The organism is Amycolatopsis sp. WAC 01416, assembly GCF_003947485.1.
Taxonomy (GTDB): Bacteria; Actinomycetota; Actinomycetes; order Mycobacteriales; family Pseudonocardiaceae; genus Amycolatopsis.
This window is the reverse complement of the sequence record NZ_QHHX01000004.1, coordinates 115,344-226,695: the sequence shown is the minus strand read 5'-3', so window position 1 is coordinate 226,695 and position 111,352 is coordinate 115,344. Positions and strand designations below refer to the sequence as shown.

Genomic DNA, 111,352 nt, shown 5'->3' with positions numbered 1-111,352 from the left:
GAGAGGCCAAGGTCGTTCGTTCACACCCGGATTCTCCCCTTGGTCCGACCTGAGAGCACGGCGGGGCGAGGGAGGACACGGACATTCGACGCAATTGCCCTCGGCGAGCCCGTGACGGCGCCGAGCGGATTACTCTGACCTGCCATGACGAGCTCTCCACAGCCCGCCGGCTGGTACCCCGACCAGCAGAACCCCCGGATGTACCGGTGGTGGGACGGGCAGGCCTGGACCGCGAACACGCGGCCTTCGCACGACGCCGAGATGATCGAACTGGACATCGAAGGCGTGCACGACCCGGCGAAGGTCCGGGCGCAGGCGGCGAGGGGGACCCAAGGCAGGAGCGGCGGGGCCACCGGCGGCGGCACCCTGTTCTCCGAACCCGTGCTGGTGGTCAACCAGCGCGCGAAACTCATCGAGATGTCGAACGAGTTCGGGGTGTTCGACCAGCACGGCAACCGCCTCGGCGGCGTCGTCCAGGTCGGGCAGAGCACGTTGAAGAAGGCCATCCGGCTGCTCACGAACTACGACCAGTTCCTCACCCACCGCTTCGAAATCCGCGACGCGAACCACAGCACCGTGCTGAAGGTGACGCGGCCGGCGAAGGTGTTCAAATCCCGGTTCCTGGTGACGAAGGCCGACGACTCCCCGATCGGCGAGATCGTGCAGGAGAACGTCTTCGGCAAGATCCGGCTGGGATTCGTGGTCGACGGCAGGAAGATCGGCGGCATCTTCGCCGAGAACTGGCGGGCGTGGAACTTCGTCGTCAAGGACGACGCCGGCGTCGAGATCGCGCGGATCACCAAGACCTGGGGCGGATTCGTGAAGGCCGCCTTCACCACCGCCGACAACTACGTCGTCGAGATCCACCGGCCGCTACGGGATCCGCTGGCTTCGATGGTGGTCGCCTCGGCGCTGACCATCGACACCGCGCTGAAGCAGGACGACAAGGGCTGAGGGAGGCCTTCTCGCACCGTCGCGAGTGGCTCACCTTGGTCGTGAGTGGCGTTTCGGGTTAGAACCCGAAACGCCACTCACGACCAAGGTGACCGGGGTCTCACCCGCACAAGTGGACACTCGGCTTCCGGCGGCTCAAGGTGGAGGGACTGGGGCGGCACGCTGGAGTGCGTCCGGGACGGAGGTCACCATGGAGCCGTTGCCCGAAGACGGCGAGCGGGACTGGGCCGAGCCAGGCGTCTACACGGTTTCGCCAGGGATCCACCGGATCCCGCTGCCCCTGCCGCAGGACGCGCTGCGCGCGGTCAACGTCTACGTCGTCACCGACGGCACCCGTCTGGTCCTCGTCGACTCGGGCTGGGCGCTGGAGTCCGCCCGCGAGCGGCTTTCGCGCGGGTTGAAGGCGATCGGCGCCGACCTCGGCGACATCGACGAATTCCTGATCACCCACGTGCATCGTGATCACTACACCCTCGCCGTGGAACTGCGCCGCGAATTCGGCGGCAAGCTCGGGCTCGGGAAGCTGGAAGAGCCGTCGCTGACGCGCTCCGGCGATCCGGACCGGTTCCCGATGGAGGCGCAGGTCGGCCTGCTCGAACGCTGTGGCGCCGGACCCGTCGTCGAGGAGCTGGCCAGGGCCTTCGGCGGCGTCCGGCACACCGAGGCGCATCTGTGGGAGCAGCCGGACGAATGGCTCACCTCCGGCAAACGCGCGATCGTGCCCGGCCGCGAGTTCGACGTCGTGCACACGCCGGGCCACACGGCCGGGCACGTCGTCTTCGTCGACGACGAGGCGGGGCTGGTGTTCTCCGGCGACCACGTACTGCCGCACATCACGCCGTCCATCGGATTCCAGCCGGTGCCCGCCGAACTGCCGCTGCGCGACTACCTCGACTCCCTGCGCCTGGTGCGCGGGATGCCGGACCGGCGCATGCTCCCCGCGCACGGCCCCGTCACCGACAGCGTCCACGCCCGCGTCGACGCGCTGCTGGAGCACCACCGAGACCGGCTCGAGGTCATGGGCGCCGAGATCACCGCGGACGTCACGACTGCGTACGAGGTCGCGCTGCGCCTCGGCTGGACGCGAAGGCAGCGCAAGCTCGGCGAAATGGACCCGTTCAACCAGATGCTCGCCGTCCTCGAGACCGGTTCGCATCTGGATCTGCTGGTGGCCCAGGGGAAACTGACCGCGACCGAGACCGACGGAGTGCGACACTACGCCTCATGATCATCCGTCAAGCGCGCCGGGAAGACGTCGCGGCGATCGTCGGGATGCTCGCCGACGACCAGATCGGCAGCACCCGCGATTCCGCCGACGACCTCACGCCGTATCTGAAGGCCTTCGAGGAGATCGACGCCGATCCGGCGCAGCTGCTGATCGTCGCCGACGACGACGGGGAGGCCGTCGGCACGCTCCAGCTGTCGATCATTCCGGGCCTGGCGAGGAAAGGCGCGCTGCGCGGACAGATCGAGGCCGTGCGGGTGCGGGCGAGCCACCGCGGCTCCGGACTCGGCGGCGACCTGATGAGGTGGGCCGTCGACGAATCACGGCGGCGGGGCTGCACCCTCGTGCAGCTGACGTCGGACGTGAAACGCGAGGACGCGCACCGGTTCTACGAGCGCCTCGGTTTCGAAGCCACGCACACCGGCTTCAAGCTGAAGCTCTGACCTCCGCCGCAATCAGTCATCTGGTTGCGGTAGTTGCACGCGCAAGGACCGCAACCAGGTGCCGAGTTGCGGAAGGGGGTTAGCGGGTCCCGGAGATCTTCGCGCTGCCGAGCACGAGGTCGCCTTCGACCGCGTCGGTGCGGTACAGCACGACGACCTGCCCAGGCGCGACGCCGCGCAGCGGCTCACGAAGCTGAATGGTCACCGAGTCGCCCGAGTCGCCCGAAACCTCAGCGACGGCCTCGACGATCCCGCCGTGCGCGCGTACCTGCACGACACACTCGATCGGGCCGTCCAGCGGCCGCTCGCTCGGCCAGATCGGGCGGTCCGCCTCGATCACGTTCACGCCGAGGTCCCGCGCGGAACCGACCTTCACGGTGCCCGAAACCGGCTCCAGCGAAAGCACGTAGCGCGGCCGCCCGTCCGGCGCCGGCGCCTCGATGCCGAGTCCCTTGCGCTGGCCGACGGTGAACCCGTGCACGCCGGTGTGCTCACCGAGCACCGCGCCGGTCTCGGCGTCGACGAGCTGCCCGGGACGCTGACCGAGCCGCTTCTCCAGGAAGCTCTTGGTGTCGCCGTCCGGGATGAAGCAGATGTCGTGGCTGTCCGGCTTCTTCGCGACCGAAAGGCCACGGCTCGCGGCCTCGGCACGCACGTCGGTCTTCCACGAGTCGCCCAGCGGGAACAGCGAATGCCGCAGCTGCTCCGGCGTGAGCGAGGCCAGCACGTAGGACTGGTCCTTGCCCGAATCGACGCTGCGCCGCAGCTCCGGCACACCGTCCACAAGGGACAGACGGGCGTAGTGCCCGGTGGCGACCGCGTCGAAGCCGAGCGCCATCGCCTTGTCCAGCAACGCTTCGAACTTGATCTTCTCGTTGCAGGTGACGCACGGATTGGGCGTCCGGCCCGCGGCGTACTCGCCGACGAAGGTTTCGATGACCTCTTCGGTGAACCGCTCGGCGAAGTCCCAGATGTAGAACGGGATGCCGAGGATGTCCGCGGCGCGTCGTGCGTCGCCCGAGTCCTCGATCGTGCAGCAGCCCCGGGATCCGGTGCGCAGCGTGCCGGGCTTCGCCGACAGTGCCAGGTGCACGCCGACGACCTCGTGCCCGGCGTCCACGGCGCGCGCGGCGGCCACCGCCGAGTCCACTCCCCCGCTCATCGCGGCCAGTACGCGCATCTTCCTCACACCTCTTGCTTCTGCGTCTGCTTGCGCATTCCGGCGAGTCCCGCCTGCCTCGCCCTGTCGACGACGCCCGCGATCTCCTTCGAAACCGCTTCAACGTCTTCCGGTGCCGAGGTATGCCCGAACGAGAACCGCAGCGATCCGCGCGCGGACGCGGGTTCGGCGCCCATGGCCAGCAGCACGTGGCTCGGCTGCGCGACACCCGCCGTGCAGGCCGAACCGGTGGAACATTCGATGCCCTTGGCGTCCAAGAGCATCAACAGGCTGTCACCCGCGCAACCGGGGAAGGTGAAGTGGGCGTGCGTGGGCAGGCGCTCGCCCTCGCCGCCGTTGAGCACCACGTCCGGCACCTCGCGCCGGACGGCCTCGATCAGGTCGTCCCGCAGTTCGGCGACGCGTTTGGCGTACTCCTCGCGGCCTTCGACCGTGGCCTTCACCGCCGTCGCGAACGCGATCACCGCGGGGACGTCGAGGGTGCCCGAACGCACCGCTCGCTCCTGGCCGCCGCCGTGCAGGACCGGCACGCACGCGGTGTCGCGGCCGAGCAGCAGCGCGCCGACGCCGTACGGGCCGCCCAGTTTGTGCGCGGTGAGGGTCAGCGCGGCCGCGCCGCTCTCGGCGAAGTCGACCGGCACCGCGCCGACGGCCTGCACGGCGTCGGTGTGCAGCGGGATGTCGTGTTCGGCGCAGACGGCGGCGAGCGCGGCGATCGGGTTGACCGTGCCGACCTCGTTGTTCGCCCACATCAAGGTGGCCAGCGCGACCGTCTCGGGGCTGTCGCCGATGGCGGTGCGCAGCGCCTGGGGGGTCACCCGGCCGGCCTGGTCGACCTCGACCCAGACGATCTCGGCGTCCGCGTGCTGCTCCAGCCACTCGACGGACTCGAGGACGGCGTGGTGCTCGACGGTGCTGCACAGCACCCTGTTCCGCCGCGGATCTTCGCCGTTGCGGGCCCAGAAGATGCCCTTGACCGCGAGGTTGTCGCTCTCGGTGCCGCCGGCGGTGAAGATCACCTCGGACGGCCGGGCGCCCAGCGCCTCCGCGATCACTTCGCGAGCTTCTTCGACCCGGCGGCGGGCCCGGCGCCCCGAGGAATGCAGCGCGGAGGCGTTGCCCACTGTGGACAGCGCCTCTGACATCGCCGCTACGGCTTCGGGCAACATCGGGGTGGTCGCCGCGTGGTCGAGATAGGTCATCGCACCCTTCAGGGTAGCCCGCTCCGGGGCGTGACCAAGCCCACCCTGCTCAGCGGGTGGCGCCGCTCATACCGGACGGCCACCGGCCGGTCACCCGCACCCCGAGCAACGCGATGCCGGTCAGCACGACCGAAAGCACCACGATCGCCACCGAAGGCTCTTTCGCCGACGCCAGGGAAGCGAGCAGAACTCCACCCAAACCGATGGTCAGAGCCGATCCGACCCAGTCGCCGAGCTGCAGCGCCGAGGTGTTGAAGCCGCGTTCGGCCTCCGGCGAGTAGCGGAGCAGCAGCACCGAGATCGCGGGCATCGCGATACCCATCCCGGCGCCGCCCACCGCCGACGCCACGAACGCCATCCAGCTGGGGAACGAGGGCAGCGGGACGAAGACGAAGATCGCCAAACCGGCCGCGACCAGCGCGAACCCGGTCCGAAGGGACGCTTCGCGCGACCAGTCCAGCATGCGGCCCTGCAGCATCGAGCCCGCCGACCAGCCCAGCGCGGTCACCGTGAGCGGCAGCCCGGCCAGCGCGGGGCTGTAGCCGTGGACCTCGGTCATCGTGAGCGGCAGGTACGCCTCCATCCCGGCGTACGCGCCCGCGATCAGTGCTCGCGAGGCGATCACTGTCGGCAACCCCGGCCGCGACGTCAGTGTGCCGGCGGGCAGGAGTTTGCGGAGGGCGTACGCGAGGGCGAAGAGACCGGCGCCGCCGTAGGCCAGCGCCGCGAGGGAAGGGTGCTGCGCCGCCCAGGTGAGCGCGGCGACGCCGAGGGCGGCGACCACCGCGGGCACGATCCCGGCCCGGCCGGCGGATTCGCCGGGCACGTGGACGGGCAGCTTGCGCGTGACCAGGACCAGCAACGCGAGCCCGATCCCGGTGAGCGGGATCAGTCCCAGGAACACCCAGCGCCAGCCGAGGCTCACGGTCACCACTCCCGCGATCGAGGGACCGATCACCGCGGGCAGCACCCACGCGGCGGCGTTGGCGGCGTAGATCACCGGGCGTTCGCGGTCGCTGAAGGTGAGCGCGATCAGCAGCGACACCGAGACCAGCAGAAGACCGGAACCGAAACCCTGCAATCCCCTGCCGAGCAGGAGCAGCGGCATGTCGTGGGCGAGCCCCGCGACCAGCAGCCCGGCGGCGAACAGCGCGGTACCGGCGAGCAGCGCGGGCGCCGGGCCCTTGCGGTCACCGAGGCGTCCGGAAAGGACGGTCGCGACCACGCTGGCGACCAGGAAGGTGGTGAAGGGCCAGGCGTACAGCGCGAGGCCGTCGAGATCGGCCACCATCGTCGGCATCGCGGTGGCGACGCCCATGCTCTCGAACGCGATGAGGGTGACCATGAGCAGCAGCCCGATCGTGGTCACGCGGTGTTCAGGTGTCCAGAGCACACCCTTCGGCTTGGCCTTGTCCCCAGTGATCGTCATACGACGAGCCTGCAACCTCCAGTTCGGTGGAGGTCAAGCGCTGACGGACTCCAGGCGCAGCTCACGGGCCAGCACGGCGGCCTCGCCGCGCGAGGTGACTTCCAGCTTCCCGAGGATCTTCCGCACGTGGAACTTCACCGTGTGTTCGGTCAGCGCCAGCTCTTCGGCGATCTGCCGGTTCCGCTTCCCGCGCGAGATCCCGGCGAGGACTTCGAGTTCACGCGGGTTCAGCCGATCGAGCGGGCGCAGTTCCGGCGTTTCCTGGACGCCCAGCGGCAGGACGGCGGTGATCGTGGCACCCCAATCGGGTACCGCGTCGACCTCCCAGCGTCCGCCGAGCGGGGTGATCCGCTCGGTGAGACCGGTGGCGGGCACGGCGCGGGCGACGTCCGGGCCGTCGTCCCGCACGGTGACCCGGAGCGTCTCCCGGTCGATCCGCCAGGACGCCCGGACCCGGGCGCTGCCCCGCTCCAGCGCGGAGAGCACGAGGCCGCGCGAGACCGTGCGCGCGGTGTGCGCGATGTCCTGCGGGAGCGGCCGTCCGTCACCGGGCCCGGCGAGCTCGACGGTCACGTCGTTGTGGCGCACCAAGGGATCCAGCTGCGTGACAAGGGTGTCGAACGCCTCCGACGCCGGCTCCGCCGAGAGCTCCTGATCGCGGTCCGCGATCGAGCGCAGTTCGACCAGTGCGGTCGCGGCGAGGTCGGTCGCGGCCTGCCGGGCGGCGGCGTCGCCGAGCCGCCGTGATCGCAGCACCGAGAGCAACGACGTCAACGCGGTCGCGTGGGTCTGTCCCAGATCGGTGATCGCCCGCGCCCGGGCGGTCGCCGCCGCGATGTTGCTCTCCAGGACCGCGGGTTCGGGGTCGGAGGCGCGCTGGGCCGCGTTCACGCTGACGATGTCCCACAGCTTGGCGACGAACTCGAGCGCGCCGTCCGCGGGCGCGTCCTCGGTGGGGACGAGCGCGATCATCGCGCCCTTGCCGATCACCGGGGCCGAGGTCAGGACGACCAGTTTCCGGCGTTTCCCGCCGAGTGTCTCCTCGGTGACCACCGCCTGGCCCGGAACGCCGAGCGAGCCGAGCCGCTGGAGCTCCGCGCTCGTGACCGCGCCGGTGATCGCCGGATCGCCGTGGACCTTGATCGGAAGGCGGGAGCAGTCACCGGTCTCCATGGCCGCCGCGCGATGCGGCAGGACGGCCGCGGCCGTCGCGGAGAAACGCGGCAGGAGTTCGGGGCGCGGAGCGGCGAGCATGTACTCGACCTGGCTCAACACGTGCAGCGGGTCCATGAGTCCACAGTAGGCGCGGCTCGGCGCGGGGACGCTGCTCTCCCGGCTAGTGAACACTGCTCGTCCGACTGGTTCGGGCGAGGTCCGGGCGCCGCTTGACTGATCGCAGCGAAGAAATCCCGATAGGAGCGAACATGCGAGCGATCACCATCACCCAGTACGGCGAAGCGGACGTCCTGGGGCTTGCCGAGGTCCCGCTGCCGGAGCCCGGCCCTGGCCAGGTGCGGGTCGCGGTCAAGGCCGCCGGTGTCAACCCGATCGACTGGAAGATCCGGTCCGGCGCCATGGCGGAGATCCGCCCGGTCGAGTTCCCGCACATCCTCGGCCTGGAACTGGCGGGTGTGGTGGACGCGGTGGGCGAAGGCGCCGGTTTCGCCGTCGGTGACGAGGTCTTCGGCTGGTCCGACACCGGCACGTACGCGGAGTACGCGCTGGCGACCAAGGTCATCCGCAAACCCGCCGGGCTTTCGTGGCCCGAGGCCGCCTCGCTGCCCATCGTCGGTGAGACGGCCTTGCGGGTGCTGGGGGAACTCGAGGTCAAACCGGGCGAGACGGTGGTGATCCACGGCGCGAGCGGCCAGGTCGGCCGGATCGCCACCCAGGCCGCCGTCGCACTCGGCGCCACGGTCATCGGGCTCGCCGGCGCTTCGTCTCTGGACGAGGTGAAGGAACTCGGCGCGGTGCCGGTGAAGTACGGCGACGGCTGGGTGTCGCGGGTCCGGTCGGTGGCGCCGGACGGTGTCGACGCGGTGTTCGACGCGGCGGGCTTCGGTGTTCTGGGTGAGTCCGTCGAACTGCTCGGATCACCCGAGCGGCTGATCACCATCGCCGACCCGTCGGCGTACGCGCAGGGGCTGAAGTTCTCGGCGGGCGGCTCGGAAAGCGGGGCGGTGCTCGAGGATCTGGTCGCGCGGGACCTGAAGCTGAAGCTGGGCTCCAGCTACGCGCTCGCCGATGCCGCCGAGGCGCACCGGGAAAGCGCCACGGGTCACGCGGGCGGGAAGATCACGCTGACCTTCGACTGACAGCCGCGCGAGCCCGCCGGCGGCTGCAATGAAGGGGCCTTTCATTGCAAAATTTGCAATGAAAGGCCCCTTCATTGCACGCGCGCTAGGGAGAGACCGTCTCGGAAGCCGAAGGCGCCGAAGGCGCGACCGGAGCCGGGAACGGAGCCGCAACGCGACGCCGCCGCTGCACCGGGATCTGCACCCGCCCGAGCGCCGCCTGCACCGCGGATTCCGCCAGCAGGGCCAGTTCCCGCCGGTCCGAGGCGCGACCCGGCGCGATCTCCGGGCACACGTGCACCTCCAGCACCAGACCGCGCAGCGCCGCGACCCGGCGCAGCGAGGCGATGAGCGACTCCGGCCCGATGAACGCCGGCTGGGTCGTCTCCCGCCCGTCGGCGAGCCGGAAGCGCAGCGCGAGCGGCCGCACCGGGACCCCGCCGTCGATCGCGGCCTGGAAGGTCGCCGGGCGGAACCGGCCCGAACCCAGACCGCACCAGGTGGTGCCCTCCGGCGTCACGCTGACCAGTGATCCGCCGCGCATCGCATCGGCGAGTTCGTCCATCGTCGCGGGCAGGCTGCGCAGGTTCTCCCGGTCGAGGAAGATGCTGCCGCCGCGGCGCACCAGCAGGCCGAGCACCGGCCAGGTGCCGACCTCCTTCTTGGCGAGCGCCCGCATCGGCTGGACGGCGTTGACCGCGATGATGTCCAGCCACGAGATGTGGTTGTTCACCACCAGCGCGCCGCGGCCGGGCACGGCGCGGAACCGCTCGTCGCCGAGCACGCGCAGCTTCACCCCGAACGAGCGAAGGATCCCCACGAAAAGCAGGCGTACCAACCGTTCCCGGGGCATGCCACGCAACACGAGCACCAGCGGGGCCGACAGGAAAGCACCGAAGATGACGCCGATCGCCGCGGTGAACCGCAGGACGCGCCGGGGGAACGCCACCGTCGGCGCCCCTTCGCTCAGGCAGCCGTCGCCGCACGGCGACTTCGGCATCCAGGCGTGAGTCATCCCTGCACTCCCAGGAAGAACTTGAGGTATCGCTCGTCGACGTTGTGCAGATCCAGCAGGACGAAGAAGTCCGCGACACCGAAATCCGCGTCGAGCGCGGGCGGGCCGTAGATTTTCGCGCCAAGGCGCGTGTAGCCCTTGATGAGCGGCGGGAGGATCGCGCGGCTCGGCCGTTCGAGATCCTCGGTCCGCCAAGGGTTCAACGGCGTCACGCGGAGGGATTCGTCCGCATAGTGCTTGGCGCGCAGGACATCCCAGACACCTGCCGCGTACGCCCCGCCGTCGGTCAGCGGCACGGAGGCGCAGCCCGCGAGGTACCGGTGGCCCGCCAGCAGCATGTAGCGCCCGATCCCCGCCCAGACGAGGCTCACCACGGCTCCGCTGCGATGGTCGGGGTGCACGCACGAGCGGCCCGTCTCGACCAGCGAAGGACGCAGCGAATCGAGCGCGGTGAGATCGAATTCGCTGTCGGAGTAAAGCTTTCCCGCCCGCGCGGCCCGATCGGGCGGCAACATCCGGTACGTGCCCACGATCTCGCCGGTGTTGTCGTCCCGCACCACGAGGTGATCGCAGAACTCGTCGAAGTAGTCGACGTCGAGGCCGGGTTCGAGCGAATTGAGCGTCGCGCCCATTTCCTCGGCGAACACCTGATATCGAAGGCGTTGCGCGGCAACGACTTCTTCGTTCCCGTTCGCCACGAGGAGGGAGTAACGCGGCGCGTCGGCCGGGAGTTCGACACCTGCCTGGTCAGTACTGACGAGGAGCTGTGACGTCGTCATAACCAAGGTCTACCCCTCGGGGGGTACCAACGACAATGCGCCTGATGGCCGATTAGTGCACGTTCAGTTAATTGCGGGTTCTCAGGGTTCTCTCAGGCTGGAAGATCACTTTCGGATCACAGAAAAGGGGCCGCCCGGGAAAGAAATCCCGGACGGCCCCGCTTCGAACGTAGGACTCAGCCCTTGCGCTTCCGGACCTCTTCGGTCAGCTGCGGCGCGACGTTGAACAGGTCGCCCACCACACCGAAGTCGGCGATCTCGAAGATCGGCGCCTCGGCGTCCTTGTTGACCGCGATGATGGTCTTCGAGGTCTGCATACCGGCCCGGTGCTGGATCGCACCGGAGATGCCCAGCGCGATGTACAGCTGCGGCGAAACCGTCTTACCGGTCTGGCCGACCTGGAACTGCGCCGGGTAGTAGCCCGAGTCGACGGCGGCGCGGGAAGCACCGACGGCGGCACCGAGCGAGTCGGCGAGCGTCTCGACGACGTCGAACTTGTCGGCCGAGCCGACACCGCGGCCACCGGAGACGACGACCGAGGCCTCGGTCAGCTCCGGCCGGTCGCCGCCGACGATCGGCTCGACGCCGGTGATCTTGGCGGACTTCGCCGGGTCGCCCGCGGGGACCTCGACGGTCTCCTCGGCGGCCGCGCCTTCGGCCGGGGCGGCCTCGACCGCGCCGGGGCGGACCGAGATGACCGGGACACCCTTGGTGGACTTGGACTTCACGGAGAACGCGCCACCGAAGATGGACTGGTCCACGCTGCCGTCGCTGTTCACGCCGACGGCGTCGTACAGCAGACCGGAGCCGAGGCGGACCGCGACACGGGCGGACACCTCCTTGCCCTCGGCGCTGGCCGCGACGAGCACGGCCGCCGGGGAGGTCCGCTCCGCGAGCGCGGCGAGGACATCCACCTTCGGGGTGACCAGGAAGCCGGTGGCGTTGTCGCCCTCGGCGACGTACACCTTGGCGGCGCCGTGCGCGGCGAGGGCTTCCTTCGCCTTGGCGGCGGTGCCGGTCGGGCCGACGACGACCGCGGACGGCTCACCCAGTTCACGAGCGGCGGTCAGCAGCTCGAGCGTGACCTTCTTGACTTCACCGTCGACATGGTCGACGAGGACGAGTACTTCAGCCATTTCCCTATTCCTCCTCGAAACCTGTCTCAGATGAGCTTCTGCGCGACCAGGTAGGCGGCCACCTTGCTGCCGCCGTCACCCTCGTCCTCGACGCGCTCACCGGCGGTGCGCGGCGGCTTCGGGGAGGCTTCGAGCACGGACGACCAGGCGTTGCCGAGGCCGACCTCGCCGGCGTCGACGCCCAGGTCCGCGACGGTCAGCGTCTCGACCGGCTTCTTCTTCGCGGCCATGATGCCCTTGAAGGAGGGGTAGCGCGGCTCGTTGATCTTCTCGCCGACGCTCACCACCGCGGGCAGGTTCGCCTCGAGGTGCGTGACGCCGTCCTCGGTGTAGCGGTCGGCCTTGATCGAGGTGCCGTCGACGGTCAGCTCGTTCACGTGGGTCAGCTGCGGCAGGCCGAGCAGCTCGGCGATGATCGCCGGCACGGCGCCACCGCGGCCGTCGGAGGCCTCGTTACCGGTGATGACCAGGTCGAAGCCTTCGACCTTCGAGATCGCGGCGGCCAGCACCTTGGCGGTGGCGATCGCGTCGGAGCCGTGAAGGGCCTCGTCGGAGACGTGGATGGCCTTGTCGGCACCCATGGAAAGCGCCTTGCGGATCGCGTCGGTCGCGCGGTCGGGACCCACCGAGACGACGGTGACCTCGCCCTCGCCTGCTTCCTTGATCTTCAGGGCTTCTTCGACGGCCTTCTCGTTGATCTCGTCGAGCACGGCGTCGGCGGATTCGCGGTCAAGAGTGTTGTCGGCACCGGAGAGCTTGCGCTCCGAGTAGGTGTCCGGTACCTGCTTGACCAGGACAACGATGTTCGTCATGGGTCTACTTCGACCTCCCGTTAGTGGCCGGCGTCGGCCACGGGGCAACAGCTCTACTGGCCGGTAGATTAGGGCCATTTCAGCGCCGCGGCCCGCCGAGGTGACCTCATTCACCTGGATGCACGTTTTAGTGGGACTATCGTCCAGGTAATTCACCCGGAAGTGAGTGTAACCGGGCGACTAACCCGAACGGCCGTATTCCGGGGTACTCCCGGTGTGTGCGACGGGCTAACCTGCCCCACCATGCGTTCCATGCCCGGCCCCGTCGCCGTGATCACGGACTCGACCGCCTGCCTTCCCGTCCCGGTCGCCGAACGCTGGGGAATCGGCGTCGTTCAGGTCCAACTGCAGGTCGGAGAGCACTTCGACGAAGAGAACCGCTACGACCGCGAGGAAATCATCGGCCATCTGCGGGCGGGCACGCCGGTGAAGACGGCGCCGCCCGAGGTCGCCGCGTTCTTCTGGGCGTTCCAGGACGCCGCGAGCAAGGGCGCCTCGGCGATCGTCAGCATCCACATCTCGGGCCGGATGTCGGAGACGGTGAACGCCGCCCGCGAGGCCGCCCAGCAGGTCAGCGTCCCGGTCCACGTCCTCGACAGCGGGACCACCGGGATGAGCCTCGGCTTCGCGGCGACCTCGGCGGCCAAGGTCGCCGCCGCCGGCGGGCAGGCCACCCGGGTCATCGACGCGGCCGAACGCCGGTTCCGCGGCAGCCGGGAGATCCTCTACGTCGACACGCTGGAGTTCCTGCGGCGTGGCGGCCGGATCGGCGCCGCGCAGGCGTTCCTCGGTTCGGCGTTCTCGATCAAACCCCTGCTCACGCTGAAGAACGGCGAGGTCGCGCCGCTGACCCGGGTGCCGGGCCAGCGGCGCGCGCTCAACAAACTCGTCGACCTCGCGGTGGAATGCGCGGGCGACCGGGACGTCGAAGTGGCCATCACCAGGTTCGGCCCCGACGAACGCGACCTCGAGATCGGCGGGCGGCTGCGGGCGCGGCTGCCCAAAATGGTCGACAGCACCCTGGTCGACGCCAGCATGATCCTCGGCGCCCACCTAGGCCCCGGCGCCATCGGCATCACGGTGTCGCCGGTGTAGTCCGCTTCGAGGGGATCAGCACCAGCACCACCGGGAGCACCGCCCCCAGCGCCGTCGTCACGACGATGAGCACCTGGTCCACCGGCTCGAAATGCGAGACATGGCCGAGGTGGTAGAGGAAGTGCGGGAGCCCGAAACAGAAGGTGGCGAGCGCGGCGAGCCTGGCCACGGCGGTCGTCCCGATCACGGCGGCGCCGATCAGGATGGCCGCGAGCGCGAGGTTGAGGCCGCCGAAGTCCTGGATCAGGTGCTCGTTGAAGGGGCCGTCCATCGCCACCCAGCCGGTGCGGAACCCCGGGAAGTCCCGGTAGAAGCCCTCCGGGCTGATCAGCGGCCACAGCCCGACGGGCAGTTCGATGAGACCGAAGACGACGAGCAGTACGCGGGTGAATGTCCGTTGCATACCTTCTGGACTGCGCAGCGCCGCGAAACGTGACACCGCAATTAGTCACCTACTTGCGAGAGCCGCCCTCCGCAAGTAGGTGACTGGTTGCGGAGGGGATGGAAGTGACCGGCCGGTAGGGTCGCGGCGTGACCACCCCAGCCACCAGGGCCGAAGCGCTGCACCTCACCGGTGAACGCACCGTGCCGGGCATCGCCGAGGAAAACTATTGGTACCGCCGCCACGAGGCCGCGTATCAAAAGCTCCTGCCGCTGTGCGAGGGCAAGACCGTCCTGGAGGCAGGCTGCGGCGAGGGCTACGGCGCCGGGCTCATCGCCACCGTCGCCGAGCGGGTGCTCGCGCTCGACTACGACGCCCCCACCACCGAGCACGTCGCCCGCCGCTACCCCGGCATCGGCGTGACCAGGGCGAACCTGGTGTTCCTGCCGCTGCGGGACGCCGCGGTCGACGTCGTCGCCAACTTCCAGGTGATCGAGCACCTCTGGGACCAAGGCGCCTTCCTCGCCGAATGCCACCGCGTGCTCGCCCCCGGCGGACGGCTGATCGTCACCACACCCAACCGGCTGACCTTCACCCCGGACAGCGACACCCCGCTCAACCCGTTCCACACCAGGGAACTCGCACCGTCCGAATTGGACGAACTGCTGCGTGACGCCGGTTTCGAGGTCGAGACGCTGCACGGTCTCCACCACGGCGAGGGCGTCGCGAAGCTCGACGCCAAGTACGGCGGCTCGATCATCGACGCGCAGCTCGACGTCGTCATGGGGCAGCTGCCCGGGCAGGCGACCTGGCCCGCGGAACTGCTCGCCGACGTCGAAGCCATCCAGGCCGCGGATTTCGCCGTCCACGGTGAAGACCTCGACGCCAGCCTCGATCTCGTCGCCGTGGCGGTGCGCCGATGACCGAATACGAGGGCACGTTCTGCCTCGTCGTGCACAGCCATCTGCCGTGGCTGCCGCACCACGGTTCCTGGCCGGTCGGCGAAGAATGGCTCTACCAGGCGTGGGCGCATTCCTACCTGCCGATGGTCGATCTCCTGCGCCGCTTCGCCGACGAGGGCCGCGAAGACGTCCTCACGCTCGGCATGACGCCGATCCTCGCCGCCCAGCTCGACGACCCGTACTGCATCGACGCCTTCCACGACTGGCTCGGGCACTGGCAGCTGCGTGCCTGGCACGCGTCCACGCTCTGGCGCGGCGGCGACCCGCTGCTGCGCGACCTCGCCGCGAGCGAATACCGGACCGCCACCAAAGCGTCAGAAGAACTCGAAACCCAATGGCGACATGGCTTCTCCCCCATCCTCCGGTCCTTTGTGGACAACGGGACGATCGAACTGCTCGGCGGGCCGCTGGCGCATCCGTTCCAGCCGCTGCTCGACCCCGCCGTCCGTGACTTCATGCTGCGCGGCGGTCTCGCCGACACCGCACTGCGGATCGGACGGCGTCCCGAAGGCATTTGGGCACCTGAATGCGGTTACGAACCCGGCATGGAAGCCGGTTACGCCGCCGCGGGTGTCCAGCGGTTCATGGTCGACGGCCCGTCCCTGCACGGCGACACGTCGGCGGCGCGGACCGTCGGCGATTCCGACGTCGTCTGCTTCGGCCGCGATCTCGAAGTCACGTACCGCGTCTGGTCGCCGAAGGCCGGCTACCCCGGCCACGCCGCCTATCGCGACTTCCACACCTGGGCGCACGAAGTCGGCCTCAAGCCGTCGAGGGTGACCGGCAAGACCGTCGAGCCGCCGGACAAGGCGCCGTACGATCCGGCGATGGCGGCGGCCACCCTCGGTGGCCACGTCCAGGACTTCGTCGACACCGTCGTCGCCCGGTTGCGCTCGCTCAAGGCCGAGCACGGCCGCGAATCGCTCGTCGTCGCCGCGTACGACACGGAACTGTTCGGGCACTGGTGGCACGAGGGTCCCGCCTGGCTCGAAGGCGTCTTGCGCGCGCTGCCCGAGGCGGGCGTCCGCGTCACCACGCTCAAGGGCGCGCTCGAAGCGGGCCACCTCGGCGGGAAGGTCGATCTCCCGGCGTCGTCGTGGGGATCGGGCAAGGACTGGCGGGTCTGGGACGGCGAGCAGGTCGCCGACATGGTGCGGGACAACACCGCGCTGCAGCACCGGATGCTCGACCTGGTCACCGGGATGGACACGACGACGCGTGACGCCGTCCGCGATCAGGCCGTCGCCGAAGCGATGCTGGCGCTTTCGAGCGACTGGGCGTTCATGGTCACCAAGGATTCCGCCGCCGACTACGCGCGGCGGCGGGCGAAAGTGCACACCGAACGGTTCGACACGCTCGCCGGACTGCTCCGCGATGGAGCGCTCGACCGCGCGCGGGAGACCGCGGCCGCGTTTCGGCGCGACGATGGGCCCTTCGGCCATGTCGACGCGCGTGACCTGCTGAGGAAATGACGAAAGGGGCAACCATGGGGATCCACGACATCCCGCTGAAGACGCTCGCGGGCGAGGACACCACGCTCGGCGCGCTCGAAGGCAAGACGCTGCTGGTGGTGAACGTGGCGTCGAAATGCGGGCTGACGCCGCAGTACACCGGGCTGGAGAAGCTGCAGGAACGCTACGCGGACAAGGGTTTCTCCGTCGTCGGGTTCCCGTGCAACCAGTTCGCCGGGCAGGAGCCGGGCACCGCCGAGGAGATCCAGACCTTCTGCTCGACGACCTACGGCGTTTCGTTCCCGCTGTTCGAAAAGCTGGACGTGAACGGCGAAACCCGTCACCCGCTCTACGCCGAACTGACCAAGACGGCCGACTCGGAAGGCGCCGGCGGCGACGTGCAGTGGAACTTCGAGAAGTTCCTCGTCGCCCCGTCCGGTGAAGTGGTGGGACGTTTCCGCCCGCGCACCGAACCCGAAGACGACACGATCACCAAGGCGATCGAGGCGACCGTCGGCGCCTGAATCGCGCTTTTCCCGGCAGCGGGCGGTTCACCGGAATGATCCGGTGAACCGCCCGTTTCTTTTTCCGCGAAATAAGGGACCAAAGTCCCTGAATGCGTCACAGCTCTGCGCGATGGCCGGTCGATAGATCACAAACCCTTGGCCTACAAGGGAAATCTCGACAGTCGACAATGAACCGGTCTACCCGTTTGCACTATGGCGCCACCAGGGCGAACGGAGCAGACTCGCTCGTCGGGGTCCCCTGCAATCCATCCGAAATCGCGGGAAAGCGTGGCCGACGTGATCGAAAACAATATGATCCCGGATGAATTCCTCTCACTGGCGAGTGTACAGGCGGCCGAGGAGGACGCACTGCTCTCCAGACAGAACGTCGTCGGTGTGGCACTCGGTACGAAATGGTCTCGCGGGATGGACACCGGTGAGAAGGCGATCACCGTTCTGGTCGACACGAAGATGCCGCACGAAATGCTCCGTGACGACGACCTGGTTCCCGCGACGCTCGCCGGGGTGCCCACCGACGTCCAGGAAGTCGGGGTCCTGCAAGCGGGCCGGAGCATCGCGCCGTCGAGGGCGAACGGTGCCGCCACGATGCTCGACGAGCCGCCGGCTCCGACGCTCGCCCGCCCCGACGAACTGGCCAGGGAGCAGGTCGGTCCGTTCACACTGGCCAAGCGGTTCCGCCCGGCGTTCGGCGGGCTGAGCGTCGGCCACTTCAAGATCACCGCCGGCACCTACGGCACCGCCGTCTACGACGCCACCGCGTTGCCGGGGAAGCCGCCCAGGTACTACATCCTGAGCAACAACCACGTGCTGGCGAACTCGAACGCCGCCGCCATCGGCGACCCGATCCTGCAGCCCGGCCCGTTCGACGGCGGCGTCGTACCCACCGACGTCATCGCCAGGCTGAGCCGGTTCGTGCCGATCAAGTTCATCCAGCCGGGCCAGCCGGTGCCGTTGAACTTCGTCGACGCCGCGATCGCCGAAGGCCAGTTCCACGACCTCGACCGGCGGATCTTCTGGGTCGGCGACCTCAAGGGGACCAACGTGGCACCCGCGGTCGGCACGCTCGTGCAGAAGACCGGCCGGACCACGAACTGGACGACCGGACGGATCACGAACATCAACGCCACCGTCGACGTGAACTACGGCGGCGGCCGGGTGGCCCGGTTCGCGCAACAGCTGCTGACCACCGACATGTCGGCCGGTGGCGACTCGGGCAGCCTCGTGGCGGACCTGAGCGAGAACGCCGTCGGCCTGCTGTTCGCGGGTTCGCCGGTGGTCACCGTGATCAACCGGATCACACTGGTCGAAGCGTCGCTCGGGATCAGGGTGCATCCGTAGTGACCGACGAAATTCCGGATGTCGACGCCGCGCTCGTCTCGGCGTCACGCTGGCTCGACGACGTACCAGGAGTGGTCGGTGTCGGACAGGGCGAGGCCGAGGGGAAACCCACGATCGACGTGTGGATGACCCCCGGCCACGACCACGGGCAGCTGCCTTCCCAGCTGCTCGGGGTGCCCGTTCGGGTCCGGGACCCGGGCGGGCCGGTGGAGGCTCAGCCGGACTGACCCGCCGCGATGACCGCGCGGTTGCGGGCGGCCACGGTCGCGAGATCGGCCTTCAGCACCCGCCTGTCATAGGTGAGCAAGCCGTTGACCTCGTTTTCGACGTCGGTGGTCTGGGTGTAGATCGCGCCGGAGAGCCCGGCTTCGGGGATGATCCGTTCCAGGCGCTCGCTGACCTCGGCATAGCGTTCCGTGAGCTGTGCCGGGGTCAGCGTCATCTCGTAGGCCTGCGGTTCCCCCGGCCAGCGATGCTCGTCGAGGACCAGGCCGAGGCCGCCGTACTCGCCGTCGACGATCACCCGGTGGTCCTTCACCGCGGGTTTCCCCGGCCCCACATAGGTGTGGTCGTCGTAGACGTCGCCGGCACCGGCGTCCGGCCGCGAGAAACAGCAGTTCACGCCACTGTTCGCGACGACGAGCCTGGTCGGGTCGAGGCGTTTCACCAGTTCCGCGACGCGTGCGGTGTCGAACTCGCCCCAGCCCTCGTTGAACGGCACCCAGCCGACGATCGAGGTCACCCCGCGCAGCTGCTCCACCATCTCGGTCAGCTCCGCTTCGAACCGCGCCTTCGCCTCCGGCACCGGATCGGGCGCTGTCCCGGGCGGACCGTCGAAGGAGACGGTGAGCGACGGCATGTCCTGCCAGACCAGCAGGCCCAGCCTGTCCGCCCAGGAATACCAGCGCTCCGGCTCGACCTTGACGTGCTTCCGGACGAAGTTGAAGCCGAGCTCCTTGGTCTTCTCCAGGTCGAACCGCAACGCCTCGTCGGTGGGCGCGGTGTAGACGCCGTCCGGCCAGTAGCCCTGGTCGAGCGGGCCGTGCAGGAAGGTGATCCGGCCGTTGAGCGCGATCCGCGGCCTGCCCTCGGCGTCGGTGACCGTCCCGATCGTGCGGAGCCCGGTGTAGGACTCGACGGCGTCGAGCACGTTGCCGCTCTCGTCGAGCAAGCGGACCTCGATGTCGTAGAGATACGGATCGTCCGGCGTCCACAGCCGCGGCGAAGGCACCTCCACGCGCAACCGCCGTCCCGCATCCCCTAGGACGCGTGCCACCTCCGCGCCACCGGGCTCGCTGACGATCGCCTCCACCTGGGCGCCGCCTGTGACCTTGGGCACAACCGTCACTCCGTCGAGGCCCGGTGTCACCTGGAGATCCCGGACGTACGCGGACGGCACCGGCTCCAGCCAGACGGTCTGCCAGATGCCGGAAGCGGCGGTGTAGAAGATCCCTTTCGCGTCGTTTCGCTGCTTGCCGACGGTGTGCGTCGAGGCATCGGTCCGGTCCGTCGCGCGGACGGTCAGTTCCTGCGATCCCGACGGGCGCAGCACGTCGGTGATGTCCGCGCTGAAGGCCGTGTACCCGCCTTCGTGGACGGCGACCTCCTGGTTGTTGACCCAGACCGTCGCGGACTGGTCGACGGCGCCGAAATGAAGCAGCACCCGCTGACCGTCCCATTCGGACGGGACCCGGAAGACCTTGCGGTACCACAGGGTTTCGTCGCGCCGCCCGATACCGGAGAGCGCCGACTCCGGCGGGTACGGCACCAGGATCCGCTCGCCGTACCCGCTCCCGCCGGGCGAGCCGCTGCCCGCGTACTCCCACACCCCGTTGAGGTTCAGCCAGCGCCGCCGGACCAGCCGCGGGCGCGGGTACTCCGGCAGCGCGTCGCCGGGTCCGACCTGCGCGGACCACGGGGTCGACAGCACCGGTTCGACGGGTTTGAAGGCCGGTTCGGCCGCGTTCACCGAGGACGTCATCAACCCGATGGTGGCAAAGATCGCCGCCCCTGTCGTCCGCCATCGGCTTCACCTGTGGGGGTGATCGCCCCGTCCCGGTGACGACCGACTCACGAGTAACCTCCACCCATGCGCGTGCTGATGTTGTCGTGGGAGTACCCACCCGTGGTCGTCGGCGGACTCGCACGGCACGTCCACGCCCTGGCCAGACACCTCGCCGGGCAGGGGCACGACGTGGTCGTCCTGTGCCGTCACACGGCGGGCACCGACGCCGAGACCCATCCCAGGACCGATCGCGTGGTCGAAGGCGTCCGGATCATCCGGGTCGCCGAAGACCCGATGCACGTGACCTTCGAACGGGACCTCGTCGCGTGGACGCTGGCCATGGGGCACGCGATGGTCCGCGCCGCCACCGACCTGCTGCGCGGCTGGCAGCCGGACGTCGTCCACGCGCACGACTGGCTGGTCACCCATCCCGCGATCGCGATCGCGGAGGCCGCGCGGGTGCCGCTGGTCGGCACGATCCACGCCACCGAGGCCGGGCGGCACTCCGGCTGGCTCTCGCATCCGCTGAACCAGCAGGTTCACTCGGTCGAATGGTGGCTCGCGAACCGCTCGGACGCGCTGATCACCTGCTCGCAGGCCATGCGCCGCGAGGTGGCGCAGCTGTTCGAGGTCGACGGCGACGCGGTCACCGTCATCCACAACGGCATCGAGGAACGCACCTGGCAGGTGCCCGCGGATGAGGTCGCGCACGCTCGCGAGGTCTACAGCCCCTCCGGGGCGCCGCTGCTGCTCTACTTCGGACGGCTGGAATGGGAAAAGGGTGTGCAGGACCTGCTCGCCGCGCTCCCCCGGATCCGCCGCGCCAAACCGGGGACACGGCTGGTCATCGCCGGAAAAGGGCGGCATCTGGAGGAGCTGGTCGATCAGGCACGCAAGCTGCGCGTGCGCCGCGCGGTGGACTTCGTCGGGCATCTCTCCGACCGCGAACTGCGCGCCGTGCTCGCTGCGGCCGACGCGGTCGTGCTGCCCAGCCGGTACGAACCGTTCGGGATCGTCGCGCTGGAAGCGGCCGCCGCGAAGGCGCCGCTCGTGGCGTCCACCGCCGGCGGACTCGGCGAGGTCGTCGTCGACGGCGAGACCGGCCTGGCGTTCAGCCCCGGCGACGTCGATGCCCTCGGGGACGCCGTCGAAGCGGTGCTGGACGACGAGGTCGCCGCGGCGCGGCGGGCACTGACCGCGCAGTCGCGCCTGGCCGCGGACTTCGACTGGGGCCGCATCGCCGAAGCGACCGTCGCCGTCTACCGGCGGGCCCGCGTCGGGGAGCCCGTGGAACTGGGGCGCCCGAAGATCGCGACGGGCAACGCCTTCGAACCCTGATCCCGCGCGTTTCGTGTTGCGAAAGCCACTTTCGCAACGTTGAAGGTTGCGAAAGTGGCTTTCGCAACCTCGGCGGGGCGGAGGACGGACCCGGGATGTCGGGGAACCCGGGTCCGCCCTCCACGAGCGTCGCGGGTCGCGAGGGGCGCGACCCCCGGGCTGCTCTAGGTGACGAAGATCAGAAGTGGCAGGGCCGCACACAGTCCGGCTGCACCGAGACCCCGGCCGAAGCGGACACCGCGGGGGCGGCGAGAGCGACGGCGTGGACGGCGAAGGTCGCGGCCAAGAGGGTCCTCAACTGCTTCTTCATGGTGGCTCCTCGGGGAAACGGGCGGAATTCCCACCCGGCGCCGAGCATCCGCGCGACCCGCCGCCGAAACAACGGGGGAATCACTACGTACCCCTACCTAATCGCGGTCCGTGACCGGTTCATCCCTTTCTGCCGATCAGGATCCGTACCTGGACCGGCTCCACGAACGGCGCGTACGGGGAAATGGCGGCGCTCAGCCGCTCCTCGAATCCGGCGCGCTCGGCCGGTTTCGGCAGCCGGTCCTCCGGGGTCGCGGAGTAGACCGCGCCGATGACGAATTCGAGGTCGATTTCGTCCTCGTACTCCACCACGTCCGAACCGGTGGCGAATCCGGCGGCCTCCAGGCTCGCGCGGTACCGGTCCTGTTCCTCTTGCCCGGCCCCGCAGGTGCGCACGAGCGGCTGACCGAGCCAGCCGGAAAGGTATTCGCGCAATGCCTTCGACCACGAACTCTCGTGCAGCCACATCGGCGCCCCGTTGGTGAGCACGGCGACCCCGCCGCCGGGCCGCAGCAGCGAACGGAGCGCGGGGAACAAGGTCGCGTGGTCCATCCAATGCAGGGCCTGCCCGATCGTGACCACGCCGAGACTGTCCCGCCCCAGCAACGTTCGCAGCGCCGGAACGTCGCTGTCGGCACCGACGAGCCAGTTCACGTTGGTGAGCCCGGACGTCGCTTTCCTCGCCTGGGCGAGCATGTCCGGTTCGGGATCCATCCCGATGACCGAACGGGTCCTGGCGGCGAGCGACCGGGTCAGCTGGCCGGTGCCGCAGCCGAGGTCCAGTGCCGTGTCTTCGGTGGACAGCCCGAATTCCACCACCAGCTTGTCGAAGACTTCGGCGGGGTAGCCACGGCGGTAGCGCTGATAGAACTCGGCGACCTCGCCGCTGAACTTCCACATCGTCATCCCGCGATCGTGACCTGTCCGAGGGGCTCCTCGCAGCCGCTTTCGCACACGGCGGAAAGCCACGAAGGCCCCGTCCACGGGTGGTGTGGTGAGGACGGGGCCTCCGCGACGGGCGCACGCCCGACAGCGCTACCGGAGGGGCGCGCGCGTGAAGCGGGTCCGGTGGCGGGGAGCCTCCGCCACCGGACCCGTTGGGCCACACCGTCCCAAACCGGTGTGGAACCCGGCCGCCCCGCGTCAGGTAGGGGCGGCCGGAGCCTGCGTCACCGCGCGGTCAGGTACCGCGCGTACGCGCCGGTGGTGAGGAAGCTCGGCAGCTTCTCGCCCAGCGCGGTCTCGGTGAAGATCTCGTAGGCGTCGTCGAGACGGTTGCCTTCGCCGAGTTCGGCGCGCACCGACGCCAGCTCTTCGTCCAAATAGGACACGGTGAGTTCGTGGGTGAGCGCGGTGCCGTCTTCGAGCTTCGTGCCGTTGCGGATCCACTGCCACACCTGGCAGCGGGCGATCTCGGCGGTGGCGGCGTCCTCCATCAGGTTGTGGATCGCCGCCGCGCCGGTGCCGCGCAGCCACGCGTCGATGTAGCGCAGCGCGACGTTGATGTTGGCGCGGACACCCGCTTCGGTGACCTCGCCGCCGGCGCTGGCGACATCGAGCAGATCCTCGGCGGTGACGACGACGTCTTCACGGAGCTTGCCGAGCTGGTTGGGCCAGCCGCCGAGCACGCCGTCGAACACCTCGCGGCAGACCGGGACGAGGCCGGGGTGCGCGACCCACGAGCCGTCGAAGCCGTCGTTCGCCTCGCGTTCCTTGTCCTGGCGGACCTTTTCGAGCGCGGTCGCGTTGATCTCCGGGTCCTTGCTCGGGATGAACGCGGCCATGCCGCCGATGGCGTGCGCCCCGCGCTTGTGGCAGGTGCGCACCAGCAGTTCGGTGTAGGCCCGCATGAACGGGACGGTCATCGTCACCTGTGCGCGGTCCGGCAGCACGAAGTCCGCGCCGTGCGAGGAGAAGTTCTTGATGACGCTGAAGATGTAGTCCCATCGGCCGGCGTTCAGCCCGGAGACGTGCTCGCGCAGTTCGTAGAGGATCTCCTCCATCTCGAACGCGGCGGTGATCGTCTCGATCAGCACGGTGGCCCGGACGGAGCCGCGCGGGATGCCGAGTTCCCGTTGCGCCAGCAGGAAGACGTCGTTCCACAGCCGCGCTTCGAGGTGGTTCTCGAGCTTCGGCAGGTAGAAGTACGGGCCGCTGCCGCGGGCCAGCAACTGGCGCGCGTTGTGGAAGAAGTAGAGGCCGAAGTCGACCAGGCTCGCCGAAACCGGGCGGCCGTCGATGCGGATGTGCTTCTCCACCAGGTGCCAGCCGCGGGGGCGGGCGACGATCGTCGCGGGCTCGTCGCCGATCGTGTAGCGCTTGCCCGCCGACGTCGTGAAGTCGATGTTGCGGCGGATCGCGTCGAACAGGTTGATCTGGCCGTCGATGACGTTGTGCCAGGTCGGCGAGGTCGCGTCCTCGAAGTCGGCGAGCCAGACCTTCGCGCCGGAGTTCAGCGCGTTGACCGTCATCTTGCGGTCGGTCGGGCCGGTGATCTCGACGCGGCGGTCTTCGAGACCGGGCGCGGCCGGGGCGACCGACCAGCTGCTGTCGTCGCGGACGGAATGCGTCTCGGGCAGGAAGCCCAGCGGCTCCTCGCCGGACTGGAGCTTCTCGCGGCGCAGACGGCGGGCGTCGAGCAGCTCGCGGCGGCGCCCGGCGAACGCGTTGTCCAGTTTGGCCACGAAGTCCAGCGCGGCCGGGGTGAGGATCTCGTCGAACCGGTCACCGGCAGGTCCGCAGACGTCGATCCGGTAGTTCAGCTTCTCAACCATGGTGTGCCTCCGCTGGGCTTCGCGAGGGATAGAAGGGGGGCGGTGGCGGTCTCCCCTGGGAGTCGAGAGACCGCCACCTGGCACCTAATTGCGGGGGATCAGAACTGCTCGGCCTCGGTGGAGCCGGCGAGCGCGGTGGTCGAGCTCTCCGGGTTCAGCGCGGTCGCGACGTTGTCGAACCAGCCGGTGCCGACCTCGCGCTGGTGCTTCGTGGCGGTGTAACCGCGGTCCTCCGAAGCGAACTCGCGCTCCTGCAGGTCGACGTAGGCGGTCATGCCTTCACGGGCGTAACCGTGCGCCAGGTCGAACATCGAGTAGTTCAGGGCGTGGAAGCCTGCCAGGGTGATGAACTGGAACTTGTAGCCCATGTGGCCGAGTTCGCGCTGGAACTTCGCGATCGTCGCGTCGTCCAGGTGCTTCTTCCAGTTGAACGACGGCGAGCAGTTGTAGGCCAGCATCTGGTCCGGGTACTTCGCCTTGATCGCCTCGGCGAACTGGCGGGCGACCTCGAGGTCCGGCTTGGAGGTCTCCATCCACAGCAGGTCGGCGTACTCGGCGTAGGCGAGACCGCGGTCGATGCAGGGGTCGATGCCGTTGGTGACGTTGTAGAAGCCCTCGGCGGTGCGCTCGCCGGTGACGTACTTGCGGTCACGCTCGTCGACGTCGCTGGTGATCAGCGTGGCGGCCTGCGCGTCGGTGCGGGCGACGATCAGCGACGGCACGTTCAGCACGTCCGCGGCGAGGCGGGCGGCATTCAGCGTGCGCTCGTGCTGCTTGGTCGGGATGAGCACCTTGCCACCGAGGTGACCACACTTCTTCTCGGAAGCGAGCTGGTCCTCCCAGTGCACACCCGCGGCACCGGCGGCGATCATGCCCTTCATCAGCTCGAAGGCGTTGAGCGGGCCACCGAAGCCCGCCTCGGCGTCGGCGACGATCGGGGCGTACCAGTCGATGTCGGTGTTGCCCTCGGCCCAGTTGATCTGGTCGGCGCGGCCCAGCGCGTTGTTGATGCGGCGGACGACGGCCGGCACCGAGTTGGCCGGGTAGAGGCTCTGGTCCGGGTAGGTCTGGCCGGAGAGGTTGGCGTCGGCGGCGACCTGCCAGCCGGACAGGTAGATGGCCTTGAGGCCGGCGCGGACCTGCTGCACCGCCTGGTTACCGGTCAGTGCGCCCAGCGAGTGGACGTAGTCCTCGTTGTGCAGGAGGTCCCAAAGCTTCTCGGCGCCGCGGCGAGCGAGCGTGTGCTCCTCGACCACGCTGCCGCGCAGCTTGACCACGTCAGCCGCGGAGTACGACCGCTTCACGCCCGCCCAGCGGGGGTCGGTCTCCCACTGCTTGGCCAGTTCGGCGGCCGCCTGCTCCAGCTGCTGCGCGTGCTGAGTCATCGGATTCTCCCGGTGTTGCGAAGTTTGCGAGTGATCGCCTTTCCTGACCTGACCCTGACATGACAGGGGAAATCGGATCCAGGCCTCCAATTTGCCAATTTCTGCGAAGCTTCCGTAGCATCTTGCAAAGATTGCGAATCACAGGTTCGCAAGCACAGGCAAAATCCACGGGCTTGACCGTTCACTGAATCGTTCAGGCCCGGAAACCTTGCGGACAGAGAGGCCTCAGTGGACAAAACCTTCGCCGGAGCGAAGCTGCGGCATCTGCGCGAAAGCCGGTCGATGAGCCAGGCGGATCTCGCTCGTGTGCTGGAGATCTCACCCAGTTACCTCAACCAGATCGAGCACAACTCGCGTCCGCTGACCGTCCCGGTGCTCCTTCGCATCACGCAAGCGTTCGGAGTGGACACCGAGTTCTTCGCGAACAACGACACCGCACGGCTCGTCGCGGACGTGAAGGAAGCCCTGCTCGACGAGGTCGTCGGGGTGGACGTCACCACCAGTGAGCTCAACGACCTCGCCACGAACCTGCCGACGATCGCCCAGGCCCTGGTCAAACTGCACCGCAGCTACCGCAACTCGGTCGAGAACACCGCCGCGCTGACCACGGAAAACGGACTGGGCATGCACGGCAGCGCGGCAGGCTCGTTGCCGCACGAAGAGGTCCGCGACTTCTTCTACGAGCGGGAGAACTACGTCGCCGAGCTGGACGAACGCGCCGAACGGATGGCCCACGACATCCCCCTGCAGCGTGGCCAGGTGCTCGCGGCGCTGAAGGAGACCCTGACCCAGCGCTACGGCGTCGACGTCACGAACGAAGGCATCGACGAGTCCAACGGCGAACAGCACCGGTACGAACCCGGGCCGCGTGTGCTGCGGCTGGCGCCGAGCCTGCGCGTCGGGCAGCAGGCGTTCCGGATGGCTTCGCAGATCGCGCTGCTGGACTACGACGACCTGATCACCGAACTCGCCGACTCGTGGGCGTTCTCCGGCCCCGCCGCGCGTTCGCTGGCCAGGGTCGGGCTCGCGAACTACTTCGCGGGCGCGCTGATCCTCCCCTATGGACCGTTCCTGGCGAGCGCGGAACGGTTCCGCTACGACATCGAGCGGCTCTGCGACCACTTCGGCGTGGGGTTCGAGACAGTCTGCCACCGGCTCTCGACGTTACAGCGCCCCAAGAACCGCGGCGTGCCGTTCTCGTTCGTCCGGGTCGACCGGGCGGGGAACATGTCGAAACGCCAGTCCGCGGCCGGTTTCCACTTCTCCCGCGTCGGCGGCGCGTGTCCGCTGTGGAACATCTACGAGGCGTTCACCCAGCCAGGCAAGATCCTCACCCAGATCGCCACCCTGCCCGACGGCAAGAGCTATTTCTGGGTCGCGCGGACGGTGTCACGCAACATCGGCGGCTACGGCAGCCCCGGCAAGACGTTCACCGTCGGCCTCGGCTGCGAACTGCGGCACGCGAAACGGCTCATCTATTCGACCGGGCTCGATCTCGACGACCGCGCCGCGGCCACCCCGATCGGCATGGGTTGCAAAGTCTGCGAACGACCGGCCTGCTCGCAGCGCGCGTTCCCCACGATCGGCAAACAGCTGACCGTGGACGAGAACACCAGCACCTTCGTGCCGTACCCGGCGGTGCCGAAGGCGCCTTGAGCCCCACCGCAATTCGTCACCTACTTGCGAGGTCCGGACGTCGCAAGTAGGTGACGAATTGCGGGGTCGTCAGACCAGGAAGTGGAAGAGCGGGCTGCCCGGTTCCACCCGCTCCACCTGCAGCGGGCTCACGTCCATCCGGTGCAGCAGGCCTTCCAGGTCACCGGCGCGCGCGAGTTCGACGCCGATCAGCGCCGGGCCGGTCTCGCGGCTGTTGCGTTTCACGTACTCGAACCGCGTGATGTCGTCGTCCGGCCCGAGGACCTCGTCGAGGAACCGCCGCAGCGCGCCGGGCTCCTGCGGGAACCCCACCAGGAAGTAGTGCTTCAGTCCTTCGTGGACCAGCGACCGTTCGAGCACTTCGCCGTAGCGGCTGACGTCGTTGTTGCCGCCGGAGACGACGCACACCACGATCTGCCCGGGGTCGATCTTCACCGTCGTGCCCAGCGCCGCGGTCGCGAGCGCGCCCGCGGGTTCGGCGATCACGCCGTCGGACTGGTACATCGCGAGCATTTCCGTGCAGATCGCGCCCTCGGCGACTTCGGTGAGTTCGACGCCGCCGTCGCGGACCAGCGGATACGTCACCGATCCGGCCAGCGCGACCGCCGCACCGTCGACGAAGGTGTCGACGGTTTCGAGCCGCACCGGCTCACCGGCGGCCAGCGCGGCCGCCATGCAGGTCGCCCCCGCCGGTTCGACGCCGACGATCCGCATCTCCGGCGCCCGTTCCGCGGCCCACGCCGCGATCCCGGCGAGCAGGCCGCCCCCGCCGACCGGCACCACCATGACGTCCGGGATGAACCCGAGCTGCGCGACGACCTCCATCGCGACGGTGCCCTGTCCGGCGACCGTCTCCGGCGCGTCGAACGCGGGGACCAGCGTCGCGCCGGTGGTCTCCGCGTCGTGCTTCGCGGCACTGAAGGCGTCTTCGTAGGTCTCGCCGATGACGATGACCTCGATATGCGAGCCGCCCAGCGTCGCGATCCGCTCGCGCTTCTGGCGGGGAGTCGTGCCGGGAACGTAGACCCGGCCGTTCGCGCCGAGGCGGCGGCACGCGTACGCGACACCCTGCGCGTGGTTGCCCGCGCTCGCGCAGACGACGCCGCGCTCCCGGTGCTCCGCGTCGAGCTGGACGATGAAGTTGTAGGCACCGCGGATCTTGTACGAGCGCACGGTCTGGAGGTCTTCGCGTTTGAGCCAGACCCGGGCGTCGACCCGGGCCGAAAGCCGTTCGTTCGGTTCGAGCGGCGTCCGGGTCACCACCCCGGCCAATCGCTTGGCGGCCTCTTCGACCGTTCGGGCGCTCACCGTTTCGATCCGTTGCACGAATGCTGAATGTACTGACCGCCTCCGGTCACGACGGAGAGTGGTCCGATCCAGTTCACCGGTTGTCGGTGGTCTGTGGTCCACTGGTCGCCATGGTGAGCAAGGTCGACGGAGTCCGGAGTCTCGATGCGTTGCGCGAGCTGGTCCACAGCGGCGCGGAGCCCGAGTACCAGCTCTTCTACGGCCACACCCCGCTCAAGAGCGGCCGGATCAACGCGGCCTGCCTGAGCCAGTGGTGGCACGCGCCGTTCGTCGCGGGCGGCGAGCAGTACCCGACGGCCGAGCACTACATGATGGCGAGCAAGGCGGAACTGTTCGGCGACCACGAGGCCGCGGTGGCCATCCGTCAGGCCCCGGACCCGAAGACCGCCAAGATCCTCGGCCGGGAGGTCTCCGGTTTCGACGCCGAACTGTGGGAGCGGCACCGCTTCGACATCGTCATCGACGGCAACCTGGAGAAGTACCGCCAGCACGCCGAGGAGCGCGAGTTCCTGCTGGCCACGGGCGACAAGGTGATCGTCGAGGCGTCGAGGATGGACCTGGTCTGGGGCAGCGGCGTCGCCCGCGACGACAAGAACGCCACGCGCCCCGACTACTGGCGCGGGCAGAACCTGCTGGGCTTCGCGCTCATGGAGGTCCGGGAGCAGCTGCGCGGCTAGTTCCGGGCAGACCGAAGGCGTAACTCGCGTGATCAGAGGCGTAACTCGCGTGATTGAAGACCGCACTCACGTGTGCGGCGCCTGATCACGTGTGTTACGCCTCTGATCACGTGAGTCAGGAGTCGACGCCCAGGGTTTTCTGGAGTGCCTTGTTCGCCTTGCGCGCCATGTCCGCGACAGCCTCGCGGCGGGCGGCGTCGGCGGCGTAGTCGTCCTGCCGGTTCCGCACCACGCGGGCCGGCGAGCCGACGGCGATCGAGTAGTCCGGGATCTCGCCCCGCACCACGGCGTGCGCGCCGAGGACACAGCCGCGGCCGACCCGCGTGCCCTTGAGCACGGAGACCTTGGTGCCGATCCAGGTGTCCGGCCCGATCCGCACCGGCGACTTCACGATGCCCTGATCCTTGATCGGGACGGTGATGTCGGTGGTGACGTGGTCGAAGTCGCAGATGTACACCCAGTCCGCGACGAGGGTGGCCGAGCCGAGTTCGATGTCGAGGTAGCCGTTGAGGACGTTCTGCCGTCCGAACACCGCCTTGTCGCCGATGCGCAGCGAACCCTCGTGGCAGCGGATCGCGTTGCCGTCGCCGATGTGCACCCAGCGGCCGATCTCCAGCCGCCCGTAACCCGGGCGGCAGTGGATCTCGACGTCCTTGCCGAGGAACACCATTCCCCGCAGGATGATGTGCGGGTTCGCGACGCGGAACTTCAGCAGCCGCCAGTATCGGACCAGGTACCAAGGCGTGTACGCGCGGTTTCGCAGCACCCAGCGCAGCGAATCCTTGGTCAGGAACTTCGCCTGACGAGGATCACGACGGGCCTGGCCCCAAGCGCGGAGCCGCGACAGCGCGGGCGCACCCCACATGGACGTCATACCGGTGACCGTAACCTGTGATCAGGCTGTCGACCGCAAAGGGGAGCACGCGCATGGGCACCAAGCTGATCATCGACACCGACCCGGGGGTCGACGACGCCTTCGCGCTGGCGCTGGCCACACAATGCGAGGACGTCGAACTGCTCGGCGTGACCACGGTGTTCGGCAACGTGCCGCTGAGCCACACCACCGCCAACGCACGCCGTCTGCTGCAGCTCTTCGGCCGCGACGACGTCCCCGTCGCGGCCGGCGCCGCGCGGCCGCTGGTGTACGACAACGCCAAACCCGCCGGGTTCGTCCACGGCCAGGACGGTCTTTCCGGCCACGCCGGGACGCTGCCGGAGGCGAAGCGCCCGCTCGACGAACGCGGTGCCGTCCGCCTGCTGGTGGATCTGCTGGAGGCCGCCGACGAGCCGGTGACCATCGCCCCGATCGGCCCGCTCACGAATATCGCGCTGCTGCTGGCGGCCCATCCGGACATCCGCGAGAAGATCGGCCGGATCGTCGTCATGGGCGGCGGGGTGACCAAGGGGAACTCCACCACCGCGGCGGAGTTCAACATCTGGAGCGACCCCGAGGCCGCGCGCCGGGTGCTGGTCGACGAGGACATCCCGACGGTGCTGGTCCCGCTGGACATCACGCACCAGTGCTCGGTCGACACGACGTGGCTCGGCAAGCTCGCCGCGTCGGGCCCGCTCGGCGCGGCGCTCGAAGCGCTGACACCCACCTACGTCGAGCACTACACCCCGATCCTCGGTTTCCCCGGGATGGTCATGCACGACGCGGTCGCGGTGGCCGAGGCGATCCGGCCGGGCATCCTCGACGTCGAGTCCTACCCCGTGGACGTCGAGTGCGGCTTCGGCCCCGCGCGCGGCGCGACTCTCGTAGACCGGCGAAGGCTGCGAAGCACCGATCCGCAGGCCGTGCCGGGCCGCACCATCGACGTCGCGCTGACCACCGATGTCGACGCCTTCCGCGAGTTCGTCCTGAGCCGCATCATCGGAGGGCTCTGATGGAGCAGCAGACTTCCCGCCGCCGCAGACTTCCGGTGATCGTCGCCGCCGTCGTCGTCGCGGGCGCCGCCTTGGTCGCCGCCATCACCTTCGCGCCCAAGGACGAGCCGAAGCCGGAAGCCGCCGCCGTCCAGTCCTCGGCCCCTCCCGCGCCGCCCGCGTCGTCGTCCGCCCCCGCGGAGATGCCCAAGGAGCAGCCGAAGGTGCCGCAGCAGATGGGGCAGGAGTTCGACGCCTGGGTGTCGAAGACCAGCGGCTGGCTCGACATCCCGCTGCGGGCGATGACCGGCTACGCGAAGACAACCGTGGCGCTGAGCAAGGAAACGCCGGGCTGCCGCCTTTCCTGGGTGACGCTGGCCGCGCTCGGGAAGATCGCTTCCGACCACGGCCGCGCCACCGGTTCGAGCCTGAACGCCGACGGCGTGATGACCGCGCCGCTCGGCGCGGTCGAGGTCCGCGACTTCTACAACAAGGTCGTCTCGTCCGCGAACGCCAGCGGCCCGCTGCAGCTGACACCGTCGGTGTGGAACCAGTTCCAGGCCTCGGCCACCGGTGGGAAACCGAATCCGCAGAACATCGACGACGCCACGCTCACCGCCGGACGCGCCCTGTGCGCGGGCGGGCGTGACCTCGGCCAGGGCCAGACGTGGTGGAACGCGGTGAGCACGTTGCAGCCCGCGCCGCTGCTGATGCACCGCACGCTCGCGACCGTGAACGTCTACGGCACGGTCGGCCAGAGCCCGCAGCCGCCGAACGCGGCGGCGCTGAGCGCGGTCAACTTCGCCATCGACAAGATCGGGCTGCCCTACGTCTGGGGCGGCAACGGCACCGGCGGCGGCGACCCCGGCTTCGACTGCTCCGGCCTGACGACGGCCGCGTACGCCAGCGCCGGCGTCAAGCTGATGCGCACCGCCCACACGCAGTACCACAGCGTGGACAAGGTGACCGATCCCCAGCTGGGCGATCTGATCTTCTACGGCGAGCCGAACACGAAGATCCACCACGTCGGGCTGTACATCGGGAACCAGCAGATGATCGACGCCCCGCAGACCGGGCAGGCGGTGCAGGTGCACACCTACCGGAAGCAGGGCGACGACTACGCCGGGGCGGGCCGCCCGACGGCCTGACCGCGCGCGAGCCGCCGCTCGACCCCGTCGAGCAACAGCCGCAGGCCGTATTCGAACATCGTGTCCATGTCCTGCTCGAATTCCTGTGTCACCACGTATTCCATGGTCGGGTACCGGCCGGTGGCGACGACTTCCCGGAACTCCGCCACCTGGGTGTCCATCCATTCGTCGCTGGTCATGCCGGTGTCCTGCCGGGCCCGCGCCTCCGACTGGAGGGACAGGGCCAGGCCGCGGATGTGGCTGAAGAGGTTCAGGTGGATGTACATCATGTCGTCCATGCCCAGCCCCAGACCGCGCAACGCGGTCAGGACCCATTCGGCGTAGAACATCAGGTTCGGGGTGATGGCCCGGGGCCGGGTCATGGACAGCACCTCGGCCACCCAGGGATGACGGCGGCAGATCGTCCACAGTAGACGGGACGAGAACTCCAGGCGTTCGCGCCAATGCGCCGGAGGCCGGGCGTGCGCGGTCTTCTCGGCGGTCACCAGGTCCACCATGTACAGCATCAGATCGTCCTTGCCCGGCACGTGGCGGTAGAGCGACATGGTCGCCACGCCGAGGTCGGTGGCCACCCGGCGCATCGACACCGCGGCCATGCCCTCCGCGTCGGCGATCGCTATCGCCGTGCGGACGATCCGATCCCGGTCCAGCTCCTGACGGCGGGAAGAGGTCGGGGTGAACGCGCGATCCCGTGACCGCACGACCGTTCCGGAGCCCGGTTTGGTGTCCACCAGGCCTTCGTCGCGCAGGACGGCGATCACCTTGCTCGCGGTGGCCATCGCGACTCCCCAGTCCCGGGTGATCTGCCGGGTCGGCGGGATCCGGTCGCCCGGGCGCAGCCGTCCGCTCGTGATGTTGTCGCGGATCTCCGCGGCGATCTTCCGGTAGGGCGCCCCGCTGTCCACACTGTCCACCAAGCCTCCTAGCGTACTAGTGCGCTCAAGCCATGACGTTCGACATCAACAGTAGCGCACTAGAGCAAATATACACCGTACCAATGCGGCTGTACGTTGCCCGCATGAACACTGTTCTGATCTCCGGCGCGAGCATCGCCGGACTTTCCCTGGCGTACTGGCTACGCCGCCACGGCTTCGAACCCACCTTGGTCGAACGCTCCCCCGCCCTGCGATCAGGCGGGCAGGCGATCGACATCCGCGGCACGGCCCGCGACGCCGTCGAGCGGATGGGCATCATGGACGCCGTCAAGGCACACCACACCGGCACACACGGAATCGCCTGGCTCGACGAGCAAGGGAAACGCGTGGCGGCCATGGGCGGCGACGACTTCGGCGATTCTGGCGGGATCGTCGCCGAGATCGAAATCCTGCGCGGCGACCTCGTGCGGATTCTGCACGAGGCGGCGGGCACGGACCTGGAAATCCTGTACGACACCGTGATCACCGAGATCGCCGAGAGTGCCGAAGGCGTCAAGGTCACCTTCGACAACACGCCGCCGCGCTCCTTCGACCTCGTGGTCGGCGCGGACGGGCTGCGTTCCGGCGTGCGAGCGCTGACCTTCGGGCAGGACAAGGAGTTCGTACGTGACCTCGGCTACTACACCTCGTACTTCCCCGCCCGCACCGAACTCGACCTGGACGGCTGGGAGGTGATGTACAACCTGCCCGCGGGCAACGGCGTCGACGGCCGGGTCGCGGTGCTGTACCCGCTGGGGAACACCGGGGAGGTCCGGGCGCTGCTCGGGTTCGTCTCGCCGGAGTTGGCCTACGACCGGCGGGACTTACGGGCCCAGAAGGAGTTGCTGGCCGACGTGTTCGCCGGGGCGGGCTGGGAGATCCCCGCGCTGCTCGATCAGCTGCGGCGGACCGACGACCTGTACTTCGCGCGGGTCGGCGAAGTACAGGTCGACCACTGGTACCGCGGCCGCACCGTGCTGCTCGGCGACTCGGCCTTCGGCGGCTCACTCGGGATGGGCACGAGCATGGCGCTGGTCGGCGCGTACGTGCTCGCGGGTGAGCTCGCCGCGGCCAAGGGCGACCACCATGTCGCGTTTCCCCGGTATGACAGCGAAATGCGCGAGTACGTGACGATGAACATGAAGCGGCCGCCCGGTGGTGCCGGCGGTTTCGCCCCGCGCACCCGCCGCGGGATCCGGATGCGCAACCGGTTCATGCGGTTGCTTCCGCACCTGCCCGGCAGCGGCAAAATGCTGGGCGGGATGCAGAAAGCGGCCAACTCGATCACTCTGAAGCCGTACGCGCCGCGATCGCACGAGTGAGCGGGAGCCGGCCTGGCTCAGGCCTTCCGCTGCTCGATCCCGAACAGGTCGAGCAGCCGCTCGGGGATGTCCTCACCGAAGACGCTTTCGAGCAGGAAGTCCTCCTCCATGGGTGTTTCACTGCGCACGAACATGGCCTGTTCGTACTCGGCGAGTGCGGCCTCGACGTCGTCCGGACGCGCGGCGAGGGCCTTGCCGAGTTCGGCGCCGTCGAGCATCGCCAGGTTGGCGCCCTCGCCGTTCGCCAACGCGAGGTGCGCGGCGTCGCCGAGCAGGGTCACGCCCGGAACGCGGGCCCACCGCAGCCCGGACGGCAAGGCGTAGGCAGGACGATGGATCGGCGCGACGTCGCTTTCGGTGATCAGCGCGGTGAGTTCCGGCGACCAGTCGCGGAACTCCGCCGCGATCCGCGCCTTGGCCGCTTCGGCGTCGCCGAAGTCGATGTCGTCGAACCACTCGAGCGGCTTCGTGAGCTCCACGTAGCCGTGCAGGGTGTCGCCGCTTTCACGGTGGCCGTGGATGCTCATCCCCGGCGTGGCCCCGATCCCGAACATCGATCCGCCGCCGACCGTCTTCGCCGCGGCGGGGTGCCGGGTGAGCGCGTCGTACAGGTAGGTCTCGACGATCGACGTGCCGGTGTAGTCCGGGCCGACGCCGGTGAGCAGTGGCCGGACCCGTGACCAGGCGCCGTCCGCGCCGACCAGGAGACCGGTGACGACGGTGGCACCACCCTCGAACGTCACCTCGTGGCGGCCGTCGTCGAGGGTACGGGCGGCGACGACCTTCTGTCCCCAGTGGACGGTGCCGTCGGGGAGCGAGCCGAGCAGCATCCGGCGCAGGTCCCCGCGCTGCGCCTCGGGACGGCCGCCCGTGCCGTCGTCGGCCCGTTCGAGCAGGACCGACCCGTCCGAGTCGAGGACCCGCATCGCCTGGCGGCCCTCCAGGACGATGCCGCGGAACTCGTCCAGCAGCCCGGCCGCCTCGATGGCGAGCCGGCCGTTGTAGTCGTGGATGTCGAGCATCCCGCCCTGCGTCCGCGCCGACGGCGAGGCCTCGGCTTCGTACACAGCGGACGGGATGCCGTGGACGTGCAGCACCCTGGCCAGGGTGAGCCCGCCGAGTCCGGCGCCGATGATCGTGACAGGTGTGTCCATGGTGACCCCTCGGTTCGTTTCTGGAATGACATTCCAGAGAGTGCCGGGGGCACCTGGCAGGCGGCGCACACGACGCTGGCACCGGCCTGGCAGGCACTGTCAGCCGAAGAGGTCGTGTCATGATGCTGACATGAGTCGAGGCGAGACGGTCGGACCGCTGGACCTGGCGGTGGGGTACATGCTGAAACGAGCGGCAACGGCGCTCCGGATGGCGATGGACACCGCTTTGCGCCCGCTCGACCTCACCGTGCCGCAGTACTCCTGCCTCGAAGTCCTCTCACAGCGACCGGGGCTGTCGAACGCGGAACTCGCCAGGGCCGTGTTCGTCACCCGGCAGTCGATGAACCTGGTGCTGCGCGGCCTGCAGGACCGCGGCCTGGTCACCCGTCCGGCGACGGCGCCGCAGGGCCGCGCCCTGCCCAGCACCCTGACTACCGCCGGGGAGGCCCAGCTCCGCGCCGCCAGCGGTGTCGTGCGCGCTGTCCAGGATCGGATGCTCGAACCGTTTTCGACGGCCGAACAGGAGCGGCTGTTGCGCGATCTCGCCGCCTGCGCCGACGCGCTCTCCGAGTGACTCAGGACCTCGTGCTCACCAGGGTTTCCGGTTTGAACGCGAACACGTCGACGCCTTGGACGAGCACATGCCAGTCACCGCACACCTTGTCCGTCTTGCTTTCCTGTCCCCGCGGCCACCAGTTCGCGGCGAGGGTGGCCGCCTGCGTCGCCGCCGGCCCCGGTACGCAAACGGCGGGCAGTGTCCCGCCGGTGAACCGCAGGAGCCGCTCCGAACCGGTCGTCCGGATGACCTCGGTGACCGCCGCCGCCCCGTCCGGCACCCACTCCGGCAGCCGGGCGTCCGTGTCGCGCTTGCCTTCCGCGCCGGTCGCGTAGCCGACCGTTTTGACGTGCCCGTTCGCCTTTTCGGTCAAGCTTTCCTTGAGACCGCAACCAGTGAGGGCGACCGTGGCCGTCGCGGCGGCGAGAACCGCCGCGGTGATCTTCATGTTCATACGATCGAGTCAACCTCGCGGAACCGCGCACGGGATCGGACTTTCGGTCCGGCCGGGCCGCCATCCGGCCGATCTCGACGACGGATAACCGCCAGCGCCCGGACACGCGGCGCACCACAGTGGTCGTCGTGACATCGACAACGGACGCCCTGTCCGTACTCAAAGGCATGTACGCGGCGGAAGCCGGCTACTTCGCGGCGGGCGGCCCCGGCAAGGCGACCTTCGCGCCGCTCGCCCCGTTCTTCTCACCCGACGTGGTGCTGCACCAGGCGGACGGCCTGCCCTACGGCGGAATCTGGCGCGGTCACGAAGGCCTGGAACGGTTCTTCGCCGCCATGGGCGACACCTGGGCGGTCTTCGACATGGTGGAGCAGAGCTTCCTGAGCGAGAGCAGCCCACTGGTCGTCCTGACCCAGGTGCACGTCCGCGCGAGGACCACCGGACGTGAGCTGGATTTCCCGATCCTGCAGACGATCACCGTCGAGGACGGGCGCATCACCGAGGTGCGGCCGTTCTACTGGGACACCGCGGCGATCGCGGCGGCCTGCACGAACTACCATTCCGTTGATGACCGCCTACCACGATCTTGAGCTGTTCGAGGAAGCCGCTTCCCTGCCGGAGCGCCAGCAGAAGATCCTGCTGACCATCCGCGAATGGGTGGTGGAGCACGGGTACTCGCCGAGCACGCGCGAGATCGGTGACGCGGTCGGGCTGCGTTCGACGTCCTCGGTATCGAAGCATCTGGCGGCCTTGGAGGAAAAGGGTTTCCTTCGCCGCAGCAGCTCGATCTCCCGGCCTATAGACGTCCGCGCGTTCCTGCACGGCACCACATCGCGGGAATCCACAGAGGACTCGGTGCCGGTCCCCGTCGTCGGTGACATCGCCGCGGGAACGCCGATCTCGGCCGTCGAACACGTCGACGACGTGATGACCCTTCCGCGTGAACTCACCGGCCGGGGCAACGTCTTCGGCCTGCGGGTGCGCGGTGACTCGATGATCGACGCGGCGATCTGCGACGGCGACATCGTCGTGGTGAAGCAGCAGCAGGAAGCGCACTCCGGCCAGATCGTCGCCGCGATGATCGACGAGGAGGCCACGGTCAAGGTGTACCGCCGCCGCGACGGCCACGTGTACCTCGAACCGCGCAACCCCGCCTACGACGTCATCGACGGAGACCGCGCGACCGTGCTGGGCGTCGTGGTTTCCGTGCTGCGCAGCGTCTGAGCGATTCCTGTCGGTGGCCCGGAGTAGGTTCCGGTCCATGTACGAAATCGACTTCGTCGAGTTTCCGTCCGGCTCGGCCGCGGACTCGAGCCGGTTCTTCGAAAAGGCCTTCGGGTGGACGGCGACGTCGTACGGCCCGACGTATTCCGACGTCCAGAGCGGTGGTGTGGTCTCGTTCGGTTTCCAGCAGGACACCGCGCAGCAGACGGTCGCGCCACTGGTGACGATCCGCACCGAAGACCTCGAGCGGGCAAGGGGTTCCGTCGAGGCCGCGGGCGGAGTCGTCACGGTCGAGCCGTTCTCGTTCCCCGGCGGGCGCCGGTTCCACTTCCGCGAGCCCGGCGGCGCCGAACTCGCGGTGTGGACCCCGGATTCCTGACTTCAGGCGGCGAATCCCAGCACCAACGAGGCGGCGACGGGCGCCAGGTACATCAGCGGGAACACGACGTGCGACGGCCAGTGCGCGCGGAGCACGGTGATCACGGCACCGGTGAAGTAGAGCACCAGTCCGATCCCGGCCGCGACGCCGAGCGCGGGCACCCACAGGCCGGCGATCAGGCCGAGCGCGCCCGCGGCCTTGGCGACGCCGAGCGGCGTCCACCAGCCGCGGGGGACGCTGTAGTCGGCCAGCGGCTGAACGACCCACTTGGCGCGGAAGAAGATCGAGGCCGCCGAGAAGGCGGCCATGAACGCTCCGACGACGGTGACGATGACATAGGCGGTGGTCATTTCGGTTTCTCCTCGGCTTCTCGGTGATTCGACGGGTTGACCCGCGCCGCCGGGCCGATGTGACGACTTCGCCGTGAAGACATTCGTGAACCACGTCACAGCCCACCTCCGACATATTGGAGCAGCCGCTCTCTTATTGTTTTAGAGCACGTGCTCTGTTACCGTCGGCCCATGCCCCGCCCCCGCGTGCACGACTTGGAAAGGCTGCTCGACGCGGCCGAACGCCTCGTCGTCGAGACGGGCGCCCAAGGCGTCACCGTCCGGTCCCTCGCGGCCGCCGCGGGGGTGTCCAACGGGACGATCTACCACGCTTTCGGCTCGCTCGGCGCCTTGCTGGCCCACGTCTGGCTCCGCGCGGCGGGCGAGTTCCTCGACCTCCAGACCGCTCTCGCGGACGAGGCGGAAGACCCGGTCGCGGCGGTCGTGGCCGCGGCGGGCACACCGGCCGCGTTCGCCGACCGCCGGCCGGAGGCGGCCCGCCTGCTCATCACCGTCAAGAAGGAACAGGTCCTCGGCCCGCAGGTCCCCGAAAACCTCGCCGCCGACTTCCTGGCCCTCGACAAACGCCTGATCGCGTTCCTGGTCGGACTGGCCGTCCGGCTCTGGGACCGGCGCGACGCACAGGCCGTCGAAGTGCTGACAGCCTGCGTGGTCGATCTGCCGACGGCCCTGTTCCGCCGCGCGTTCGCCGCGGGCGAGCCGATCTCCGAAGACTCCCGGGCCCGGCTCGCCACCTCGGTCCGCGCCATACTCCTGCTCCCACCCCCACGGAAGGACTGACATGCCCACTCTGCGTCAAGACGCCCCGGTGTTCCTGCTGGACCTCGGCGACGACGAGAACCGTTTCTCGCCGTCCTGGCTGGAAACCGTCCATTCCCAGCTGGACACCGTCGTCGCCTATCCGGATCCGGCGGTGCTGGTCACCGTGGGGTCGGGCAAGTTCTACTCGAACGGCCTCGACCTCGAATGGCTCACCAGCAACCCCACGCAGGCGGCGCAGTACGTCGCAGACGTCCACGAACTGCTGGCCCGTGTGCTCACCCTCGGCGTGCACACGGTCGCCGCGATCAACGGGCACGCCTTCGGCGCCGGTGCCATGCTCGCGATGGCGCACGACTTCCGGGTGATGCGCGCCGACCGCGGGTACTTCTGCTTCCCCGAAGCGGATATCAACATCCCGTTCACACCGGGGATGGCGGCGTTGATCCAGGGCAAGCTCACCCCCGCCGCCGCGATCGCGTCGATGACCACGGGACGGCGGTTCGGCGGCACGGACGCGCGCGACCTGGGCCTCGTGGACGCCGTCGCCGAGAAGCCCGCGCTGCTGGAGTACGCGACGGACCTCGTCCGCCCGCTGGCCGGGAAGGACCGCGGCACGCTGTCCGCGATCAAGACGACGATGTTCACCCCTGCCGTGACAGCGCTTCGCGCCAAGTAAAGGGCACAATCGTCGACTGTGAGTGAAGATGTCCTGCGCACCGACGAGGCGGAGTTCAACCGCGTGGTGGAGCCACTGCGCCGCGAACTGCACGCCCACTGCTACCGCATGCTCGGCTCGACCCACGACGCCGACGACGCGTTGCAGGACGCGCTTCTCCGGGCTTGGCGGGGGTTGGCACGCTTCGAGGGGCGCAGCTCGATGCGGACCTGGCTCTACACCGTCGCCACCCGCACCTGCCTCGACGTCGCGGCCGCGCGCGGGAAGCGGGCCCTGCCGATGGACCTCGGCCCGTCGAGCGAGCGAGTGGTGCTCGAAGAGGCCCCGGTGACCGAAGTGGCGTGGCTCGGCCCGTACCCCGGCGGGAGCAGGCCGGACGTCCGGTACGAGCAGCGCGAGGCCGTCGAGCTGGCGTTCGTCGCCGCGCTGCAGCATCTGCCGGGCAACCAGCGGGCCGCCCTGCTGCTCTTCGACGTCCTCGGCTTCTCCGCCGCCGAAATCGCGTCCACAATGGACACTTCGGTGGCGGCGGTGACCAGTGCGCTGCAACGCGCCCGGGCGATCGTCGCCGAGAAGGTCCCGCCGTCCGACCGGCAGCAGACGCTGCGGAAGCTCGATGATCCCCGGGTCCGCGAGATCGCCGCGGGCTTCGCCTCCGCGCTGGACCGCGGCGACGCCGACGCGCTCGTGGCGTTGCTGACCGAAGACGTCACGTGGTCCATGCCGCCGTTCGCACACTGGTACCGCGGCATCGAGGCCGTGTCCCGCTTCGCCGTCGAGGTCCCGATCGGCCGGTGCCCGAGCTGGCGCACCGAGGTCGTCACCGCCAACGGGCAGCCCGCCGTCGCCTGCTACCTCGGCGAAGCGGCCGACGCCGTCCACCATGGCTGGTCGATCAACGTGCTGTCCCTCCGCGGCGATCGGATCCGCGAGATCACCTCGTTCATCGACGCGGACCTGTTCGCGAAATTCGACCTACCCCCGACGAAGCCCTGAGTACCGCACGAGGAAAGGCGTTGCTCGCGCTGGCGGTGGCCGTCACCCTCGTCGGTGTGGTCTTCGGTGGTGTGTTCGCCTTCCAGCGCAAGCTGATCTACCTCCCCGAGGCAGGTCCGCCGCCCGGCGCCGCCGTCGTCCTGCCCGGCGGCAGAGACGTCACGCTCACCACCTCGGACGGACTGAGCCTCGCGAGCTGGTACTTCCCGGTCGCCGGCGCGAAGGCGGCCGTGCTGGTCGCACCGGGCAACGCCGGGAACCGGGCGTACCGCGCGCCGATGGCCCGCGCGCTGACCGCACGCGGGCTCTCGGTGCTGCTACTGGAGTATCGCGGCTACGGGGGCAATCCCGGCGAGCCGTCCGAGGACGGGCTCAAGCTGGACGTCCGCGCCGCACAGGATTTCCTGGTCCGCGAGGCCGGCGCGCCGCTGGTCTACTTCGGCGAGAGCCTGGGCTCCGCGGTCGTCACCGAACTGGCCGTCGAACGTCCGCCGTCCGCGCTCGTGCTGCGCTCGCCGTTCGTCGACCTTGCGTCGGTCGGGCAGCTGCACTATCCGTTCCTGCCGGTCCGTTGGCTGCTGCGGGACGACTTCCCGACCAGGGACAACGTCGCGCGTGTGAAGGCGCCGGTGACCGTCGTCTTCGGCGCCGCGGACTCGATCGTCCCGGCACAGCAGAGCCGTGACGTGGCACGGGCCGCCGGAGCGAGGACGGTCGAAGTCCCCGGCGCCGATCACAACGACCCGGCGTTGTCCGACGGGCCGGAACTGATCGACGCCATCGCGAGCGCTATCCGCTGACGGGCTCAGGCCCGCTTCGCGGTCCGGCGCAGCGACAGGGAGTGGCCGGGGTTGAGTTTGCGGCCGAGCCGATCGGCCTTCGGCCAGCGGACGTCCGTCGCCCAGCCCGCCTTCTCGAACAGCCAGATCAGCCGCGCCGAGATGTCGAGCTGACCTCGGCGGACACCGTGCCGGGCGCCGGTGGGGTCGGCGTGGTGGGAGTTGTGCCATGACTCGCCCATGGACGCGATGGCGAGCGGCCAGAAGTTCGCGGATTTGTCGCGGGCGGCGAACGGGCGGTCGCCGATCATGTGACACAGCGAGTTCACCGACCAGGTGACGTGGTGCAGCAGCGCCACGCGGACCAGGCTCGCCCAGAAGAACGCGGTGACCGCGCCCCACCACGACATCGTGATCACGCCGCCGAGGACGGCGGGCGCGAGCAGCGTCACGACGGTGAGCAGCGGGAACAGGCGATCGATCCGGGCGATGTCACGGTCGGCGAGCAGGTCCGGGGCGAACCGCTGCGCGTTGGTCTTCTCGCGGTCGAACAGCCAGCCCATGTGGGCGTGCCAGAAGCCGCGGGCCAGCGCGGCCGGGGTGGTGCCGAACCGCCACGGGGAGTGCGGGTCGCCCTCGCGGTCGGCGAAGGCGTGGTGGCGCCTGTGGTCGGCGACCCAGCCGATGACCGGGCCCTGCATGGCCATGCTGCCGGCGACCGCGAGGGCGATCCGCAGGCCGCGGTTGGCCTTGAAGGCGCCGTGGGTGAAGTAGCGGTGGAAACCGATGGTCACGCCGAGGCCGGTGAGGAAGTAGAACCCGGCGGCCAGGCCGAGGTCCACCCAGCCGAGCCCCCAGCCCCACGCGAACGGGACGGAAGCGGCCAGTGCCAGCAGCGGCACCACCGCGAACAGCTTGACGAGAAAGTTTTCGGTGTTGGTCTGCTCCCCGGACAACAGGGGCTGTGGCGCCTGCCTCTCTACGCTGTCCGGGTGGTTTAGAACTGAAGTCATATCGTCACTTCTTGTCGATTGCCAGGACTGGACCGGCTGTTTCAGCCGGTGTCACGGCGCGACGCGAAGAAGGCGACGCCCGCGACGAATTCTGCGCGAACGTGCTTGGACAACACGACACCCAAAACGTTGGTCTACTCCGTCAACGAACGGCGTCGGCCGAAGGTTCCGGTGTGGGATAAGAAGGTTCGCGAAAAAGATCCATGTATCGCTCCCCTTGAGGGGTCGCGGGATCCTGTCGCTCGACCTCGGTGTCGAGCGGGTGGCTGAACAGCGCACTGTCGGTGCTGTGAGTTTTGACGGTGAAACCTTTCGGAGGGACCGCTGGTTCGCGGTCTTCGGCGAGGCCGGGGGCGAATTCCACCCGCCTCGTGCCGGATCGGCGTCGCGCTGTGAAGGCGCTGCCACTTACTACGATACACGCCCCGGGGCCGAAACCCCAGGGCGTCCGCACCGATCAGCCGGGCGCCGTCACGTTGAGTGCCGTCACGACCGTTCGCTCTTCGTGAGCGAAATGCGCTTCGAGCTTCCCCGCGAGCTCGTCGAAGTCGTCGCGCAGGCGAACGGGGTCACTCTCCCCGTGGACGTAGCCCTCCACGAGCTTGCGAATCCGCTTCTGCAACGTCGCGACGACGACGTGGTCTTCCCCGAGCTTCGTCAGCGTCGGCGCGAGCGCGGGAAACCGTTGGGCCAGCATGGGAAACGCCCCCATGTCCTCGCCGGTATGATGTTTGGTCAGCGCCTCGCAGAACGAAACACAGTGTGCCCGCAGGGATTCCCCCATGGTGAGCGAATCCGCGCGGCCCGCCACGAGGTCGTCCACCCCGGCACGCAGCGTCTTGAGTTCCTCCCGCAGCCAGTCGTGGACCTCCACCAGGAAGTCCCCCATCCCCCGCACCCGGTCGTCGATCCGATACAAGATCACGACCGGCAGCTCACGCGACGTTTTCGCCTGATACTCGGCAAAACCCGGCTCCTCGGCGACAACCCGCGCGAACAACGCGTCACGTTCCGCCGAGGGCGGAACGGCCGCGATCGCTTCGTAGGTCTCGACACCCGTCTCGATCGTGACCCGATGGTCGCGACGGATGTTGTGATACCACGCAGGATGGGCCGGAGCTCCCATGTCGGAAGCGACGACGACGGTCTTGCCGTCGATTTCGAGATACCCCAACGGATTCGTCCGCCGCTTACCACTCTTGGCGCCCGTGGTGGTGAGCAGGATCAGCTTCCACCCCTCGAACATGCCGCCGAGCTTTCCCTTGTTACGCCTGAATTCCTCGATCACCTGGTCGTTGAAGCCGGTCAATGCGTTCCTTTCCCGTCGATGTGTCGACAGGAGGCGCGGAACCAGCACCGGAAGAAGAGCACACGAGCCTTGACACGCCCGGGTTTCGAGCGCACCGCATGGAGGCGTCATCCCACGACGCGGGGATGACTGAATGCGAGAGACGGTGTGTGCCGATCTCTGGTGGCTGAGTAGCCGCTACCTCCATGCATAGGCCCATACGGGGCTCGGGGACGACGTTAGCACAGGGGCTGACTGTGAAGTGCTCCCAATGCGGCATTGGGGACACTCACCGTCCCCAATGCCACATTGGGGACATCCCACTCCAACCATCGCCGGGGCATCATCGAGGCATGCCGATCGTCACCGGCCCCGAGCCACTCACGCCGGGCACCACCATCCGCCCGGCCCGCCCGGGCGAGGAGGACGTCGTACTCGACCTTCTGGCCGAGGCCGCCGCCTGGCTGGCGGGGCGCGGAATCCGTCAATGGCCACCGCGCTTCCCTCGGGAATCGGTGCGTGACCAGATCGAGGCGGGCGAAGCGTTGCTGGTCATCGGGCTCGGCAAGCCGATCGCGACCTGCGTGGTGACCGAGGCGGAGCCTGAGCTCTGGGGCGAGACCACGGAACCGGCCTACTACGCGGGCCGCCTCGCGGTCGCGCGGGAGGCGGCCGGAGCCGGGCTCGGGATCCGGATCATCGACTGGGTCGGCGAAAAGGCCGCGGCACGGGGCAAAGCGTTCGTCCGCGTGGCGACCACAAAGGACAACCCGGCCTTGCGCGGGCTCTACGAGCGCGCGGGCTTCGAGCACGTGGCCGACCCACCTTCGGCGAAATGGCCGACCAGCCTCTACGAAAAGCGGGTGGCCACCTGATCACGGCAGACCGAGGATTTCCGGCCGCACCGCGTATTTCCGCCAGTGCAGTCCAGGATCCGGGACCAGCCGCCGCCGTTCGAGATCCAGCAGGCCGGAGAGGCTTTCCACCTCCGCCACCACGGCGCCGTCCGGCGACACGAATTCCTGGACGACCCGTGACACCTTGCCCGGCTCCCAGGTGAACCGGGTCAGGACGTCGATCCGCGCGCGGGCACGGAGCTCGCGGCGGAACCGGATCGTCGTTTCGAGGTTGACCGGGCCGAGGTTCCCGGCCTTGAGCGCCAACGGGTCCACGCCTGCCGCCCACACGCATTCCCAGCGCGCGTGATCGGCGTACGCGAGATAGGCGGGGCCGCGGACGTGCCCGTTGAGGTCGAGGTCGTCCGTGCGGATGTCGATGGTGACGCGGAAAGGTTCGAGCACGTCACGATCTTCGCCTCGGCGGGCCGTCTCGGTCTGGAACGTTTCGGCCAGTCCAGGATCGTACGAGCGCGCCGGGCGAAACGCCGGACAGCCGACGGCACTCCCGCCCTAGATGGGACTGATCCGCGTAACCCACTTCGGCGGCGACATCGGCAAGCGACGAGCCGTCCTGTACGACGGCCTCGAGCCGCGTGAGGAACCGATGGAACCGCAGCACCCGCTGCAGCTCCTTCGGGCCGACCCCGACGTCGTGCCGCACATGCCGCCGGAGGCCGCGCTCGCTCACTCCCAGCTCCGCGGCCACCTTGTCGGCGCGAGCGCCGGGCGCACGCAACGCGCGGGCGGCCGCGACGGACAACCCGTCCGGCTCGATGTCCCGCAGCCTGTCGGTGACCAGCGCTTCCAGCACCGACCGCGCCTCACCAGGTGTCCCGCACTCGGCCAGGCTGGATTCCGCGCGGCGCGCCCTCGCGGACCACAGGTCGCGCAACGGGGTGGCACCCGCCGCCAGCTCCGTCATCGGCAGGCCCAGCACCGCGCCACCGACACCGCACCGCAGGCGGAGCCCGACGGTCCAGTCCACCGAAGGCAGCTCGTGCCGCAGCACTCCGCGCACGGTGGTGACCGCGTCAAGCCTTCGCCCGTCCCAGACCAGGTCCACGCAGCCGTCCGGGAACACCCTCAGCGGACGGCTATCGCCCACCACGCCCGTCCAGACGCTCTCGACCACGCCGGCCACGGCATAGGCAGGCGTGCTTTCGCGGTACACCGAACGGCCAGAACGGCGACGCAGCGGAACACCCACGTCGGCAGTATGCCCCCGCCCACCGACAAGATGCGCCGCACATGATCTTGCTGGAGACTTGCCGCCGTGCTGCGACCGGTACTCGACCCGTCCCCCGCCGACTGGATGCTCTCCAGGCTCGGCGGAGCGTTCGGCGCGGCCGGCCGCGCGGTCCCCCGTGGTTACGCCGCCTACGCCCGCGTCTGCCACCCCGCCGAGCGTGACCGCGGCGGCTGGTCGAGCTGGAGCGAGGCCGCGGCGGAGACGGGACGGCGCGCCCACGGCGCCATGCAGTGGCACGCGCTGGTCGGATCCCCGGATCCGGTGAATCTCACCGGCTCGCGCTGGCGCGGCTCCCCACCGGGACGCGGCACGCTGCCTTCACACAGCCTCACCGCTCTGTTGGCCGTTCTCGGCGACCACACGTCCACTTCGGAAGCCTGGTTCTGCCTTTGGGACGGCTACGGCTGGGCCGACGAGGCGACGTTGTCCCGCGAGCACCTCGAAGCGCCGCGCGTGCGACACCCCGGCCGGGATTACCTGCTCTTCCACGGACAGCTGACCTCCGCGACGGAACTCGGCTGGCGACCCCGGCCGAACTGGTTCGAGGCGCAGTCGCCCAACCTGTTCTGGCCGGACGACCGCGCCTGGTGCGTGGCCACCGAGGTCGACTTCGATTCGACCCTCGTCGCGGGCGAGGAGGCCCTCGTCGACGCCCTGGTCAAGGCACCGGGGCTGGAGGTCTGGCGGATCGAATCCGACACCTCGCTCGCGGCCGACGGGGACCGGATCAACCAGCTGCCGTGAGGCGGCTCAGCGCTCTTCGATCGCGTCCACCTTCGACGGGTAGAACGCCACGTGGTCCTTGATCTCGGCGACCGCGTCGTGCGGCGCCTCGTAGGTCCAGACGGCGTTCTCGGCGACGCCGTCGCCGGTGCGGACGCTGTAGTACGCCGCGTCACCCTTGAACGGGCAGTACGTCGAGTGTTCCGTCCGCTCCAGCACGCCGAAGTCGACGTCGGCACGTGGGATGTACTGCGCGGGCGGATAGTTCGCCTCCCGCAGCGTGAGCGCGTTCGCGCTGTCCGCCACGACCTTCCCGCCGATCGTGACGACCACTCGCGCCTCGTTCGGCGCCACCGTGATCGGGTGGTCCGCGCTGGGCTTCAACACCTTTTTGTCAGACATACCGGGCACAGCGACGCCGAACGCGCGGATATTCCCGTCAGGGCAGGTAGTACATCGGATTCGGCAGCTTGACCGGGAACTCGGCGTACCCGCCTTCGAGGTCGCTGAACTGGTCGCCGAAGTTGGCCAGGATGGTCGCGCCGGTCGAGGCGATGTGCTTCCGCGTGCCCGCTTTGTACTGGACGGTGGTGCAGGTCAGCCCGCACGGCAGGTAGTCCGGCGCGGTGGTCTTCGGTTTGAAGAACGCCCCCGACGGCGCCGGGTAGCCCTCGTTCGCGAGGTTCTTGAGCGACTGCGGACCCTGGAACTCGTTGCGCCCGGTCAGGAAGTAGATCTTCACGCCGCGCTGCGCGGCCCAGTTCGCCAGCTCCAGCACCGGCTTGTTCGCGACGAACGTGCCTTTGTCGATCGCTTCCTGTTGTTTCTTCGGGTCGAAGCCGAAATCGTTGTCCGCTTCCCAGCCGTAGGTGACCTCGGCGGTGTCGTCGACGTCGAACACGACGGCGGGGTTCTTCACGCCGCGGTCCAGCCTTCGGGTGAGGTAGCGCTTGGCGTCCTCGACCTGACGTTCGGTGTCGGAGACGAACCGGCTGCCGTCGGAGTACCGGTGCTTGCCGTCGCTGCCGACGACATCGCCGTAGTAGGCCTTCACGTCGAGCTTGACCTGGCCGATGTTGGCGGGTTCGTGGCCGCGTCGCCAGGCGGCGTCGCCGGTGTTCGCGACGGCGGTGGCGCCGCCGGCGAGAACGGCCCCGGCGGCCGCGGCGGCGGCCAGTTTCAGCAGACCGGTGAACCGGCTCATGGAAATGCTCCTCACGTCAGCTGTGCGCGGCAAAGGAACGCTACTCCAGAACGACCGATTCTGGTCAGTACCAAAGTAGCTTCTTCGCCACCGCGCGGTTTCAGCTTGCGCCGCAAGGCATCCGGGTCTATGTCGAGACCGCGGACGAGGATTTCCAAACGACCGATATCGTGTTTTTTCAGCAATACACGAAGATTCTTCTCGCTGTACGGTCCGTGCTCGAATACCCGGAACGCCCGGATTCCCGGCGGCGGGACGTCGCCGGTCAGATACGCGATGCGTTCGTCGAGTTGCCACAGGCCGTGCCGCGCCGCGTAATGCCGCACGAGTCCGGCCCGGACGACGGCGCCGTCCGGGTCGACGATCCATTCACCCGGCTCACGCAGGGGAATTTCGTCGGGATCCGCGTCGGTGACCGTCCACTGTGTACCGTCCGAACGCAACACCGTCGCGCGGCGCGACACCGTCGAGCCCACACCGCGCCACAGGCACGCCTCACGGACTTGACCGTCCAAAGAGACCAGTTCGACCTCGTCCGCCCACGGCGCGATGGAGAAATCGAGACCCGGCGCGCATTTCACCGAAAGCTCGCGGCCGGCGTACGACTCGACCAGGCCGTCCAACGGCGGCAGGAAATCGGCGGGCTTCCACGCCCGGCGCCCGGCGGAGTCGCGGCGGGCGGGATCGGCGACGACGACCGAATCCCGGCTGACCGGCCGCAGCGCGTCCGCCCTGAGCAATCCCACCGAAACCCCGGCTTCGAGTGCGTTGTGCCGCGCCATCGCCAGCCGGACCTCGTCCAGATCCGAGCCCAGTGTCCGGGAGGCGACGCGGGCGATCTCGATCAGGTCCGCGCCGACGGAACAGGTCACGTCGTGGACGTCGCGACCGGCCAGCCGCGAAGCCCGGTGCCGGGCGACCAGTGTGGCGCTGGCCTGCTGGAGGGCGTCACCGGTGAAAAGCCACGAGTCCGCGGAGTCCAGTTTGGCCGACGACTTCCGCCGCAGCACCACCGTTTCCAGTACCGCGGCCGCGTGGTCCGGGGCGATCCGGCGCACGGCGGCGACGTCGGCGATGCGGGTCTTGTCGGTCAGCGGCAGGGACGAGCATTCGGCGAGCGCCGCGCTTCCCGCGCCGGAGCGCAGGAAGGCGACGTCGTCGAGGGTGAACTGGTACGGCAACCTACGATCGCTTGGTACCGGTGATCATCACGTTGTAGAACAGTTCGCGCGGCAGCAGCTTGGCGAGCAGCTTCTTGTCCAAAGCGGACAGTCGCAGCCAGAGCCGGTACGCGAACAGGCGCCAGCGCAGCGTCAGTTTCTCCTGCGGCACGGCGGCTTCGAAGGTCCGGATCGGCCAGCCCGCCAGCGCGGCGGCGAACTCCTCGGTGACCGCGCGGACGTCCTGCGCGCCCGCGCCGCGCGCCATCGACTCGAGATCGGACGGGTCGAAGGTGTGGATGTCGACCACGGCCTCCAGCGCGGCCGCACGGGAGGACTCGTCGAGTTCCTCCTGCGGGCGGCGCCAGCCGTTCAGCACCGGGAGCTTGGTCAGGTTGGTGGTGAGGTACCACGTGAACTGGCCGAGCTTGCGCGCGTAGAAGTCGCCGACCTTCGTCGGCTCGCCCGCGAAGACGAACCGCCCACCCGGCTTCAGCACCCGCAGCACTTCGGCGAACGCCGCGCGGACGTCCGGGATGTGGTGCAGCACGGCGTGTCCGACGACGAGGTCGAAACTGTTGTCCTCGTACGGGATCCGCTCCGCGTCGGCGACCCGGCCGTCGACGTCGAGGCCGAGGTTCTCGGCGTTGCGCAGCGCGACCTGGACCATGCCCGGCGAGAGGTCGGTGACCGAACCCTTCTTGATCACCCCGCCCTGCATCAGGTTCAGCAGGAAGAAACCGGTGCCGCTGCCCAATTCCATCGCGGTCGGGTACGGCTGGCCGTCCTCACCGGCGACGGCGTTGAACACGTCCGTCGCGTAGGAGATGCAGCGCTCGTCGTAGGAGATGGACCACTTCTCGTCGTAGGTCCCGGCTTCCCAGTCGTGGTAGAGGACGTTGGCGAGCTTGGGGTCGTCGAAGGCGGCCTTGACCTCTTCGGCGGTGGCGTGCGGGTTCGGCGCCGGATCGTTCACCTGCGTCATCGCGCTTACTTCCCCTCGAAGGTGGCCTTGCCAGGGCCGTTTTCGATGAACGACTTCATACCGTTGCGCTGGTCCTCGGTCGCCCAGAGCGCGGCGAAGAGGTGGGATTCGAGCTTGAGACCGCTCGCGAGGTCGGTGTCGAGACCGCCGTCGATCGCGGCCTTCGCGGCGCGGAGCGCCACGGCGGGACCGTTCGCGAACTGCGAGGCCCACTTGTGCGCGGCGGCGTAGACGTCGTCCGGCGCGACGACCTCGTCGAGAATGCCCAGCGCGAGGGCCTCCTCGGCCTTCACGAAACGGCCGGTGAACACGAGGTCCTTGGTCTTGCTCGGGCCGATGAGCCGCGCCAGGCGCTGCGTGCCACCGGCGCCGGGGATGACGCCGAGCTGGATCTCCGGCTGGCCGACCTTGACGTTGTCGCCGGCGATCCGGCGGTCGGCGGTCAGCGCGAGTTCGAGCCCGCCGCCCAGCGCGTAGCCGGTGATGGCCGCGACGACCGGCTTCGGGATGTTCGCGATGGTGGCCAGCGACGCCGTCAGCGCCGCGCCGAACTTCGCGATCTCCGGATAGGTGCGCTCGGCCATCTCCTTGATGTCCGCGCCGCCCGCGAAGGTCTTCTCACCGCCGTAAAGGATCACGGCGCGCACGTCGTCGCGCTCGGAGGCCTCACGGGCCGCTTCGGCCAGCTCGGCCTGCACCTGGTTGTTCAGCGCGTTGACCGGCGGGCGGTCCAGCCGGATCGTCCCGACCCCGCCTTCGACCTCGAGACTTACGAACTCTCCCACGCCGTCCTCCTTAACCGTCCAAGACAGATTGCAGGCTACCGGTCAGTACGACCCGTCAGCGGCGACGGGCGAAGAAGCGATCACCGGACCGTTCGAGCAGCAGGTCCTGATCGAACGTCTTGGACAGGTTGTCGCTGGTCACGACGTCGTCCACAAGACCGGAGGCGACCGCGCGGCCGTCGCGCAGCAGCAGCGCGTGGGTGAATCCCGGCGGGATTTCTTCCACGTGATGGGTGACGAGCACCATGGCCGGGGCCTCGGGGTCGAGGGCCAGCTCCGAAAGGCGCGCGACGAGATCCTCGCGGCCGCCGAGGTCGAGTCCGGCGGCGGGCTCGTCGAGCAGCAGCATCTCCGGGTCGGTCATCAGCGACCGGGCGATCAGCGTCCGCTTACGCTCGCCTTCCGACAGTGTCCCGAAGGTGCGGTCGGCCAGGTGCGCGATGCCGAGGGCGCCGAGTAGCTCCAGGGCGCGGTCGGTGTCGAGGCTGTCGTATTCCTCACGCCAGCGGCCGACGACGGCGTAACCGGCGCTCACCACGACGTCGACGACGCGTTCCTCGCCCGGCACGCGCTGCGCGATCGCGGCCGAGGTGAACCCGATCCGCGGGCGCAGCTCGAAGATGTTGACCTTGCCGATGCGGTCGCCGAGCAGGTCGACCGTTCCCGAGGTCGGGTGGAGTTCGGCCGCGGCCAGCCGGAGCAGGGTGGTCTTGCCCGCGCCGTTCGGGCCGAGCACCACCCAGCGTTCGTCCAGTTCCACGGTCCAGTCGAGGTCGGCGAGGAGGTCGTTGCCTGTTCGGCGGACCCCGACACCGGTCATCCTCACCACGAGGTCGTCAAGTTCGCTGGGCTGGATCGGCTCGCTCACGCGCCCATTGTGTCCGCACACGCGCGCGCGTGTGCACCGGGCCGCCGGTCGGGAGAAAGCGGCTGGTCCAGGAAGTGGGACGAAGCGCGTCTCGGCAGGCGGCTGTGGCACCATCGGCGGTGTGATCAGGTCCGTGTCCGCCGCCTTCCCCGTCATCGGGGGCTCTTTCTGGCGCCGCCGGGCCATCGACCTGCTCCTCGTCGCCTCGTGCGGATGTACCGCCGCGCGACACGGCTGAGTTCCCTCTTCCGACGGCACCCCGTGTCGCGCCGCGTCCGGCCCTGCTTCCGCGCCCGCGAACCTCACGAGGAGCCTCACCGTGACCACGTCCATCACCCCCGACCAGGACTTCGAGATCCACCCGCAGCTGATCGACCCGCTGCTGCCGGAACTGCTGCACCCCGAGCGTCTGCTCTGGACACCCCGCGAACTGGCCGAGCTGACCTCCACGGTCACCACCGAGCTCACCTCGGGCCTGCGTGGCCTGCTGCGGTTCGACGAGGACCAGCGCTGGTGGGCGCGGCTCGCGCTGACCGACGGCGTCGAACTGTGGCTGCTGTCGTGGCTGCCCGGTCAGCGGACCAAACCGCACGACCACGGCGGCGCGTCCGGCTCGTTCACCGTGCTGCAGGGCGAGATCGGCGAGGAGTACCGCTATCCCGGCGGCCCGATCCGGCGCCGCACCCACGTCGCGGGCGAGGGCATCGGCTTCGGCGCGGGGCGCGCGCACCAGGTGACCGGTATCGGCACCGAGCCCGCCGCCAGCGTCCACGCCTACTCGCCGCCGCTGGTGGCGACCCGTGAGTACGGCACGCTCGCCGAAGTCCCCGCCGAGATCCCCTCGCTGGCCCCGATACTGGGCCGATGACCGCTATCGACGCACTGCTGGCGGCCGCCCGGTCCGGACTGGACCGGGCGGAACCCGAGCAGGCACTACGGCTGCAACGCGACGGCGCCCTGATCGTGGACATCCGCCCGCACGTCAACCGGGCCGAAGAGGGCGAGATCCCGGACTCGGTGGTCGTCGAGCGCATCCACCTCGAATGGCGGCTCGCGCCGGACAGCGAGTGGCGGCTGCCGCAGGTGGAACCGGACTCGACGGTGATCGTCGTGTGCAACGAGGGGTACTCGTCGAGCCTGGCCGCCGCCGATCTGCAGCGGATCGGCCTGCCGGGCGCCACCGACCTCGAAGGCGGGTTCCGCGCCTGGCGTTCGGCAGGCCTCCCGATCCGGGAAGGCGGCACCCCCGCCGTTCCCTAACGGCGGATCGCCAGCCGGGCGATCGAGTCCGGGGAGAGCGGGAGCGCGGCATGGATCCCGGCGGATCGCGTCGGCCTGGGGTTGACCAGCACCCCGGTCGCCACAGCACGGCCGGCGGCCGCGAGCACGACATCGCGGCCGGTCCGGTGCCGGATCCGGGACCAGCCCGCGCCGGTGACCGCGCGGTACTCGGCCAGCAGACGCTCGTCGGTGAAGACGCAGAACCAGTCGCCGTGCGGGCCGAGGCGGGCCGGTACCGGGGCGCCCGCCTCGTCCGCCGGGCCGCACACCGTCCCGTCGAGGAACATCCGCAGGACCGAGGGAACGGGGTCGCGCAGACCGCCGTCGGCCTGCTCCCGTTCCGGCCGGACGTCGCCGGAAATCCACCGTGAAGCGAGCCGGAAGTCTTCGCCGGTGAGGTCTTCCTGGAAACCGTCCAGGCTGTTCTTGACGCTCCCCAGGAAGTCGTAGAACCGCCGGGTGCAGGTCCGCTCGGAGACCGCGACGCGGCCGCTGTCGACCATCGTCCTGATCCGGCCGACCATGCCCGCGCCGCCGTCCACCGGATCCACGCCGAGGTTGTAGGCGGTCCAGACGATTTCGGGCATGAGCGGATCGGCGAACCGTTCGAGAACGCGGTTCAGCCGCAGAAGGACGATCTCGCGCACCCTGCCGGGCTCGGCGTCCTCGGCGATGCCCCAGATCTCCCGCAGTTCCGGGCCCAGCGCGCGGCCGAGCCCGTCCTGCCGGATCCCGGCGCGGGCGTGGATATGGTGCAGCCGGTCCTTGGCCCTGCGCGACGTTCTCGTTTCCTTAGCCGAAGCCACCATTCCTCCGCCATTCGGGATCGGCCCGGCAAAGTGTATTTCACCGGGCCGTTCCGTATTGTTCGGCGGAAATCGAAGATCAGGGACTTCCTTTGTTCGCCACCGGCTTGACAAGCGGGGGCAGGGACCAGAATCGCCACATGGCGTCATTCAGTCCCTGCAGGCGCCGGTCGAATTCGGCCGGATCGGCCAGAAGAAGAGCCGGCGCCAGCTCAGTCTGCCCGTGGGCAGTGTCGGGAGGCGGTGAAATCGGCTTCTCGGCACGCGAAGGCCGTGATTCCCGGACCACTCGCCGGTCGACCTCACCGAGCACCGTCTTCAACGCGGCCAGCTCCCTGCCCACTTCGGTGAGCGTGGCGGCGGCCAGGGTCGCCGCCTCGGTCCGCTGGGCGGCCAGTCTCCGGATGAGCGACGGATCCGAAGTGTCCCGCGCGCTCCTGGTCAGCTGTTCCAGGACGGCGACGAAATCGTCCAGCGCCCGCGCGGCGCGGCCGTGCTCCTCCGCGACCATCCGGCACCGGGCGGCCAACTCCGTCCGGCGGCCCAAATACGCGTCGTGCCCAGGGCCGGACCAGCCGTGAGGATCGATCTGGCGCACCTCGACGGCTTGGTCCTCCAACGACCGGGAAACCGCTCGCAAGCGTTCCGCCTCGCTTCGGAGCACGCTGACCGTCCCAGCCGTCCAGGGCGCACTCGGCCCGTCCGGGTCTTCCGGCTTCATCGTCCGTCCTCTTCAGTTCAGCCGAGAACGGCCTGGATGGTGTTGGCGTTCCCGGAGTCGAAGACGATGGCCCGCGGTGCGGGGCTTTCGGCGGCTTCGATCGCTTTGACCTTCTCGATCGCCGCTTCTTCCCCGTTCCGGTAACCACGCGCGGCCTCGCCCAGCCGGCCGCCGAGCCGCCACACGTCCTCGGCGAGCACGGCGACGCTGTGCGCGGAAGCCTCCTGAAAGCTCTCCAGTGCCGCCACGAGCACGGGATCCCCCGCTTCGCTCGCCATGGCCTTGAACTTCAGCGCAGGTTGCCTGGTGATCATCTCCGTGATGTCGTGGAGCCGGTCTCCCGCCCGGCTCAACTCATCGGGAACGGCCTCGAAATCGATCATGTCCGCTGTCCTCGTGGTCGATCAGCACTCGCGGGCGAGCCGGGCGATCTCGTCCGGCGGGAGGGGCAGCGTGGCTTCGGCCCCGGCCCCGATCGACGGACTCGGATCGATCAGGATCCCGGTCGGGAAGATCCGGCCCGCCGCCGTCCGCACTACGTCACGACCGGTCCACCGGCCGGTCCGGGCCCAGCTCGCCCCCGTGGACTCGCGATAAGTCGCCAACAACTCTTCTCCGGTGAAGACGCACAGCCACTCGCCACGGGCCCCGAGCTTCGCCGCGAGCGGGACACCGTCACCGTCCGCGGGTCCGTGGACAGGGCCGTCGAGGAACATCTTCAGCACCGGGTCCATGGGCGTCCGCAACCCTCGAATCGCGGCGGACAGTCCATCCGCGACCGGTTCCGGCACATCGGGCCGGATGTTCGCGGCCAGCCAGCGCGAAGCCCGTCCGAGGTCCTCGTCGGTGATCGGGCTCTGCCCGGCGCTCAGGCTCTTCACGACGTCGGGCAGGAAAATGTCGTTGAACCGGCGGGTGCAGGTGCGGACACTGCATTCGACGCCGCCCTGGTCGACCAATCTTTCGAGCCGCCGGACGACTCCGCTTTCCTCTCCGGGCGAAGCCGCGCCGAGGTTGTACGCGGTCCAGACGATCACGGACATTTCAGGGCTCGCGAACTGGACCAGTACCCGGTTCAACCGCAGGAGCACGATCTCTCGCACGCGTGACGCCTCGGCGTCTTCCGCGATACCCCAGCGTTCGAGCAACTCCGGCCCCATCACCCTGGCGAGCCCGTCCTGCCAGATGCCGTTGCGCTTGTGGATGCCGAGCACACTGTCCTCGGGTTTTTTTCTTTTCCTCGTCGAAGTCACTATTCCTCCCCTGCGCGACCTCAAGAACGAAGAGCCTAGGCGATCACAATATGCTGCACGAATCACCCCCAGTCGCCCGATAAAACGACTTCAGCCTGCACTTTTGCCAAGTTTTGGACACCATCAGAGCCTGTTCTCGCCCTTTGTTCGCCACCGACTTGACAACGAGCGAAGGTGACCAATCGATGGCGAAATAAAACCGTACGTGCGTCTCATGACCACTTCCTGGCCAAGGCCCGGCAGGGGATGCGCGAAGACGATCACTCCGCCTAGCGTCGCAATGACAGCCGCTCGTCGAGCGGCCAGGAACCAGGAGTACGGAATGGAACTCGTCGTGATCGTCGGACTGGCGATGCTGCTCGGGGCCGCGGCGGGCTGGCTCGTTTCCGCACGGTGGCATCAGCGTCGCCGGGCGGAACTCGTTCAGTTCGCCCAAGCATGGGAATACGCGCGATACGCCGGATACCTCTCGGCGCACCGGTACCCGCACGGGACCGGCGCGCCTTTCCCGAGGTGAGTCAGGCGTGGACGACCCTGGCCAATTCCGCCGGCGTGGCGAGCAGGCGGTGTTTCGGCAGCACGCGAACCGTATAGCCGATCGAGCCCGGATGCGGCAGCTTGAGCCGCGCCGCGAACGCGCCGATCCCGTCGCCCGACATCGGAACCGTGACGGGATCGCTCAGTTCGTCCCCGTCGCCCACCTTCCCGACGACGGCTTGAACGTCCACTTCGGACGGTTCGAGGCCGGCGAGGTCGATCCTGGCCCGGATGGTCACCTCGGTGCCGGTGACCATCGGCGCGGCGTCCTCGACGAGCAGTTCGGTGTCGAAGATCCGCACCCGCGGCCACGAGACGTCGAGTTTGGTCCGGTAGTCGGCCAGCGACAACGCGCCGCGATAGCCGTCGTCCGTGGCCTCCGCGACCATCCGTGAAGCGGGCAGATAACCCGATTCGACATACTCCCGCACCATCCGCGAGGCCTGCACGCGTGGCCCGAGGGTCTCCAGCGTGTGCCAGACCATCGACAGCCAGCCGCCAGGGACGCCGCCCGCGTCGCGGTCGTAGAACAGCGGCGCGATCTGGTGGCCGAGCAGGTCGTAGAGCGCCGCGGCCTCCAGTTCGTCGCGGCGCAGCGGATCGGTGACGCCGTCCGCGGTCGGGATCGCCCAGCCGTTGCTGCCGTCGTAGCACTCGTCCCACCAGCCGTCGCGGATGGACAGGTTGAGACCGCCGTTGAGCGCGGACTTCATCCCCGAGGTCCCGCACGCCTCCAGCTGCCGCACCGGCGTGTTCAGCCAGACGTCGCAGCCGCGGTAGAGGTAGCGCGCCATGGACATGTCGTAGTCCGGCAGGAAGACGATCCGGCGGCGGACCTCGGGATCGTCGACGAACCGGACGATCTGCTGGATCAGCTGCTTGCCGCCCTCGTCGGCCGGATGCGATTTGCCCGCGACGACGAGCTGGATCGGGCGCCGCTCGTCCAGCAGCAGCGCGCGCAGGCGCTCCGGGTCGCGCAGCATCAGCGTCAGCCGTTTGTACGTCGGCACGCGGCGCGCGAAACCGACGGTCAGCACGTCCGGGTCGAAGACCGTGTCGGTCCACCCGAGTTCGAGCGCGGAAGCGCCGCGCTGCATCCACGCGGCCCGCACCCGGCGCCGCACCTCGGCGACCAGCTTCTCGCGCAGCTCACGACGCAACGCCCACAGCTGCTCGTCGCTGACGCCGTCCCGCAGCGGCTTGCCAGGAACGCCGTCGAGGCCCAGCTCCTCGTGGTCGCGCCCCAGCAGCGCGCTCAGTTCACGCGCCACCCAGGTCGGCCCGTGGACGCCGTTGGTGACCGAGGAGACCGGCACCTCGTCGAAGTCGAACCCGGGCCACAGCCGGGAGAACATCCGCCGCGACACCCTGCCGTGCAGCGCCGAGACACCGTTCGCGCGCTGCGCGAGCCGCAGACCCATATGCGCCATGTTGAACAGGCCGGGGTTGTCCTCCGCGCCGAGCGCGAGCACACGGCGCGGGTCGACGTCCGGCACCAGTCTGCCGTCGGTGAAGTACCGCTGGACGAGATCGACGGGGAACCGGTCGATCCCGGCGCTGACCGGGGTGTGCGTGGTGAACACGGTGCCGGCACGGACGGCGGGCAGCGCCTCGTCGAACGCCAGCCCGTCGGCCTGGACGATCTCGCGGGCCCGTTCGAGCCCGAGGAAACCGGCGTGGCCTTCGTTGGTGTGGAACACCTTCGGCTGCGGATGCCCGGTCAGCTCGCAGTAGCGCCGCACGGCGCGGAAGCCGCCGATCCCGGCCAGGATCTCCTGCCGGATGCGATGGTCGGCGTCGCCGCCGTACAGCCGGTCTGTGACCGCGCGCAGGTCCTCGTCGTTCGCCTCGGTGTCCGTGTCCAGCAACAGCAGCGGGATCCGGCCGACGCGGGCCTTCCAGATCTGCGCGTGCAGTGTTCGCCCGGCGGGCATCGCGACCTCGACCAGCACCGGCTTGCCGCCGTCGGTCAGCAGCTCCAGCGGGAAGGCGTTGGGGTCGATGACCGGGTAGTGCTCGACCTGCCAGCCGTCGAGCGACAGTGCCTGCCGGAAGTACCCGGCGCGGTAGAGCAGCCCCACGCCGATCATCGGCACGCCGAGGTCCGAAGCCGCCTTGAGGTGGTCGCCGGCGAGCACGCCGAGGCCGCCGGAGTAGTTCGGCAACGCCTCGGTGACGCCGAACTCCATCGAGAAGTACGCGACGGCCGGCGGGAGGTCGGCGTCGTCCTGCTTCTGGTACCAGCGCGGCTCGGCGAGGTACCGGTCCAGATCGGCGACCGCCTCGCGCGCGTGGGCGAGGAAGGCGTCGTCGACGGCGAGCTCGTCGAGCCGGGCCGGTGGCAGCGCGGTGAGCATCCGCAGCGGATCGCGGACGCGGTTGAACAGCTCCGCGTCCATCGACGCGAACAGGTCGCGCGTGGGGGGATGCCAGGTCCAGCGCAAATTCGTGGCGAGGTCACCGAGGCCGGAGAGCGACTCCGGCAGGCTCGCGCGGACGGTGAACCGGCGGACTGCTCTCATGAGGAGCGACCATATCGGCAGGGGCCCCGCCCCGCTCAAGACCCACTTCGGGGATTACCTGCACGCGGGCCATAAGCGCTGGGTAGGGTCCCTGCTTGCCGGAGTACGCGGCCCGGTCGGGGCCCTGACGACAAGCGAGTGAACATGATCCAAGGGGGAGCGCGGGGCATCCGTCGCCCGGCTCTGATCGCGGTCACGATGGTGCTGGCCCTCGGGCTGAGCGCGTGCAGCGACAAGGGAACCTCGACCGGTCAGCAAGGCAGCCAGCCGGGTGCCGGCGACATCGCGGGCCTCCCGGTCACGCATTTCGAGAGCGGCCTGAAGCCGGACGCGCCCAAACCGGATCTGCAGGTCCGCAACGAGGACGGCTCCGAGGACGACCGGCTCGCCATCGCCGCGATCGCCGACGCGCAGGCCTACTGGACCGAGGTCATGCCGCGCGACTTCGGCCAGCCGTACGAGCCGCTGAAGTCACTGCTGTCCTACAGCGCGAAGACCGACGACGAAGAGACCGAATGCGGCAGCGTCAAGAAGCTCGTCAACGCGTTCTACTGCCCGCCGGGTGACCTGGTGGCGTGGGACCGCGGCGTGCTGCTGCCCATGCTGCGCGAACGGTTCGGGAAGATGGCGGGCGCCGTCGTGCTCTCGCACGAACTCGGGCACGCCGTGCAGTACCGGCTCGCCGAGAAGGCCAACATCAAGAAGAACACCCCGTCGATCGTCAAGGAGCAGCAGGCCGACTGCTTCGCCGGCGGATACTTCCGCTGGGTCGCCGAGGACAAGAGCAAGTTCTACCGCGTCTCCACCTCCGAAGGCCTCAACCAGGTCATGGCGTCGCTGTTCCTGATCCGCGACCAGGCGGGCACCAGCGCGACCAAACAGGGTGCGCACGGCACGGCGTTCGATCGCACGTACGCGTTCCAGGTCGGGTTCGAGAAGGGCCCGAAGGAATGCGCGACGATGAACGAGGAGAACATCAAGGCGCGGATCACCGAGCGCCCGTTCGACAAGGGTGACAAGGGCAAGGGCGACGAGAAGCTCGACGCCGAGGTCATCGGGGTCCTGAAGAAGAGCCTGGACAAGGCCTTCGAGGGCGCCGGTGTCCCGGGTCCGGAGATCACCGAGGACGGCAACGGCAGCTGCCCCGGCGGCCCGAGCACCCCGCCCGCGTCGTACTGCCCGTCGAACAACACCGTCAGCATCGACATGGCCAAGCTGCGTGAACTCGCCCAGCCGGTCGACCAGCAGGCGGAATGGGAGAGCGGGCACAGCGAAGGCAAGGGCGACTTCGCCGCGTTCTCGGAAATCGCGTCCCGCTACGCGATGGGCATCCAGAAGGGTGTCGGCGCGTCGATCGACAACGCGAACGCGGGACTGCGCACCGCCTGCCTGGTCGGCGCGTGGGCGAAGGCCAGCACCGTGCCCGGCGCGACGCTGCGGCTTTCCGCCGGTGACCTCGACGAGGCCATCTCGGATCTGCTGAGCCCGGAGAGCCTGGTTTCCGCCGACGTCAACGGCAAGCGCGTGGACAACGGTTTCGAGCGGGTCGAGGCGCTGCGGAAGGGCTACCTGGAGAGCTCGTCGGTGTGCTCGACGCAGTACGGCTGATCGGTCCGGTCACGGGCCCCTGAAGTGAGATGAAAGGCCCCTTCATTGCAAATTTTGCAATGAAGGGGCCTTTCATCTCATCCGGGGGTTGCCAGGCCCGGCCCCGGGGCTCGCAGCTCGCGCTCAGAGCTCCCGAACCCCGCGACGCAAACTGGCCGTTTCGCGTGATCGATGGGACGACACGTGTGATCCGGTGGCCGACACGCGTGTCTGGATGGCCGACACGCGCGCGACTGGAGTCCGCCGCGAGTCGGCCGTCCAAGCACGCGAGTCGTCCACCCAGTCACGTGTGTCGGCCGTCTAATCACGCGAGTCGGCCGCCGCCCAAGTACGTGAAGGCCCCCTTGCTTGCGCCTGGCGCAAGCAAGGGGGCCTTCACGTACCCAAAGAAACCTCAGTACAGGGCGCTCGCCAGATCCCGTCGCGCCTTCATGACGCGCTCGTCCGCCGAGTCGAACAGGTCGAACAGCGCCACCAGGTGTTCCCGCACCTTGTTGCGCTCGTCGCCCGCGGTACGCCGCACGACGGCGATCAGCCGCGCGAAGCCCGCCTCGGGCTGCTGCCCGGCGACCTCGAGGTCGGCGGCGGCGAGCTGCGCGTCGAGGTCGGCCGGGTTCGCGTCGGCCTTCGCGATCGCGTCCGGGCCGGCGGCCTCGGCGCGGGCGGTGAACTTGACCTGCGCGAGCGCCGTCTTGGCCTCCTCGTTCGCCGGCTCGACGTCGAGGATGCGCTCGTACGCCGCCTGGGCCGCCGCGAAGTCACCGCGTTCGAAGGCCTCCTCGGCCTCGGTGAACCGCGGGTCCTCCGGCACCTCGACGCCGCCGCCGTTCTCCTCGGCGGCCTTGATGCCGGGGAGGCGGTCGCGCAGCGCGTCGAGCAGCGAACCGAGCCACTTGCGGATCTCGGGTTCGGGCAGCGCGCCCGAGAACGCGTCGACCGGCTGGCCGCCGCCGATGGCGATGACCGTCGGGATCGACTGCGCGCCGAAGAGCTGCGCGATACGCGGGTTCGCGTCGACGTCCACCTTCGCGAGCACCCAGGCGCCACCGGACTCGGCGGCGAGGCGCTCCAGCACCGGGCTGAGTTGCTTGCACGGGCCGCACCATTCGGCCCACAGGTCGACGACGACCAGCTGCTGCATGGATCGTTCGACGACCTCGGACTGGAAGGTCGCTTCGGTGACGTCGATCACGGCGCCACCCGCGGCGGGGGCGCCGGGTGCGGCACCGTCCGCCGGGCGCGGTGGGGCCGGGGGCTGTTTCTGCGGCGCTTCGGCACGCGCCTTGAGCGCGGAAAGGTCGACCGCGCCGGAAAGCGCGGCGGAAAGGGCCGCCGTCTTCGATGCTGATCCGCGTGGGTGTGTCACGGTTCCATCCTGGCACGCATCCCCGAGGGTTTCACCGCATGCCCCCGGCTGCCCGCTTGGCAGGACGGTTCCGTTCCGGCAGGCTCGCCACGAGGGGGTGATCGACATTCCGACCCGCAGGACGGCGACGGTGGCCGTCGCGATCGCCGTCGCCATCGTCTGGGTGAGCGTGATCACGGTGCTGATCGCCCATCAACCCGACCCCGGCGTCGGCAGCCCGGGACAACTCCGGGACAGCCTCGCCGCCGCACTCAACGAGCGCGACGTCGAGGCCCTCTCCGAACTCATCGACTATCCGCCCGCGTCAGCGGGCGACTTCGCGAAGTCCTATATCGACGCGCTGGCGGGCCGCGGCGCCCACGACGTCACGGTGAAGTTCGCGCCGGACGATCTCCCGCCGACTTCGGCGACCGTCAGCGGGAAACTGGCCGACGGCAGCGCGTTCGGTTACGCGGTGGCCATCGCGGTCAAGGGCGAGCTGTGGCTGGTGGCCTTCACCCCGCCACTCCCCTGACCTACTCGCTCAGGTGCTTCTCGACGCGTTCCACCTTCGCGGTCAGCTGGCCTTCGTAACCCGGCCGGATGTCGGCCTTGAGCACCAGCCCGACCCGTGACGAGCCCTCGCCCGCGGCCTCGACGGCGCGTTTGACGACGTCCATCACTTCGTCCCACGAGCCCTCGATGTTGGTGAACATGGCGTTGGTGGAATTGGGCAGGCCGGATTCGCGCACCACTTTCACCGCGCGGGCGACGGCCTCGCTGACCCCGCCGTCTTCCTCGGCCGCGGATGGGCTGACACTGAAGGCCACGATCATCTTCTGCTCCTCGTTCAGACACTTTTCCCACGCATAACACCCGGTCGTGCGGCGTGGCACGGGTACCCGCTGGTAACTTCGACCGCCATGAGCCGTCCGTTGCCGTTCGACCCGATCGCCCGCGCGGCGCAGCTGTGGGAAGCCCGTATCGGGCCGTCCGAAACCATGGCCGCGGTGACCGGGATCATGCGCGTGCAACAGATCATCCAGTCCGCGGTGGACGGCGCGCTCAAACCGCACGGGCTGACCTTCGCCCGGTACGAGGCGCTGGTCCTGCTGACCTTCGCCCGCGCCTCCCACCTGCCGATGCGGGTAATGGGCGAGCGGCTCCAGCTGCATCCGACGAGCGTCACCAACATCGTCGACAGGCTCGAGAAGGACGGCCTGGTCAAGCGCGTGCCGCATCCGACCGACCGCCGGACCACCTTGGTCGAGATCACCGACGAAGGCCGCGCACGGCGCGAAGGGGCCACGAAGGCGGTCACCGAAATCGACTTCGGACTGACCGGGCTCACCGGCAAGCAGACCGAGCAGCTGACCGACCTGCTCACCAAGGTCCGCAAGGCCACCGGCGACTTCACCGAATAACCCGCAAGTACGTGAAGGCCCCCTTCATTGCGCTAGACGCAATGAAGGGGGCCTTCACGTACTTGCCGAAGATCAGACGGCGACAGGTTCCGAAGACTTGCCCGCGAACAGGCCGACACCGCCGTGCGTGAGCCGCTGCGGGCCGTCCAGCTTGCCGTTGCGCAGCGCCCAGGACTCGAACAGCCAGGTGAACAGCGGCGGGATGCTGGAGAGCAGCGCGAGGATCAGTGTCTTCGGGCGCCAGCCGAGCGGCTTCGCCACGGACAGGGAGACCAGCACGTAGAGGACGAACACGACACCGTGCACCATGCCGAGGACGGGAACGCCGCCCTCGCCGAGCTTGACGGCGTACTTGAGGAACATCCCGACCAGCAGCCCGGCCCAGGAAAGGGCTTCGGCTACCGCGGCCACGCGGAATACTAGAGCGGCCTTGCTGGACACTTTCTCCTCCTGTGGGGTCTCACCACTATGTGTGTGCACATGACTACGTCCGACGAGCACTGTCCAAGGCGGACTCGCCAAGAACGTCAACAGCGCTGTCGGACGTGGTAATACCAGTGTGAGGCGTGACGGCCCTCACCGGAACACCGGGGGCCGTGATGCTCCTCACGACCCCCGGAACGAACCGGTCTAAACCACTCGGATCACCCGGCGCAGGGCGATTTCGGCGCCCCTTCGGGGCCGGTCGCCCACGTCGCCTTCGACGGATCGTCCGTGAGCTTGAAGTCCAAAGTGGTCCCCCGCGTCAACTGTTCCAAGCCGACATACGCCCGCTGCGAGCCGGATCCCATTCCTTGGACGTACTGGAGCTTCGACGCGTCGGCGCCGTCGGCTTTGATCGTGATGTCACGGCCGTTCTCCAGATGCACCACGGACTTCTCGAATCGCGGCGCGTTGAGCACGAACTGCCCGGTGCCCGGCACCGCCGGATACAGGCCCAGCGCGCTGAAGACGTACCACGCGGACATGGTCCCGAGGTCGTCGTTGCCGGTGACACCGTTCGGCGCGTTGGTGAACAGCGTATGCGCGGCGCGCACCACGGCCGAGGTCTTCCACGGCTGCCCGGTCAGCGTGTACATCCACGGCGAGTGGAGGTCGGGCTCGTTGTTCGGGTTGTAGCGGAACTGGTTGTAGTAGTTGTACGGGCCGACGACCCATTCCTCGCGCACGGTCTTCGCCGGGTCCTTGACCAGATCCCCGTAGGCGAAGAAGTCGTCGAGCCGTTTGCCGACGTTCTCCTTGCCGCCCATGCGTTCGACCAGCCCGGGAACGTCCTGCTGGGTCAGCCACTGGTACTGCCACGACGTGCCCTCGTGGAAGCCGTCCTGGCTCTGCGGGTCGAACGGCTTGCCCGCCGGGCTGAACCATTCGCCGCCTTCGAGCTTCGGCCGGTAGAAACCGGTGAAGCCGCGGTCGGTCACCGTGGAATCCCACAGGGTGCGATAGCTGCGTCCCTTGTCGGCCAAGGCCTTCGCGTCGTCCTTCTTGCCGAGACCGGCCGCCATGATGGACAACGAGCAGTCCGCGAGCGCGTATTCCAATGTGGCCGAAGCACCGTGGTTCGGGTCGGTGTCCTGCCCCTTCTTCGGGAAGTCCTTGTCGTACTGGACGAACCCGTCCTTCTGGTAGCTCGCGTTGCCCGAGCGGCCCTGGAACGGCGAGGACGCCGGCGGGATCTCGCGCGAGTTCTGCAGAAGTGCCTGGTATGCCTTGAACTCCTGTCCGGACAGCGCGCCGAACCGCCACAGGTCGACCAGGAACGGGGTGACCGGATCGCCGGTCATCGTGTTCGTCTCCTGGTTCGCGTACGCCCAGCGCGGCAGCCAGCCGCCCTGGTCGTGGATGGCGAGCACGGACTTCGCGACGTCCTTCGCCCGAGCAGGCCGCAAGAGGGCGAGCAGCTGGTTCTGTGTGCGATAGGTGTCCCACAACGAGAAGAACTCGTAGTAGGTCCAGCCCAGCGCCCGGTGGATCTTGTCGTCGAAACCGCGATAGCGGCCGTCGGCGTCGTTGCCGGTCAGCGGCTGCAGCAGCGCGTGGTAGAGCGAGGTGTAGAACACCGTTCGGTCGTCCTTCGACGCGCCCTTGATGTCCACTGAGGACAGTTCCTTGCGCCAGGCACGCTGTGCGCCGTCGCGGACCGCGTCGAACGAGCGGCCCTTCTCCGCCGCCAGGTTGAGCCGGGCGCCGGAAGCGTCCACATGGGAGATCGCCGTCGTCGCGGTGACCTGTCCGCCGCCGAAGGTCAGCCAAGCGCCACGAAGGCCCTCCCCGCCCGCGGATTCCTTCGAGCCCGGCGTGCCACCCGTCGGCGACCAAGTCCCGAAGGACTTGAACGGCTTGTCGAATGTCGTGGTGAACCAGGTCTTGTACGGTTTGCCACCGCAGAACGCCTGCGACTCCACCATGCCTTCGACCGTCCGGTCGCCGACGACGCGGATCTGGCTCGCCGTCACGGGTTCCTTGTCGTTGGCCTGCCCGACGTTGACGAAAACGTTCGCGTCGCCCGATTTCGCGAAGGTGTACCGCTCGACACCGGTCCGCGTGGTCGCGGTGGTCTCCGCGTCGACGCCGCCGTAGCCGGTGAGCCGCACCTTGTAGTAGCCGGGTTTCCCGACCTCGCCCTCGTGCGTGTACGGCGAGGCGTACTTCTTGTGGTCGAACGTCTCGGGCTTGGCGGTGTCGAACGCCGCGCCCGGGCCGACGGCGCCGGTGGTGGGCAGCGACGACACGAGGCCGCCCTGCTCCCAGCAGCCCGCGCCGGACAGGAAGAAGTGCCCGAAGCCGCGGATCGCGGTGTCGTCGTAGCGATAGCCGGCGTAATGCGATGAGATCGGGCTGACCTGCGTCATCCCGAAAGGGGCCGAGGCGCCGGGAAAGGTGTTGCCGTCGTCCTTGGTGCCGATGAAGGTGTTGACCGCGTCCACGGGGTCGCCACCGGGCGCCGCCGCCGCGACGGGCGTGAGCAGCCCGGCGGGGACGACAAGCGCGGTGAGCAACCCGGCGACGCGGGTCGAAGTGCGTGCAGGCATGGGAAAGGCCGCCTCCTGACAACGTTGTCGCTGTCCGCTCACCTTCGGCAAGAACAGACCACCTGGTCAAGAGGTCCGCCAAACCCTGTCCATTTCGCGACAAGTTCACCCGAGGGCTTCGGCCACCTCTCGCGCCGCGCGTTCGCCCGCCTCGATGGCACCGTCGAGGTAGCCGGGGTGCTCGCGGGCGGTTTCCGAACCCGCCCAGTGCAGATGCCCGGCCGGAGCCGACGGAAACGGCGGGAAACCGTCGGTGGTACCCGGCACGGGCAGTGCGATGTACCCGCCGCCGGCGTGCTTGTCGAGGTGCCAAGCCTTTTCGTGCCAGCCGGCGGGTTCGAGCACGGCGGAGCCGAGATGCGGGACCAGCGGTCCGAGCAGCGCGTCACGACGGGCCGCGGCGTCCAGCCCGTCGAGGCCCCGTGCCCGGGGCCCGCCGACCAGCACGCACAGATGTCCCGGCCCGCCGGGAGCGGTCGTGTCGAACACCGTGTGCCCGAGGCCGTCCAGGACGAGGAACTCGCCGTTCGCACGCTCCCGCCAGAACGGCCGGTCGTAGACCGCGATCGCCTTGTACACGATCCCCATGTAGGTGTGCTTCTCCAGATCGAGTCGCGGTCGCGGCAGGGCGGGCTCGTGCGAGATCCGCGCGGCGATCGGCGGCGGCACGGCGACGACCGCCTTCGCCGCCCGAAAGTGATCCGTCCCGGTCCGCACGGTGACCCCGTCGCCGTCACGGACGATCGAGGCGACCGCCGCCCCGGTCCGCACCCATGAGCCGAGCTCGGCGGCGAGACCGTCGACGAGTGCTCCCATGCTCTCGACGAGCAGAGCCTCCTGCGCTCCACCTGCCGTCGACAGCATGGTCCGCAATCCGCCCTGCGCGCGGATCATCCTGGTCATCGCTTCGACGGAGAACCGGTCGGGGTCGACGGTCCACGACACGGAGGCGACGGCCTCCAGCAATCCGCGAGCCCGGCGGCCCGGCACCGCGCGCAGCACGGATCCGAGTGTCGTGCGGTTCCACCGTTTCGGCGTTCCCGTCCTGCTCAGCATGCCCGCCGCGGCCAGCGCGAAACCGGCGGGCCACAGAGCGGGCGACCAGAGCGGCACCCGCTTGCCCGCCTCGATCAATCCGGGAAATGTCCCGGTGTGCATGGGAAACTCGGTGGCGCCGAATTCGGCCGCCAGCGCCCTGACCCGGTGATGATCGGCCCCGATCCACTGCCCGCCGAGGTCCAGCCGGGACCCCAGCGCGGTCGTCTCGCCCAGGACCCGCCCGCCGATCCGGTCCGCGGCCTCCAGTACGACGACTTCGACGCCTCGCCGGCACAGGGCACGCGCCGCCACCAGCCCGGACAAACCAGCACCGACGACCACGACAGTCGTGTCCATTCGCCGCCCTCCGAAATTCAGTCAGTCGTATGACTTGACCCTAGGGCAGGTCGAGAACCTCCGCAACAACGCTGGTCAGACGTCAGACGGGCCGGATGTCCGCCGAGGCAATGAGCATCGCGATCATGGTGTCGAGATCGGCGCGTGCGCGTTCCTCGTCGGGTTCGCAGACGTACTGCGCGATGAGCCCGTCGACGCCGGCGAGCATCACCCTGGCGAGCCGGTCGTAGGGCAGCGCGCATTTCTCGCCCGCGTCGACGGCGGCCCCCCTGCACCAGCCGGTCAGCACCGCGACGTAACGCCGGTACTGCCAGCTCGCCATGCTTTCCTGTCCCGGCTTCCGCAGCGCGTAGTGCAGCAGTTCGCCCTGCATCAGCTGCAGCTTGACGTGGTCGGCGACCAGCTCCGACCAGAAACTCGTGAGCCCCTGGCGGATCGCGTGCGCCAGCCCGCGGTCGAGTTCGACCGTCCCGGTCAGCACGGTCGAGATCTCCTCGACGACGTCCTCGATCACCGCGCGCAGCAACGCCTCCTTGCTGGAGAAGACATACTGCAGCGTGCCGAGCGGGACGTCGGCCTCCGCGGCGACCGCCCGCAGGGTCGTCGCAGTGACGCCGTCGCGCAGCATCACCTCGCGCGCGGCGGCGACGAACTGCCTGCTGCGCACCGACGCTTCGACATACGGCATTCCGCACTCCCCTCGATCGGACAAGACCCTGCCACAGCCCCGGCACGGGTAACGGTTCGACTTCGGATGACGCCTCCAGGACGAACCGGGCATTGACATCATCGCGTCGCTGGCGTTCAATTCCGGCCACTATGACAACGTTGTCTTCCAGCGGACCGGACAGCGGCCACCGCACCACCGGCCGACGGGCCACGATGAGTGACGTGGCCCGCCTCGCGGGCGTGAGCATCAAGACCGTCTCGCGGGTAGTGAACGACGAGCCCGCCGTCCATCCGGACACCGCGGAGCGCGTCATGGCGGCGATCGAGCAGCTCGGGTTCCGGCGCAATCTCGGCGCGCGGAACCTGCGGCGCGGCTCGACGACCGGGACGATCGGCCTGATCGTCGAAGACGTCGGAAACCCGTTCTACTCGGAGCTCAACCGGGCCGTCGAACGCATCGCGACCTCGTTCGGGCGTCAGGTGCTGACCGGTTCTTCGGAGGAGAACTCCGACCGCGAACGGGAACTGGTCCTGGAGTTCTGCTCCCGCCGGGTCGACGGCATCCTCGTGGTCCCGGCCGGAATGCAGCACGGCTACCTGGTCCCCGAGATGCGCGCCGGCACGCCGGTGGTGTTCCTCGACCGGCCCGCCGGCGACATCGTGGCCGACACGGTGCTCGTCGACAACATCGGCGGCACCGTCGAAGCGGTCGCCCACCTGGCGAAACACGGCCACCGCCGGATCGCGTTCCTCGCCGACAGCCCGGACATCTTCACCGCGGGCGAACGGCTGCGCGGGTTCCGGGAGGGCTGTGTCCGCAACGGGATCCCCTACGACGAGAGCCTCGTCGTGATGCGCACGCCGACCGCAGAGAGCGTCAGCGACGCCGTGCGACGGCTGCTCACCGGGCCGAATCCGGCCACCGCCGTGATCGCGGGCAACAACCGGGTCGCCGTGCACCTGCTGCGCGCGCTGGCGCACGCCGAACGGCGTCCCGCGATGATCAGCTTCGACGACTTCGAGCTGGCGGATCTGCTGGATCCGCCGGTCTCCGTGATCGCGCACGACGTGAGCGCGCTGGGCCGGGCGGCCGCGGAACTGCTGTTCGCCCGGGTACAGGGAGATCAATCCGCACCGAGAAAGGTAGTTCTGCCCGTGCATCTCGTAGCCCGCGGTTCCGGGGAGGTCGCCCCTTCATGAGCGGCCACCTCGAACCGATCCGCCTGCCGGCGAACCAGCCGCCGCAGTTCTACCGCGGCGGTGACGCCATCGCCGCGTTGCGAGAAGCCCCCTCGGAGAGCAAGTTCGGCCCCGAAGACTGGGTCGGCTCGGCCACCACGATGTTCGGCCAGGAGACCAACGGCCTGACCAAGCTGCCCAACGGGGTCTGGCTACGCGACGCCGTCCGCGAGAACCCGTCCGCCTGGCTCGGCGCGAAACACGTCGAGGCGCTCGGCGATTCGACCGGCCTGCTGGTGAAGCTGCTCGACGCGGGCCAGCGCCTGCCGGTGCACTTCCACCCGTCGGACTCGTTCGCGAAGCGGCACTTCGACTCGCACTTCGGCAAGACCGAAGCGTGGATCGTGGTCGGCACCTACGGCGAAGACCCGCGCGTCTACCCGGGCTTCAAGGAGACCGTCGACAAGGCGACGGTCAACGAATGGGCCCGCAGCCAGGACGCGCCCGCCATGCTCGGCGCGCTGAACAGTGTCGCGGTCACCCCCGGCGACACGGTCTACATCCCGGCGGGCCTGCCGCACGCGATCGGCGAGGGCGTGTTCGTCGTCGAACTCCAGCAGCCGACCGACTTTTCGCTGACCCTGGAATGGCGTGACTTCCTGGCGAACCCGGAGAAGGCGCACCTCGGCATCGGGTTCGAGACCGCCATCGAAACCCTGGACACCTCGGGCTGGGACGAAGAACGGCTCGGCTCGATCGTCAAGCGCACCGCGGGCGATAACGCGTCCACTGTGGACCTGCTCGCCGACGGCAGTGACGCGTTCTTCCGCGCCGACCGGCTCCGTCCCGTTGTTTCCGGCAGGTCGACAACGTTGTCACTCGACCCGTCGTTCGCGGTGCTGGTCGTCATGGACGGGTCGGGAACGCTCCGCACCGAACACGGCGGCGAGTACGCCCTGCGCAAGGGCGAGACCTACGTGGTCCCGCACGACGCCGGTCAGGCGGCCGTGGAGGGCGATGTCACGATCATCCGCTGCCGTCCGCCCGCCCCCGAGAAGAGGGAGCGATCGTGAGCGAACTCCTGCTCGACGCACAGAACCTGGTCAAACGCTACGGCTCGGTGGAGGCGCTGCGCGGCGCGTCGTTCCAGGCGCGGGCCGGTGAGGTCACCGCGCTGATCGGCGACAACGGCGCCGGGAAGTCCACTTTGGTCAAATGCCTGTCCGGCGCGGAACAGCCGACGTCGGGCAAGATCCTGCTCGACGGATCCGAGGTGGTGCTCGAATCCCCCACCACGGCACGGCGGATGGGGATCGAGACGGTGTACCAGGACCTCGCGGTCGCACCGGAACTCGACCCCGCCGCGAATCTGTTCCTCGGCAGGGAGATCCACCGCAAGGGGATCCTCGGCAAGCTCGGGATGCTGGACAAGGCCGAGATGAAGCGTCAAGCCGTGGAGGAGTTCCAGCGGCTCGGCGTGACCCTCCAGAGCACCGACGTCCCGATCGGCTCGCTTTCGGGCGGGCAGCGGCAAAGCGTCGCCGTCGCCCGGTCGGTCGTCTGGGCCTCGAAGGTCGTGTTCATGGACGAGCCGACGGCCGCGCTCGGCGTCGTGCAGCGCGAACGCGTGCTCGACGTGATCAAGAAGGTGCGGGACAAGGGCATCGCCGTCGTGCTGATCAGCCACAACATGCCTGAGGTGCTGTCGGTGGCCGACCGCGTCGAGGTGCTGCGGCTCGGCAAGCGCGTCGCCCGGTTCACCGGCTCCGACACGAAACTGGAAGACCTGGTCGCCGCGATGACGGGCGCCCTCGTACAAGAGGAGGCGGCGTGACCGTGTCCACTCCGGCGAAGAACGACCCCGAGATCCAGACCTCGGTGGACGGTGGCTTCGGCAAGCGTTCGCTGGGACAGCGGATGATCGGGGCGAACACGTTCTGGATCGCGCTGGTGCTGCTGGCGCTGATCATCGTGTTCACCGCCATCGCGCCCGCCGAGTTCGCGACGGTGTTCACCTTCCAGACCCTGCTCATCGAGACCTCGGTGCTGCTGGTGCTCTCGGTCGGCATGACGTTCGTGATCATCACCTCCGGTATCGACCTCTCGGTCGGCTCGGTGCTGATCTTCGCGGGCATGGTGGCCGGCAAGACGATGGAGGCGCTGAGCCCGGACGGTGACGCGACGAAGGCCGGTTGGGGCGTCATCACCGCCGGGCTCGTGGCGGCCGTCGTCGCGGGCACGATCTGGGGCCTCATCAACGGTTTCCTGATCGCGGTGGCGAACATCCCGCCGCTGATCGTCACGCTCGGCACGATGGGTGCCGCGCTCGGCGCCGCGTACCTGCTGAACAACGGGTCCGACGTGCGCAGCGTGCCGACCGAGCTCAACAAGACGCTCGGCTACGGGACGTCGTTCGGCGGGGTGCCGAATCTGGTGCTGGTGGCCGTGGTGATCACGCTGATCGGTGCCTGGCTGTTGCACACCACCAAATTCGGCCGCTACACCTACGCCGTCGGCTCCAACGCCGAGGGCGCGCGCCGGGCGGGCATCGGGGTGACCGCGCATCTGCTGAAGGTGTACACGCTCACCGGTTTCCTCGCCGGTGTCGCCGGTTTCCTGTCGCTCGCGTACTACGCGTCGACGACGATTTCGGCGCACACCACCGACAACCTCAACGCCATCGCCGCCACGGTGATGGGCGGCACGAGCCTCTTCGGCGGTGTCGGTTCGGTGCTGGGCACGGTGATCGGCGTGTTCATCCCGGCCGTGCTGAAGAAGGGCTTCAACATCACGCAGGTCCAGGACTTCTGGCAGATGATCGCGGTCGGCGCGGTGCTGATCGCCGCGGTCTGGTTCGACCAGCGGCGCCGTCGCCGCCGCAACTCTCGTTGATTCCTACGCACAAAGAGGTGCAATCCCCATGAAGAAGACCCTGCTCGTCGCCGGTGCCGCCGTCTCCGCCGCCCTCCTGCTGACCGCTTGCGGCGGTGGCACGGTCGGCGAGTCGCCCTCCGGTGACTCCGGTGCCAAGACCAACAACAAGAAGCTGTCGCTGATCCCGGGCGTGCAGGCCGAGCCGTTCTACATCTCGATGCAGTGCGGCGCCGAGGCCGAGGCCAAGAAGGCGGGCTACGAGCTCACCACGCAGGCCCCGCAGAAGTTCGACGCGGCCATGCAGACCCAGCTGGTCAACGCGCTGGGCTCCAACCCGCCCGCCGCGCTGCTCATCGCGCCGACCGACGCGCAGGCGATGCTCGCGCCGATCCAGCAGGTCAAGACCCGCGGCGCGAAGATCATCGAGGTCGACACCGCGCTGAAGGACACCAGCGTGGCCGAGTCGTCCATCTCCTCGGACAACGCCGAGGGCGGCAAGCTCGCCGCCAAGACGATGGCGGAACTGGCCGCGGGCAAGACCGGTTCGGTGCTGGTGCTCGACACCATCGCGGGCACCTCGACCACGAACACCCGCGCGAAGGGCTTCGAGGACGAGCTGAAGAACTACCCGAACCTGAAGTCCGCGGGCGTGCAGTTCACCCAGAACGAGCCCGACCAGGCCGCGTCCAAGGTGACCGCCGCGCTGGCGTCCACCCCGGACCTGATCGGCATCTTCGCGACCAACCTCAACACCGGTGAGGGCGCCGCGACCGGCCTGCGGAACGCGGGCAAGATCGGCGCGGTCAACCTGATCGGCTTCGACGCGTCGCCGTCGGAGATCGAGGGTCTGAAGAAGGGCGAGTACCAGGGCCTCATCGCGCAGGACCCGGCCGCCATCGGGCAGCAGGGCGTGCAGCAGGCCATCGCGGCGCTGGAGGGCAAGCCGGTGACGCGCAACCTGACCGCTTCGCTGCACTCCATCACCAAGGCGAACATGGACGCGAACGCCCAGTACTTCTACAAGCAGAGCTGCTGACGCGTTTCGGTACTGCTAGGAAAGGACCGTTCCTTGCGAAATTTGCAAGGAACGGTCCTTTCCTAGCATCCGGGAGCGGCTCGCTCCCGCAGCTCGACCACCCCAGCCGGAGCGAAGCGCGTGAGAGCCCCGTACAGCGCAACACCCCCACCCAGGTGACCCAGCGCGTACACGTACTCGCCGTCCTCCAGAAGGTCCTCCGGCCCGGACCCGGTCCACGACAGCCGGTAGTGCCACCAGTGCATCCACCGCCCCACCCGCCGCTTCTCCCGCCACACGCGCAGCCGCCGCACTTCGGTCCACCCGACGGCGAACTGACCCGCCACCTCGAAGCCCGAAGCGGACACCGTCAAGAAGGTGGCCGAGCGCCGCAGAGCGAGCAGGATAAGCCCCGCGAAACCCACGCTGAGCAGGCTGAACACCACCCCGGACACCGAGCCGGAGAACAACGACAGAACGACGGCCACCAGGCCGCCCCCGCCGAACACCACGAACCCCGCCCACGCGAGCCGGCGCATCACGACGTCCAGCCGGAGCACCACGGCATCCCCAGTGACCATGTCCGGAGCGTAACCGCCGAAACCCCGCACCGACGTTAGGATCCAGTCCTCGACGTCGCGGAGGGAGGTGGCCGATGAGCACGCGTCTGCCCTGGCGTCCCGCCGCGAGCGCGGATCCGGTGCCGGTACTCGCGGCCGCCCAGCGCGTCTCCGACGATCTCATGGACGGCCTCGCCGGGCCGCGCGCGCGTCATGCCACGCACGGCCTCCGCCGCTTGTTCGGCGTCCCCGGCCTCGGGCTGACCGACCTTTCCGGCTCGCTGATCTGGTCCGGCCGCCCGGCGGCGGACGACGTCGTGGTCTCGGCGCTCGACGAGGTCCTCCACTCCGAGACGCCGGTGTCCGAGCCCGGGCTGGTCGCGCTGCCGCTCCACGTCCACGACGAACTCGCCGGCGTCCTCCTGGTCATCGAAGGCAAGACCGCCATCGCCCGCCAGGCCGCCGAACTCGTCGTCCACGCGCTCGAACGTGGCAGGTTGGAGGCCTCCGCCGAGCAGGCGGCGGAGGCGGAACTGCGCGCGCTGCGGGCCGAGATCTCGCCGCATTTCGTCTACAACGCGCTCACCGTGATCTCCTCGCTGGTCCGCTCCGACCCCGATCGCGCCCGTGATCTGATGCTCGACTTCGCCGAGTACACCCGCTACAGCGTCGCCCGGCACGGCGAGTACACGATGCTCGCCGACGAGTTCGGCGCCATCGAGACCTACCTGGCGCTCCAGCGCGCGGTGCTCGGCGAGCGGCTTCGGGTGCAGGTGCGGGTGGCGCCGGAGGTGCTGGCCGTCGCGGTGCCGTACCTCGTATTGGAACCGTTGGTGGAGAACGCGATCCGGCACGGGATCGAGCCACGCGCCGAGGCGGGGTTCATCCAGGTTCAGGGAATGGCGGAAGGGAACGACTGCGTGATCAGCGTCGAGGACGACGGTGTCGGCATGGACCCCGCACGCGCGGCGGCGATCCTGGCCGGACGCGGCGAAGACGGCGGCGTCGGACTGGCCAATGTGGACAGAAGGCTGCGCAGCGTCTACGGGCCGTGGTACGGCCTGACGGTCGAGACCGAGACCGGCGCGGGCACCAGGGTCGTGGTGCGGGTGCCCCGATTCCAGCCGGGGGTGCTGCCGTGACGAACGGGCTGCGGGTGCTGGCGGTCGACGACGTCCCGCCCGCCCTCGACGAGCTGTGCAGCCTGCTGCGCGAGGCACCGGAAGTCGCCGAGGTGGTCGCGGCCGGTGACGCGCTGAACGCGCTCAAGCTGTTGCAGGGTGACCATTTCGACGCCGTCTTCCTCGACATCTCCATGCCGGGGCTCGACGGGCTGGAGCTCGCCTCGCTGCTGGCGCGGCTCAACCGGCCGCCGGTGATCGTGTTCGTCACCGCGCACGACGGTCACGCCGTGGCCGCGTACGGCATCGGCGCCGTCGACTACCTGCTCAAACCGGTCCGCGCGGAACGGCTGTCCGCCGCACTGTCCAAAGTGGTCCGGATGGCGGGCAACCAGGCCGACGAGCCGAAACCGGCGCCGGACGCGATGTCCGCGCTGCCGGTGGAATCCGGTGGGCGCACGCGATACGTCCGCCGTGACGAAGTCCAGTTCGTCGAGGCGCACGGCGACTACGTCCGGCTGCACACGAAATCCGGCGTCCACGTCACGCGCATGCCCATCTCCCGGCTCGAAGAGTACTGGGAGGGAACGGGTTTCACCCGCGTGCACCGGAGCTTCCTGCTCGCCGTGGACGCGGTGCTCGAACTGCGCAGCGACACCACCGGCGGCTTGCTGGCGCATACCGAAGCGGGTGACGTGCCGGTGAGCCGCCGCCACGCGCGCGACCTGCGCGACCGGTTGCTCGCCGCCGCGCAACGCGGCGAACTGGGCAGGGGAAGCCGCCGGTGAGCCGCGTCAAACGGGTCGCCGTCACCAGCCCGCAGACCCGGCTCGCGCATTCGCGGCGCCGTTCGCGCGGGCGCTGGCGGGTCCCCCGGCTGGCCGCGGGCGACGCCGAACGCGCGGACGCGCTCTACCGGGCCCAGCGCCGTCGCGGGCTTCCCGCGCTGGCCGGGATGTTCGGGCTGGTGTTCGGGCTCCCGCTGGTGTTCGGGGTGTTCCCCGGGCTGGATTCGGTGCGGCTGCTGGGTATCCCGCTGTCCTGGCTGATGATCGCGATCCTCCCGTATCCGGCGATGGCGCTGCTGTCGTGGTGGCAGCTGCGCCGGGCGGAAAAGATCGAGGACGAGTAGTGGTCGCGGCGCTCTCGGTGGCCCCCGTCGTGCTGATCACCCTGCTGATCGGGTTGCGCGGCGTCGCGGCCATGCGCACGACGTCGGACTTCCTCGTCGCCTCGCGCCGGATCTCGCCGCTGGTCAACTCGGCCGCGGTCTCCGGCGAATACCTGTCCGCCGCGTCGTTCCTCGGGGTGGCGGGGCTGGTGGTGAAGGACGGCATCGGCGCGCTCTGGTACCCGGTCGGGTTCACCGCCGGGTACATCGCGATGCTGGTGCTCGTCGCGGCGCCGATGCGGCGCTCCGGTGCGCTCACCGTCCCGGACTTCGCCGAAGCCCGGCTGGCCTCCCCCGCCCTGCGCCGCCTCGCCGCGGTCGTCGTCCTCGTGATCGGAACCCTTTACCTGGTACCGCAATTCCGTACCGCGGGGCTGGTGCTGACCGCTGTCGGCGGCACGCCGTACTGGGTCGGTGTCGTCATCGCGGGCGCCGCCGTCAGCGCGACACTTGCGCTCGGCGGGATGCGCGCGGCGACCTACGTCCAGGCCTTCCAGTTCGTGCTGAAACTGCTGCTGTTCCTCGTCCCCGCGATCTGGCTGGTCTCCCAGGTCTCCCCGGAGGAACGATCGGCTTCGGTGCACCCGGTGGAGTTCACCCACTTCGACCGCGACACCCGGCTGTCCTTCGAGATCGACGTGACACTGACCCTGCGCGAGCCGACCACCCTGCTCACCCCGGAAAAGCACGTCGTGCCGCCGGGAGAACTGGTGGCCAGGAGCGGGCAGACCCTGGAATTCGCCGAGGGCACACCGGTTCCCGCCGTCCGGGGCGGTGCGCCGCTGGGCGGCCCGGACTGGCAACGGCCGCTGCTCGACCTCGGCGACCAGGGCTATCCGCTGCTCGGCACGTGGGCGATCCTGATCGCCACCATGCTCGGCACCATGGGCCTGCCGCATGTCCTGATGCGCTTCCACACCAGCCCGGACGGCCGCGCCGCACGCCGGACCGCGGCGATCACCGTCGCCCTGCTCGGCGTCTTCTACCTGTTCCCCGGGGTTTACGGCGTCCTCGGCCGGGTGCTGGTGCCCGAACTGTACGTCTCCGGCGCGACGGACACCGTCGTCGTCGCGCTGCCGGCGCAGGTCGACGACGGCTGGGCGGGGTCGCTGTTCACCGGGCTGCTGACGGCGGGCGCGTTCGCCGCGTTCCTGGCGACGTCGCTCGGGCTGCTGCTGGTGATCTCCGGCGCGGTCGCGTACGACCTGGCGCCCGGCGGCCTGCGGAGACTGCGCTGGTCGGTGCTCGGGGCGGCCGCGGTGATGGTCCTGCTCGCGTTGCCGTCCGCGCGGCTGGACGCGGGCGTCCTCGTCACCTGGGGTTTCACCGTGGCCGCGTCGACGTTCTGCCCGTTGCTGGTACTCGGCATCTGGTGGAACCGGCTCACCGCCGCGGGCGCGATCAGCGGTGTCCTCTCCGGGCTCGTCGCGTCTTCGGGCTCGATCCTGGTGGCGCTGTTCGTCCCGAGCCTGAGCGGTCTGCCCGCGATCCTGGTGTCACAGCCCGCGCCGTGGTCGGTTCCGCTGGCATTCGGAGTAATGATCGTGGTTTCCTTGCGGGGCAGGCCACCCGCGTGGTCGACGGCCGCCATGTTGCGGCTGCATCTGGACGATCGCACAGCCGAAACCCCTTCGTCGTGGTCCGACCACCGTTCGTCGACCGTTCGTCGTCTCGGCAGACGTTTGAACCGCTGAAGGTTCCGGCCGTCCTTACCTCTCCTTAACGTGTCGCGGAACACATTCGCGGCGCAAGGAGAGCACGATGAGTACCGAAACGAACGCTCCCAGTCCGCCTGAAACGGACTGGGACAAGGCCCACGACAGCCCCGAGTTCAAGGAGTTGCGTGCGCGGCTGCGCCGGTTCGTGTTCCCGGTCTCGGTGCTGTTCCTCGTCTGGTACCTGCTCTACGTGCTCCTCGCCGACTACGCGCACGGCTTCATGAGCACGAAGCTGGTCGGCAACATCAACGTCGGCCTCGTCTTCGGTCTGCTGCAGTTCGTTTCGACCTTCGTGATCACCGGGCTCTACGTCCGCTACGCGAACAAGAAACTCGACCCCATCGCGGAGAAGATCCGCACGGACCTCGAGAGTGAGACCAAATGACCCTCGCCGCCGGAGTCGAGGGCAGCAGCCCCGTACTCAACATCACCATCTTCGGCCTCTTCGTGGTCGTCACGCTGTTCGTCGTGTTCCGGGCCAGCCGCAACTCGAAGACGGCGTCGGACTACTACGCCGCGGGCCGCGCGTTCACCGGTCCGCAGAACGGCGTCGCCATCGCGGGCGACTACCTGTCCGCCGCGTCGTTCCTCGGGATCGCGGGCGCCATCGCCGTCTACGGCTACGACGGTTTCCTTTACTCCATCGGATTCCTGGTGGCATGGCTGGTGGCGTTGCTGCTGGTCGCGGAACTGCTGCGCAACACCGGCAAGTTCACCATGGGCGACGTGCTGGCGTTCCGGATGAAGCAGCGCCCGGTGCGGGCCGCGGCAGCGACGTCCACCCTGGCCGTCTCGTTCTTCTACCTGCTGGCGCAGATGGCCGGTGCCGGTGGTCTGGTCGCGTTGCTGCTCGGGATCGAGAGCAAGGCCGGGCAGGCCGCGATCATCGTGATCGTCGGCATCATCATGATCGCCTACGTGCTCATCGGCGGGATGAAGGGCACCACCTGGGTCCAGATCATCAAGGCCGCGCTGCTCATCGTCGGCGCGCTCGTGATGACGCTGTGGGTGCTCGGCCTGTACGGCTTCAATCTTTCCTCGCTGCTGCAAGGCGCCGTGGACAGGGCGGGCAGCGCCGGTGAAGCACTGCTCGGGCCGGGCAACCAGTACGGCAAGACCGGCACCACCAAACTGGACTTCCTGTCGCTGGGTATCGCGCTGGTGCTCGGAACCGCGGGCCTGCCGCACGTCCTGATGCGCTTCTACACGGTGCCGACGGCCAAGGAAGCCCGTCGTTCCGTGGTGTGGGCGATCGGCCTGATCGGCCTCTTCTACCTGTTCACCCTGGTGCTCGGCTACGGTGCCGGCGCGCTGGTCGGCGCGGACAAGATCAAGGCCGCGCCCGGTGGCGTGAACTCGGCGGCCCCGCTGCTGGCGCTGGAACTCGGCGGACCGGTCCTGCTCGGCCTGATCGCGGCGATCGCCTTCGCGACGATCCTCGCCGTGGTCGCGGGTCTGACGATCACCGCGTCGGCGTCGTTCGCGCACGACGTCTACGCCAACGTGATCAAGAAGGGCAAGGCGAGCCCGGCCTCGGAGGTGAAGGTCGCCCGGATCACCGCGCTGGTGATCGGCGCGGTCGCGATCCTCGGCGGCATTCTCGCCAACGGGCAGAACATCGCGTTCCTCGTGGCACTCGCGTTCGCGGTGGCGGCGTCGGCGAACCTGCCGACGATCCTGTACTCGCTGTTCTGGAAGCGCTTCAACACCCAGGGCGCGCTGTGGAGCATCTACGGCGGTCTCGCGGTCTGCATCGTGCTGATCATCTTCTCGCCGGCGGTTTCGGGTAAGCCCGTCGATGCGAAAACCGGGAAGAGCGCTTCGATGATCCAGGGCGTCGACTTCCACTGGTTCCCGCTGGACAACCCGGGCATCGTCTCGATCCCCGTGGCGTTCTTCCTCGGCTGGCTCGGCACCGTGCTGTCCAAGGAGCACAACCAGAAGAAGTACGCCGAGATGGAGGTCCGGTCGCTCACCGGCGTGGGTGCCGAAAAGGCCGTCGCCCACTAGTCGCCGGGACGGTGCGGCCGGCATCCAACGCCCCCGGCCGCACCGTCCCGGTTCCCATTCAGTAAGGCAGCTTCCCCGCAGTCAGTTCCGCCAGCTTCGCGCGGAGATCGGCGCGGACCGACTTCCACAGCCCGGTGCCCAGCGAGATCCGCGCCACCCCCAGTGTGGTGAGCGCGGAGAGATCGGGGCCTCCTGGCATCGGAGCGACGTTGACCGCTCCCGGCGCGACCGCCTTCACGAACTCGCCGAGCACCTCCGGCGACTTCACCATGATCGGATAGACGCAGTCCGCCCCGGCCTCGAAGTAGGCCTTGGCCCGCAAGATCGCGTCGTCCAGTACCGCTCGTTCGTCGGACGCGCCGAGGAAGACGTCGACGCGGGCGTTGATCACCAGCTCGTCCCCTGCCGCCTGGCGCAACCCCGCGATCCGTTCCGCCTGCGCCGCAGGCGAGCGAACTCCACCCGAAGCGTGGTCGGTGTCCTCGTAGTTGCAGCCGACGGCACCCGCTTCGGTCAGCCTCGCCGCGAGCTCTCCCGCTTCGAGCCCGTACCCGCCTTCCGCGTCGACGGTCACCGGCACCGAGACCGCCCGCGCGATCCTCGCCGCCGCGGCGAACATCTCGTCGACCGGCGCGACTTCCCCGTCGTCATACCCGAGGACCTTCGCGACGGCGAAGGAACTCGTCGCCACGACCGGGAAACCGGCGGCTTCCACGAGACGCGCGCTGTCGGCGTCCCACGCGTTCGGCAGGAGCAGCGGGGTTCCCGCGACGTGCAGTTCCCGCAGCCGGGCCGCCGTCATTCGGCGCGCTCGGGCAGCGGCGCGTGGCTGGTCACGCACATCCGGTTCCAGCTGTTGATCGCGATCGCCTCCCAGACGACGGCGCGGTACTGCTCCTCGGTGAAGACGCGGGTGGCCTCTTCGTAGACGTCGTCCGGGACGTCGTGCAGGGTCGCCACGTTCGTGATCGCCTCGGTGAGCGCGAGCGCGGCGCTCTCCTGCTCGGTGAACAGCTCGGTCTCGCGCCAGCCCTGCAGCACGAACAGCCGCCGCGGCGACTCGCCCATCTGCAGTGCCTCGTGAGAGTGCATGTCGAGGCAGAACGCGCAGTGGTTGATCTGCGACGACCGCATCTTCACCAGTTCGAGGATCTTCTGGTCGACACCGGCGTTGGCGGCGGCCTTCTCGACTTCGGCCTGCAGTTTCGCCATCGCCTGGTAGATCTCGGGCACTCGTTTGCCCACATGGATTCGCTCGGTCATACCGTCGAATCTAGCGGCGACTGGCCCACGAGTATGGTCCAGTCACATGGCAGATTCGTGGTCCAGTTCGGGAATAGACGTCCACTTGGACTGGCGTCCCGAAAGCGGCCGGACCGGGCTTGCCGCAGCGATCCGCGCGGCCATCCGGGAGGGACGCTGGCAGGCGGGCGCCGCGGTGCCCTCGACCAGGGCACTGGCGCAGGACCTGGGAGTGGCACGGGGAACGGTCACCCGGGTCTACGCCGACCTCGCCGCCGAGGGCTACCTGCGGACGGCGCAGGGCGCGCCGACCCGCGTCGCGACGGCGGGTGCGCTGCCCGCGTCACCACCGCGGCCCGTCCCCCGCGACCCGGCGCCGCGCTGGGATCTGCGCCCCGGCAGGCCGAACCTGTCCTCGTTCCCCCGGTCCGCCTGGCTCGCGGCGACCCGCCGGGCACTGCACCGGGCGCCGATGTCGGCGTTCGACTACACGGCCGAATCCGGCGCGCCGGAACTGCGGGAGACGCTCGCCGCGTACCTGGCCCGCAGCCGCGGCGTGGTCGCCGATCCCGAGCGCATCCTGGTGTGCGCCGGGTTCTCGCACGCGATGGCGATCCTGGCTCGGGTCCTGCACGCGCGCGGCGCGGACGAGATCGCGTTCGAGAACCCGTCACTGCACATCTACCGGGACATCGCCGCCCGCAACGGTCCCCGCGTGGTCGGTGTCCCGGTCGACGACCACGGGATCACGGTGTCCGCTTTGGACAGTCCGGCGGTCGTCGTCACCCCGGCGCATCAATATCCATTGGGCGTCACCCTCGCGCCCGGGCGAAGGGCGGAACTCACCCGATGGGCGGAGGAAACCGGCGCCGTCGTCATCGAGGACGACTACGACGGCGAGTTCCGGTTCGACCATCAGCAGGTCGGCGCGTTGCAGGCGCTGGCGCCCGAACGGGTCGTGTACGTGGGCACGACGAGCAAGACGCTCGCGCCGTCGTTGCGACTGGGCTGGATGGTGCTGCCGCGGTTCCTGGTCGAACCGGTACGCGCGGAGATGGCCGCGAGCGGGGCCCGACCCGCGCTGCTGGACCAGCTGGCGATGGCCGAACTGATCGAATCGGGCGCCTACGACCAGCACATCCGCCGCTGTCGCGCCGAATACCGCTCCCGGCGGGACGGGCTGCTCGCCGCCCTGCCGGATTCCGTGCTGCCGCAGGGGATCTCCGCCGGGCTGCATCTGGTGCTCCAGTTCCCCGGTGACCTGCCCCGGGAGATGGAGGTGCTGGCCGCCTGCCGCCGTCGCGCGATCGGACTCGAAGGGCTCAGCGGCCACTGGATCGGCGAGCCGCGACGCGAAGGCCTCATCATCGGGTACGGCGCCGCCGCGAAACACGCTTTCGGCGGCGCCACCCAAGCCCTGCGCGAAGCCATCTTCGAAGTCACCTAACCCCCGCAATTCGTCACCTACTTGCGATGCTTGAGGGTACGAACCACCGCAAGTAGATGACGAATTGCGAAGGGGTCAGCAGAACCAGGGGCGCGCCCGGAGGATGTCGGTCTTCAGGACGGGAGCGCCGTCGACCGGGGCGGGGTTCTCCGGGGTCGGCTTGATGCCGCCGGCGGCGACGTCGTCGAGGGTCTCGAGACCTTCGTGGCCGACGGTGCCGAAGATCGTGTAGTTCGGGCGCAGCGCGGAGTCGCCGTACACGACGAAGAACTGGCTTCCGTTCGTCGCCGGGCCCGCGTTGGCCATCGCGAGGACACCGCGTGAGTACACCTTGCGCTCGCCGGTCGGGTCGGTCGGCGCCGGCGGCAGGCCGACGGGCAGTTCGTCCTTGTACTTGTAGCCGGGACCGCCCTCGCCGGTGCCGCTCGGGTCACCGCACTGCAGCACCTTCAGCGTCGGGTACGCGGTCAGCCGATGGCAGGTCGTGCGGTCGTAGAACCGGTGCTTCGCCAGGTGCAGGAAGCTCTGCACCGTGCACGGCGCCTTCGCCCGATCGAGGGTCAGGTCGATCTCGCCCTGGTTCGTCTTGAGCTGGACCGGCACCTTGCCCCGATCCGGCGTGCGACGGGGGTCCGGCGGCAACGGGACCGGCCGCGCGGCCGGCTCGTCCGGCGTCTGCGTGTACTGGCACGGCCCCTTGGTGACCTTCGGCGGCGCGCCCTCCGCCGACGCCGTCCCGGTGCCTGCCGCGAGCATCAGCCCTGCCCCCAGCACTGCCACAAAGACCTTCGCGATCCTCTGCACGGTTCCTGCCTCCCAGCCGTGGACGAAGAAGAGAGCATAGGGTGAATCCCCACCGCTCACACAGGTCCGGAAGTAGGTCCGCGGTTAGGGTCGGAACCGTGGAGATCGCCGAACGACACCAATGGCAGCTGAACGCCCTGACCTTCCTGTACGCGTACACGCAGTACGTCCTCGTGCACGAACGGGTCATGGCGGGGCTGCCGCCGGACAAGCCGGCCGAACTCGACAAACCGCGCATGCTCAGGCTCGCCAAGGTCGTCGACGACATGATCCTCGACTTCCGCAAGGAGGACGGGCTGACCGATCTCGAACGGCGCCGGGTCATCCGTCTCGCCAGGGAGATCAAGTCGCACGTCCGGGAGAAGTGGCCGCTTCGCGATGCGTCGCTCACCGAGTGGATCGCCTCGGCCGCGGCGCACTTCTACTGCGAGGAGCACATCAACAACGGCTACGTCCGGATGGGCCGCGTCTTCGACCCCGACATGGCCGACCGGTTCCTGGAGCGCGTCGAGTTCTGCCGGGGGCAGACCGTCACGATCACGAACTACGCCAACAAGGTGGCCGACGGCGAACAGCTCACCTACGGCGAGACGAACCAGCTCGAAGTCTGGAAAGAGGACGCGATCGCCCATTTGGACAATCTCGACAGCGATTTCGGCGACATCAAGATGTACGTCGAATTCTGATCCTCGTGAGCGGCAAGGACGGTTATTGAGGGGTAGGTCAACCGTGGCGCGATCGAACCTTGGCGCGCAGGCCGTCTTCACCGACTTCGCGATGAGCCTGCCACCCCGGACGGCAGGGTTGCGGACCGACGTGCGAGCCCACCCCGGCGCGGAGTGTCCACAAGAGACACATCGCGCCAATTGCGTGCCCGATTGGTGTCATAATGTCTGGTTCTCGCGGGGGTCGTGAGTGACAAAGAGGGTTAGAACGACCATTGCCACTCACGACCCCCATGCAAAGCGCTCAAATCGGGCACGCAGGGGAGTCCTGGTGTCCCCTGTGGACGGTTGAGGGTCGTGATCGGCCCGACTGACCGGTCCCCGGCACCCGACACGCCACATTTGCCTTGCCCCTCAATAGAACCGTCATTACCACTCACGAGCCGCGCAGATCCTTGATGAGTTCTTCCGCCGCGGCGAACGGGTCGAGCGTTCGCGCCACCACGCGTTCGGCCAGTTCGGTGAGCCGGTCGCCGGAGCGCAGGTCGACGAGTTCCGCGCGCAGCCGCTGCAAGGCGATCGCCTCGACCTCGTCGCGGGCCCGCGCCGCGCGACGGCCGGGCAGTTCGCCGCGCTGGACCAGCCAATCGTGGTGTTGGTCCAACGCCCGGACGACGTCCTCGACCCCTTCGCCCCGTGAGGCCACCGTTCGCACGATCGGCTGACGCCAGCTCGGACCGTGGATCTCCCGGCGTACCAAGGAGATCATCTGCCTGAGGTCGTGCACGGTCGCGTCCGCGCCGTCGCGGTCGGCCTTGTTGACCACGAACACGTCCGCGATCTCCAGCACACCCGCCTTGGCCGCCTGGATCCCGTCACCCATCCCGGGCGCGAGCAGGACCACCGTGGTGTCGGCCAGTTTCACGACGTCCACTTCGGACTGACCGACGCCGACCGTCTCGATCAGCACGACGTCGAAACCGGCCGCGTCGAGCACCCGGACGGCCTGCGGGGTCGCCCACGAAAGGCCACCGAGATGCCCGCGGGTGGCCATCGAACGGATGAACACGCCGGGATCGGTGGCGTGTTCGGTCATCCTGATCCGGTCGCCGAGCAGCGCGCCGCCGGAGAACGGCGACGACGGGTCGATGGCCAGGACGCCGACCCTCGATCCCTTCGCCCGCAACGCGGTGAGCAGCGCGGAGGTCGATGTCGACTTGCCGACACCGGGTGGGCCGGTCAGCCCGATGACCCGCGCGTTGCCGGTGTGCGGCGTCAGTTTCGCCGCGACCTCGGGCAGCCGCGGATGGGCGTCCTCGACCAGCGACAGCAACCGGGCGATCGCGCGGGGGACGCCGTCCCGCGCGCGATCGACCAGTTCGTCGATGTCCAGCTGTACCGGCAAGGGCTTTACGGGACGCGGAGCAGCAGAGCGTCGCCCTGGCCGCCGCCACCGCAGAGAGCGGCCGCGCCGAGGCCGCCACCACGACGACGGAGTTCGTGGATCAGGTGCACGGCGAGCCGCGCGCCGGACGCGCCGATCGGGTGACCGAGCGCGATGGCGCCGCCGTCGACGTTCACCTTGTCCGCGCTGACGCCGAGCTTGTCGCCGGAGACCAGGCCGACGGCGGCGAACGCCTCGTTGATCTCGATGAGGTCGAGCGCGTCCGCGGTCAGCTTCTCCTTGGCCAGCGCGGCCAGGATCGCGTTCGACGGCTGCTCGTGCAGGCTCGCGTCCGGGCCGGCGACCACGCCGTGCGCGCCGATCTCGGCGAGCGGCGTCAGCCCCAGTTCCTCGGCCTTGGCCTTGCTCGCGACGATGACCGCGGCCGCGCCGTCGGAGATCTGCGACGCCGAACCGGCGGTGATCGTGCCGTCGGAGGCGAACGCCGGGCGCAGCTTCGCGAGGCCTTCCGCGGTGGTGTCGGCGCGGACGCCTTCGTCCTTCGAGAAGACGACCGGGTCGCCCTTGCGCTGCGGGATCGACACCGGCGCGATCTCGGCGTCGAAGCGGCCCTCCGCGATGGCGGCGGCGGCACGCTGGTGCGAGCGCGCGGAGAACTCGTCCTGCTGCTCGCGGGTGATGCCGTAGCGGCTGTTGTACTTCTCCGTGGACGAGCCCATGGCGACCTGGTCGAAGGCGCAGAACAGACCGTCGTAGGCCATGTGGTCGACGAGCGTGGTGTCGCCGTACTTGAAGCCCGCGCGGGACTTCGGCAGCAGATGCGGCGACTGCGTCATCGACTCCTGGCCGCCCGCGACGATCAGGTCGAACTCACCCGCGCGGATGAGCTGGTCGGCGAGCGCGATGGCGTCGAGACCGGAAAGGCAGACCTTGTTGATGGTCAGCGCCGGGACGGTCATCGGGATACCGGCGGCCACCGCGGCCTGGCGGGCGGGGATCTGGCCCGCGCCGGCGGTGAGCACCTGGCCCATGATCGTGTACTGGACCGCGTCCGGCGAGACACCGGCCTGCTCCAGCGCCGCCTTGATGGCGAATCCACCGAGTTGTGCGCCCGAGAAGTCCTTCAGGGAACCGAGCAATCGCCCGATCGGTGTACGGGCGGCACCCAGGATCACGGAACCGGACACGGCGTCCTCCAAGCATCGGCGCAAGGGCAAAGGGGGTCTTCGCGACCATACCCGGGTCGCGGGTCTCTTGATGGAGCCAGTGTGAGGCGGCGCACGCCGGTCCGCCCGCCCGCGCACCTATCCTGCTCTGCATGAACCAGGCGCTGAAACCGTTCGTGACGGCCATCGACCACGTCGGCATCGCGGTACCCGACCTCGACGCCGCGATCGCCTTCCACGCCGAGCATTTCGGCCTGGAGGTCGCGCACGAGGAGGTCAACGAGGAGCAGGGCGTCCGCGAGGCGATGCTGCGCGCGCCGGGCGCCGCCGGGACCGAGACCGCGATCCAGCTCCTCGCGCCGCTGCGCGACGATTCCGCGATCGGCAAGTTCCTCGCGAAGAGCGGCCCCGGGCTGCAGCAGCTGGCGTATCGAGTGTCCGATGTGGACGCCGCCGCGGCGGCACTGCGCGCGCAGGGACTCCGGCTGCTCTACGACGAGGCGAAGCGCGGCACTTCCGACAGCCGGGTGAACTTCGTCCACCCCAAGGACGCCGGCGGTGTGCTCGTCGAGTTGGTGGAGCCCGCGAAGGACGGTCACTGACCCCGCGTCAACGCTGAGGCGATGAAGAGGACCTCGCGGTCGATCTCCGCGGGGTCCTCGTCCTTGGTGTGCCGCGCTGTCGCGTGCCGGTGGCTGACCGCCCGCGCGAGCAGTCCGGACGCCGAATCGATGTCGGCCGCGGCGAGCTTGCCGCCGGTCGCGGCGACGATCACCGCCTTCACCTGGCGGACGAGTTGCTGGAACCGGTCGGCCAGCGCGTCGCGGACCGCGCGGTGCGTGTCGGCCTCGCGCCACAGCAGATGTGACAGCGCCAAGGAGCGGTTGAACCGCCTGTCGAGTTCGACGACGAGACCGCGAAGGCTGCCCACGAGGTCGCCGGGGACCACCACGACGGCCGGTTCGATCCGGGCGTCCGGCAGTTCGGCGACCAGCGCGGCCAGCAGGTCCGACTTACGCCGGAAGTAGTAGTGCACCAGGCCTTTCGGCACGCCCGCCCGCTCCGCGATCCGCGAAGTGGGCGTGGCGTCGAAACCGGATTCGGCGAAGAGCGCCTCCGCTGCTCGCAGGATGCGCTGTTTCGCCGAATCCTCTTTCACGCCGTTTCCTCCCGGGTCAGTGCTGCCCTGCCATCTTGTGCGTCGCCTGGGCGATCGGCATCGCCGCCGCCCCGGCCACCACGGTCAGGACGCCGCCGATCCAAGCGGTCCAGGACGCGCCCATGAAGTCGGCGTATCCCATCACCCATGGCGAAATGAACAGCAGCGCGCCCAGGACGATCTGGACGCCTTCGCCGTAGACCATGCCAGGCATCGCAAGCGACGCGAGGCCGTCGAGGGCGATCAGTGCGCCGAGGATGACGAGCGACCACATGGCGGTGTTGTCCGTGGTCATCCAGAGGGGTGAAAGAGCCACCACGACACCGATGACCACCTCCGCCCAGTCATGGGGACGGGTCCAAGGGCGCGTCGTGGGTTCGTTCATGCGTGCTCACCTCCGAAAATCGGCTGAACCTGCAGGTCGGAGAGGTCTCCACGGTTCATCGTCCGCTTGGTTGGCCAGCCGGTCAAGACCGTCCGATAACACTTCGGGATGTGTACGTGCTCCACGTCTCGTACAGTTGTGGACCCGGTTACCGGTGAGTAATTTGTTGCGCCTACGCCGTCCCCCCAATCGCGGAGGTTTCGATGACGCAGATCGGCGAGATCCAGCAGGCCATTCTCAACGATGACCTCGGCGCCGTGGCGTCGCTCGACGTGCCGGAGTCCTATCGCGGGGTGACCGTGCGCAAGGACGAGGCAGCCATGTTCGAAGGCCTCGAAAGCCGGGACAAGGACCCCCGCAAGTCGCTGCACGTGGACGAGGTCCCGACGCCGGAGCTCGGCCCTGGCGAGGCGCTGGTCGCGGTCATGGCGAGCGCGATCAACTACAACACCGTCTGGACCTCGATCTTCGAACCGGTCTCGACCTTCAAGTTCCTGGAGCGCTACGGGCGGCTTTCGCCGCTGTCGAAGCGTCACGACCTGCCCTATCACGTGGTCGGCTCGGACCTGTCCGGCGTCGTGCTGCGCACCGGCCCGGGCGTGCACAACTGGAAGCCGGGCGACGAGGTCGTCGCGCACTGCCTCAACGTCGAACTCGAGGGCCCGGACGGGCACAACGACACGATGCTCGACACCGAGCAGCGGATCTGGGGTTTCGAGACGAACTTCGGCGGGCTCGCCGAGATCGCGCTCGTGAAGGCGAATCAGCTGATGCCGAAGCCGGGCCACCTCACCTGGGAGGAGGCCGCCTCCCCCGGTCTGGTGAACTCCACCGCCTACCGCCAGCTCGTCTCGCGCAACGGCGCCGACATGAAGCAGGGCGACGTCGTGCTGATCTGGGGCGCTTCGGGTGGCCTCGGTTCCTACGCGACGCAGTACGCGCTCAACGGCGGCGCGATCCCGGTGTGTGTGGTCTCCAGCCCCGAAAAGGCGGAGATCTGCCGGAAGCTCGGCGCGGAGCTGATCATCGACCGCAACGCCGAGGGCTACAAGTTCTGGAAGGACGAGCACAACCAGGACCCGAAGGAGTGGCAGCGGTTCGGCAAGAAGATCCGCGAGCTGACCGGCGGCGAGGACCCGGACATCGTCTTCGAGCACCCGGGCCGTGAGACCTTCGGCGCGTCGGTCTACGCCGCGCGCAAGGGCGGCACGATCGTCACGTGCGCGTCGACTTCCGGCTACATGCACCAGTTCGACAACCGCTACCTGTGGATGAACCTCAAGCGGATCATCGGCAGCCACTTCGCGAACTACCGCGAATCGTGGGAGGCGAACCGGCTGATCGCGAAAGGTCTGATCCACCCGACGCTGTCGAAGACCTACACGCTCGAAGACACCGGGCAGGCCGCGCTGGACGTCCACCGCAACGCGCATCAGGGCAAGGTCGGCGTGCTCGCCCTTGCGCCGGAAGAAGGTCTGGGCGTCCGGAACCACGAGCTGCGCGAAAAGCACATCGACGGGATCAACGCGTTCCGGAACGTTTAGCGCGCCAGAACGCGCTTTCGCCGCGCGTTGCGTGGGTGCTCACCCTTCCGTGACTCCAGCTCGACTACGGTAGAAGGATGAGCCTTGGCGAGGAACGGGAGCTAGTGCCGCTGGGAGCCGGCTTCGACGTGGCGAAGCGCGGTTACAGCCGTGCGCAGGTCGACGAACATCTCGAACGGCTGGACGCCGATCTGAAGATGCTCACCGCCGATCGCGATGCCGCCATCGGACAGGCGGGCGACCTGGCACGGCAGCTGGAGATCGCGCGCGGCGAGATCGCGGACCTGCGCGGGCAGGTCGACAGGCTCGCCCAGCCGCCGACGAGTGTCGAAGGCCTTTCCGAGCGCCTGCAGCGCATGTTGCGGCTCGCGCAGGACGAGGCCGCCGACACCAAGGCGCGCGCGGAGGCCGAAGCCGGGCACATCCGCGCGAAGGCGGAGACCGACGCGAGCGCCATGCGTGCCCGCTACGAGCAGCTGCTCAACGAGCTCGACCTCCGCCGCAAGGAGATGGAGGCCGAGCACCGCGGTGTGCTCGAGAAGGCCCGCGCCGAGGCGAAGGACATCATCGACAAGGCGAAGGCCGAGCGCGACAAGCTCGACGCCGAGTCGCAGCAGCGCCGCACGCAGGTCGAAGAGGACTTCGAGATCGCGATGGCGTCGCGCCGCACCGAGGCCATGCACGCGCTGGCCGAGCAGGAGGCCGCGAGCAAGGCCGAGGCCGCCCGCCGCGTCCGCGAGGCCACCGAGGACGCCGCCACCATCCGCGCGAAGGTGCTCGAAGAGGAGACGGCGGCCAAGGCCGACATCGAACGCCGTCAGCGGGAGTCCGTCGCCGACGCCAACAAGCGCAAGCAGGACTCGATCACCGAGGCCAACGCCCGGCTCGCCGAGGCTGCCGACGAGGCACGCCGCCGCGTCCGGCAGGCCACCGAGGAGTCCAACCGGCGGATCACCCAGGCCACCGAACGGGTGGAAGCGCTCCGCAAGGTGCGCTCCAGCCTGGCCGAGCAGGTCCGCACCGCGCGGACCGCGCTCGCCGAGGCGACGCACGTGCTCGGCGACGAACCGCATATCCCGGCGGAGCTCAAGGCGAAGCCGTCACCCGACGCGGAAGCCACCGTGCAGCTGCGGACGGCCGATGTGCCGAAGGCCACATCCGGCGCGAAGCCTTCACCACGACCTGCGGCAGCGCAGAAACCGACTGGCGAGTAACCTTTCCACCCGACCGCTCTCACGACGGCCTGCGAGCCACTCGCCGAGCGGTTATCGTCGCTGCTCGCACGCAGGTGCGAGCCGTCAGATCGGTGGAGGTTGCGGATGGCTGCATATCGGACCGTGGTCGTGGGCACGGACGGATCGGATTCCTCGTTCGCCGCGGTCGACCGGGCGGCGAGCGTCGCCGGGGACTCCGGAGCGACCCTGGTCGTCGTGTGCGCCTACTACCCCGCCAACAAGGGCGACGTGGAGAAGGCGCAGGACGTCCTCGGTGACGAGGCGTACCAGGTGGTGGGCTCGGCACCGGCCGAGGACACCCTCCTGTCCGCACGGGACCGGGCCGCGAAGGCCGGCGCGAAGAACATCGAGACCGCCGCTGTCGTCGGCGACCCGGTCGACGCGCTGCGCAAGGTCGTCGCCGAGCGCTCCGCCGACCTGCTGGTGGTCGGCAACCGCGGGCTGAACACCCTCGCGGGCCGCATCCTGGGCTCCGTGCCGTCCGAAGTCGCGCGAAAGTCCGGGGTGGACGTGCTCATCGTCCACACCACCTGATGCCCGAACCCGGCGAGATCCCGGCCGACGCGCTGCAACAGCGCCTCGAACGGATCCTGCTCGGCGGAAAGCGCAAGTACACCCGGCTCGAAGTCGCCGAGAAGGCAGGCGTTCCCGAGGAACGCTCTCGGCGACTTTGGCGTGCGCTGGGCTTCGCGACCGTCGATGACGACGAGGTCGTCTTCACCGACGCCGACATCGAAGCGATCCGCACCGCGGATCAGCTGATGAACTCGGGGCTGATCGACCCGAGCATCGAACTGGCCGTGACCCGCGCGCTCGGCCAGCACCTTTCGCGGCTCGCGGAATGGCAGGTCCACATGCTGTGGACGATGATCACCGAGAACAAGGAGATCGGCAGCAGCGAACGGCAGATCGGGCGGCTCGTCGAACGGCTGCTGCCCGAACTGGAGAAGATCCAGGAGTTCGTCTGGCGCCGCCACCTCGCGGCCTACGCCGGCCGGGCGATGGCCCTTCCCGACGAGGACCTCGAAACGAGGACCGAGGTGGTCGGGTTCGTCGACATGGTCGGCTACACCCGGCTGACCAGGCAGGTCGACGAAGAGCGGCTGACCGACATCCTCGACCGGTTCGAATCCGTCGCCACCGAGGTGGTCGCCGACCACCACGGGCGGATCGTGAAGATGATCGGCGACGAGGTCCTGTTCGTCGCCGATTCCGCCGTCGACGGCGCCGAGATCGCCCTCGCCCTGTCCGAACGCGCCGACGCCGACGAGACCCTGCCCGCCGTCCGCGCTGGACTCGCGTCGGGCCGGATCCTCAGCCGGTTCGGCGACGTCTACGGCTCGGTCGTGAATCTCGCCGCCCGCCTCACCTCGACCGCGCGGCCGGGCACCATACTGGTGGACAAGGAACTCGCCACGGAGCTGTCGGACTTCCCGGAATACGAGGTTCGCACGCGACGGCCGGTCTCGGTGCGGGGATACAACCGGCTGCGGCCTTCCTCCCTGCGCCGGGCGCGGGAACGGCCTTCGGGCATGTTCGCCTCTTCGCAGCAGCTTGCCGCGGAGATGCTGGGCCTGGCTGACGCCGCTCCTGCCGCCGCGCCCGCTCCGGAGGACGTCGACGACGCCACCGCGGAGTCGTTGCCGCCTCGTCCGCGGCCCAAGCGCCGGCGGCGCTGAGCTCCCGCCGGGGAGAGCAAGGGACCTTTGCTACCACTTCCGCTGTGTTAACGGGAACGTTGATCGACGCGAGTTAGGTGCGACGTATCGGCATCGCCCACCTGGAGGCTGAAATGGTGGTCACCCGTCGCGCGGTCTTTGTCGCGCTGGCTTCTCTCGTCGTGATCGCGGCCGTCGCGGTGACCCTCGTACTGGCCACCAGCTCGAACAAGCAACCCGGAGCCGACGACAAAGAACCCGCGACCTTCACGCTCAAGGGGACCCTTTACGTCGCCCAATGCACCAGTTCGGGCTATGGCGACCTCCTTCCCGGCGCACAGGTGGAGGTGAAGGACCAGAGCGGTGAGGTGCTGGGCGTCGGAACCGTGCAGATCTCCGACGCCGTCGCCAACCGCAGGTCGGGAGAAGTCCTCGACCCGAAGGCTGTTTGCACGAGGATGTTCTCGGTCGCGAACGTGCCGACGGGACGCAAGATGTACGGCGTTCACATCGGCAACAACAACCGTGGCGTGATCTGGAAGCCAGAGGCCGAAGCGAAGCAGGGATTCGAACTCAGCATCGGTTCTTGAGAGCGTCGCGCCCGACTGCCGCGAGTGAGCTACTCAGAGTGAGGGGTGTGTGGAAATAGGGACGCTCAATGTCCCTATTTCCACACACCCTCCGCGTCCGGTCAGGCGGGCAGCACGGCGTACTGCCGCACGTAGAGATCGGTGTAGGTGACCGGTCCGCGCGGGCCGGGGACCTTGTCCAGGTTGATGCCGGTCTCGGGGACGGCGAGGAGCTTGAAGCCGTCGAGCAGCCGGGTGGGAGCGTTCCAGAAGACGCCGGTGCCGGTGTACGCGTCGAAGAACGCGTCGGCGGCTTCGCTGCTTTCGGTGGCGATGCCGGCGGCCAGACCCGAAGTGCGCTCGTTGGCGATCTCCGCCGCTTCGGGCAGGCCCGAGACCTTCGCGACGGTGACAGTGGCTTCGCGGTCGGAGTCGAGCGCCCATTCGTAGCCGATGGCGTGCTCGTGCGGAGCGAGCGACGGGGTCACGCCGCGTTCGGCCAGCGCGCCGGAGATGCCGGGCCAGACGCGGTCGTGGGCGTCTTCGTGGATCAGCAGCAGGTTCAGCCGGTTGCAGACGCCGAGCCGGTCGAGGCTGTTGAAGACCAGGTCGCGCACCTTGTCGGTGTCGGCGGCCTCGTCGACGTACAGCACGCCGCCTCCGTCGGCGTGGGCCAGCGTGCGGACGCCGTGGACGGCCGCCTCGGTGGCCAGCGCCCTGGTGCTGTCACCGCTGCCGCGCAGGATGACCAGCGGCACGAGCGCCGGGAACCGGACCAGCGCGGAAGCCGCTTCGCGTTCGGCGCGCGGCACCAGCTGGATGACGTCCGGATCGATGCCTGCCTCGGCGAGCGCGGGGGCGATCACGGTCTCGCGCAGGCGCTGGGCCGAGCCGAGCGCGGCGGAACCCGTGCGGAGCACGCCGCCGTTGCGCGACTTCACCAGCTGCGAGGCGACGTCGACCGTGACGTTCGGCCGCGCCTCGTAGTTCGCGCCGATCACGCCGACCGGGCGGCGGCGTTCCACCAGCCGTAGCCCTCCGTCCAAAGTGGACACATCGACGGACCGCTCCTGATGCGGCGCGCCCGCCAGGAGCCGGAGCTGTTCGGCCATGCCGGTCAGCCGCTCGGGGGTGATGGTGAGCCTGTCGAGCAGGCCCGCGCTCATCCCGTCCTCGCGCGCCTTGGCGATGTCGGCCTGGTTCGCTTCGAGCACGACATCGGCATGCTCGACCAGCTTGTCGGCCATGGCGTTCAGCGCGGCGTCGATCGCCTCGGCGGAGGCGGCGGCCAGCGACGGTGCGGCCCGTTTCGCCGATCGAGCGCATTCCTCGACGGCCTTGGCGACCTCGTCCATCTGGTGACTCCTTCCGCGCGGAACGAGCCATCAGTCTGCCGTACCGCCCCGGTCAGGCGACGGTCGGCTCCAGCAGCCACAACCCGCCCGCGAAGAGACAGCTCACCGTCAGCACGACCATCACCAGCACCCACAGCACAGCGGGCATACCGGTGAGCCTGCCGAGCTGATCGGCGTCGGAATCCCTCGCCCCACCCCGGCGCCGCTTGATCTGCAGCTCGACCACCGGCCGGACGCCGCCGAACAGCAGGAACCAGGTCAGCAGGTAGACGAAGATCGCCTGGAACCACGAGGGCGCCACCAGTGCGACCAGCCCGAGCACCACCGAGCTGGCGACCACGGTGAACACGCCGTAGGTGTTGCGCACCATCACCAGCACGCCCAGCAGCATCAGCGCCATCACCACCAGCACGACGGTGATCAGGTCCGACGAGAGCAGCCCCGCGAACACCAGCCCGAGCACCGCGGCGGCCGGGTACCCGGCCAGCGCGGTGAACGCCATCCCCGGCCCCTCCGGTTTGCCACGGGAGACGGTGACACCGGAGGTGTCCGAGTGCAGCTTGATGCCCTGCAGCCGACGGCCGACCAGCACCGCCGCCACCGCGTGGCCCGCCTCGTGGACGAGCGTGATCAGGTTGCGGGCGATCCGCCAAGGCCTGCCCGAGAGCACCACGAGCAGGGCGAGACCACCGGTGACCAGGGTGATCGTGCCGGGCGGGGTGGACTGGGCGATGTCGGAAACCGTTTCGGCGGGAGACGCGCTCACCGCACCAGCTCACCACAAGCCGGATATGTCCTGTGTCAGGCGGTCATCGAACCCCCGATCCCCCGCGTGCGAAACTCCCGGTCGTTGCGCAGGGCGAAGGCCACCCAGCTGCGGAACGGCCGCCACACCGCGGACAGCTCCTCCAGCTCCTCGGGCGGCGCCATCGGCAGGTCGTACGCGGCCCGCATGGCCTCCTGCAACCGTGGCTCGCCCGTGGGGAAGACGTCCGGATGCCCGGCGCCCCGGATCAGGATCAGTTGCGCCGAGAACGGCCCGATCCCCGGCAATCGCTGCAACCAGCGCAGCGCGTCCGGGACCGGCATCGCACGCAGATACGCGGCGTCGAGGAGACCGTCCTTGGCGGCGTTGGCCACCGCGCGCAACCGCTCGGCCTTCACCTCCGGCAGACCACGTCCGGCCTCGGGCCCGGCCAGCACGTCCGGCGCCGGGAACGACCTGAGGATCTTCCCGCCGACGTCCACCGGCCTGCCGAACTCCTCGGCGAGCCGTCGTTTCACCGTGGCGGCCTGCGACATCCGCGCCCGGTGACTCAGGATCGCCCAGCAGGCCGCTTCGTAGGGCGAATGGAACAGCACGGGCCGCAGCCCGGGGAACGTCTGCTGCAGGCGGCGCACCACGGGATCCGCGGCGCCGATCTTGGCGAAGCCGACGCCGTCGACGTCCACCGAAAGGATCCGGCGTACCTGGGCGCCGACCTCGACGGCGAGCCCTTCCTCGGCGAAGACCTCCACCTCGATCGAGCCGGGCGATCTCTGTCTGACGGCCGCACCGGCGTGCTCCCAGCCCGCTTCGGCGGGAAAGGCGAAGCGCAGGGTGCCGGGTTCGGCGGCGGCGTCCGCACGGCACGCGGGCGGGAAGTCGGTCAGGAACCGGATGGACTTGTCGAGGTCGAACGGGCCGCGCACCGGGATGCGAAGCGTGGTCGTGGGGGTGTGCTGCAGGATCGAGCCGGTCATTTCGGGCTCCTTCGGCTGGGGAATGGCGACTCCCTCCGACGTTAGAGATGGCCACCGACAGTTTCGGGTCGCGGCGGCGGGAATGTCGCGAACGGGCCGGTCATGGCAGATTCTCCGGTGAAGACCGTGAAGGGAGCAGCCATGCCGGACCATCGCGAACGTCTCGAAAGCCTGCTGCGGCCGGGCACCACGCCCACCGCCACTCCGAAGGATTTCCTTGACCTGCTGGGAGAAATCCCGCAGGCGGGGCCGCCGACCGGACTCGCGCAGCGGCTGATGCGCACCTCCGCCGTGCCGATGATCTACGAGCGGTACTGGCGCCCGACGCTGGGCAGGGTCGCGAAAGGACTGAACGGCCCGACCATGGCGGACGAGGTCCGCATCGCGATCGAAGCGCTCGGCCTGCGTCCCGGCCAGGTCTCGCTGGACGTCGCGTGCGGCACCGGCCGGTTCACGCGTGCCTTCGGCGAAGCGGTGGGCCCGGACGGGCTGTCCATCGGACTCGACGGTTCGGTCACGATGCTGGAAAAGGCGCTCTCCACTCCGAATCCGCCGTCGGTGGCCTATCTTCGCGCCGACGCCGTCGACCTGCCGCTCGACGATTCCACTGTGGACGCCGTCTGCTGCTTCGCCGCGCTGCACATGTTCGCCGATCCGGACGCGGCTCTGGATTCGTTCGCCCGCGTGCTGAAACCCGGCGGTTCACTGGTGATGCTGACCAGTGCCCGGCACAGCGATCAGCCGATGCGGCTGGCGGACACCGTCCTCGGCAGACTGAGCGGGCAGCGGATGTTCGACCGCGGCGAGATCGCGGCGAAACTGTTCCGGCGCGGCTTCGACCACGTCGACGAGCGGTACTCCGGTGTCACGCAGATCGTCACGGCGGAGCGAGGAGTTAACATCCGGAAATGATCCGCTCTGAGCACGCTTCGCCGATTCCCCCCGACGACGGCTACCTCCGTTCGCTGGTCGAAGCGACCGCGGGCGCCGTCGCCGCGGCCGACCCCCTCGGCTCGCCCCACGACGGCGCGGACGCCGCCACGCGAGACGCCGTCAGCACCGAGATCCGCGCGCTGACGCCGGAACTGGTGGAGCTGAGTCAAGACCTGCACGCTCATCCCGAAGAGGGTTTCGCCGAGCACCGCTCGGTCCGGGCACTCGCGGACCTGCTCCAGCGGCACGGCCACGAGGTGACGATCGGCGCGGGCGGGCTGGACACCGCCTTGGTCGCGACCACCCCCGGCAGCGGTCCGCACATCGCCGTCCTCTCCGAGTACGACGCCCTTCCCGGGCTCGGCCACGGCTGCGGGCACAACGTCATCTGCACCGCTGGCGCGGGCGGCTTCCTCGGCGCGGCGGCGGTCGCCGAACGGCTGGGCGGCCGGGTCTCGCTGATCGGCACGCCGGCGGAGGAAGGCGGTGGCGGCAAGGAGACGATGGCCCGCGCGGGCGTTTTCGACGACGTCGACGCCGTGGTCATGCTGCATCCGTTCAGTCACGACATCGCCATGCACCCGTTCCTCGGCAGGCGACAGCTGGAAATGGTGTTCCACGGGGTCGGCGCGCACGCCTCGGCTCAGCCGTTCATGGGACGCAACGCGCTCGACGCCGCCGTCGCTGCCTATCAGGGCGTCGCGGCGCTTCGGCAGCACTTGCCCTCCAGCGACCGCGTCCACGGCGTCTTCACCGACGGTGGCGCGCGGCCGAACGTCGTCCCCGAACGAGCGGCGCTGCTGTTCTACCTCCGCTCCGCGCAGCCGGACACGCTGCGCGACCTCGCCGAGCGGGTTTCGGCGATCGCGCGCGGCGCGGCGGAGATGACCGGCTGTGGCGTCGAGCTGAAGTGGGACGACCAGCCCGCGTACCTGCCGATCCGGTTCAACACCACCCTCGCCGGACGCTGGTCGGTGCATCAGGTCGACGCCGGCCGCAAACCGCTGCCGCCGGGGATCGTGCCCGAATTCCTCACCGGCTCGACCGATCTCGGCAACCTCTCCTACCGGATGCCCGCGATCCACCCGATGATCGCCATCGCCGGACCGACGACCGCCTTGCACACCAAGGAGTTCGCGGCCGCGGCCGGTTCGCCGGACGGCGATCGCGCGGTCGTCGACGGCGCGCTGGGGCTGGCGCTGACCGCCGTCGACTACCTGGCCGACGCGAAACTCCGCGCCGCGGTGCACGAGGAGTTCGAGGCATCGGGCGGAGCGTTGGACGTCCCGGCGTTCTTCGACTGACCGCTGAGATCTCTCAGCTGATTCTTCTCAGGAAAGCCCTGGGGATTTCCACAGGCGGCTCACAAGTACGGGCGCGAATCTTGTTCCATGACCGAGAACGAGAGTCGGCCCGGCCCCGCCTCCACCGGTGGGCCCCAGCCGCCGCACCAGCAGCAGTACCCCGGCTACACCCCTTGGCAGGCCGCGCCGAATCCGCTCTTCACTCCGCAGCCTCCCCCGGCTCCGGCGCCTCGCAAGAAGGGCGGCCGGGTCGCCGTCCTCGTCACCGCGACGGCGCTCGCCGCCGCACTCTTCGGCGGGGTCGGTGGAGCGGCGATCGTGGGCCTCGGCTCCACGTCGTCGGCGTCGGGCACGGGTTCGTCCGCGGTCGCCAACGGGCAACTGGTCGGGAACAACACTTCGGGTGACGTCAGCGGCGTCGCCGCGAAGGTGACCCCGAGCGTCGTCCAGGTGAACGTGACCACCGCGCAGGGTGAGGCCGTCGGCTCCGGCGTCATCCTGACGGCGGACGGGCGCATCCTCACCAACGCCCACGTGGTCGCCGACGCCCAGGGCGACGTGACCGTGACGCTGTCGGACGGCAAGCAGTACAAGGCGAGCGTGGTCGGCGCCGACACGAAGGCCGATATCGCCGTGCTCCAGGCGAAGGACGCGAGCGGCCTGACGCCGGCTTCGCTCGGCGATTCGAGCAAGCTCTCCGTCGGCCAGCAGGTCGTCGCGATCGGCTCGCCCGGCGGGTTGCAGAACACCGTGACCACCGGGATCGTGAGCGCGCTGAACCGCAAGCTCGACGAGTTGAGCAGTGGCCAGGAGCGGCGCTCGCCCTACAGCAGGACCACGAACGAAGCCGGGCCGAGCTACACCGCTATCCAGACCGACGCCCCGATCAACCAGGGCAACTCGGGCGGGGCGCTGGTGGACGCGCAGGGGAACGTCATCGGCATCAACTCGGCGCTGTACAACCCGGCATCGACCGGCAGCATCGGCATCGGCTTCGCGATCCCCATCAACGACGCGAAGAAGATCGTCGATCAGATCGTCGGCTGACCCGGCCGTCTGGACCGCGTCAGGGGGCGGCCCAGACGGTGAGCGTGTGAAGGACTCCTTCGGGGAGGAGTCCTTCACACGCGTTCAGAGTTCGTAGGTGAGGGTGAACGTGTGGTTGCCCTCGTCGTCCTTGACGATCTCCGCCGTTCCGGTGAGGCCGGCCAGTTCACCGTGACCGGAGCCCGGCAGGACGATCAGGTGATGGCCGTTCTCCCCCGCCGAGTGATGCAGGACGAAGCCACCTTTACGCCCGTCGACGGTGACGGCCAGCCGCTCGAAGGCGACGTACGCCGACGACGTCACGTTCACCGCCGTCAGCATCTCCACGGCGCTGGTCCCCTCGACGTCACCGGTGAACGTCTTGGTCAGCGACACCCGGGAGAACTCGGTGCTTTCGGGCTTATCGGTGGCTTGCGGCTCCCAGCCGTCCACAGTGAACGACGCTGTCGCGGTGTTGGTCATGCCGCCCAGTCTGCCGGACATACCTGACAGATCACGTCAGGTATTCCTCATCGCCTCCGGTTCCCGAACAAGCCGCGGGTGATCTCCCGCCCGAGCGCGCTCGCCGCCGAGCGGAAGAACGACTTCACCGCCGGATTCTTCATCGCCTGCTCGACCATGCCCGGGCCCTCCTTCTCCTGTTTCGGCGCTGGGATCGCTTCCGCGGGAGCCTCACCGGCAGGCGGCGCGGCCACCTTCGCGGCGAGCTTCTCGTAAGCCGACTCGCGGTCGATCGTCTCGGCGTACTTCGCGTGCAGATCCGAAGACGTCGTCGCCGTGGCGATGGCCTCGGCCCCGATGGACCCCATCTTCGACCGCGGCGCGCGCAGCCGGGTCCACGCGACCGGCGTCGGCGCGCCCCGCTCGGAAAGCACGGTGACGATCGCTTCGCCGATACCGAGCGACGTCAACGCCGAGTCCAGTTCGTAGTGCTTCGTCTTCGGGTACGTCTTCACGGTCTTCGTCAGCGCCGCCTGGTCCTCGGGCGTGAACGCGCGCAACGCGTGCTGCACCCGCGCGCCCAGCTGGGACAGGACGTTGTTCGGGATGTCCGTCGGGAGCTGCGTGCAGAAGAACACGCCGACACCCTTCGAGCGGATCAGCTTCACGGTCTGCTCGATGCGTTCCAGGAACGCCTTCGACGCGTCGTTGAACAACAGGTGCGCCTCGTCGAAGAAGAACACCAGCTTCGGCTTGTCGAGGTCGCCCTCTTCGGGCAACTCCTCGAACAGCTCGGCAAGCAGCCACATGAGGAACGTCGAGAACAGTGCGGGCTTCGCCTGGAGGTTGTCCAGCTCCAGCAAGGTCACCATCGCCTTGCCGTCGACCTCGCGCATCAGATCATGGACGTCCAGCTCGGGCTCGCCGAAGAAGTCCTCGCCGCCCTGAGCCTCCAGATTGGACAGCGACCGGAGGATCACCCCGGCCGTCGCGGCCGAGACGCCGCCGATGCCCTTGAGGTCCTCCTTGCCCTCGTCACTCGTGAGGTGCGTGATGACCGAGCGGAGGTCCTTCGTGTCCAGGAGCGCCAACCCGCGCTGATCGGCCCAGTGGAAGATCAGGCCGAGCGTCGACTCCTGGGTTTCGTTGAGCCCCAGCACCTTCGACAGCAGGATCGGGCCGAAACTCGTGATCGTCGCCCGGATCGGCGACCCCTTGCCGCCGGTGCCCAGCGACAGGAACTGAACGGGGAACGCGGCGGGCTCCCAGGAATCACCCAGTTCCTCCGCGCGTTTGGCGACCTTGTCGTTGCTCTCGCCCTGCGCGGCGAGCCCCGACAGGTCGCCCTTCACGTCCGCCAGCACCACCGGCACGCCCGCGGCCGACAACTGTTCGGCGATCAGCTGCAAGGTCTTCGTCTTGCCGGTACCGGTCGCGCCGGCGACCAGCCCGTGCCGGTTCAGCGTCGCCAGCGGCAGCCGGACCGCGGCTCCGGCGTCGGCCTTGCCGTCGATCACGACGGCGCCGAGTTCGACCGCCGGACCCTCGCTGACGTACCCCTGCGCGATCTCCTGGGCTGGACCCTGTTCGGCCACTGTCGCTCCCCTGGTCTGTGACATGACTCACCTGAGGATGCACACGGTGCCAGCAACGCGCCGAACCCGCACGTCGCGCACCACGAATCCCCGGGTCGGGTTAGGGTTCCGGGGTGAACGACCGCCTAGTCTGGATCGACTGCGAGATGACGGGGCTCGACCTCGGCAAGGACGCGTTGATCGAAATAGCCGCGCTGGTGACCGATGCCGAGCTCAACGTCCTCGGCGAAGGCGTCGACATCGTCATCCACGCCGACGACGAAGCCCTCGACGGCATGCCGGAGGTCGTCCGCGAAATGCACGCCCGCTCCGGCCTCACCGAGGAGGTCCGGCGCTCCACGGTCACCATGGAAGAAGCCGAGCAGCGCGTCCTCGAGTACATCCGCGCACACGTGCCCGAGGCCAACGTCGCCCCGCTCGCCGGCAACTCCATCGCCACCGACCGCGGTTTCATCACCCGCGACATGCCCCTTCTCGACGCGCACCTGCACTACCGCATGGTCGACGTCTCCTCGGTGAAGGAACTCGTCCGGCGCTGGTACCCGCGGATCTACTACGCCAAGCCCGAGAAGGGCCTCGCGCACCGGGCGCTCGCCGACATCAAGGAATCCATCTGGGAGCTCGACTACTACCGTCGCGCCGCCTTCGTCCCGCAGCCCGGCCCGACCACCGAACAGGCCAAGGCCGCAGCCGCTGAAGTGCAGGAACGCCACCAACGGTAACCCGTTGCGAGCCCCGGAAACCGGCACGCTAATATAGTGCGGCCGAGGTGATGGGGAAGCTTCCCGAGCCCGGCGATGGTGGGCGTAGCTCAGCTGGTAGAGCACCTGGTTGTGGTCCAGGAGGTCGCGGGTTCGAAACCCGTCGCTCACCCCATCACCCCAGTTTGGCCGGTTCTTCCGCCAGGCTGGGGTTTCGCTTTTTCTCGGGTTCGGTAACACGGCGTGGCCCTCACGCGAGTTCAGGAAGGAACTCGCGCGGAGGATGCCATGAGACGATGGCCGGTCTTGATGGTCTCGGGACTTTTGGCGACGGCCGGAGCCTGCACGGCCACTCCACCGAACCAAGTACCCGCACCGTCGACGACGCCGGCCCTGGTCACGACCGTGACCGCGACACCGTCCACATCGGTGCCGCCGCCGGTGACCTTGACGGTGAGCCCGCCCAAGCCGACGAAGACGGCCACATCGGCCAAGAAGTCACCGTGGCGCTGCGAACCCGGCTACCCGAACTGCACGAAGGCCCAGTCTCAGAAGTACCTCGCCGACCTCGAGTACCAGAAGTGCCGACGCGATCCAGAGAAGATCTGGGACACCAGCACTCAGAAGTGCCGCTACAAGACCAGCGGAGAGACGCAATGGGAGCACTTCTACGGCACTCTGCCGCCCGGAACGCCATGAGGGGTCCTGTCAGGACTGATTCCGTCCTGACAGGACCCCTCATGACAACGGGTCAGTTCCGGTCGCCGCCGGTCTTCCAGTCGTCCCAGGACATCTGCCACACCGACCAGCCGTCGGTCGGCTCCAGCACCTGCGGGCCAGAGTTGGTGACGGTGATGATGTCACCCTTCTTCGAAGTTTCCATCAGCCACTGCGCGTTCTCGGTCGACAGGTTGATGCAGCCGTGGCTCACGTTCCGCTTGCCCTGTGAACCGACCGACCACGGCGCCGAGTGGTAGAAGATGCCGCTGTTCGACATCCGCACCGCGTATTTCACGAACGTCCGGTAGCCGGCCTTGCTGTCCGTCGGCACGCCGTAGGTGCTCGAGTCCATCGTGTACCCGGTGTGCTCGCTCATCACCGTGTAGGTCCCGGCCGGGGTGCTGCTCGACGGCTTGCCCATCGAGATCGGCATCTGCTTGACCTCTTGGTCGTTCACCACGACCTTCATCTGGTGGGTGCCGCCGTCCGCGGTCGCGACCAGCTTGTCGCCGACGACCACCTTGGCAGGCTTGTCCTCGCGGCCGAAGGTGTTGTTGCCGAGGTTCTTGCCGTAGATCGCCGCGTTGACCGAGATCTTCGTGCCCGCCTTGAAGTACTCCTTGGGCCGCCACATCACGGTCTTCTCGCCGAACCAGTGGAACGCGCCCTCGGCCTGCGGCTCGGTGACGATCTTCAGCGCCTTCTCGGCCGCCGCCTTGTCCGGCACGTTGGCGGTGAAGGTGAAGATCAACGGCAGCCCGACCCCGACGGTCTCGCCTTCGACCAGGTTGATCGAGACACCGATCTGACGGCCCGGCTTGGCCGTGGAGAACGTCGAGGTGGAGGTGACCGGCTTGCCGTCGGTCCCGGTCGCGGCCGCGGTGACGGTGTAGGTCTTGCCGTAGCCGAGCGGCTCCGCCGACTCCCAGCCCGAACCGTCTTCCTTCGGCTTGCCCGCGACGACCTTGCCGTCGGCGCCGGTCAGTTTGACCTCGCCCACCTTGCCGTCGGCGACGGTCACCATGACCGGCTCACCGGGCGCCACGTTCGCCGCGCCCTGCGCCGGCGTCAGCGTCACCACGGCGGGCTTCGGCTCCGGCGCGGGCGCTCCGCTCTGCTGCGAGCCGCCGGGAGCACCCCCCTGAGACGGCGATTCACCCGACGGTGTACTGCTGCAGGCAGCCAGTGTGAACCCGGCCACCAAAGCCACCACAGCCACCCGCGACCGCCCCGTCGCTCCCCAGACCCTCATGCACACCGCCCGTTTCGCGTGGTACCAACCCCAACGTCTGGCTATAGTCTGCCTGACCGGCCGCAACGCCCGCGGCCGGATGGCCGAATACGTCCCGGCCCGTCGCAAGGGGACCCCCCTGAAACGGGCCCCAGCAACCCTGTGTTAATGTTTTCCACGTCGCCGAGGGGAACACCAAAGCGGCGGACAAGCAGGCGCCATTAGCTCAATTGGCAGAGCAGCTGGCTCTTAACCAGCGGGTTCGGGGTTCGAGTCCCTGATGGCGCACAGTTCTGAATCGAAGCCCACCTGCAGGACTTCTCCACAAGAGAATCTTGCCGGTGGGCTTTGATCTTGGGTGGGACCGGCGTGGGGCCGAATGAGGCCGTACCAGCCAGCCCTTTATTTCTTGGCCTTCTTGCCTCGGCTCCGGCCTCCTTTTCGTCGCCGGGCGCCTTTCTTACCTGTTTGGCCTCGCAGTGAGGTCGCAGCTTTACGGGCTGCTTCCAGTACCAGCTCTGCCGTTGCTTCCGCGGCGCTGTGCGCCAGGCAGGGCAGGACGCTGGTGTAGGTGTCGGCGGTGAGCACGATGCTGGAGTGTCCGAGCATGGCCTGCACGACCTTGAGGTCGTTGCCCGCGGCCAGCGACAGGCTGGCCGCGCCGTGCCGCAGGTCGTGCAACCGGATCGGCGGCAATCCCGCCTCGGCGACCAGCCGGGTGAAGGTGTGGCTCACATAGCCGGGACTGAGCGGTCCGCCGTGCCGATTGGTGAACAGGAACCCGATCGGTTCGGTCACGTGGTCTCGCCGCTCTGCCTGAAGTGTCCGCAGCGCGGCGATCAGCACATGGTCCAACGCCAGGGTGCGCACGCTCGACTCGGTCTTCGGCGGACACACGACGGTGTGGCCGTTACGGTCCTGGACCTGATGGGAGATCTGCACGACCTCGCCGTCCAAGTCGAGATCGCACCAGCGCAACCCGGTCGCCTCACCGCGCCGCAATCCGAGCAGCGCGACCGCCAGGTACAACGCGTACATCGGATGACCACGGACGTGCGCCAGAAACTTGGCCGTCTGTCGGGCTGTCCACACCGCTACCGGCGGACGCTCGCCGGTAGCACGCCAGTGCGCAACCCGCGCATCAGTCCACACCACCGCCCGTGGCCGCCGCCCCGACGGTAGCTCCACCAGGTGCGCCGGATTCCGCTCGATCAATCCCACCCGGATCGCGCCGTTCAACGCCGCATGAAGCGTGCCCCTGATCTTCACGAACGTCGCCGGCGACAGCGGTCGTTGTCGTTTCGCGTTCGCCCGGGCGAACGCGAAACGACATCGCTTGGACTCGCGCCACCGTCAATGACCGCAAGGGCACGCACCCGAGGTACGGCTTCAGATAGTCGTTCACCTGCTGGGTGTAGAGCCGACGAGTGTTGAAACTCAGGGTCTGCCGCATCTATCGAAGACCCGACAACGACCAAAACCGAGAACTCGGCATCGCCGACTACCGGCCCCAAGCCTGGTTCGAACGGTTCCTCAACATGGAACCACGCGCCCCACGACCCTTCCGCCGCTGAACCTCGCGTTTATAATCCGCGTGCCCGTTCAGCGTAGCAGCCGACAAGTCGGGAGATACTTCCGCCGACACATACGAGTCCCACCGTTCATGGCTCGGGCATAAGGATCACCTTTCCGAGCAGGCCATTACTCGTAAACGCGAGACGCTTACGTCATCACAGAAAGCAGTCGCCCCCTCGCCACTCACAAAGAAGGGCGAGCGAACAGATTGACAATCGTGAAGGCGCAGGCCAATCACGTTTCAGACCCACCGCACCAGCCATCACCCTCTCCCTTTCCAGATCATTTGCTACACGACGGGGAGAGCTGTTAACGAAAACCTCTCACATCAAGCCCATCGAGTGTATATCTGACGAAGGGGTCGACAGATAGGTTGGCGCACTCTATTTTGACACAACAGAACAGTCCAGCAGACACGCCTACGTCGGATACCACGCCCCTCCATGAGATCGAATCCCGGATATTGCGAATCCGACACCCGATCGAGAACTGTTCCCGATCTGGGGCATTCCCAAATGAAGATCAGGCACGATCGACTCCACCTGCACACGCTCCACCTCTAGTCAGGAAGGCAGCGTGCCAACGTTGGTTCTGGCCGATAAATACCGTCATCGACATTGAAGACCTGGAGTGCGATGAGGCACTCGACGTCCGTTTCCGGCGTGGTGATCTCGAAACCCGCGGCCACGTCGAGATCCAGCCGCGATAGCCCCTGGGATCCGGCCTCCGCACGAATCGCGGCGAAAGCACGCAGCAAACGAGCGTCGCCGCCAAGGCCGGACGCACGGAACAGTTCGTTTCGTCCAGCCGGGGTTTCGAGATGCTTTTCGACCTGCCGCAATGCTTCGTATTCGTCTACTCCTGTCGAACCTGGCGACGAATAATCTCCCTTGGTCCGCCGCTGTACCGATTCCACGAGCATCGGCCAGCCGCCCGTGACTCGCAGCAGGTTGGCACGCGCTTCCTTGTCAGTGAACATGTTCGTGTCCATCGACCACACTTGCAAGGTCGCGGGAGTAAATCGGCGCAGTACGACCGTTCCTGCGGACTGGCCGTCGACAGAATCCTGCTCGAATACTCCGCGCCACAACGATATCTGCTCTGGCCCTGCGATAATGACTGCTGAGCGGGTCACACCCGCCGCGGTTGGCCGAAGCGTCTGCGCGAGCTCCAGAGCTTCCAAACAGGCACCCTCGTTCGGTGCCACGCTGAACAAGTCGTCGAGTACGACCCGCCACTCCCCCGGCTGCCCGTCTACAAGCTGCGCCTTGAACTCTCGAACGCCGCCGATGCGGGGGAGCGTGAACCTGGTTCCGACACTGGCAGCCGCCCTGATGGCTTCGCCCGCCATACCGATCCCGGTGGCAGGCGAGCCGAGCACGACCCGCACCTGGTTGTTGTGGTCGCCGAGTACGTCGTCGGTCTGGGCCGCGGTCAACGGCGATGTCCGGCCGCTCGGAAGCTCCTGCCGTGATTCGAGGGCAAGAAATTCGCCGGGAACGGACTGCTCCGCCGCCAACACCAGCTCGGCCTCGACATCGTCCTTCGTCCCGATCCTACTCAGCACGTTGGCACTGCGCAGGTGCCATCCTCTGCCGTCATTATCGGGTGCGAGCACACCCAGTCCGGTCATCTCATGGAGATAGGCACGGAAGCCCTCGCCGTCGAGGTTGCCGAACCCCTGCGGCCAGTAGTCCAGACACTCTTGACGCAGATGCTTGGCCGTGAGCCGGGCATCGAGACCGTTCTCGTACGCGTAATGCGCCAGCACGTGAGCGATAACGCCATAGCGGTGATCGAGATTCAGCGTGTCCCGGAAGGCCGTTCGGATGTCACTTCGAAGATCCGCCTGGTTCTGGACCGCCTCGACATCGTGGCGGGCGATCGCGTACGGAGGCTCGTCGACGCCGAGGACACCACCACGCCGCTTGGCGTGCATCACCTCGACAAGGCGGTTTGCGAACATTTGCAGCAGGAAAGGCTGGTAAGAGCAGTAACCCAGGATCCGGTTCACCAGGTCTGGATCCTGGAACTCGAAGCCCAGCGCGGCCAGTGGCTCCGACAGCAGGTTCGCCGCGTGCTGCGGCTTGAGCGGCCCGATCACCGTTGGTCGTTGTGCCATGTGGCTGAACGGCGCGTTACGCGCTTTCTTTGCGTACCGCTGGACCGAGTGCAGACCAGCGAAGACGACCTTGACTCGTCCGTTGCTTTCCTGACCGAGCGCTTTCAGCGCGGCCGTCTCGTGGAAGTGCGGCATGTCGGCCTCGAAGAACTGGTCGGCTTCGTCGATCAAGACGAGCAGCCGCCGTTGGGTGTTGACCTGAAGCCATTCCCGCACGCCATGCTCGATGTGCTTTCGCGACGACCTGCGGCCGACGTTCTTACGGGACGCCCGCAGGACGTCTCGAAGCTGCAGTTTATCCAGCAACGCGTCCCAAATCGCGTCCTGGCCATTTGGTGAATTGGCCCGAATTCCAATGACCTTGAGATCGAGGTAGATCGCGACACGATCAGCTCCTGCCCGGCTCTGGCTTTCGAAGTGCTCAGCCGCGCTGTGCAGCAGTGCTGACTTGCCAAGGCCTCGACCACCGAAAACCAGTTGGGTGCCGTCGGGGTCGAGGACACTGCGACGCTCCTGGTCACGGCCGTAGAACATCTCACGCGCGACGACACCACGCTTCTGGAGATACGGGTTCACACCCGAGAACGGCAACAGCACCTTCATCGTCGCGGTCATCTGGCCGCCGCTGTAAGCCGCCAGGTAGGCGAGGGCCGCATCGTCCAGCACGACGATGGGCGCGGTCCGGCTCGCGGCCAGCACGGCCAGATCTCGCCGGGTCTGCATGCTCATCGTGCCGAAGTGGGTGATGAGCAGACTCTCGTCGGAGGTATCGCCGTCAGCCCAGCTCATCAGCAGTTCGGCACTCGGCTGGCCCCACACGAGCAGCACCCGCAGCCTGCCCCTGAGCTTCGACCCGAACGCGGGGACGAGGACCCGCCCGACCTGGCCGGTAACGACGACCTCTACGAACCGGCGGTCGCGCCCGCGCGGCCAGTCGGACAACTTGTCGACCTGCCCTGTTTCCAACCCCATCATCCGCAGCACGGGAATAAGATGGGCCTTCTCGCCGACGTTGTAGCGCTGACCCGGCTCGGTCAACGACAGGTCGCGCCAGCTCTCCAATGTTTCCGCGGCGAGCTGAGCCTGGGTTGTGCTCAACTGGGTGAAGTCCAAGATGGGACAGGTGCCGACGGCTTCCCGGTTACGGACCTGCGCGATGAGCTCGGCCGTCACGCCACGGGGCAGCGCTTCGGGAACGGCGGGCACGAACTGCCGCAGATGCTCCGCCTCCTCGATCTCCGGGAGCTTCTCGTCGACTTCGAGGAAGTAGATGAGTTCTTCAGCAGTTGACAGCTGACCGCTGGTCATGAGTTCCGTGACTCGTGTGGAGGTGCTCTCGTCCACACGGCCATCAAGTTTGAGTTTGTCCAAACGGACTTCGAGCCTTGCCCGCGATTCGGCCCGGTAGCTGCTCAGCTGCACGTCCAGCTTCCTGAGCGCCAGCCTGACGTCCGCCAGGTTGTGTCCCCTCGCCTGCTCGCGCACGCCATCGAGCAGACCGGTGAGGTCGCCGTCCTGTTCCTCCGCGATCTCGTCGTTCGAGCGGGCTCGCCCCAGCATCACGGCGAACTGCTCAAGCTCGCCAAGGAGGGCCTCCCGCGACGACTGCTCAGCCGCCTCGACCACCTTCGCCTGGGCTTCCTGGTCACTCAGGTCGCCTGCCGGAAGACGCCCAGCCCTGGCCTTGTCCAGCAGGAACCACGCCACCCCGAATCGCTCACCATCGATGTGCGAGCTCAGTGCGTCGTCCCAGCTGCGGTCCGCGGCGTCGCGGAGATCGCCGACACTGACGTCTGATGGCAAGCTGACCCGCTCGTTATCGATCATGGCGCCGGGCATCTTCGCCAGCTCGGCCGTGAGCACGTACTCGGGTGCCTGCTCGACCGACGTGAGCGTCCGAGCACCCCGGAGAACGCCGAAAGTCTCCTCAAGCGAGCCGACCGCGGCCATTGCGGCGGCCGCGATCATCGGGTCGTCGTGCCCGGCGAGTTCCTTGAGCGCCACAGCCACGGCGTCACTGCGGACGAGCACCGCCGCCCTCATATCGGCGACTTCGCCCGTGCCCCAAGTGGATTGACCGACATCATGCCTGAGCGAGCGGGCGACCGTCACCCATTCGGCGAGCGGAGTCAGCGCGTCTCGTGCCAGGTCGAGCAGATCGCGTCGCCCGGCCCCCTCGATCGGCTTTCCGGAACTTCCTTGGTACTGACCGTCCAGCGCGTCCAGTTCGCTCTTGACGAAGGCGCTGCTGGCGAGGCGTTCGATAGCCGCGGCGACCTCGTCGACGGCGCGCGTGTCGTTGCGCTCGACGATCCCCAGCGGGCGTCCGAGAATTCCCTGCGCGCCGAGCCACACCTTGCTGATGTCGGTCGCCCGCTTGAACCGGAAAGTGCGATGCCGGACCCGGAACTGTTTCGCCGCGGAAGCCAGAGTGAGTAGCGTCCGCTCACCCTCGGCAACGTCGGCCAGTGCGACAAGGGCGCGCGAGTCGGCGAGAACCCCGCGCAGAGCACGGCGTCCGACTTCTTCGGCGATCACCTTCAGATTCGGTTCCAAGCGGGGGGCCAGCTCGGTGAGCAACGCTCCGGTCGTCGGCTCGCCAGTGACCAGCGCGGCACGGATCAGCGCAGGCACG

The 111,352-nt window shown here is 68.7% G+C and carries 114 protein-coding genes and 2 tRNA genes (2 of these 116 only partly in view); 57 read left to right on the top strand and 59 right to left on the bottom strand.

Features of this window, described 5'->3' with window-relative positions; translation table 11 throughout:
• Positions 1 to 24: the 5' portion of a methionine synthase gene (locus tag DL990_RS14815; protein ID WP_125799032.1), read on the bottom strand. It extends 1,014 nt beyond the left edge of the window; 24 of the gene's 1,038 nt are visible here — the first part of the coding sequence; its start codon is at positions 22 to 24; the stop codon falls past the left edge of the window.
• A gap of 120 nt (positions 25 to 144) precedes the next feature.
• On the opposite strand from DL990_RS14815, the gene DL990_RS14810 reads away from it, so the two are divergent.
• The 3 genes from DL990_RS14810 (at position 145) to DL990_RS14800 (ending at position 2,622) form a co-directional block, all read left to right on the top strand.
• Positions 145 to 954 carry a phospholipid scramblase-related protein gene (locus tag DL990_RS14810; RefSeq protein WP_125799031.1) on the top strand — a complete coding sequence of 270 codons (810 nt, stop codon included), beginning with the start codon at positions 145 to 147 and terminating at the stop codon, positions 952 to 954.
• 190 nt (positions 955 to 1,144) lie between these two features.
• Complete coding sequence (locus DL990_RS14805; protein ID WP_125799030.1) at positions 1,145 to 2,182, top strand: MBL fold metallo-hydrolase; 1,038 nt, start codon at positions 1,145 to 1,147, stop codon at positions 2,180 to 2,182.
• Positions 2,179 to 2,622 carry a GNAT family N-acetyltransferase gene (locus DL990_RS14800; RefSeq protein WP_125799029.1) on the top strand — a complete coding sequence of 148 codons (444 nt, stop codon included), beginning with the start codon at positions 2,179 to 2,181 and terminating at the stop codon, positions 2,620 to 2,622. The genes DL990_RS14805 and DL990_RS14800 overlap by 4 nt, the downstream gene beginning before the upstream one ends.
• A gap of 79 nt (positions 2,623 to 2,701) precedes the next feature.
• Here the strand turns inward: DL990_RS14800 and mnmA are convergent, their stop codons facing one another.
• The 4 genes from mnmA to DL990_RS14780 are packed head-to-tail and all read right to left on the bottom strand — an operon-like array spanning position 2,702 to position 7,723.
• Positions 2,702 to 3,802: a tRNA 2-thiouridine(34) synthase MnmA gene (gene mnmA, locus DL990_RS14795; RefSeq protein WP_125799028.1), complete on the bottom strand. Its 1,101-nt coding sequence runs from the start codon at positions 3,800 to 3,802 to the stop codon at positions 2,702 to 2,704.
• Positions 3,803 to 3,807: 5 nt separating this feature from the next.
• Positions 3,808 to 5,004, bottom strand: coding sequence for a cysteine desulfurase family protein (locus DL990_RS14790; RefSeq protein WP_125786798.1), 1,197 nt, complete (start codon positions 5,002 to 5,004; stop codon positions 3,808 to 3,810).
• A 49-nt stretch (positions 5,005 to 5,053) separates the two neighbouring features.
• Positions 5,054 to 6,433, bottom strand: a complete 1,380-nt coding sequence (locus DL990_RS14785; RefSeq protein ID WP_125786799.1) for an MFS transporter — start codon at positions 6,431 to 6,433, stop codon at positions 5,054 to 5,056.
• Positions 6,434 to 6,466: 33 nt separating this feature from the next.
• On the bottom strand, positions 6,467 to 7,723 hold the full coding sequence (locus DL990_RS14780) for a LuxR C-terminal-related transcriptional regulator (RefSeq protein WP_125799027.1): 1,257 nt from the start codon (positions 7,721 to 7,723) through the stop codon (positions 6,467 to 6,469).
• A gap of 134 nt (positions 7,724 to 7,857) precedes the next feature.
• On the opposite strand from DL990_RS14780, the gene DL990_RS14775 reads away from it, so the two are divergent.
• On the top strand, positions 7,858 to 8,748 hold the full coding sequence (locus DL990_RS14775; RefSeq protein WP_125799026.1) for an NADP-dependent oxidoreductase: 891 nt from the start codon (positions 7,858 to 7,860) through the stop codon (positions 8,746 to 8,748).
• A gap of 85 nt (positions 8,749 to 8,833) precedes the next feature.
• Here the strand turns inward: DL990_RS14775 and DL990_RS14770 are convergent, their stop codons facing one another.
• The 4 genes from DL990_RS14770 to DL990_RS14755 form a co-directional block, all read right to left on the bottom strand.
• Complete coding sequence (locus tag DL990_RS14770) at positions 8,834 to 9,742, bottom strand: 1-acyl-sn-glycerol-3-phosphate acyltransferase (RefSeq protein ID WP_125786802.1); 909 nt, start codon at positions 9,740 to 9,742, stop codon at positions 8,834 to 8,836.
• Positions 9,739 to 10,521 carry a GNAT family N-acetyltransferase gene (locus tag DL990_RS14765; protein ID WP_125786803.1) on the bottom strand — a complete coding sequence of 261 codons (783 nt, stop codon included), beginning with the start codon at positions 10,519 to 10,521 and terminating at the stop codon, positions 9,739 to 9,741. Before DL990_RS14765 ends, DL990_RS14770 begins: the two co-directional genes overlap by 4 nt.
• Before the next feature lie 176 nt (positions 10,522 to 10,697).
• Positions 10,698 to 11,657, bottom strand: a complete 960-nt coding sequence (locus tag DL990_RS14760; RefSeq protein WP_125786804.1) for an electron transfer flavoprotein subunit alpha/FixB family protein — start codon at positions 11,655 to 11,657, stop codon at positions 10,698 to 10,700.
• A gap of 26 nt (positions 11,658 to 11,683) precedes the next feature.
• Positions 11,684 to 12,469 (bottom strand): electron transfer flavoprotein subunit beta/FixA family protein, encoded by a 786-nt coding sequence (locus tag DL990_RS14755; protein ID WP_016336566.1) that lies wholly within the window; start codon positions 12,467 to 12,469, stop codon positions 11,684 to 11,686.
• Between the two features lie 243 nt (positions 12,470 to 12,712).
• Between DL990_RS14755 and DL990_RS14750 the strand changes: the two genes are divergently transcribed.
• A complete protein-coding gene (locus DL990_RS14750; RefSeq protein ID WP_125786806.1) occupies positions 12,713 to 13,564 on the top strand; it encodes a DegV family protein in 852 nt (283 codons plus the stop codon).
• Here the strand turns inward: DL990_RS14750 and DL990_RS14745 are convergent.
• Positions 13,545 to 13,967: a hypothetical protein gene (locus tag DL990_RS14745; protein ID WP_125799025.1), complete on the bottom strand. Its 423-nt coding sequence runs from the start codon at positions 13,965 to 13,967 to the stop codon at positions 13,545 to 13,547. The genes DL990_RS14750 and DL990_RS14745 overlap by 20 nt on opposite strands.
• Before the next feature lie 128 nt (positions 13,968 to 14,095).
• On the opposite strand from DL990_RS14745, the gene DL990_RS14740 reads away from it, so the two are divergent.
• The 5 genes from DL990_RS14740 (at position 14,096) to DL990_RS14720 (ending at position 18,451) form a co-directional block, all read left to right on the top strand.
• Entirely contained in the window at positions 14,096 to 14,869 is a 774-nt protein-coding gene (locus DL990_RS14740) for a class I SAM-dependent methyltransferase (RefSeq protein ID WP_125799024.1), read from the top strand.
• On the top strand, positions 14,866 to 16,380 hold the full coding sequence (locus DL990_RS14735; protein ID WP_125786809.1) for a glycoside hydrolase family 57 protein: 1,515 nt from the start codon (positions 14,866 to 14,868) through the stop codon (positions 16,378 to 16,380). Before DL990_RS14740 ends, DL990_RS14735 begins: the two co-directional genes overlap by 4 nt.
• 14 nt (positions 16,381 to 16,394) lie before the next feature.
• The gene (locus DL990_RS14730; protein ID WP_125799023.1) at positions 16,395 to 16,883 is read left to right on the top strand and encodes a glutathione peroxidase; all 489 of its coding nucleotides are present in this window, start codon (positions 16,395 to 16,397) and stop codon (positions 16,881 to 16,883) included.
• Positions 16,884 to 17,162: 279 nt separating this feature from the next.
• On the top strand, positions 17,163 to 18,224 hold the full coding sequence (locus DL990_RS14725) for a serine protease (RefSeq protein ID WP_125786811.1): 1,062 nt from the start codon (positions 17,163 to 17,165) through the stop codon (positions 18,222 to 18,224).
• Positions 18,224 to 18,451: a hypothetical protein gene (locus DL990_RS14720; protein WP_125786812.1), complete on the top strand. Its 228-nt coding sequence runs from the start codon at positions 18,224 to 18,226 to the stop codon at positions 18,449 to 18,451. Before DL990_RS14725 ends, DL990_RS14720 begins: the two co-directional genes overlap by 1 nt.
• On the opposite strand, the gene DL990_RS14715 is transcribed toward DL990_RS14720, so the two are convergent.
• Positions 18,439 to 20,205, bottom strand: a complete 1,767-nt coding sequence (locus DL990_RS14715; RefSeq protein WP_125799022.1) for a glycoside hydrolase family 2 protein — start codon at positions 20,203 to 20,205, stop codon at positions 18,439 to 18,441. The genes DL990_RS14720 and DL990_RS14715 overlap by 13 nt on opposite strands.
• A gap of 108 nt (positions 20,206 to 20,313) precedes the next feature.
• Between DL990_RS14715 and DL990_RS14710 the strand changes: the two genes are divergently transcribed.
• The gene (locus tag DL990_RS14710; RefSeq protein ID WP_125799021.1) at positions 20,314 to 21,567 is read left to right on the top strand and encodes a glycosyltransferase family 4 protein; all 1,254 of its coding nucleotides are present in this window, start codon (positions 20,314 to 20,316) and stop codon (positions 21,565 to 21,567) included.
• Between the two features lie 178 nt (positions 21,568 to 21,745).
• Here the strand turns inward: DL990_RS14710 and DL990_RS42160 are convergent, their stop codons facing one another.
• From DL990_RS42160 to aceA, 4 genes are all read right to left on the bottom strand, one after another.
• The gene (locus tag DL990_RS42160; RefSeq protein ID WP_255431359.1) at positions 21,746 to 21,877 is read right to left on the bottom strand and encodes a hypothetical protein; all 132 of its coding nucleotides are present in this window, start codon (positions 21,875 to 21,877) and stop codon (positions 21,746 to 21,748) included.
• Between the two features lie 119 nt (positions 21,878 to 21,996).
• Positions 21,997 to 22,782: a trans-aconitate 2-methyltransferase gene (locus DL990_RS14705; protein ID WP_125799020.1), complete on the bottom strand. Its 786-nt coding sequence runs from the start codon at positions 22,780 to 22,782 to the stop codon at positions 21,997 to 21,999.
• A gap of 263 nt (positions 22,783 to 23,045) precedes the next feature.
• Entirely contained in the window at positions 23,046 to 24,650 is a 1,605-nt protein-coding gene (gene aceB, locus DL990_RS14700; RefSeq protein ID WP_125799019.1) for a malate synthase A, read from the bottom strand.
• Positions 24,651 to 24,748: 98 nt separating this feature from the next.
• The gene (aceA, locus tag DL990_RS14695) at positions 24,749 to 26,035 is read right to left on the bottom strand and encodes an isocitrate lyase (RefSeq protein ID WP_072030536.1); all 1,287 of its coding nucleotides are present in this window, start codon (positions 26,033 to 26,035) and stop codon (positions 24,749 to 24,751) included.
• A 228-nt stretch (positions 26,036 to 26,263) separates the two neighbouring features.
• Here aceA and DL990_RS14690 point away from each other — a divergent pair, with 228 nt between their 5' ends.
• On the top strand, positions 26,264 to 27,691 hold the full coding sequence (locus DL990_RS14690; protein WP_125799018.1) for a short-chain fatty acyl-CoA regulator family protein: 1,428 nt from the start codon (positions 26,264 to 26,266) through the stop codon (positions 27,689 to 27,691).
• Positions 27,692 to 27,760: 69 nt separating this feature from the next.
• Here DL990_RS14690 and ilvA read toward each other — a convergent pair whose 3' ends face one another.
• Positions 27,761 to 29,017: a threonine ammonia-lyase IlvA gene (gene ilvA, locus DL990_RS14685; RefSeq protein ID WP_125786818.1), complete on the bottom strand. Its 1,257-nt coding sequence runs from the start codon at positions 29,015 to 29,017 to the stop codon at positions 27,761 to 27,763.
• Between the two features lie 92 nt (positions 29,018 to 29,109).
• On the opposite strand from ilvA, the gene DL990_RS14680 reads away from it, so the two are divergent.
• A complete protein-coding gene (locus tag DL990_RS14680) occupies positions 29,110 to 29,676 on the top strand; it encodes an NADAR family protein (protein WP_125786819.1) in 567 nt (188 codons plus the stop codon).
• Between the two features lie 115 nt (positions 29,677 to 29,791).
• Here the strand turns inward: DL990_RS14680 and DL990_RS14675 are convergent, their stop codons facing one another.
• A complete protein-coding gene (locus DL990_RS14675; protein WP_125786820.1) occupies positions 29,792 to 30,550 on the bottom strand; it encodes an acyltransferase in 759 nt (252 codons plus the stop codon).
• Positions 30,551 to 30,603: 53 nt separating this feature from the next.
• Between DL990_RS14675 and DL990_RS14670 the strand changes: the two genes are divergently transcribed.
• On the top strand, positions 30,604 to 31,563 hold the full coding sequence (locus tag DL990_RS14670) for a nucleoside hydrolase (protein WP_125786821.1): 960 nt from the start codon (positions 30,604 to 30,606) through the stop codon (positions 31,561 to 31,563).
• Positions 31,563 to 32,690 (top strand): NlpC/P60 family protein, encoded by a 1,128-nt coding sequence (locus tag DL990_RS14665; protein ID WP_125799017.1) that lies wholly within the window; start codon positions 31,563 to 31,565, stop codon positions 32,688 to 32,690. Before DL990_RS14670 ends, DL990_RS14665 begins: the two co-directional genes overlap by 1 nt.
• Here DL990_RS14665 and DL990_RS14660 read toward each other — a convergent pair.
• On the bottom strand, positions 32,660 to 33,604 hold the full coding sequence (locus DL990_RS14660; protein WP_199746392.1) for a TetR/AcrR family transcriptional regulator C-terminal domain-containing protein: 945 nt from the start codon (positions 33,602 to 33,604) through the stop codon (positions 32,660 to 32,662). The two genes, DL990_RS14665 and DL990_RS14660, sit on opposite strands and share 31 nt — an antisense overlap.
• 104 nt (positions 33,605 to 33,708) lie before the next feature.
• On the opposite strand from DL990_RS14660, the gene DL990_RS14655 reads away from it, so the two are divergent.
• Positions 33,709 to 34,926, top strand: coding sequence for an FAD-dependent monooxygenase (locus DL990_RS14655; protein WP_158632623.1), 1,218 nt, complete (start codon positions 33,709 to 33,711; stop codon positions 34,924 to 34,926).
• Between the two features lie 17 nt (positions 34,927 to 34,943).
• Here DL990_RS14655 and DL990_RS14650 read toward each other — a convergent pair whose 3' ends face one another.
• Positions 34,944 to 36,080 (bottom strand): NAD(P)/FAD-dependent oxidoreductase, encoded by a 1,137-nt coding sequence (locus DL990_RS14650; RefSeq protein ID WP_125799015.1) that lies wholly within the window; start codon positions 36,078 to 36,080, stop codon positions 34,944 to 34,946.
• Between the two features lie 130 nt (positions 36,081 to 36,210).
• Between DL990_RS14650 and DL990_RS14645 the strand changes: the two genes are divergently transcribed.
• Positions 36,211 to 36,654: a MarR family winged helix-turn-helix transcriptional regulator gene (locus DL990_RS14645; protein ID WP_125786825.1), complete on the top strand. Its 444-nt coding sequence runs from the start codon at positions 36,211 to 36,213 to the stop codon at positions 36,652 to 36,654.
• A gap of 1 nt (position 36,655) precedes the next feature.
• On the opposite strand, the gene DL990_RS14640 is transcribed toward DL990_RS14645, so the two are convergent.
• Entirely contained in the window at positions 36,656 to 37,084 is a 429-nt protein-coding gene (locus DL990_RS14640) for a hypothetical protein (protein ID WP_233620477.1), read from the bottom strand.
• A gap of 134 nt (positions 37,085 to 37,218) precedes the next feature.
• Between DL990_RS14640 and DL990_RS14635 the strand changes: the two genes are divergently transcribed.
• The 3 genes from DL990_RS14635 to DL990_RS14625 are packed head-to-tail and all read left to right on the top strand — an operon-like array spanning position 37,219 to position 38,693.
• On the top strand, positions 37,219 to 37,680 hold the full coding sequence (locus DL990_RS14635; protein ID WP_233620476.1) for a nuclear transport factor 2 family protein: 462 nt from the start codon (positions 37,219 to 37,221) through the stop codon (positions 37,678 to 37,680).
• Positions 37,658 to 38,314, top strand: a complete 657-nt coding sequence (gene lexA / locus DL990_RS14630) for a transcriptional repressor LexA (protein ID WP_125799013.1) — start codon at positions 37,658 to 37,660, stop codon at positions 38,312 to 38,314. Before DL990_RS14635 ends, lexA begins: the two co-directional genes overlap by 23 nt.
• Positions 38,315 to 38,351: 37 nt before the next feature.
• The gene (locus DL990_RS14625) at positions 38,352 to 38,693 is read left to right on the top strand and encodes a VOC family protein (protein WP_125786828.1); all 342 of its coding nucleotides are present in this window, start codon (positions 38,352 to 38,354) and stop codon (positions 38,691 to 38,693) included.
• A 2-nt stretch (positions 38,694 to 38,695) separates the two neighbouring features.
• Here DL990_RS14625 and DL990_RS14620 read toward each other — a convergent pair whose 3' ends face one another.
• Positions 38,696 to 39,043, bottom strand: coding sequence for a DoxX family protein (locus DL990_RS14620; RefSeq protein ID WP_125786829.1), 348 nt, complete (start codon positions 39,041 to 39,043; stop codon positions 38,696 to 38,698).
• A gap of 171 nt (positions 39,044 to 39,214) precedes the next feature.
• On the opposite strand from DL990_RS14620, the gene DL990_RS14615 reads away from it, so the two are divergent.
• From DL990_RS14615 to DL990_RS14600, 4 genes are read left to right on the top strand one after another with little or no spacing between them, the layout of a single operon-like run.
• Positions 39,215 to 39,823 carry a TetR/AcrR family transcriptional regulator gene (locus DL990_RS14615; protein ID WP_125799012.1) on the top strand — a complete coding sequence of 203 codons (609 nt, stop codon included), beginning with the start codon at positions 39,215 to 39,217 and terminating at the stop codon, positions 39,821 to 39,823.
• 1 nt (position 39,824) lies between these two features.
• Positions 39,825 to 40,481, top strand: coding sequence for an enoyl-CoA hydratase-related protein (locus DL990_RS14610; RefSeq protein WP_125786831.1), 657 nt, complete (start codon positions 39,825 to 39,827; stop codon positions 40,479 to 40,481).
• Between the two features lie 18 nt (positions 40,482 to 40,499).
• Complete coding sequence (locus DL990_RS14605; protein WP_370451320.1) at positions 40,500 to 41,477, top strand: sigma-70 family RNA polymerase sigma factor; 978 nt, start codon at positions 40,500 to 40,502, stop codon at positions 41,475 to 41,477.
• A 20-nt stretch (positions 41,478 to 41,497) separates the two neighbouring features.
• Entirely contained in the window at positions 41,498 to 42,277 is a 780-nt protein-coding gene (locus tag DL990_RS14600; RefSeq protein WP_233620475.1) for an alpha/beta hydrolase, read from the top strand.
• A 5-nt stretch (positions 42,278 to 42,282) separates the two neighbouring features.
• Here the strand turns inward: DL990_RS14600 and DL990_RS14595 are convergent, their stop codons facing one another.
• Positions 42,283 to 43,269 carry an acyl-CoA desaturase gene (locus tag DL990_RS14595; RefSeq protein ID WP_199746391.1) on the bottom strand — a complete coding sequence of 329 codons (987 nt, stop codon included), beginning with the start codon at positions 43,267 to 43,269 and terminating at the stop codon, positions 42,283 to 42,285.
• A gap of 457 nt (positions 43,270 to 43,726) precedes the next feature.
• On the bottom strand, positions 43,727 to 44,578 hold the full coding sequence (locus DL990_RS14590; RefSeq protein WP_125799011.1) for a nitroreductase/quinone reductase family protein: 852 nt from the start codon (positions 44,576 to 44,578) through the stop codon (positions 43,727 to 43,729).
• Positions 44,579 to 44,910: 332 nt separating this feature from the next.
• Between DL990_RS14590 and DL990_RS14585 the strand changes: the two genes are divergently transcribed.
• A complete protein-coding gene (locus DL990_RS14585) occupies positions 44,911 to 45,432 on the top strand; it encodes an N-acetyltransferase (RefSeq protein ID WP_125799010.1) in 522 nt (173 codons plus the stop codon).
• Here DL990_RS14585 and DL990_RS14580 read toward each other — a convergent pair whose 3' ends face one another.
• Positions 45,433 to 45,858 (bottom strand): thioesterase family protein, encoded by a 426-nt coding sequence (locus tag DL990_RS14580; RefSeq protein WP_125799009.1) that lies wholly within the window; start codon positions 45,856 to 45,858, stop codon positions 45,433 to 45,435.
• A 1-nt stretch (position 45,859) separates the two neighbouring features.
• A complete protein-coding gene (locus DL990_RS14575) occupies positions 45,860 to 46,663 on the bottom strand; it encodes an AraC family transcriptional regulator (protein ID WP_125799008.1) in 804 nt (267 codons plus the stop codon).
• A gap of 66 nt (positions 46,664 to 46,729) precedes the next feature.
• Between DL990_RS14575 and DL990_RS14570 the strand changes: the two genes are divergently transcribed.
• Complete coding sequence (locus DL990_RS14570; RefSeq protein ID WP_125799007.1) at positions 46,730 to 47,449, top strand: hypothetical protein; 720 nt, start codon at positions 46,730 to 46,732, stop codon at positions 47,447 to 47,449.
• 6 nt (positions 47,450 to 47,455) lie between these two features.
• On the opposite strand, the gene DL990_RS14565 is transcribed toward DL990_RS14570, so the two are convergent.
• The 6 genes from DL990_RS14565 to DL990_RS14540 are packed head-to-tail and all read right to left on the bottom strand — an operon-like array spanning position 47,456 to position 52,430.
• Positions 47,456 to 47,830, bottom strand: a complete 375-nt coding sequence (locus tag DL990_RS14565) for a DUF427 domain-containing protein (RefSeq protein WP_125786837.1) — start codon at positions 47,828 to 47,830, stop codon at positions 47,456 to 47,458.
• A gap of 37 nt (positions 47,831 to 47,867) precedes the next feature.
• Positions 47,868 to 48,632: an HAD family acid phosphatase gene (locus DL990_RS14560; RefSeq protein ID WP_125799006.1), complete on the bottom strand. Its 765-nt coding sequence runs from the start codon at positions 48,630 to 48,632 to the stop codon at positions 47,868 to 47,870.
• Positions 48,633 to 48,643: 11 nt separating this feature from the next.
• On the bottom strand, positions 48,644 to 49,813 hold the full coding sequence (locus DL990_RS14555) for a class I SAM-dependent methyltransferase (RefSeq protein ID WP_125799005.1): 1,170 nt from the start codon (positions 49,811 to 49,813) through the stop codon (positions 48,644 to 48,646).
• Between the two features lies 1 nt (position 49,814).
• Positions 49,815 to 50,777, bottom strand: a complete 963-nt coding sequence (locus DL990_RS14550; RefSeq protein ID WP_125786840.1) for a class I SAM-dependent methyltransferase — start codon at positions 50,775 to 50,777, stop codon at positions 49,815 to 49,817.
• A gap of 5 nt (positions 50,778 to 50,782) precedes the next feature.
• Positions 50,783 to 51,562, bottom strand: coding sequence for an enoyl-CoA hydratase/isomerase family protein (locus tag DL990_RS14545; RefSeq protein ID WP_005167845.1), 780 nt, complete (start codon positions 51,560 to 51,562; stop codon positions 50,783 to 50,785).
• A gap of 55 nt (positions 51,563 to 51,617) precedes the next feature.
• The gene (locus DL990_RS14540) at positions 51,618 to 52,430 is read right to left on the bottom strand and encodes an ABC transporter ATP-binding protein (RefSeq protein ID WP_125786841.1); all 813 of its coding nucleotides are present in this window, start codon (positions 52,428 to 52,430) and stop codon (positions 51,618 to 51,620) included.
• 319 nt (positions 52,431 to 52,749) lie between these two features.
• On the opposite strand from DL990_RS14540, the gene DL990_RS14535 reads away from it, so the two are divergent.
• Positions 52,750 to 53,298: a cysteine dioxygenase family protein gene (locus tag DL990_RS14535; RefSeq protein WP_125786842.1), complete on the top strand. Its 549-nt coding sequence runs from the start codon at positions 52,750 to 52,752 to the stop codon at positions 53,296 to 53,298.
• Positions 53,295 to 53,690: a rhodanese-like domain-containing protein gene (locus DL990_RS14530; protein WP_125799004.1), complete on the top strand. Its 396-nt coding sequence runs from the start codon at positions 53,295 to 53,297 to the stop codon at positions 53,688 to 53,690. Before DL990_RS14535 ends, DL990_RS14530 begins: the two co-directional genes overlap by 4 nt.
• Here the strand turns inward: DL990_RS14530 and DL990_RS14525 are convergent.
• The 4 genes from DL990_RS14525 to DL990_RS14510 form a co-directional block, all read right to left on the bottom strand.
• Positions 53,687 to 54,520 (bottom strand): hypothetical protein, encoded by an 834-nt coding sequence (locus DL990_RS14525; protein ID WP_125786844.1) that lies wholly within the window; start codon positions 54,518 to 54,520, stop codon positions 53,687 to 53,689. The genes DL990_RS14530 and DL990_RS14525 overlap by 4 nt on opposite strands.
• A 76-nt stretch (positions 54,521 to 54,596) precedes the next feature.
• Positions 54,597 to 55,238, bottom strand: coding sequence for a hypothetical protein (locus DL990_RS14520; RefSeq protein ID WP_125786845.1), 642 nt, complete (start codon positions 55,236 to 55,238; stop codon positions 54,597 to 54,599).
• Positions 55,239 to 55,255: 17 nt separating this feature from the next.
• Positions 55,256 to 55,621 carry a hypothetical protein gene (locus tag DL990_RS14515; RefSeq protein WP_125786846.1) on the bottom strand — a complete coding sequence of 122 codons (366 nt, stop codon included), beginning with the start codon at positions 55,619 to 55,621 and terminating at the stop codon, positions 55,256 to 55,258.
• A gap of 21 nt (positions 55,622 to 55,642) precedes the next feature.
• Positions 55,643 to 56,494 carry a hypothetical protein gene (locus DL990_RS14510; protein WP_125786969.1) on the bottom strand — a complete coding sequence of 284 codons (852 nt, stop codon included), beginning with the start codon at positions 56,492 to 56,494 and terminating at the stop codon, positions 55,643 to 55,645.
• A 319-nt stretch (positions 56,495 to 56,813) separates the two neighbouring features.
• Here DL990_RS14510 and DL990_RS14505 point away from each other — a divergent pair, with 319 nt between their 5' ends.
• On the top strand, positions 56,814 to 57,008 hold the full coding sequence (locus tag DL990_RS14505) for a LapA family protein (RefSeq protein ID WP_125786847.1): 195 nt from the start codon (positions 56,814 to 56,816) through the stop codon (positions 57,006 to 57,008).
• A gap of 1 nt (position 57,009) precedes the next feature.
• On the opposite strand, the gene glgP is transcribed toward DL990_RS14505, so the two are convergent.
• Positions 57,010 to 59,550: an alpha-glucan family phosphorylase gene (gene glgP / locus DL990_RS14500; protein WP_125786848.1), complete on the bottom strand. Its 2,541-nt coding sequence runs from the start codon at positions 59,548 to 59,550 to the stop codon at positions 57,010 to 57,012.
• Between the two features lie 144 nt (positions 59,551 to 59,694).
• Here glgP and DL990_RS14495 point away from each other — a divergent pair, with 144 nt between their 5' ends.
• Complete coding sequence (locus DL990_RS14495; protein ID WP_370451319.1) at positions 59,695 to 61,158, top strand: neutral zinc metallopeptidase; 1,464 nt, start codon at positions 59,695 to 59,697, stop codon at positions 61,156 to 61,158.
• A 394-nt stretch (positions 61,159 to 61,552) separates the two neighbouring features.
• Here the strand turns inward: DL990_RS14495 and DL990_RS14490 are convergent, their stop codons facing one another.
• Positions 61,553 to 62,524, bottom strand: a complete 972-nt coding sequence (locus tag DL990_RS14490; RefSeq protein WP_125799002.1) for a tetratricopeptide repeat protein — start codon at positions 62,522 to 62,524, stop codon at positions 61,553 to 61,555.
• A 97-nt stretch (positions 62,525 to 62,621) separates the two neighbouring features.
• Between DL990_RS14490 and DL990_RS14485 the strand changes: the two genes are divergently transcribed.
• Entirely contained in the window at positions 62,622 to 63,038 is a 417-nt protein-coding gene (locus DL990_RS14485; protein WP_125799001.1) for a hypothetical protein, read from the top strand.
• A 1-nt stretch (position 63,039) separates the two neighbouring features.
• Here the strand turns inward: DL990_RS14485 and DL990_RS14480 are convergent, their stop codons facing one another.
• Positions 63,040 to 63,339 (bottom strand): thiamine-binding protein, encoded by a 300-nt coding sequence (locus DL990_RS14480; protein ID WP_005167823.1) that lies wholly within the window; start codon positions 63,337 to 63,339, stop codon positions 63,040 to 63,042.
• 87 nt (positions 63,340 to 63,426) lie between these two features.
• Here DL990_RS14480 and DL990_RS14475 point away from each other — a divergent pair, with 87 nt between their 5' ends.
• Positions 63,427 to 63,927, top strand: coding sequence for a MarR family winged helix-turn-helix transcriptional regulator (locus DL990_RS14475; protein ID WP_125799000.1), 501 nt, complete (start codon positions 63,427 to 63,429; stop codon positions 63,925 to 63,927).
• A 72-nt stretch (positions 63,928 to 63,999) separates the two neighbouring features.
• Here the strand turns inward: DL990_RS14475 and DL990_RS14470 are convergent, their stop codons facing one another.
• The 4 genes from DL990_RS14470 to DL990_RS14455 all read right to left on the bottom strand — a co-directional run bounded on the left by DL990_RS14470 (position 64,000) and on the right by DL990_RS14455 (position 69,042).
• On the bottom strand, positions 64,000 to 64,368 hold the full coding sequence (locus DL990_RS14470) for a DUF3817 domain-containing protein (protein WP_125786852.1): 369 nt from the start codon (positions 64,366 to 64,368) through the stop codon (positions 64,000 to 64,002).
• Between the two features lie 203 nt (positions 64,369 to 64,571).
• Entirely contained in the window at positions 64,572 to 66,959 is a 2,388-nt protein-coding gene (locus tag DL990_RS14465; RefSeq protein ID WP_199746389.1) for a GH92 family glycosyl hydrolase, read from the bottom strand.
• 105 nt (positions 66,960 to 67,064) lie between these two features.
• Positions 67,065 to 68,354 (bottom strand): FAD-dependent oxidoreductase, encoded by a 1,290-nt coding sequence (locus DL990_RS14460; RefSeq protein WP_125786853.1) that lies wholly within the window; start codon positions 68,352 to 68,354, stop codon positions 67,065 to 67,067.
• Between the two features lie 82 nt (positions 68,355 to 68,436).
• Entirely contained in the window at positions 68,437 to 69,042 is a 606-nt protein-coding gene (locus DL990_RS14455; RefSeq protein ID WP_125786854.1) for a TetR/AcrR family transcriptional regulator, read from the bottom strand.
• A gap of 194 nt (positions 69,043 to 69,236) precedes the next feature.
• Between DL990_RS14455 and DL990_RS14450 the strand changes: the two genes are divergently transcribed.
• From DL990_RS14450 to DL990_RS14430, 5 genes are read left to right on the top strand one after another with little or no spacing between them, the layout of a single operon-like run.
• Positions 69,237 to 70,223 (top strand): LacI family DNA-binding transcriptional regulator, encoded by a 987-nt coding sequence (locus tag DL990_RS14450; RefSeq protein WP_125786855.1) that lies wholly within the window; start codon positions 69,237 to 69,239, stop codon positions 70,221 to 70,223.
• Positions 70,220 to 71,275 (top strand): class I mannose-6-phosphate isomerase, encoded by a 1,056-nt coding sequence (locus DL990_RS14445; protein ID WP_125798999.1) that lies wholly within the window; start codon positions 70,220 to 70,222, stop codon positions 71,273 to 71,275. The genes DL990_RS14450 and DL990_RS14445 overlap by 4 nt, the downstream gene beginning before the upstream one ends.
• Complete coding sequence (locus DL990_RS14440) at positions 71,272 to 72,036, top strand: ATP-binding cassette domain-containing protein (RefSeq protein ID WP_125786857.1); 765 nt, start codon at positions 71,272 to 71,274, stop codon at positions 72,034 to 72,036. Before DL990_RS14445 ends, DL990_RS14440 begins: the two co-directional genes overlap by 4 nt.
• On the top strand, positions 72,033 to 73,094 hold the full coding sequence (locus tag DL990_RS14435) for an ABC transporter permease (RefSeq protein ID WP_125786858.1): 1,062 nt from the start codon (positions 72,033 to 72,035) through the stop codon (positions 73,092 to 73,094). The genes DL990_RS14440 and DL990_RS14435 overlap by 4 nt, the downstream gene beginning before the upstream one ends.
• A 28-nt stretch (positions 73,095 to 73,122) precedes the next feature.
• Complete coding sequence (locus DL990_RS14430; protein WP_199746387.1) at positions 73,123 to 74,112, top strand: ABC transporter substrate-binding protein; 990 nt, start codon at positions 73,123 to 73,125, stop codon at positions 74,110 to 74,112.
• 62 nt (positions 74,113 to 74,174) lie between these two features.
• Here the strand turns inward: DL990_RS14430 and DL990_RS14425 are convergent, their stop codons facing one another.
• The gene (locus tag DL990_RS14425) at positions 74,175 to 74,672 is read right to left on the bottom strand and encodes a hypothetical protein (RefSeq protein WP_233620474.1); all 498 of its coding nucleotides are present in this window, start codon (positions 74,670 to 74,672) and stop codon (positions 74,175 to 74,177) included.
• A gap of 74 nt (positions 74,673 to 74,746) precedes the next feature.
• On the opposite strand from DL990_RS14425, the gene DL990_RS14420 reads away from it, so the two are divergent.
• From DL990_RS14420 to DL990_RS14395, 6 genes are all read left to right on the top strand, one after another.
• Positions 74,747 to 75,793 carry a sensor histidine kinase gene (locus DL990_RS14420; RefSeq protein ID WP_199746385.1) on the top strand — a complete coding sequence of 349 codons (1,047 nt, stop codon included), beginning with the start codon at positions 74,747 to 74,749 and terminating at the stop codon, positions 75,791 to 75,793.
• On the top strand, positions 75,790 to 76,560 hold the full coding sequence (locus tag DL990_RS14415; RefSeq protein WP_125798997.1) for a LytTR family DNA-binding domain-containing protein: 771 nt from the start codon (positions 75,790 to 75,792) through the stop codon (positions 76,558 to 76,560). Before DL990_RS14420 ends, DL990_RS14415 begins: the two co-directional genes overlap by 4 nt.
• Complete coding sequence (locus DL990_RS14410; protein WP_034315466.1) at positions 76,557 to 76,904, top strand: membrane protein; 348 nt, start codon at positions 76,557 to 76,559, stop codon at positions 76,902 to 76,904. The genes DL990_RS14415 and DL990_RS14410 overlap by 4 nt, the downstream gene beginning before the upstream one ends.
• The gene (locus tag DL990_RS14405; RefSeq protein ID WP_125798996.1) at positions 76,904 to 78,637 is read left to right on the top strand and encodes a cation acetate symporter; all 1,734 of its coding nucleotides are present in this window, start codon (positions 76,904 to 76,906) and stop codon (positions 78,635 to 78,637) included. The genes DL990_RS14410 and DL990_RS14405 overlap by 1 nt, the downstream gene beginning before the upstream one ends.
• Before the next feature lie 67 nt (positions 78,638 to 78,704).
• Positions 78,705 to 79,046, top strand: a complete 342-nt coding sequence (locus DL990_RS14400; protein WP_125786863.1) for a DUF485 domain-containing protein — start codon at positions 78,705 to 78,707, stop codon at positions 79,044 to 79,046.
• Positions 79,043 to 80,671 (top strand): cation acetate symporter, encoded by a 1,629-nt coding sequence (locus DL990_RS14395; RefSeq protein WP_125786864.1) that lies wholly within the window; start codon positions 79,043 to 79,045, stop codon positions 80,669 to 80,671. The genes DL990_RS14400 and DL990_RS14395 overlap by 4 nt, the downstream gene beginning before the upstream one ends.
• Before the next feature lie 58 nt (positions 80,672 to 80,729).
• On the opposite strand, the gene DL990_RS14390 is transcribed toward DL990_RS14395, so the two are convergent.
• Entirely contained in the window at positions 80,730 to 81,473 is a 744-nt protein-coding gene (locus tag DL990_RS14390; protein ID WP_125798995.1) for an isocitrate lyase/phosphoenolpyruvate mutase family protein, read from the bottom strand.
• Positions 81,470 to 81,934: a carboxymuconolactone decarboxylase family protein gene (locus tag DL990_RS14385; protein ID WP_125798994.1), complete on the bottom strand. Its 465-nt coding sequence runs from the start codon at positions 81,932 to 81,934 to the stop codon at positions 81,470 to 81,472. Before DL990_RS14385 ends, DL990_RS14390 begins: the two co-directional genes overlap by 4 nt.
• Positions 81,935 to 81,980: 46 nt before the next feature.
• On the opposite strand from DL990_RS14385, the gene DL990_RS14380 reads away from it, so the two are divergent.
• Positions 81,981 to 83,360: a PLP-dependent aminotransferase family protein gene (locus tag DL990_RS14380; protein WP_125798993.1), complete on the top strand. Its 1,380-nt coding sequence runs from the start codon at positions 81,981 to 81,983 to the stop codon at positions 83,358 to 83,360.
• 75 nt (positions 83,361 to 83,435) lie between these two features.
• Here DL990_RS14380 and DL990_RS14375 read toward each other — a convergent pair whose 3' ends face one another.
• Positions 83,436 to 84,116: a peptidylprolyl isomerase gene (locus DL990_RS14375; RefSeq protein WP_125799254.1), complete on the bottom strand. Its 681-nt coding sequence runs from the start codon at positions 84,114 to 84,116 to the stop codon at positions 83,436 to 83,438.
• A 146-nt stretch (positions 84,117 to 84,262) separates the two neighbouring features.
• Here DL990_RS14375 and DL990_RS14370 point away from each other — a divergent pair, with 146 nt between their 5' ends.
• Positions 84,263 to 84,850 carry a hypothetical protein gene (locus DL990_RS14370; protein ID WP_125798992.1) on the top strand — a complete coding sequence of 196 codons (588 nt, stop codon included), beginning with the start codon at positions 84,263 to 84,265 and terminating at the stop codon, positions 84,848 to 84,850.
• A 415-nt stretch (positions 84,851 to 85,265) separates the two neighbouring features.
• On the opposite strand, the gene meaB is transcribed toward DL990_RS14370, so the two are convergent.
• On the bottom strand, positions 85,266 to 86,234 hold the full coding sequence (gene meaB, locus DL990_RS14365; RefSeq protein WP_125798991.1) for a methylmalonyl Co-A mutase-associated GTPase MeaB: 969 nt from the start codon (positions 86,232 to 86,234) through the stop codon (positions 85,266 to 85,268).
• Positions 86,235 to 86,239: 5 nt separating this feature from the next.
• Positions 86,240 to 87,421 carry an acetyl-CoA C-acetyltransferase gene (locus DL990_RS14360; protein ID WP_125798990.1) on the bottom strand — a complete coding sequence of 394 codons (1,182 nt, stop codon included), beginning with the start codon at positions 87,419 to 87,421 and terminating at the stop codon, positions 86,240 to 86,242.
• Positions 87,422 to 87,552: 131 nt separating this feature from the next.
• Between DL990_RS14360 and mce the strand changes: the two genes are divergently transcribed.
• Positions 87,553 to 88,002 (top strand): methylmalonyl-CoA epimerase, encoded by a 450-nt coding sequence (gene mce, locus DL990_RS14355; protein ID WP_125798989.1) that lies wholly within the window; start codon positions 87,553 to 87,555, stop codon positions 88,000 to 88,002.
• Here mce and DL990_RS14350 read toward each other — a convergent pair.
• Entirely contained in the window at positions 87,996 to 88,559 is a 564-nt protein-coding gene (locus DL990_RS14350) for a TetR/AcrR family transcriptional regulator (protein WP_125786872.1), read from the bottom strand. The two genes, mce and DL990_RS14350, sit on opposite strands and share 7 nt — an antisense overlap.
• A 16-nt stretch (positions 88,560 to 88,575) precedes the next feature.
• The gene (locus DL990_RS14345) at positions 88,576 to 88,944 is read right to left on the bottom strand and encodes an SPW repeat protein (protein WP_125786873.1); all 369 of its coding nucleotides are present in this window, start codon (positions 88,942 to 88,944) and stop codon (positions 88,576 to 88,578) included.
• Between the two features lie 203 nt (positions 88,945 to 89,147).
• Here DL990_RS14345 and ccrA point away from each other — a divergent pair, with 203 nt between their 5' ends.
• The 5 genes from ccrA (at position 89,148) to DL990_RS14320 (ending at position 93,971) form a co-directional block, all read left to right on the top strand.
• Positions 89,148 to 90,488 carry a crotonyl-CoA carboxylase/reductase gene (gene ccrA / locus DL990_RS14340; protein ID WP_125798988.1) on the top strand — a complete coding sequence of 447 codons (1,341 nt, stop codon included), beginning with the start codon at positions 89,148 to 89,150 and terminating at the stop codon, positions 90,486 to 90,488.
• Positions 90,489 to 90,565: 77 nt separating this feature from the next.
• A complete protein-coding gene (locus DL990_RS14335) occupies positions 90,566 to 91,702 on the top strand; it encodes a chromosome segregation protein (RefSeq protein ID WP_233598974.1) in 1,137 nt (378 codons plus the stop codon).
• Positions 91,703 to 91,807: 105 nt separating this feature from the next.
• Positions 91,808 to 92,257: a universal stress protein gene (locus DL990_RS14330; RefSeq protein ID WP_125786875.1), complete on the top strand. Its 450-nt coding sequence runs from the start codon at positions 91,808 to 91,810 to the stop codon at positions 92,255 to 92,257.
• On the top strand, positions 92,257 to 93,402 hold the full coding sequence (locus DL990_RS14325; RefSeq protein ID WP_125786876.1) for an adenylate/guanylate cyclase domain-containing protein: 1,146 nt from the start codon (positions 92,257 to 92,259) through the stop codon (positions 93,400 to 93,402). Before DL990_RS14330 ends, DL990_RS14325 begins: the two co-directional genes overlap by 1 nt.
• Before the next feature lie 113 nt (positions 93,403 to 93,515).
• Complete coding sequence (locus DL990_RS14320) at positions 93,516 to 93,971, top strand: hypothetical protein (protein ID WP_125798987.1); 456 nt, start codon at positions 93,516 to 93,518, stop codon at positions 93,969 to 93,971.
• A 101-nt stretch (positions 93,972 to 94,072) separates the two neighbouring features.
• On the opposite strand, the gene DL990_RS14315 is transcribed toward DL990_RS14320, so the two are convergent.
• From DL990_RS14315 to DL990_RS14305, 3 genes are read right to left on the bottom strand one after another with little or no spacing between them, the layout of a single operon-like run.
• Positions 94,073 to 95,305: an aldehyde dehydrogenase family protein gene (locus tag DL990_RS14315; protein ID WP_125786878.1), complete on the bottom strand. Its 1,233-nt coding sequence runs from the start codon at positions 95,303 to 95,305 to the stop codon at positions 94,073 to 94,075.
• A gap of 52 nt (positions 95,306 to 95,357) precedes the next feature.
• Entirely contained in the window at positions 95,358 to 96,071 is a 714-nt protein-coding gene (locus DL990_RS14310) for a M50 family metallopeptidase (protein WP_125786879.1), read from the bottom strand.
• 35 nt (positions 96,072 to 96,106) lie between these two features.
• Positions 96,107 to 97,048: a DNA-3-methyladenine glycosylase gene (locus DL990_RS14305; protein WP_125798986.1), complete on the bottom strand. Its 942-nt coding sequence runs from the start codon at positions 97,046 to 97,048 to the stop codon at positions 96,107 to 96,109.
• 141 nt (positions 97,049 to 97,189) lie between these two features.
• Between DL990_RS14305 and DL990_RS14300 the strand changes: the two genes are divergently transcribed.
• The 3 genes from DL990_RS14300 to DL990_RS14290 all read left to right on the top strand — a co-directional run bounded on the left by DL990_RS14300 (position 97,190) and on the right by DL990_RS14290 (position 100,332).
• Positions 97,190 to 97,960 (top strand): class I SAM-dependent methyltransferase, encoded by a 771-nt coding sequence (locus DL990_RS14300; protein WP_125786881.1) that lies wholly within the window; start codon positions 97,190 to 97,192, stop codon positions 97,958 to 97,960.
• On the top strand, positions 97,957 to 99,285 hold the full coding sequence (locus DL990_RS14295) for a M20 family metallopeptidase (protein WP_125798985.1): 1,329 nt from the start codon (positions 97,957 to 97,959) through the stop codon (positions 99,283 to 99,285). Before DL990_RS14300 ends, DL990_RS14295 begins: the two co-directional genes overlap by 4 nt.
• Before the next feature lie 87 nt (positions 99,286 to 99,372).
• A complete protein-coding gene (locus tag DL990_RS14290) occupies positions 99,373 to 100,332 on the top strand; it encodes a S1C family serine protease (RefSeq protein WP_125798984.1) in 960 nt (319 codons plus the stop codon).
• Between the two features lie 84 nt (positions 100,333 to 100,416).
• Here the strand turns inward: DL990_RS14290 and DL990_RS14285 are convergent, their stop codons facing one another.
• Positions 100,417 to 100,794, bottom strand: a complete 378-nt coding sequence (locus DL990_RS14285; protein ID WP_125799253.1) for a DUF3224 domain-containing protein — start codon at positions 100,792 to 100,794, stop codon at positions 100,417 to 100,419.
• Positions 100,795 to 100,841: 47 nt separating this feature from the next.
• Positions 100,842 to 102,368: a helicase HerA-like domain-containing protein gene (locus tag DL990_RS14280; RefSeq protein ID WP_125799252.1), complete on the bottom strand. Its 1,527-nt coding sequence runs from the start codon at positions 102,366 to 102,368 to the stop codon at positions 100,842 to 100,844.
• A 113-nt stretch (positions 102,369 to 102,481) separates the two neighbouring features.
• Between DL990_RS14280 and orn the strand changes: the two genes are divergently transcribed.
• Together orn and DL990_RS14270 are read left to right on the top strand one after the other, a co-directional pair.
• A complete protein-coding gene (orn, locus tag DL990_RS14275; protein ID WP_125786885.1) occupies positions 102,482 to 103,090 on the top strand; it encodes an oligoribonuclease in 609 nt (202 codons plus the stop codon).
• Positions 103,091 to 103,168: 78 nt separating this feature from the next.
• Positions 103,169 to 103,244 (top strand) — tRNA-His (locus tag DL990_RS14270).
• A gap of 85 nt (positions 103,245 to 103,329) precedes the next feature.
• On the opposite strand, the gene DL990_RS14265 is transcribed toward DL990_RS14270, so the two are convergent.
• Positions 103,330 to 103,563 carry a hypothetical protein gene (locus tag DL990_RS14265; protein WP_125798983.1) on the bottom strand — a complete coding sequence of 78 codons (234 nt, stop codon included), beginning with the start codon at positions 103,561 to 103,563 and terminating at the stop codon, positions 103,330 to 103,332.
• Positions 103,564 to 103,820: 257 nt separating this feature from the next.
• On the bottom strand, positions 103,821 to 105,041 hold the full coding sequence (locus DL990_RS14260; protein WP_199746383.1) for an Ig-like domain-containing protein: 1,221 nt from the start codon (positions 105,039 to 105,041) through the stop codon (positions 103,821 to 103,823).
• Between the two features lie 194 nt (positions 105,042 to 105,235).
• On the opposite strand from DL990_RS14260, the gene DL990_RS14255 reads away from it, so the two are divergent.
• Positions 105,236 to 105,308, top strand: a tRNA-Lys gene (locus DL990_RS14255).
• 114 nt (positions 105,309 to 105,422) lie between these two features.
• Here the strand turns inward: DL990_RS14255 and DL990_RS14250 are convergent.
• Both DL990_RS14250 and DL990_RS14245 read right to left on the bottom strand, forming a co-directional pair.
• Entirely contained in the window at positions 105,423 to 106,289 is an 867-nt protein-coding gene (locus DL990_RS14250) for a site-specific integrase (RefSeq protein ID WP_125798982.1), read from the bottom strand.
• A gap of 865 nt (positions 106,290 to 107,154) precedes the next feature.
• On the bottom strand, positions 107,155 to 111,352 hold the 3' portion of the coding sequence (locus tag DL990_RS14245; protein WP_125798981.1) for an AAA family ATPase. Its footprint extends 1,568 nt past the window's final position; only the last 4,198 of its 5,766 coding nucleotides appear in the window; the start codon falls outside the window, past its right edge — the gene reads right to left on this strand; the stop codon is at positions 107,155 to 107,157.

Excerpts from the sequence above, each read along its gene's own strand:
- DL990_RS14810 (WP_125799031.1), top strand. The coding sequence starts at position 145 with ATGACGAGCTCTCCACAGCCCGCCGGCTGGTACCCCGACCAGCAGAAC.
- DL990_RS14805 (WP_125799030.1), top strand. The coding sequence starts at position 1,145 with ATGGAGCCGTTGCCCGAAGACGGCGAGCGGGACTGGGCCGAGCCAGGC.
- DL990_RS14800 (WP_125799029.1), top strand. The coding sequence starts at position 2,179 with ATGATCATCCGTCAAGCGCGCCGGGAAGACGTCGCGGCGATCGTCGGG.
- mnmA (WP_125799028.1), bottom strand. The coding sequence starts at position 3,802 with ATGCGCGTACTGGCCGCGATGAGCGGGGGAGTGGACTCGGCGGTGGCC.
- DL990_RS14790 (WP_125786798.1), bottom strand. The coding sequence starts at position 5,004 with ATGACCTATCTCGACCACGCGGCGACCACCCCGATGTTGCCCGAAGCC.
- DL990_RS14785 (WP_125786799.1), bottom strand. The coding sequence starts at position 6,433 with ATGACGATCACTGGGGACAAGGCCAAGCCGAAGGGTGTGCTCTGGACA.
- DL990_RS14780 (WP_125799027.1), bottom strand. The coding sequence starts at position 7,723 with ATGGACCCGCTGCACGTGTTGAGCCAGGTCGAGTACATGCTCGCCGCT.
- DL990_RS14775 (WP_125799026.1), top strand. The coding sequence starts at position 7,858 with ATGCGAGCGATCACCATCACCCAGTACGGCGAAGCGGACGTCCTGGGG.
- DL990_RS14770 (WP_125786802.1), bottom strand. The coding sequence starts at position 9,742 with ATGACTCACGCCTGGATGCCGAAGTCGCCGTGCGGCGACGGCTGCCTG.
- DL990_RS14765 (WP_125786803.1), bottom strand. The coding sequence starts at position 10,521 with ATGACGACGTCACAGCTCCTCGTCAGTACTGACCAGGCAGGTGTCGAA.
- DL990_RS14760 (WP_125786804.1), bottom strand. The coding sequence starts at position 11,657 with ATGGCTGAAGTACTCGTCCTCGTCGACCATGTCGACGGTGAAGTCAAG.
- DL990_RS14755 (WP_016336566.1), bottom strand. The coding sequence starts at position 12,469 with ATGACGAACATCGTTGTCCTGGTCAAGCAGGTACCGGACACCTACTCG.
- DL990_RS14750 (WP_125786806.1), top strand. The coding sequence starts at position 12,713 with ATGCGTTCCATGCCCGGCCCCGTCGCCGTGATCACGGACTCGACCGCC.
- DL990_RS14745 (WP_125799025.1), bottom strand. The coding sequence starts at position 13,967 with ATGCAACGGACATTCACCCGCGTACTGCTCGTCGTCTTCGGTCTCATC.
- DL990_RS14735 (WP_125786809.1), top strand. The coding sequence starts at position 14,866 with ATGACCGAATACGAGGGCACGTTCTGCCTCGTCGTGCACAGCCATCTG.
- DL990_RS14730 (WP_125799023.1), top strand. The coding sequence starts at position 16,395 with ATGGGGATCCACGACATCCCGCTGAAGACGCTCGCGGGCGAGGACACC.
- DL990_RS14715 (WP_125799022.1), bottom strand. The coding sequence starts at position 20,205 with ATGACGTCCTCGGTGAACGCGGCCGAACCGGCCTTCAAACCCGTCGAA.
- DL990_RS14710 (WP_125799021.1), top strand. The coding sequence starts at position 20,314 with ATGCGCGTGCTGATGTTGTCGTGGGAGTACCCACCCGTGGTCGTCGGC.
- DL990_RS42160 (WP_255431359.1), bottom strand. The coding sequence starts at position 21,877 with ATGAAGAAGCAGTTGAGGACCCTCTTGGCCGCGACCTTCGCCGTCCAC.
- DL990_RS14705 (WP_125799020.1), bottom strand. The coding sequence starts at position 22,782 with ATGACGATGTGGAAGTTCAGCGGCGAGGTCGCCGAGTTCTATCAGCGC.
- aceB (WP_125799019.1), bottom strand. The coding sequence starts at position 24,650 with ATGGTTGAGAAGCTGAACTACCGGATCGACGTCTGCGGACCTGCCGGT.
- aceA (WP_072030536.1), bottom strand. The coding sequence starts at position 26,035 with ATGACTCAGCACGCGCAGCAGCTGGAGCAGGCGGCCGCCGAACTGGCC.
- DL990_RS14680 (WP_125786819.1), top strand. The coding sequence starts at position 29,110 with ATGGTGAGCAAGGTCGACGGAGTCCGGAGTCTCGATGCGTTGCGCGAG.
- DL990_RS14675 (WP_125786820.1), bottom strand. The coding sequence starts at position 30,550 with ATGACGTCCATGTGGGGTGCGCCCGCGCTGTCGCGGCTCCGCGCTTGG.
- DL990_RS14670 (WP_125786821.1), top strand. The coding sequence starts at position 30,604 with ATGGGCACCAAGCTGATCATCGACACCGACCCGGGGGTCGACGACGCC.
- DL990_RS14665 (WP_125799017.1), top strand. The coding sequence starts at position 31,563 with ATGGAGCAGCAGACTTCCCGCCGCCGCAGACTTCCGGTGATCGTCGCC.
- DL990_RS14655 (WP_158632623.1), top strand. The coding sequence starts at position 33,709 with ATGAACACTGTTCTGATCTCCGGCGCGAGCATCGCCGGACTTTCCCTG.
- DL990_RS14650 (WP_125799015.1), bottom strand. The coding sequence starts at position 36,080 with ATGGACACACCTGTCACGATCATCGGCGCCGGACTCGGCGGGCTCACC.
- DL990_RS14645 (WP_125786825.1), top strand. The coding sequence starts at position 36,211 with ATGAGTCGAGGCGAGACGGTCGGACCGCTGGACCTGGCGGTGGGGTAC.
- DL990_RS14640 (WP_233620477.1), bottom strand. The coding sequence starts at position 37,084 with ATGAAGATCACCGCGGCGGTTCTCGCCGCCGCGACGGCCACGGTCGCC.
- lexA (WP_125799013.1), top strand. The coding sequence starts at position 37,658 with ATGACCGCCTACCACGATCTTGAGCTGTTCGAGGAAGCCGCTTCCCTG.
- DL990_RS14625 (WP_125786828.1), top strand. The coding sequence starts at position 38,352 with ATGTACGAAATCGACTTCGTCGAGTTTCCGTCCGGCTCGGCCGCGGAC.
- DL990_RS14620 (WP_125786829.1), bottom strand. The coding sequence starts at position 39,043 with ATGACCACCGCCTATGTCATCGTCACCGTCGTCGGAGCGTTCATGGCC.
- DL990_RS14615 (WP_125799012.1), top strand. The coding sequence starts at position 39,215 with ATGCCCCGCCCCCGCGTGCACGACTTGGAAAGGCTGCTCGACGCGGCC.
- DL990_RS14610 (WP_125786831.1), top strand. The coding sequence starts at position 39,825 with ATGCCCACTCTGCGTCAAGACGCCCCGGTGTTCCTGCTGGACCTCGGC.
- DL990_RS14595 (WP_199746391.1), bottom strand. The coding sequence starts at position 43,269 with ATGACTTCAGTTCTAAACCACCCGGACAGCGTAGAGAGGCAGGCGCCA.
- DL990_RS14585 (WP_125799010.1), top strand. The coding sequence starts at position 44,911 with ATGCCGATCGTCACCGGCCCCGAGCCACTCACGCCGGGCACCACCATC.
- DL990_RS14565 (WP_125786837.1), bottom strand. The coding sequence starts at position 47,830 with ATGTCTGACAAAAAGGTGTTGAAGCCCAGCGCGGACCACCCGATCACG.
- DL990_RS14560 (WP_125799006.1), bottom strand. The coding sequence starts at position 48,632 with ATGAGCCGGTTCACCGGTCTGCTGAAACTGGCCGCCGCCGCGGCCGCC.
- DL990_RS14550 (WP_125786840.1), bottom strand. The coding sequence starts at position 50,777 with ATGACGCAGGTGAACGATCCGGCGCCGAACCCGCACGCCACCGCCGAA.
- DL990_RS14530 (WP_125799004.1), top strand. The coding sequence starts at position 53,295 with ATGACCGCTATCGACGCACTGCTGGCGGCCGCCCGGTCCGGACTGGAC.
- DL990_RS14525 (WP_125786844.1), bottom strand. The coding sequence starts at position 54,520 with ATGGTGGCTTCGGCTAAGGAAACGAGAACGTCGCGCAGGGCCAAGGAC.
- DL990_RS14520 (WP_125786845.1), bottom strand. The coding sequence starts at position 55,238 with ATGAAGCCGGAAGACCCGGACGGGCCGAGTGCGCCCTGGACGGCTGGG.
- DL990_RS14515 (WP_125786846.1), bottom strand. The coding sequence starts at position 55,621 with ATGATCGATTTCGAGGCCGTTCCCGATGAGTTGAGCCGGGCGGGAGAC.
- DL990_RS14505 (WP_125786847.1), top strand. The coding sequence starts at position 56,814 with ATGGAACTCGTCGTGATCGTCGGACTGGCGATGCTGCTCGGGGCCGCG.
- glgP (WP_125786848.1), bottom strand. The coding sequence starts at position 59,550 with ATGAGAGCAGTCCGCCGGTTCACCGTCCGCGCGAGCCTGCCGGAGTCG.
- DL990_RS14495 (WP_370451319.1), top strand. The coding sequence starts at position 59,695 with ATGATCCAAGGGGGAGCGCGGGGCATCCGTCGCCCGGCTCTGATCGCG.
- DL990_RS14480 (WP_005167823.1), bottom strand. The coding sequence starts at position 63,339 with ATGATCGTGGCCTTCAGTGTCAGCCCATCCGCGGCCGAGGAAGACGGC.
- DL990_RS14475 (WP_125799000.1), top strand. The coding sequence starts at position 63,427 with ATGAGCCGTCCGTTGCCGTTCGACCCGATCGCCCGCGCGGCGCAGCTG.
- DL990_RS14465 (WP_199746389.1), bottom strand. The coding sequence starts at position 66,959 with ATGCCTGCACGCACTTCGACCCGCGTCGCCGGGTTGCTCACCGCGCTT.
- DL990_RS14460 (WP_125786853.1), bottom strand. The coding sequence starts at position 68,354 with ATGGACACGACTGTCGTGGTCGTCGGTGCTGGTTTGTCCGGGCTGGTG.
- DL990_RS14455 (WP_125786854.1), bottom strand. The coding sequence starts at position 69,042 with ATGCCGTATGTCGAAGCGTCGGTGCGCAGCAGGCAGTTCGTCGCCGCC.
- DL990_RS14450 (WP_125786855.1), top strand. The coding sequence starts at position 69,237 with ATGAGTGACGTGGCCCGCCTCGCGGGCGTGAGCATCAAGACCGTCTCG.
- DL990_RS14445 (WP_125798999.1), top strand. The coding sequence starts at position 70,220 with ATGAGCGGCCACCTCGAACCGATCCGCCTGCCGGCGAACCAGCCGCCG.
- DL990_RS14430 (WP_199746387.1), top strand. The coding sequence starts at position 73,123 with ATGAAGAAGACCCTGCTCGTCGCCGGTGCCGCCGTCTCCGCCGCCCTC.
- DL990_RS14425 (WP_233620474.1), bottom strand. The coding sequence starts at position 74,672 with ATGGTCACTGGGGATGCCGTGGTGCTCCGGCTGGACGTCGTGATGCGC.
- DL990_RS14420 (WP_199746385.1), top strand. The coding sequence starts at position 74,747 with ATGAGCACGCGTCTGCCCTGGCGTCCCGCCGCGAGCGCGGATCCGGTG.
- DL990_RS14400 (WP_125786863.1), top strand. The coding sequence starts at position 78,705 with ATGAGTACCGAAACGAACGCTCCCAGTCCGCCTGAAACGGACTGGGAC.
- DL990_RS14395 (WP_125786864.1), top strand. The coding sequence starts at position 79,043 with ATGACCCTCGCCGCCGGAGTCGAGGGCAGCAGCCCCGTACTCAACATC.
- DL990_RS14390 (WP_125798995.1), bottom strand. The coding sequence starts at position 81,473 with ATGACGGCGGCCCGGCTGCGGGAACTGCACGTCGCGGGAACCCCGCTG.
- DL990_RS14385 (WP_125798994.1), bottom strand. The coding sequence starts at position 81,934 with ATGACCGAGCGAATCCATGTGGGCAAACGAGTGCCCGAGATCTACCAG.
- DL990_RS14380 (WP_125798993.1), top strand. The coding sequence starts at position 81,981 with ATGGCAGATTCGTGGTCCAGTTCGGGAATAGACGTCCACTTGGACTGG.
- DL990_RS14375 (WP_125799254.1), bottom strand. The coding sequence starts at position 84,116 with ATGCTCGCGGCAGGCACCGGGACGGCGTCGGCGGAGGGCGCGCCGCCG.
- mce (WP_125798989.1), top strand. The coding sequence starts at position 87,553 with ATGAACCAGGCGCTGAAACCGTTCGTGACGGCCATCGACCACGTCGGC.
- DL990_RS14345 (WP_125786873.1), bottom strand. The coding sequence starts at position 88,944 with ATGAACGAACCCACGACGCGCCCTTGGACCCGTCCCCATGACTGGGCG.
- ccrA (WP_125798988.1), top strand. The coding sequence starts at position 89,148 with ATGACGCAGATCGGCGAGATCCAGCAGGCCATTCTCAACGATGACCTC.
- DL990_RS14335 (WP_233598974.1), top strand. The coding sequence starts at position 90,566 with ATGAGCCTTGGCGAGGAACGGGAGCTAGTGCCGCTGGGAGCCGGCTTC.
- DL990_RS14330 (WP_125786875.1), top strand. The coding sequence starts at position 91,808 with ATGGCTGCATATCGGACCGTGGTCGTGGGCACGGACGGATCGGATTCC.
- DL990_RS14325 (WP_125786876.1), top strand. The coding sequence starts at position 92,257 with ATGCCCGAACCCGGCGAGATCCCGGCCGACGCGCTGCAACAGCGCCTC.
- DL990_RS14320 (WP_125798987.1), top strand. The coding sequence starts at position 93,516 with ATGGTGGTCACCCGTCGCGCGGTCTTTGTCGCGCTGGCTTCTCTCGTC.
- DL990_RS14315 (WP_125786878.1), bottom strand. The coding sequence starts at position 95,305 with ATGGACGAGGTCGCCAAGGCCGTCGAGGAATGCGCTCGATCGGCGAAA.
- DL990_RS14305 (WP_125798986.1), bottom strand. The coding sequence starts at position 97,048 with ATGACCGGCTCGATCCTGCAGCACACCCCCACGACCACGCTTCGCATC.
- DL990_RS14300 (WP_125786881.1), top strand. The coding sequence starts at position 97,190 with ATGCCGGACCATCGCGAACGTCTCGAAAGCCTGCTGCGGCCGGGCACC.
- DL990_RS14295 (WP_125798985.1), top strand. The coding sequence starts at position 97,957 with ATGATCCGCTCTGAGCACGCTTCGCCGATTCCCCCCGACGACGGCTAC.
- DL990_RS14290 (WP_125798984.1), top strand. The coding sequence starts at position 99,373 with ATGACCGAGAACGAGAGTCGGCCCGGCCCCGCCTCCACCGGTGGGCCC.
- DL990_RS14285 (WP_125799253.1), bottom strand. The coding sequence starts at position 100,794 with ATGACCAACACCGCGACAGCGTCGTTCACTGTGGACGGCTGGGAGCCG.
- DL990_RS14260 (WP_199746383.1), bottom strand. The coding sequence starts at position 105,041 with ATGAGGGTCTGGGGAGCGACGGGGCGGTCGCGGGTGGCTGTGGTGGCT.